The organism is Paraburkholderia sp. RAU6.4a (assembly GCF_050435625.1).
GTDB classification, from domain to species: domain Bacteria; phylum Pseudomonadota; class Gammaproteobacteria; order Burkholderiales; family Burkholderiaceae; genus Paraburkholderia; species Paraburkholderia tuberum.
In genome coordinates this window covers 1,553,698-1,667,441 of sequence record NZ_JBNDKQ010000002.1, presented here as the reverse complement: position 1 = coordinate 1,667,441, position 113,744 = coordinate 1,553,698, and the positions used below count along the sequence as shown (strand labels likewise).

Annotated in this window: 104 protein-coding genes, 4 tRNA genes and 4 pseudogenes (2 of these 112 only partly in view); 58 read left to right on the top strand and 54 right to left on the bottom strand. The window is 59.1% G+C overall.

From position 1 onward, the window contains the following. Positions 1–447, top strand: the final stretch of a protein-coding gene (locus tag OKW40_RS12415; RefSeq protein WP_121320605.1) for a LysR family transcriptional regulator. 459 nt of this gene lie to the left of the window's left edge; 447 of the gene's 906 nt are visible here — the last part of the coding sequence; its start codon lies beyond the left edge, outside the window; it ends in the stop codon at positions 445–447. 73 nt (positions 448–520) lie between these two features. Here OKW40_RS12415 and OKW40_RS12410 read toward each other — a convergent pair whose 3' ends face one another. Beyond that, positions 521–796, bottom strand: a complete 276-nt coding sequence (locus OKW40_RS12410; RefSeq protein WP_429489963.1) for a DUF1330 domain-containing protein — start codon at positions 794–796, stop codon at positions 521–523. Between the two features lie 768 nt (positions 797–1,564). Between OKW40_RS12410 and OKW40_RS12405 the strand changes: the two genes are divergently transcribed. Continuing rightward, a complete protein-coding gene (locus tag OKW40_RS12405; protein ID WP_429489962.1) occupies positions 1,565–3,148 on the top strand; it encodes a methyl-accepting chemotaxis protein in 1,584 nt (527 codons plus the stop codon). 58 nt (positions 3,149–3,206) lie between these two features. Here OKW40_RS12405 and OKW40_RS12400 read toward each other — a convergent pair whose 3' ends face one another. The 3 genes from OKW40_RS12400 to OKW40_RS12390 all read right to left on the bottom strand — a co-directional run bounded on the left by OKW40_RS12400 (position 3,207) and on the right by OKW40_RS12390 (position 5,269). After that, entirely contained in the window at positions 3,207–3,770 is a 564-nt protein-coding gene (locus tag OKW40_RS12400) for a YggT family protein (RefSeq protein ID WP_184053285.1), read from the bottom strand. Between the two features lie 157 nt (positions 3,771–3,927). Continuing rightward, positions 3,928–4,248, bottom strand: a complete 321-nt coding sequence (locus OKW40_RS12395) for an EthD family reductase (RefSeq protein ID WP_184058111.1) — start codon at positions 4,246–4,248, stop codon at positions 3,928–3,930. 85 nt (positions 4,249–4,333) lie between these two features. Beyond that, complete coding sequence (locus tag OKW40_RS12390) at positions 4,334–5,269, bottom strand: Rossmann-like and DUF2520 domain-containing protein (RefSeq protein ID WP_429489960.1); 936 nt, start codon at positions 5,267–5,269, stop codon at positions 4,334–4,336. 276 nt (positions 5,270–5,545) lie between these two features. On the opposite strand from OKW40_RS12390, the gene OKW40_RS12385 reads away from it, so the two are divergent. From OKW40_RS12385 to OKW40_RS12375, 3 genes are all read left to right on the top strand, one after another. Then, positions 5,546–5,707 carry a hypothetical protein gene (locus tag OKW40_RS12385; protein WP_167368604.1) on the top strand — a complete coding sequence of 54 codons (162 nt, stop codon included), beginning with the start codon at positions 5,546–5,548 and terminating at the stop codon, positions 5,705–5,707. Positions 5,708–6,094: 387 nt separating this feature from the next. After that, on the top strand, positions 6,095–6,406 hold the full coding sequence (locus tag OKW40_RS12380) for a hypothetical protein (protein ID WP_184058106.1): 312 nt from the start codon (positions 6,095–6,097) through the stop codon (positions 6,404–6,406). A gap of 206 nt (positions 6,407–6,612) precedes the next feature. Then, positions 6,613–7,578 (top strand): threo-3-hydroxy-L-aspartate ammonia-lyase, encoded by a 966-nt coding sequence (locus OKW40_RS12375; protein WP_429489958.1) that lies wholly within the window; start codon positions 6,613–6,615, stop codon positions 7,576–7,578. A gap of 72 nt (positions 7,579–7,650) precedes the next feature. On the opposite strand, the gene OKW40_RS12370 is transcribed toward OKW40_RS12375, so the two are convergent. Both OKW40_RS12370 and OKW40_RS12365 read right to left on the bottom strand, forming a co-directional pair. Then, a complete protein-coding gene (locus OKW40_RS12370; protein WP_429489956.1) occupies positions 7,651–8,331 on the bottom strand; it encodes a LysE family translocator in 681 nt (226 codons plus the stop codon). A 46-nt stretch (positions 8,332–8,377) separates the two neighbouring features. Next, on the bottom strand, positions 8,378–9,952 hold the full coding sequence (locus OKW40_RS12365) for a UbiD family decarboxylase (protein ID WP_429489954.1): 1,575 nt from the start codon (positions 9,950–9,952) through the stop codon (positions 8,378–8,380). Between the two features lie 615 nt (positions 9,953–10,567). Between OKW40_RS12365 and OKW40_RS12360 the strand changes: the two genes are divergently transcribed. Beyond that, positions 10,568–11,782 carry a transglycosylase SLT domain-containing protein gene (locus OKW40_RS12360; RefSeq protein WP_429489952.1) on the top strand — a complete coding sequence of 405 codons (1,215 nt, stop codon included), beginning with the start codon at positions 10,568–10,570 and terminating at the stop codon, positions 11,780–11,782. Between the two features lie 95 nt (positions 11,783–11,877). On the opposite strand, the gene OKW40_RS12355 is transcribed toward OKW40_RS12360, so the two are convergent. The 4 genes from OKW40_RS12355 to ribBA form a co-directional block, all read right to left on the bottom strand. Beyond that, positions 11,878–13,074 carry a pyridoxal phosphate-dependent aminotransferase gene (locus OKW40_RS12355; protein ID WP_429489950.1) on the bottom strand — a complete coding sequence of 399 codons (1,197 nt, stop codon included), beginning with the start codon at positions 13,072–13,074 and terminating at the stop codon, positions 11,878–11,880. A 159-nt stretch (positions 13,075–13,233) separates the two neighbouring features. Next, positions 13,234–13,668, bottom strand: coding sequence for a transcription antitermination factor NusB (gene nusB / locus OKW40_RS12350; RefSeq protein WP_184023246.1), 435 nt, complete (start codon positions 13,666–13,668; stop codon positions 13,234–13,236). Beyond that, positions 13,665–14,177 (bottom strand): 6,7-dimethyl-8-ribityllumazine synthase, encoded by a 513-nt coding sequence (ribH, locus tag OKW40_RS12345; RefSeq protein WP_184058095.1) that lies wholly within the window; start codon positions 14,175–14,177, stop codon positions 13,665–13,667. The genes nusB and ribH overlap by 4 nt, the downstream gene beginning before the upstream one ends. Positions 14,178–14,225: 48 nt before the next feature. Next, positions 14,226–15,359, bottom strand: a complete 1,134-nt coding sequence (ribBA, locus tag OKW40_RS12340; RefSeq protein ID WP_184058094.1) for a bifunctional 3,4-dihydroxy-2-butanone-4-phosphate synthase/GTP cyclohydrolase II — start codon at positions 15,357–15,359, stop codon at positions 14,226–14,228. Positions 15,360–15,687: 328 nt separating this feature from the next. Here ribBA and OKW40_RS12335 point away from each other — a divergent pair, with 328 nt between their 5' ends. From OKW40_RS12335 to catA, 7 genes are all read left to right on the top strand, one after another. Next, positions 15,688–16,809 carry an enolase C-terminal domain-like protein gene (locus OKW40_RS12335; protein ID WP_429489948.1) on the top strand — a complete coding sequence of 374 codons (1,122 nt, stop codon included), beginning with the start codon at positions 15,688–15,690 and terminating at the stop codon, positions 16,807–16,809. Between the two features lie 28 nt (positions 16,810–16,837). After that, entirely contained in the window at positions 16,838–17,875 is a 1,038-nt protein-coding gene (locus OKW40_RS12330; RefSeq protein WP_429489946.1) for a hypothetical protein, read from the top strand. Next, positions 17,872–18,537, top strand: coding sequence for a gluconate 2-dehydrogenase subunit 3 family protein (locus OKW40_RS12325; RefSeq protein ID WP_429489944.1), 666 nt, complete (start codon positions 17,872–17,874; stop codon positions 18,535–18,537). The genes OKW40_RS12330 and OKW40_RS12325 overlap by 4 nt, the downstream gene beginning before the upstream one ends. Then, positions 18,527–20,170, top strand: a complete 1,644-nt coding sequence (locus OKW40_RS12320; protein WP_429489942.1) for a GMC family oxidoreductase — start codon at positions 18,527–18,529, stop codon at positions 20,168–20,170. Before OKW40_RS12325 ends, OKW40_RS12320 begins: the two co-directional genes overlap by 11 nt. 306 nt (positions 20,171–20,476) lie before the next feature. Further along, complete coding sequence (locus OKW40_RS12315; RefSeq protein WP_429489940.1) at positions 20,477–21,613, top strand: muconate/chloromuconate family cycloisomerase; 1,137 nt, start codon at positions 20,477–20,479, stop codon at positions 21,611–21,613. 27 nt (positions 21,614–21,640) lie between these two features. Then, positions 21,641–21,931, top strand: a complete 291-nt coding sequence (catC, locus tag OKW40_RS12310) for a muconolactone Delta-isomerase (RefSeq protein WP_026225988.1) — start codon at positions 21,641–21,643, stop codon at positions 21,929–21,931. 78 nt (positions 21,932–22,009) lie between these two features. Then, entirely contained in the window at positions 22,010–22,945 is a 936-nt protein-coding gene (gene catA, locus OKW40_RS12305; RefSeq protein ID WP_184023266.1) for a catechol 1,2-dioxygenase, read from the top strand. Positions 22,946–23,073: 128 nt separating this feature from the next. Here the strand turns inward: catA and OKW40_RS12300 are convergent, their stop codons facing one another. From OKW40_RS12300 to OKW40_RS12280, 5 genes are all read right to left on the bottom strand, one after another. After that, positions 23,074–23,415, bottom strand: a complete 342-nt coding sequence (locus tag OKW40_RS12300; protein WP_429489938.1) for an energy transducer TonB family protein — start codon at positions 23,413–23,415, stop codon at positions 23,074–23,076. A 155-nt stretch (positions 23,416–23,570) separates the two neighbouring features. Then, positions 23,571–24,206, bottom strand: a complete 636-nt coding sequence (locus OKW40_RS12295; RefSeq protein ID WP_184058078.1) for a riboflavin synthase — start codon at positions 24,204–24,206, stop codon at positions 23,571–23,573. Between the two features lie 15 nt (positions 24,207–24,221). Then, on the bottom strand, positions 24,222–25,373 hold the full coding sequence (gene ribD, locus OKW40_RS12290) for a bifunctional diaminohydroxyphosphoribosylaminopyrimidine deaminase/5-amino-6-(5-phosphoribosylamino)uracil reductase RibD (RefSeq protein WP_187617179.1): 1,152 nt from the start codon (positions 25,371–25,373) through the stop codon (positions 24,222–24,224). Positions 25,374–25,436: 63 nt separating this feature from the next. Continuing rightward, positions 25,437–26,720 carry a glutamate-1-semialdehyde 2,1-aminomutase gene (gene hemL / locus OKW40_RS12285; protein ID WP_429489935.1) on the bottom strand — a complete coding sequence of 428 codons (1,284 nt, stop codon included), beginning with the start codon at positions 26,718–26,720 and terminating at the stop codon, positions 25,437–25,439. Positions 26,721–26,860: 140 nt separating this feature from the next. Continuing rightward, positions 26,861–27,352, bottom strand: coding sequence for a hypothetical protein (locus OKW40_RS12280; protein ID WP_429489934.1), 492 nt, complete (start codon positions 27,350–27,352; stop codon positions 26,861–26,863). A gap of 282 nt (positions 27,353–27,634) precedes the next feature. Between OKW40_RS12280 and OKW40_RS12275 the strand changes: the two genes are divergently transcribed. The 3 genes from OKW40_RS12275 to OKW40_RS12265 all read left to right on the top strand — a co-directional run bounded on the left by OKW40_RS12275 (position 27,635) and on the right by OKW40_RS12265 (position 29,787). Beyond that, positions 27,635–28,855: a Bcr/CflA family multidrug efflux MFS transporter gene (locus OKW40_RS12275; protein WP_184058073.1), complete on the top strand. Its 1,221-nt coding sequence runs from the start codon at positions 27,635–27,637 to the stop codon at positions 28,853–28,855. 214 nt (positions 28,856–29,069) lie between these two features. After that, complete coding sequence (locus OKW40_RS12270) at positions 29,070–29,300, top strand: hypothetical protein (protein WP_429489932.1); 231 nt, start codon at positions 29,070–29,072, stop codon at positions 29,298–29,300. Positions 29,301–29,382: 82 nt separating this feature from the next. Further along, positions 29,383–29,787 (top strand): RidA family protein, encoded by a 405-nt coding sequence (locus tag OKW40_RS12265; RefSeq protein ID WP_090801464.1) that lies wholly within the window; start codon positions 29,383–29,385, stop codon positions 29,785–29,787. 25 nt (positions 29,788–29,812) lie between these two features. Here the strand turns inward: OKW40_RS12265 and OKW40_RS12260 are convergent, their stop codons facing one another. Together OKW40_RS12260 and OKW40_RS12255 are read right to left on the bottom strand one after the other, a co-directional pair. Beyond that, entirely contained in the window at positions 29,813–30,262 is a 450-nt protein-coding gene (locus tag OKW40_RS12260) for a hypothetical protein (protein WP_429489931.1), read from the bottom strand. After that, positions 30,255–30,719 (bottom strand): hypothetical protein, encoded by a 465-nt coding sequence (locus OKW40_RS12255; protein ID WP_429489929.1) that lies wholly within the window; start codon positions 30,717–30,719, stop codon positions 30,255–30,257. Before OKW40_RS12255 ends, OKW40_RS12260 begins: the two co-directional genes overlap by 8 nt. Positions 30,720–30,794: 75 nt before the next feature. On the opposite strand from OKW40_RS12255, the gene OKW40_RS12250 reads away from it, so the two are divergent. Then, on the top strand, positions 30,795–31,613 hold the full coding sequence (locus OKW40_RS12250; RefSeq protein ID WP_429489927.1) for a hypothetical protein: 819 nt from the start codon (positions 30,795–30,797) through the stop codon (positions 31,611–31,613). A gap of 311 nt (positions 31,614–31,924) precedes the next feature. Here OKW40_RS12250 and OKW40_RS12245 read toward each other — a convergent pair whose 3' ends face one another. The 3 genes from OKW40_RS12245 to OKW40_RS12235 all read right to left on the bottom strand — a co-directional run bounded on the left by OKW40_RS12245 (position 31,925) and on the right by OKW40_RS12235 (position 33,599). Continuing rightward, on the bottom strand, positions 31,925–32,341 hold the full coding sequence (locus tag OKW40_RS12245; protein WP_429489925.1) for a DUF4279 domain-containing protein: 417 nt from the start codon (positions 32,339–32,341) through the stop codon (positions 31,925–31,927). Positions 32,342–32,351: 10 nt separating this feature from the next. Continuing rightward, positions 32,352–33,128: a hypothetical protein gene (locus OKW40_RS12240; RefSeq protein ID WP_429489923.1), complete on the bottom strand. Its 777-nt coding sequence runs from the start codon at positions 33,126–33,128 to the stop codon at positions 32,352–32,354. 240 nt (positions 33,129–33,368) lie between these two features. Then, positions 33,369–33,599 (bottom strand): hypothetical protein, encoded by a 231-nt coding sequence (locus OKW40_RS12235; protein ID WP_429489921.1) that lies wholly within the window; start codon positions 33,597–33,599, stop codon positions 33,369–33,371. 432 nt (positions 33,600–34,031) lie between these two features. On the opposite strand from OKW40_RS12235, the gene OKW40_RS12230 reads away from it, so the two are divergent. Further along, on the top strand, positions 34,032–34,256 hold the full coding sequence (locus tag OKW40_RS12230) for a hypothetical protein (RefSeq protein ID WP_429489919.1): 225 nt from the start codon (positions 34,032–34,034) through the stop codon (positions 34,254–34,256). A gap of 484 nt (positions 34,257–34,740) precedes the next feature. On the opposite strand, the gene OKW40_RS12225 is transcribed toward OKW40_RS12230, so the two are convergent. Then, complete coding sequence (locus tag OKW40_RS12225; RefSeq protein ID WP_429488527.1) at positions 34,741–35,895, bottom strand: IS110 family transposase; 1,155 nt, start codon at positions 35,893–35,895, stop codon at positions 34,741–34,743. Between the two features lie 92 nt (positions 35,896–35,987). Here OKW40_RS12225 and OKW40_RS12220 point away from each other — a divergent pair, with 92 nt between their 5' ends. Next, on the top strand, positions 35,988–36,269 hold the full coding sequence (locus OKW40_RS12220) for a hypothetical protein (protein ID WP_429489917.1): 282 nt from the start codon (positions 35,988–35,990) through the stop codon (positions 36,267–36,269). 250 nt (positions 36,270–36,519) lie between these two features. Here the strand turns inward: OKW40_RS12220 and OKW40_RS12215 are convergent. Both OKW40_RS12215 and OKW40_RS12210 read right to left on the bottom strand, forming a co-directional pair. Beyond that, positions 36,520–36,606 (bottom strand) — tRNA-Ser (locus OKW40_RS12215). Positions 36,607–37,810: 1,204 nt separating this feature from the next. Beyond that, a complete protein-coding gene (locus tag OKW40_RS12210) occupies positions 37,811–38,284 on the bottom strand; it encodes a helix-turn-helix domain-containing protein (RefSeq protein ID WP_429489916.1) in 474 nt (157 codons plus the stop codon). Positions 38,285–38,977: 693 nt separating this feature from the next. Between OKW40_RS12210 and OKW40_RS12205 the strand changes: the two genes are divergently transcribed. The 5 genes from OKW40_RS12205 (at position 38,978) to OKW40_RS12185 (ending at position 42,294) form a co-directional block, all read left to right on the top strand. Beyond that, positions 38,978–39,529: an HAD domain-containing protein gene (locus tag OKW40_RS12205; RefSeq protein WP_429489914.1), complete on the top strand. Its 552-nt coding sequence runs from the start codon at positions 38,978–38,980 to the stop codon at positions 39,527–39,529. Beyond that, complete coding sequence (locus OKW40_RS12200; RefSeq protein WP_429489912.1) at positions 39,529–40,059, top strand: hypothetical protein; 531 nt, start codon at positions 39,529–39,531, stop codon at positions 40,057–40,059. The genes OKW40_RS12205 and OKW40_RS12200 overlap by 1 nt, the downstream gene beginning before the upstream one ends. 119 nt (positions 40,060–40,178) lie before the next feature. After that, entirely contained in the window at positions 40,179–40,610 is a 432-nt protein-coding gene (locus OKW40_RS12195; protein WP_429489911.1) for a DUF6088 family protein, read from the top strand. Between the two features lie 117 nt (positions 40,611–40,727). Next, complete coding sequence (locus OKW40_RS12190; protein ID WP_429489909.1) at positions 40,728–41,699, top strand: hypothetical protein; 972 nt, start codon at positions 40,728–40,730, stop codon at positions 41,697–41,699. A gap of 52 nt (positions 41,700–41,751) precedes the next feature. Next, a complete protein-coding gene (locus tag OKW40_RS12185; RefSeq protein WP_429489907.1) occupies positions 41,752–42,294 on the top strand; it encodes a DUF2442 domain-containing protein in 543 nt (180 codons plus the stop codon). A 359-nt stretch (positions 42,295–42,653) separates the two neighbouring features. Here OKW40_RS12185 and OKW40_RS12180 read toward each other — a convergent pair whose 3' ends face one another. The 6 genes from OKW40_RS12180 to OKW40_RS12155 all read right to left on the bottom strand — a co-directional run bounded on the left by OKW40_RS12180 (position 42,654) and on the right by OKW40_RS12155 (position 50,869). After that, on the bottom strand, positions 42,654–44,651 hold the full coding sequence (locus OKW40_RS12180; protein WP_429489905.1) for an acyl CoA:acetate/3-ketoacid CoA transferase: 1,998 nt from the start codon (positions 44,649–44,651) through the stop codon (positions 42,654–42,656). Between the two features lie 271 nt (positions 44,652–44,922). Continuing rightward, on the bottom strand, positions 44,923–45,570 hold the full coding sequence (gene maiA / locus OKW40_RS12175) for a maleylacetoacetate isomerase (protein WP_429489904.1): 648 nt from the start codon (positions 45,568–45,570) through the stop codon (positions 44,923–44,925). Further along, a complete protein-coding gene (fahA, locus tag OKW40_RS12170; protein WP_429489902.1) occupies positions 45,567–46,949 on the bottom strand; it encodes a fumarylacetoacetase in 1,383 nt (460 codons plus the stop codon). Before fahA ends, maiA begins: the two co-directional genes overlap by 4 nt. Further along, positions 46,949–48,283, bottom strand: coding sequence for a homogentisate 1,2-dioxygenase (hmgA, locus tag OKW40_RS12165; protein ID WP_429491961.1), 1,335 nt, complete (start codon positions 48,281–48,283; stop codon positions 46,949–46,951). Before hmgA ends, fahA begins: the two co-directional genes overlap by 1 nt. 150 nt (positions 48,284–48,433) lie before the next feature. After that, positions 48,434–49,390 (bottom strand): MBL fold metallo-hydrolase, encoded by a 957-nt coding sequence (locus OKW40_RS12160; protein ID WP_429489900.1) that lies wholly within the window; start codon positions 49,388–49,390, stop codon positions 48,434–48,436. A 669-nt stretch (positions 49,391–50,059) separates the two neighbouring features. Further along, positions 50,060–50,869 (bottom strand): IclR family transcriptional regulator, encoded by an 810-nt coding sequence (locus OKW40_RS12155; RefSeq protein ID WP_429489898.1) that lies wholly within the window; start codon positions 50,867–50,869, stop codon positions 50,060–50,062. Between the two features lie 98 nt (positions 50,870–50,967). Here OKW40_RS12155 and OKW40_RS12150 point away from each other — a divergent pair, with 98 nt between their 5' ends. Continuing rightward, the gene (locus OKW40_RS12150) at positions 50,968–51,801 is read left to right on the top strand and encodes an IclR family transcriptional regulator (protein ID WP_429489896.1); all 834 of its coding nucleotides are present in this window, start codon (positions 50,968–50,970) and stop codon (positions 51,799–51,801) included. A gap of 82 nt (positions 51,802–51,883) precedes the next feature. On the opposite strand, the gene OKW40_RS12145 is transcribed toward OKW40_RS12150, so the two are convergent. Next, positions 51,884–53,053: an MFS transporter gene (locus OKW40_RS12145; protein WP_429489894.1), complete on the bottom strand. Its 1,170-nt coding sequence runs from the start codon at positions 53,051–53,053 to the stop codon at positions 51,884–51,886. Between the two features lie 422 nt (positions 53,054–53,475). On the opposite strand from OKW40_RS12145, the gene OKW40_RS12140 reads away from it, so the two are divergent. Beyond that, a complete protein-coding gene (locus OKW40_RS12140) occupies positions 53,476–54,819 on the top strand; it encodes an MFS transporter (protein WP_116117925.1) in 1,344 nt (447 codons plus the stop codon). 203 nt (positions 54,820–55,022) lie between these two features. Here OKW40_RS12140 and OKW40_RS12135 read toward each other — a convergent pair whose 3' ends face one another. Continuing rightward, positions 55,023–55,676, bottom strand: a complete 654-nt coding sequence (locus tag OKW40_RS12135; protein WP_429489892.1) for an EthD domain-containing protein — start codon at positions 55,674–55,676, stop codon at positions 55,023–55,025. A 314-nt stretch (positions 55,677–55,990) separates the two neighbouring features. Here OKW40_RS12135 and OKW40_RS12130 point away from each other — a divergent pair, with 314 nt between their 5' ends. Further along, positions 55,991–57,754, top strand: a complete 1,764-nt coding sequence (locus tag OKW40_RS12130) for an FAD-dependent oxidoreductase (RefSeq protein WP_429489890.1) — start codon at positions 55,991–55,993, stop codon at positions 57,752–57,754. 157 nt (positions 57,755–57,911) lie between these two features. Then, entirely contained in the window at positions 57,912–58,700 is a 789-nt protein-coding gene (locus OKW40_RS12125; RefSeq protein ID WP_429489888.1) for an IclR family transcriptional regulator, read from the top strand. A gap of 230 nt (positions 58,701–58,930) precedes the next feature. Here OKW40_RS12125 and OKW40_RS12120 read toward each other — a convergent pair whose 3' ends face one another. After that, positions 58,931–59,707: an SDR family NAD(P)-dependent oxidoreductase gene (locus OKW40_RS12120; RefSeq protein WP_429489886.1), complete on the bottom strand. Its 777-nt coding sequence runs from the start codon at positions 59,705–59,707 to the stop codon at positions 58,931–58,933. A 538-nt stretch (positions 59,708–60,245) separates the two neighbouring features. On the opposite strand from OKW40_RS12120, the gene OKW40_RS12115 reads away from it, so the two are divergent. The 7 genes from OKW40_RS12115 (at position 60,246) to OKW40_RS12085 (ending at position 68,945) form a co-directional block, all read left to right on the top strand. Then, the gene (locus OKW40_RS12115) at positions 60,246–61,457 is read left to right on the top strand and encodes a porin (RefSeq protein ID WP_429489884.1); all 1,212 of its coding nucleotides are present in this window, start codon (positions 60,246–60,248) and stop codon (positions 61,455–61,457) included. A gap of 64 nt (positions 61,458–61,521) precedes the next feature. Next, positions 61,522–62,718 (top strand): ABC transporter substrate-binding protein, encoded by a 1,197-nt coding sequence (locus tag OKW40_RS12110; RefSeq protein ID WP_429489882.1) that lies wholly within the window; start codon positions 61,522–61,524, stop codon positions 62,716–62,718. A gap of 53 nt (positions 62,719–62,771) precedes the next feature. Then, positions 62,772–63,695, top strand: a complete 924-nt coding sequence (locus OKW40_RS12105) for a branched-chain amino acid ABC transporter permease (RefSeq protein WP_429491959.1) — start codon at positions 62,772–62,774, stop codon at positions 63,693–63,695. After that, positions 63,692–65,473 carry an ABC transporter permease subunit gene (locus OKW40_RS12100; RefSeq protein ID WP_429489880.1) on the top strand — a complete coding sequence of 594 codons (1,782 nt, stop codon included), beginning with the start codon at positions 63,692–63,694 and terminating at the stop codon, positions 65,471–65,473. Before OKW40_RS12105 ends, OKW40_RS12100 begins: the two co-directional genes overlap by 4 nt. Before the next feature lie 13 nt (positions 65,474–65,486). Further along, a complete protein-coding gene (locus OKW40_RS12095; protein WP_429489878.1) occupies positions 65,487–66,197 on the top strand; it encodes an ABC transporter ATP-binding protein in 711 nt (236 codons plus the stop codon). A gap of 41 nt (positions 66,198–66,238) precedes the next feature. Further along, complete coding sequence (locus tag OKW40_RS12090; protein WP_429489876.1) at positions 66,239–66,928, top strand: EthD domain-containing protein; 690 nt, start codon at positions 66,239–66,241, stop codon at positions 66,926–66,928. Positions 66,929–67,076: 148 nt separating this feature from the next. Next, positions 67,077–68,945 carry a CocE/NonD family hydrolase gene (locus OKW40_RS12085; RefSeq protein WP_429489874.1) on the top strand — a complete coding sequence of 623 codons (1,869 nt, stop codon included), beginning with the start codon at positions 67,077–67,079 and terminating at the stop codon, positions 68,943–68,945. Between the two features lie 206 nt (positions 68,946–69,151). Here the strand turns inward: OKW40_RS12085 and OKW40_RS12080 are convergent, their stop codons facing one another. From OKW40_RS12080 to OKW40_RS12070, 3 genes are all read right to left on the bottom strand, one after another. Continuing rightward, a complete protein-coding gene (locus OKW40_RS12080; RefSeq protein WP_106305386.1) occupies positions 69,152–70,165 on the bottom strand; it encodes an EthD domain-containing protein in 1,014 nt (337 codons plus the stop codon). 242 nt (positions 70,166–70,407) lie between these two features. Beyond that, positions 70,408–71,538: an alkene reductase gene (locus OKW40_RS12075; protein WP_429489872.1), complete on the bottom strand. Its 1,131-nt coding sequence runs from the start codon at positions 71,536–71,538 to the stop codon at positions 70,408–70,410. 54 nt (positions 71,539–71,592) lie between these two features. Beyond that, positions 71,593–72,585: an LLM class oxidoreductase gene (locus tag OKW40_RS12070; RefSeq protein WP_429489870.1), complete on the bottom strand. Its 993-nt coding sequence runs from the start codon at positions 72,583–72,585 to the stop codon at positions 71,593–71,595. 93 nt (positions 72,586–72,678) lie between these two features. On the opposite strand from OKW40_RS12070, the gene OKW40_RS12065 reads away from it, so the two are divergent. Further along, positions 72,679–73,599 (top strand): LysR family transcriptional regulator, encoded by a 921-nt coding sequence (locus OKW40_RS12065; protein ID WP_429489868.1) that lies wholly within the window; start codon positions 72,679–72,681, stop codon positions 73,597–73,599. Positions 73,600–74,073: 474 nt separating this feature from the next. On the opposite strand, the gene OKW40_RS12060 is transcribed toward OKW40_RS12065, so the two are convergent. Continuing rightward, the gene (locus OKW40_RS12060) at positions 74,074–74,961 is read right to left on the bottom strand and encodes a DUF4189 domain-containing protein (RefSeq protein WP_429489866.1); all 888 of its coding nucleotides are present in this window, start codon (positions 74,959–74,961) and stop codon (positions 74,074–74,076) included. A gap of 135 nt (positions 74,962–75,096) precedes the next feature. On the opposite strand from OKW40_RS12060, the pseudogene OKW40_RS12055 reads away from it, so the two are divergent. Both OKW40_RS12055 and OKW40_RS12050 read left to right on the top strand, forming a co-directional pair. Next, positions 75,097–75,189, top strand: a pseudogene (locus tag OKW40_RS12055) (H-NS family nucleoid-associated regulatory protein); the annotation flags it as partial. A 349-nt stretch (positions 75,190–75,538) separates the two neighbouring features. Beyond that, complete coding sequence (locus OKW40_RS12050) at positions 75,539–75,817, top strand: hypothetical protein (RefSeq protein WP_429489865.1); 279 nt, start codon at positions 75,539–75,541, stop codon at positions 75,815–75,817. A 531-nt stretch (positions 75,818–76,348) separates the two neighbouring features. On the opposite strand, the gene OKW40_RS12045 is transcribed toward OKW40_RS12050, so the two are convergent. Then, the gene (locus tag OKW40_RS12045) at positions 76,349–76,501 is read right to left on the bottom strand and encodes a hypothetical protein (RefSeq protein WP_429489863.1); all 153 of its coding nucleotides are present in this window, start codon (positions 76,499–76,501) and stop codon (positions 76,349–76,351) included. Positions 76,502–76,548: 47 nt separating this feature from the next. Further along, complete coding sequence (locus tag OKW40_RS12040; RefSeq protein WP_429489861.1) at positions 76,549–76,923, bottom strand: TfoX/Sxy family protein; 375 nt, start codon at positions 76,921–76,923, stop codon at positions 76,549–76,551. Positions 76,924–77,100: 177 nt separating this feature from the next. Between OKW40_RS12040 and OKW40_RS12035 the strand changes: the two are divergent. Further along, positions 77,101–77,378: pseudogene (locus tag OKW40_RS12035) on the top strand (metal/formaldehyde-sensitive transcriptional repressor). An 11-nt stretch (positions 77,379–77,389) separates the two neighbouring features. Beyond that, positions 77,390–77,698, top strand: a pseudogene (locus OKW40_RS12030) (cation transporter); the annotation flags it as partial. Positions 77,699–77,838: 140 nt separating this feature from the next. Here the strand turns inward: OKW40_RS12030 and OKW40_RS12025 are convergent. Beyond that, on the bottom strand, positions 77,839–78,831 hold the full coding sequence (locus OKW40_RS12025) for an IS5 family transposase (protein WP_090812378.1): 993 nt from the start codon (positions 78,829–78,831) through the stop codon (positions 77,839–77,841). Positions 78,832–79,693: 862 nt separating this feature from the next. On the opposite strand from OKW40_RS12025, the gene OKW40_RS12020 reads away from it, so the two are divergent. Next, entirely contained in the window at positions 79,694–80,479 is a 786-nt protein-coding gene (locus OKW40_RS12020) for an H-NS family nucleoid-associated regulatory protein (RefSeq protein WP_429489859.1), read from the top strand. A 113-nt stretch (positions 80,480–80,592) separates the two neighbouring features. On the opposite strand, the pseudogene OKW40_RS12015 reads toward OKW40_RS12020, so the two are convergent. Beyond that, positions 80,593–80,872, bottom strand: a pseudogene (locus OKW40_RS12015) (hypothetical protein). A 472-nt stretch (positions 80,873–81,344) separates the two neighbouring features. On the opposite strand from OKW40_RS12015, the gene OKW40_RS12010 reads away from it, so the two are divergent. From OKW40_RS12010 to OKW40_RS11995, 4 genes are all read left to right on the top strand, one after another. Continuing rightward, a complete protein-coding gene (locus tag OKW40_RS12010; protein ID WP_429489857.1) occupies positions 81,345–82,832 on the top strand; it encodes a competence protein CoiA family protein in 1,488 nt (495 codons plus the stop codon). Positions 82,833–83,421: 589 nt separating this feature from the next. Next, complete coding sequence (locus OKW40_RS12005; RefSeq protein ID WP_429489855.1) at positions 83,422–84,105, top strand: hypothetical protein; 684 nt, start codon at positions 83,422–83,424, stop codon at positions 84,103–84,105. 436 nt (positions 84,106–84,541) lie between these two features. Next, positions 84,542–85,348 carry a HipA family kinase gene (locus OKW40_RS12000; protein WP_429489853.1) on the top strand — a complete coding sequence of 269 codons (807 nt, stop codon included), beginning with the start codon at positions 84,542–84,544 and terminating at the stop codon, positions 85,346–85,348. Between the two features lie 62 nt (positions 85,349–85,410). Next, on the top strand, positions 85,411–86,262 hold the full coding sequence (locus OKW40_RS11995) for a hypothetical protein (protein WP_429489851.1): 852 nt from the start codon (positions 85,411–85,413) through the stop codon (positions 86,260–86,262). A gap of 132 nt (positions 86,263–86,394) precedes the next feature. Here the strand turns inward: OKW40_RS11995 and OKW40_RS11990 are convergent, their stop codons facing one another. The 3 genes from OKW40_RS11990 to OKW40_RS11980 all read right to left on the bottom strand — a co-directional run bounded on the left by OKW40_RS11990 (position 86,395) and on the right by OKW40_RS11980 (position 87,865). Continuing rightward, complete coding sequence (locus OKW40_RS11990) at positions 86,395–86,913, bottom strand: ImmA/IrrE family metallo-endopeptidase (RefSeq protein ID WP_429489849.1); 519 nt, start codon at positions 86,911–86,913, stop codon at positions 86,395–86,397. 3 nt (positions 86,914–86,916) lie between these two features. Then, on the bottom strand, positions 86,917–87,267 hold the full coding sequence (locus OKW40_RS11985; protein WP_429489847.1) for a helix-turn-helix domain-containing protein: 351 nt from the start codon (positions 87,265–87,267) through the stop codon (positions 86,917–86,919). Positions 87,268–87,421: 154 nt separating this feature from the next. Continuing rightward, complete coding sequence (locus OKW40_RS11980; RefSeq protein WP_429489845.1) at positions 87,422–87,865, bottom strand: hypothetical protein; 444 nt, start codon at positions 87,863–87,865, stop codon at positions 87,422–87,424. 59 nt (positions 87,866–87,924) lie between these two features. Between OKW40_RS11980 and OKW40_RS11975 the strand changes: the two genes are divergently transcribed. The 4 genes from OKW40_RS11975 to OKW40_RS11960 all read left to right on the top strand — a co-directional run bounded on the left by OKW40_RS11975 (position 87,925) and on the right by OKW40_RS11960 (position 91,452). Next, positions 87,925–88,278 (top strand): hypothetical protein, encoded by a 354-nt coding sequence (locus tag OKW40_RS11975; RefSeq protein WP_429489844.1) that lies wholly within the window; start codon positions 87,925–87,927, stop codon positions 88,276–88,278. Between the two features lie 489 nt (positions 88,279–88,767). Next, a complete protein-coding gene (locus OKW40_RS11970) occupies positions 88,768–89,562 on the top strand; it encodes a HesA/MoeB/ThiF family protein (RefSeq protein WP_429489842.1) in 795 nt (264 codons plus the stop codon). Between the two features lie 232 nt (positions 89,563–89,794). Beyond that, entirely contained in the window at positions 89,795–90,526 is a 732-nt protein-coding gene (locus OKW40_RS11965) for a hypothetical protein (protein WP_429489841.1), read from the top strand. A 152-nt stretch (positions 90,527–90,678) separates the two neighbouring features. Beyond that, on the top strand, positions 90,679–91,452 hold the full coding sequence (locus OKW40_RS11960) for a DUF6710 family protein (protein ID WP_429489840.1): 774 nt from the start codon (positions 90,679–90,681) through the stop codon (positions 91,450–91,452). Positions 91,453–91,876: 424 nt separating this feature from the next. Here OKW40_RS11960 and OKW40_RS11955 read toward each other — a convergent pair whose 3' ends face one another. Further along, positions 91,877–92,035, bottom strand: coding sequence for a hypothetical protein (locus OKW40_RS11955; protein ID WP_429489838.1), 159 nt, complete (start codon positions 92,033–92,035; stop codon positions 91,877–91,879). Positions 92,036–93,041: 1,006 nt separating this feature from the next. On the opposite strand from OKW40_RS11955, the gene OKW40_RS11950 reads away from it, so the two are divergent. Beyond that, on the top strand, positions 93,042–94,622 hold the full coding sequence (locus OKW40_RS11950) for an RNA-directed DNA polymerase (RefSeq protein ID WP_429489836.1): 1,581 nt from the start codon (positions 93,042–93,044) through the stop codon (positions 94,620–94,622). A 345-nt stretch (positions 94,623–94,967) separates the two neighbouring features. Here OKW40_RS11950 and OKW40_RS11945 read toward each other — a convergent pair whose 3' ends face one another. From OKW40_RS11945 to OKW40_RS11935, 3 genes are all read right to left on the bottom strand, one after another. Then, complete coding sequence (locus OKW40_RS11945; RefSeq protein WP_429489834.1) at positions 94,968–95,648, bottom strand: hypothetical protein; 681 nt, start codon at positions 95,646–95,648, stop codon at positions 94,968–94,970. Positions 95,649–95,915: 267 nt separating this feature from the next. After that, the gene (locus tag OKW40_RS11940; RefSeq protein ID WP_429489833.1) at positions 95,916–99,050 is read right to left on the bottom strand and encodes a hypothetical protein; all 3,135 of its coding nucleotides are present in this window, start codon (positions 99,048–99,050) and stop codon (positions 95,916–95,918) included. Beyond that, positions 99,047–100,387, bottom strand: a complete 1,341-nt coding sequence (locus OKW40_RS11935) for a tyrosine-type recombinase/integrase (RefSeq protein ID WP_429489832.1) — start codon at positions 100,385–100,387, stop codon at positions 99,047–99,049. The genes OKW40_RS11940 and OKW40_RS11935 overlap by 4 nt, the downstream gene beginning before the upstream one ends. A 580-nt stretch (positions 100,388–100,967) precedes the next feature. On the opposite strand from OKW40_RS11935, the gene OKW40_RS11930 reads away from it, so the two are divergent. Together OKW40_RS11930 and OKW40_RS11925 are read left to right on the top strand one after the other, a co-directional pair. Continuing rightward, positions 100,968–102,683: an ATP-dependent nuclease gene (locus tag OKW40_RS11930; protein WP_429489830.1), complete on the top strand. Its 1,716-nt coding sequence runs from the start codon at positions 100,968–100,970 to the stop codon at positions 102,681–102,683. 3 nt (positions 102,684–102,686) lie between these two features. Further along, on the top strand, positions 102,687–104,402 hold the full coding sequence (locus OKW40_RS11925; protein ID WP_429489828.1) for a UvrD-helicase domain-containing protein: 1,716 nt from the start codon (positions 102,687–102,689) through the stop codon (positions 104,400–104,402). Between the two features lie 161 nt (positions 104,403–104,563). Here OKW40_RS11925 and OKW40_RS11920 read toward each other — a convergent pair. The 4 genes from OKW40_RS11920 to rph all read right to left on the bottom strand — a co-directional run bounded on the left by OKW40_RS11920 (position 104,564) and on the right by rph (position 107,322). After that, positions 104,564–104,642, bottom strand: a tRNA-Ser gene (locus tag OKW40_RS11920). 57 nt (positions 104,643–104,699) lie between these two features. Then, on the bottom strand, positions 104,700–105,929 hold the full coding sequence (gene hemW, locus OKW40_RS11915; RefSeq protein ID WP_429489826.1) for a radical SAM family heme chaperone HemW: 1,230 nt from the start codon (positions 105,927–105,929) through the stop codon (positions 104,700–104,702). Next, positions 105,926–106,588 (bottom strand): RdgB/HAM1 family non-canonical purine NTP pyrophosphatase, encoded by a 663-nt coding sequence (gene rdgB, locus OKW40_RS11910; RefSeq protein WP_184058066.1) that lies wholly within the window; start codon positions 106,586–106,588, stop codon positions 105,926–105,928. The genes hemW and rdgB overlap by 4 nt, the downstream gene beginning before the upstream one ends. Beyond that, positions 106,585–107,322, bottom strand: coding sequence for a ribonuclease PH (rph, locus tag OKW40_RS11905; RefSeq protein WP_090801456.1), 738 nt, complete (start codon positions 107,320–107,322; stop codon positions 106,585–106,587). Before rph ends, rdgB begins: the two co-directional genes overlap by 4 nt. A 200-nt stretch (positions 107,323–107,522) precedes the next feature. On the opposite strand from rph, the gene OKW40_RS11900 reads away from it, so the two are divergent. The 5 genes from OKW40_RS11900 to OKW40_RS11880 all read left to right on the top strand — a co-directional run bounded on the left by OKW40_RS11900 (position 107,523) and on the right by OKW40_RS11880 (position 112,483). Further along, positions 107,523–108,446 (top strand): YicC/YloC family endoribonuclease, encoded by a 924-nt coding sequence (locus OKW40_RS11900; protein ID WP_090801455.1) that lies wholly within the window; start codon positions 107,523–107,525, stop codon positions 108,444–108,446. A gap of 19 nt (positions 108,447–108,465) precedes the next feature. After that, on the top strand, positions 108,466–109,149 hold the full coding sequence (gene gmk / locus OKW40_RS11895; protein ID WP_090801453.1) for a guanylate kinase: 684 nt from the start codon (positions 108,466–108,468) through the stop codon (positions 109,147–109,149). 60 nt (positions 109,150–109,209) lie between these two features. Continuing rightward, complete coding sequence (rpoZ, locus tag OKW40_RS11890) at positions 109,210–109,413, top strand: DNA-directed RNA polymerase subunit omega (protein WP_008921215.1); 204 nt, start codon at positions 109,210–109,212, stop codon at positions 109,411–109,413. Positions 109,414–109,511: 98 nt separating this feature from the next. After that, positions 109,512–111,872, top strand: coding sequence for a RelA/SpoT family protein (locus OKW40_RS11885; RefSeq protein ID WP_184023294.1), 2,361 nt, complete (start codon positions 109,512–109,514; stop codon positions 111,870–111,872). Positions 111,873–111,997: 125 nt separating this feature from the next. Next, positions 111,998–112,483 (top strand): phage protein NinX family protein, encoded by a 486-nt coding sequence (locus OKW40_RS11880; RefSeq protein WP_429404753.1) that lies wholly within the window; start codon positions 111,998–112,000, stop codon positions 112,481–112,483. Between the two features lie 77 nt (positions 112,484–112,560). Here OKW40_RS11880 and OKW40_RS11875 read toward each other — a convergent pair. Continuing rightward, positions 112,561–112,637, bottom strand: a tRNA-Arg gene (locus OKW40_RS11875). Between the two features lie 73 nt (positions 112,638–112,710). After that, positions 112,711–112,787 (bottom strand) — tRNA-Arg (locus OKW40_RS11870). Positions 112,788–112,910: 123 nt separating this feature from the next. Here OKW40_RS11870 and greB point away from each other — a divergent pair. Continuing rightward, a complete protein-coding gene (gene greB, locus OKW40_RS11865) occupies positions 112,911–113,480 on the top strand; it encodes a transcription elongation factor GreB (protein ID WP_429335170.1) in 570 nt (189 codons plus the stop codon). 134 nt (positions 113,481–113,614) lie between these two features. Here the strand turns inward: greB and OKW40_RS11860 are convergent, their stop codons facing one another. After that, a protein-coding gene (locus OKW40_RS11860; RefSeq protein WP_090801447.1) for a porin crosses the window boundary here: on the bottom strand, positions 113,615–113,744 show its end. The gene runs 1,040 nt beyond the window's last position; the window shows 130 of its 1,170 coding nt (coding positions 1,041–1,170); its start codon lies beyond the right edge, outside the window; it ends in the stop codon at positions 113,615–113,617.

The following is a 113,744-nucleotide window of genomic DNA, read 5'->3' as shown; positions in this document are numbered from 1 at the left end:
ACGGCGGACGAAGCACCAGACGGGTTGCGCCGAAAGACTTTGTTTCAGGAAAAGTATGTCTTGGTCGGACGGCCTGATCATCCGCGACTCAAACGAAGAATTACCGTGTCGCAGTTTTGCAAACTGGATCATGTAATCGTGTCACCGGATGGAGGGGGATTTGTCGGCGTCACTGATATGACTTTGGCGCAGATTGGTTTGAAGAGGCGAGTTGTACTTTCAGTACCTCATTTCACCTTCGTACAAGACGTTTTGTCGCGTACCGACTTGGTCGCGATGCTCCCATCGCGACTGCTTAAAGGCGAATCCAGATTGCAATCGATCGCGCCACCGGTCGAGGTTCCTGGGTACGAAATGGTAATGCTGTGGCACGAACGGTCACATCGCGACCTTTCGCATCAATGGTTACGGGAGCTTATCGGTTCAGGCATTAAGGGGGACAATTAGGAGGCGCGAAGATGTGACGACTTAGAAAGGGTTCCGTTGAAAAGTGGCCGTCCCGTGCGTCGCGTTGGCGAATTTAACTTATTAGCGTCACTCGGATGTTGAGGTTTTCTCTTTGCGTCGATCCGGCGCTCGCGTTATCGCCAGTTTTGTACCAGTGGCGTGCGGCGTCAGCCCTTGGAAATTGAATGATAAGCGCGCACTCAAAGTTTTCGATCATGTCTGGATAGGCAGCACCGCCCCACATGACTATTTGTCCACCGTGACGCGCAATAGACCGTGTCGTTAATGCGCTCGAGACATCACTCTTTTCGTCCACATCTCTGATTTCGACAACTACACCAAATTTCATGCGTCTGACCGGACGCACCGACGGTCGGTCTCGCGCCCCAACCCCGCCAAATATGCTGTCCAGATCGGATTATTGCCATCGCATTTTCTATCGCCAACGAACCGTACGTAGAAATTCGTGAAGTCAAGAAGAGCCGCCTCCAAAGGGATGGCCCCTAACTCTGAGACCCTTTCGGCGAACTGAAGCCGAAGATCAAACAATTCTTTGGCGTAAAGCATTCCAATTGCATCCGGCGAGACGTTTTTTCCTGTTGCGAATCTAACGATTGTTGCCAATCCTCGGCTGGTTGTTGAATGTCCGAAAGTGGCCGATCACGGCCGGATAGGCGAGCGGTCGAGTTTGGATTAATTCGGTGTTGTGTCTAGATCAGCAGCTTCTAACGTGAAGTGCTGGCGCGAAAACTGGCGTCGCCGTCAAACCCGCATGACATGTGGTTTTCAGTGGTGCCTGCGGGAAAACCACGTCAGAAACCCGCATGAATAGTGGGTTTGCTCAAGCCGTTGCAGCTTGGGAAGCTAGGGTATTACCATTATACGACGCCCGCAGAACTCGCGATTTTACAGGCTTTTGGGCCGTTTGGGCAGGGGTATGGCTCGCGCGCACGAGCAGCCGACCCGTCTTTTCGCTTCTGCGGTTCGAACGGCGCGAGCCTTCAGACTTTGTCTGCGCCTGCCGTTAATCCGAATACTGCCCAACACCGTGCGCTTGCGCACCCGCAAGCCGGCACGAACCCGGCGCTTCCCATCCCGATCAAGAGATTTTCCCAAGATGCAGTGGCTTTCCAATCTGAAACTGAGCCAGAAGCTTGTCGGCTCGTTGATGCTGTGCGCGTTCGTGACGGCCATCGTCGGCACGGTCGGTGTGCTGAAGGTGCGCGAAGTCGCGACGATGCAAACCGAAATGTACGACCGCGAATTCGTGCCTGTGCGCGACGACGGCACCGCCGCGTGGCAGGCCGCTTCGCACTTCCGGCGCCTCTATTCGTACATCCTGAATCCGGAGCCGGCAGGCCGCGCCGATACGGTGCGCCTGAATCACGGCGGTGAAGCGGCGATCCTGTCGGCATTCGACTACGAGCGCAAGCACGCGACCACCGACGCGCAGAAGCAATTGCTGAGCGACTTCGACGCCGCCTATCCGGCCTATATGAGTTCGGTCGCGAAGGTGATGGCACTGGCCGATCAGGGCGATCAGAGCGGCGCGCTCGCCGAGCTCAAATCGACCACCGACCCGCTGCACGTCAAGCTGCGCACGCTGATGATCAAGCTGTCCGACGTGCGGGATGAGTTGGCCAGACAGCGTGTCGCGAACGGCCTCGAGATGGTTCGCTCGGTGACGTGGTGGATCGCGAGCTGCGCGGTCGTCGGCGTCGCGGTTGCGATCGGCCTGGGGCTGCTGGTGACGCGCGCGGTCGTGCGGCAGATCGGCGGCGAACCGGCCGAAGTCGCGAAGGTCGTCGAGCAGATCGCGGGCGGCGACTTGAGCCAGCGACTGCACACCGGCGCCGCCGACGACGGCAGCATCTTGCGCGCGGTCGCGCACATGCAGGAGCGTCTCGCGGCGACGATCGGTTCGATTCGCGAAAGCGCCGAGTCGGTCAGCATCGCTTCGCAGCAGATCGCGAGCGGCAACATCGATCTGTCCGCTCGCACCGAAGAGCAGGCCGCTTCGCTCGAACAGACCGCGGCGAGCATGTCGGAATTGACGCAGACCGTCACCCGCAACAGCGACAACGCGCGCAATGCGAGCGCGCTCGCGACTGAGGCTGCACAGGTCGCCAACACCGGCAACACTGCCGTCGAGGGCATGGTGCGCACCATCGGTGATATCAGCGGCAGTTCGACGAAAATCTCGGAGATCACCGGCGTGATCGAGGGCATCGCGTTCCAAACCAATATTCTCGCGTTGAACGCGGCGGTCGAGGCCGCGCGCGCGGGCGAGCAGGGGCGCGGTTTCGCGGTGGTCGCGAGCGAGGTGCGCAACCTCGCGCAGCGCTCGGCAAGCGCGGCCAAGGAGATCAAGGAGATGATCACGACGTCGGTCGCGATCATCGAAGGCGGCACGCAGCAGGCAGCCGAAGTCAGCACGACGATGGCGGATATCAAGGCCGCGATTCATCGCGTGTCGGATATCGTCAGCGAGATCGCAACGGCCTCCGAAGAGCAGAACCGCAGCATTCACCAGGTCGGCCAGGCCGTCACGCAGATGGACGAGACCACGCAGCGGAACGCGGCGCTCGTCGAACAGGCCGCGGCGGCCGCGCAATCGCTCGAGACGCAGGCGCGCAAGATGAAGCAGACGGTGTCGGTGTTCCGGACGGGGGACAGCCGCGGTTTCGCGGCAGCCGTGTAGAAGCCGCGCCGACTCAAGCGGCCGCCGCGCGTCAGCCCAACTTTCCCGCGCCACCAGCTCAGATCACAAAATAAGTCAGCTGAACCGCCGCGCGCGTGACGACCATCTGCAGCACCTGCACGATCACGAACAGCAGGATCGGCGACAGATCGATACCGCCGAATTTCGGCAGCACGCGACGCAACGGATTCAGAAACGGCGCGGTCAGCTGATACAGAATCGGCATCGCGGGCGAACGAGGATTGAGCCACGACAGCAGCGCCATCAGGATCGTCATCCAGATGATCAGATTGAGCGCCCACTTGATCGCGGTGAGCACCGCGACGATCAGCATCGTCGGCACGAGCGTCAGCGGATCCGCGCCCGTCAGCACGATCATCAGGACGACGTAGATGATCGCGGCGATCAGCGTTGCGACCACGCTCGCCCAGTCGATGTTGCGCGTGCTCGGCAGGATGCGCCGCAGCGGCAGCACGATCCAGTTGGTCGCCTGCAGCACGGCGTTCGAGACCGGGTTGTACGGCGGCAGGCGCACAACCTGCAGCCACGCGCGCAACAGCAGCGCGGCGCCAAACAGCGTGAAAACGGTATTGAGCAGAAAACGGGCGATATCGCCAAACATCTCGTGTCCTTATGCTTCTGATGACGGCCGCCGACCGGCCGCGGGCTGCCGGCGTCGCCCGATCGGTGCGTGCCGGCGGTTTTCTGGATTTACCCGGTTAGCCAACCGGAGGTTCGACGTCATTGCGCGCCGCCTCCCGATGGCTGTCTGTCCGGCATCACACGGAAATCCGGACCTCGCTGATCAGGATTGTGCCGTTGCCGCCGTCGGTGTAGTTCGGGATATCCGCTAATAGTTGCTCGGACGCGGGCTTGAACACTTTATAGAAGTCGTCCGCGCTATCGAACAGGAAGTGTCCCGCGGCCACGTAAGGCGGTGGCGTGCCGGGCGGCCCGGCGTTCAGGCCCGCGTCGACCGACCAGCCTTTCAGCGCCGGCGCGAACAGCTTCGCCGCGAGCGGCATATGGGTCGCGCAGTAGTAGTCCATGTCGAAACGGCCGTTTTCCCGGTACGGGTAGAGGATGCTGACCTTGATCATTGTGCGTTCTCGTCTGTTGGTCCCGAAGCGCGGCGCGGGTCGTCGCGTGGTTCGCCCGGCGTGCCGGACGTCACATTATCACGGCTTACTTGACGCTTGCACCTGCCGCGGCCTGATTCAGCGAGCGGCCCAGCGATTCTTCCACAGCTTCGGAGATCGCTTCAATCGTCACGGCCGGCGTTGCGCGACGTCGGGCGAGGTTGACCGCGCGGCGCGTCAGCAGACCATACAGCGCGGCATGGTCGCCGCCGAGGCCTTCGAGCAGCGCTAGCTGCTTCTCGACGACACCCGTGTCGCCGCGCGATACCGGCCCCGCGAGCGCGTTCGGCAGGCCCTTGTCGCGCGCGGTTTCGATCGTGCCCGCGAGCATCGGCAGCAGCGCGCGCAGCGCGTCGTCTTCGGCGAAGCCGAGCGTGCGCCACAACGCCACGCATTCGGCGAGGCTGCAGAGCGCGAAGCTCGCCGCGTAGTGCGCGGCGGCGTGATACAGCATGCGGCCGCCCGGCGGAATCGACAGCGGATGGCAGCGCAGCGCGAGCGCGAGCGCGGTCAGCGTCTCCTTCAGTTCGCCGTCGGCTTCGATCGTCACCGAGCAGCCCACGATACGCTCGAGATCGGCGAGTTCGCCGCTAAATAGATACAACGGATGAAAGCCGCCGATCGCCGCGCCCTGATCGCGCGCTGGCGCGAGCAGTTCGACCGGCGAGGCGCCGCTGCAGTGCACGAGCGCTTTGCCGGGGTGGCTTGCCGCATCGCCTCCAAAGCGGAGTGTGTGCGCTGTCGTACCGATGCTGTCGTCAGGAACGGCTAAAAAAACGATATCGGCGGCGTCGACGGCCTGTTGCGGGTCGTCAGTGGCCGCGCAGTGTGCGATCTGGTCGGCGAGCCGGCGCGCGGAATCGGCCGAGCGGCTCGCCACCGCGGTGACCGGATAGCCGGCGCGCGCAAACGCGAGCGCGAGACAACGCGCGAGCCGCCCCGCGCCGATGAAGCCGACGCGCGGCAAGGAAGACTGGGACATGGTCACCTGCTCCAGACGGATCGTGTGAACGGGAAAGCAGCAGTATCTCGCATCCGGCGAAGCGCGGCCGCGATCCGGCCCCTTCCACGGTTCGACAGCGGTCGTCGGATAAGTTTGCGGGCGATATGGCGCCAACGGTCGGTCATCGGGTGGCGTGACGCCCACGGTTGTGAAAACTGCTCACAATCGTACGTGACAGGAACAGTGGTCGATGAGCCGGTTTGGCGGTCGTATTTTCCGTACTTCGTTCGCAGTCAGAAATTCGGGAGGGTCGAGATGAGTATTTTTTCTTACCGAAAGCACTTGCGGTTCCTGACGCGCGCCCAGCGCCGTCGCTGGTGGGATCAGAAAAAGCGCCTTACGCCGCGCGTGCGGATCAGCGGCGCATACGTGCCGCCCAACGTGTCCCGCGAATTCGTGTACGTGAAGGTCGGCTAGTCGCGCGGTCTTCGCAGGTGACAAAATGCCCGGCCTCGAGCAATTGAGCCGGGCATTTTTTGTTGGGAATTTTCTTCCGGCTGTCAGGATTGAAGCGAATTTGTAATTAAAGATTACCGATGCGCGAACTCAAACCCCCGCGCTCGATCAGACCTGTGACGCGCGGCCCGTCGCCCGCGTGCAACCCCTTGATTCCCGGCTGATTTCGCTCAGGTCGCGGCGGCGCGTAGGCGCGCTCGCGCCGCGCTCGGCAAAACGCTTCGGCTCGCCCTTGCAATTTGCAACAAATGCGAACATTTCGGCTGGGGCTTTTTAGATACATTGATTTCACAGCATGCGAGGCATGCGCAGTCGGCGACCTTGGCAGGCCGCGCTAGGAGAATAGAAGTGAAAAAGATCGTTCCGTTTGTCGTTGCAGCCGCACTCGGCTTGGGACTTGCCGGGGCCGCTGAGGCAGGTGTTTCCGTCGGTATCGGCCTTGGGGTGCCGATCGCGCCGGCCTATCCGGTCTATGCGGCGCCGCCGCCTGTCTATTACGCCCCGCCGCCTGCGCCGGTGTACGCGCCGCCGGTTGTGTTCGCACCGGCTCCGGTGGTGGTCGGAGGCTATTACGGCTATGGCCGCCCTTACTATCGTGGCTACTACCACGGCTACCGTGGCTACTATCGCGGCTATGGGCACTCGTACTATCGTCATTAAGAAGTGCGGGCGCGCTTGACGCGCGTGGGAACGTCGACGGCGTAACGCCGGCTTGTGCCGGGTTACGTCGTTTCTTTTTGTGTCGCTGGTTTTTGCTTTCCGCAGCGTTCCTGGCTGGTGTCGCGCGCTCGCGCGAGCGCCGTTCCAAAGCATCGAGGAAGCTGGGAGAATGGCTGCTTCGCCACCGCTCCAGGAGAGTTTCCCCGATGCAAGCGCTTCCCGCTCCCACCTTCGATGACGTCCTCGACGCCGCCGCGCGTCTCGAAGGCGTCGCGCACCGCACCCCCGTTCTGACATCGAGCACGTTCGACGAGCGCACTGGCGCGTCGGTGTTCTTCAAGTGCGAAAACTTCCAGCGCATGGGCGCGTTCAAGTTCCGCGGCGCGTACAACGCGATTTCGCATTTCGACGCGGAGCAGCGCAAGGCGGGCGTGCTGACCTATTCGTCGGGCAATCACGCGCAGGCGATCGCGCTGTCGGCGCGCCTCGCCGGTATTCACGCGACGATCGTGATGCCGCACGACGCACCCGAGGCCAAGGTCGCCGCGACCAAAGGCTACGGCGGCGAAGTGATCAGCTACGACCGCTACAAGGAAAATCGCGAGGAAATCGGCCGCCGGCTCGCCGAAGAGCGCGGCATGACGCTGATCCCGCCGTACGATCATCCGCACGTGATCGCCGGCCAGGGCACTGCGGTCAAAGAACTGATCGACGAAACCGGCCCGCTCGACATGTTGTTCGTGTGCCTTGGCGGTGGCGGGTTGATCAGCGGCAGCGCATTGTCGGCGGCCGCGCTGAGCCCGGCCTGCACGGTGATCGGCATCGAGCCCGAGGCGGGCAACGACGGCCAGCAGTCGCTCGCACGCGGCGAGATCGTTCATATCGACGCGCCGCGCACGATTGCCGATGGCGCCGCCTCGACGCATCTGGGCCACTATACGTTCGCGGTCATCCGCCAACTGGTCGCGCAAATCGAAACGGTCAGCGATGCGCAACTGATCGAGACGATGCGCTTTTTCGCGCAGCGCATGAAGATCGTCGTCGAACCCACTGGTTGTCTCGCGGCGGCGGCGGTGCTGAACGGCGTCGTGCCGGTGAACGGCAAGCGCGTCGGCGTGGTGGTGAGCGGTGGCAATGTCGATCTGCCGAAGCTCGCGCAGTACCTCGGATGAGCGGCTCACGTCGAGTCGCATGAAGAAAAACGGCTCGCCGATGCGAGCCGTTTTTTTTGTTCGCGAGCCGCTTCAGCTTGCCACCTGCGCGGTGCTCTGCACGATCAGATCGCGATACCCGTTGACGATCACGCTGTACGAGAAATAGGCGAACAGCAGCGCCGACAGAACGTGACACGCGCGCAGCAGACCGGCGCCCGCGCGCTTGCGTCCGTGGCTGCCGAGCCCGCAGATGAAAAGCGTCCAGCACAGCCCGCCCAGAAAGAATCCGCCGAGGAAGATCAGCGCGGTTGTCGGGCTCGTTGCGCCGGCCTTCGCGATCAGCGCGCCGCCGACCGCTGCGAACCACAGGATCGCCGACGGCGACGACACCGCGAGCAGCACGCCGCGCAGAAACCCGCGCCATGCCGACTGATGCGGCGCAGCCGCGTCGCCTTCGCCGGCAACAGCTTGCGCCGTGGCCGGGAACATCGCTTCACGCGCCATCTTCCAGGTGAGAAACAGGAGGATCGCCGCGCCGCCGATCCATACGACCCAGCGCACCGATTCGAACTGCAGCAGCGCGGCCATGCCCGCGAGCGCGAGCGTTGCGTAAATGAGATCGCCGACGCACGAGCCGAGGCCGAGCCAGAAGCCCGGCCGAAAGCCGTGCGACAGCGTCAGCGAAATGATCGCGACGTTGACGAGACCGATATCGAGGCACAGCGACAAGGACAGAAAAAAGCCGTCCGACATCATTGAAAAAGCGTGCATCCGCGCGAGCGCTCCATCCGTTATTGATTGTGTTGTCCCGCGCGTGTTACAGGCCGAGGCCCAACTCGTTCCACAAGCTATCGATGCGCTGTTTGACCGCGTCGTCCATCACGATCGGGCGGCCCCATTCACGGTCGGTTTCGCCCGGCCACTTGTTGGTTGCGTCGAGCCCCATCTTCGAGCCGAGGCCGGCTACCGGCGACGCGAAATCGAGATAGTCGATCGGCGTGCGGTCGACGAGCACCGTGTCGCGCGTCGGGTCCACTCGCGTGGTGATCGCCCAGATCACTTCCTTCCAGTCCCGGATATTGACGTCCTCATCGACGACGACGATGAACTTCGTATACATGAACTGCCGCAGGAAGCTCCACACGCCGAACATCACGCGTTTCGCGTGGCCGGGGTAGCTCTTCTTCATTTGCACGATCGCCATGCGGTAACTGCAGCCTTCGGGCGGCAGATAGAAGTCCGTGATCTCGGTGAACTGCTTCTGCAGCAGCGGTACGAACACTTCGTTCAGCGCGACGCCGAGCACCGCCGGCTCGTCGGGCGGTCTGCCGGTGTAGGTGGAGTGATAGATCGCGTCGCGGCGCATCGTGATGCGCTCGACCGTGAAGACCGGGAACCACTCCTGTTCGTTGTAGTAGCCGGTGTGATCGCCATACGGGCCTTCGAGCGCGTGTTCGTACGTGGCCGACGCACCTTTCGACGGACGCGGCGGTGCGCCGGCCGGGGCGGGCGAGGGTGCGCCTTCCTGCGGATAGATGAAGCCCTCGAGCACGATCTCGGCGCGCGCGGGGACCTGCAGACCGTCGACGCCCGGTGTGACGCATTTCGCGAGCTCGGTGCGCCCGCCGCGCAGCAGGCCGGCGAACTGGTATTCGGACAGCGTGTCGGGCACCGGCGTGACCGCGCCGAGAATCGTCGCCGGGTCCGCACCGAGCACGACGGCCACCGGATACGGCTTGCCGGGATTTTTAAGCGCGAACTCACGAAAATCGAGCGCGCCGCCGCGATGCGCCAGCCAGCGCATGATCAGCTTGTTACGCCCGATCAGTTGCTGGCGATAGATACCCAGGTTTTGTCGACTCTTGTTCGGCCCTTTCGTGACGGTCAGACCCCAGGTGATCAACGGCCCGGCATCGCCGGGCCAGCAGGTCTGAATGGGCAATTTGGCAAGGTCGACGTCATTGCCTTCCCAGACGATTTCCTGGCAGGGTGGTGCGTTGACCGTTTTCGGCGCCATGTCCCACACGGCCTTCGCTAGCGACAGCAGCTTGCCGGCGTCCTTGAGCCCTTTCGGCGGCTCGGGTTCCTTCAACGCGGAGAGTAGCCGACCGACATCGCGCAGCGATTCGAGCGCCGCCTGGTCGCCCGCGCCCGCTTCGGCATCGATGCCCATGCCAAGCGCGACGCGACGCGGCGTGCCGAACAGATTGCCGAGCACCGGGAACGCGTGCCGCTCGGTGTTCTCGAACAACAGAGCCGGGCCGCCCGCGCGGAGCACACGGTCGCAAAGTTCGGTCATTTCGAGATTCGGCGACACTTTTTGCGAAATTCGGCGCAATTCACCGATCGCCTCGAGGCGGCCGATGAAATCGCGTAAGTCTTTGTATTTCATCTGTGACGGTTCAGGGCCGCATGCACGGCGCATAGGACGGGGAGGCAGGAGGAACGGCGTTGGTACCTATCTGACGCAAAAAACGATTGTCGATTTTACCTGCGTTAGCCACCGCACGTAGATCAACCAATTGGTCTAGTCCAAACAGCCAGGGTCGGATCGCCCGAAACGCGCATTGAGCGCGGTTCTCGGGTGACTGAACACTGTTCATAATTACGAAAAGTTATCATTCTTGAATTCTATAGTGTTGACGATCTATAAAACCGTGCATAGAATCCGTCCACATTGGTTGCAGGGCGTTAACCTTTTTACCGTCGCCCCCGGTCCTCAGACGCAACGCGTCACCGTTTTGCTTCCCTGCAGGGTAGAACGGCATTATTGAAGTCCCTCACCAGCGTCCACCAACGCTGGTTTTTCGCGTGGGAGCCAAGCCCGATACACATCGAGTATGTGTGGGCTGTTTTTGAGATGGCTCCCCAAACGGTATTTGTTGCCGTTTTCCCGACGTCGCTGCTGCCCAACCAGAGAGCACGCGATGTCTTGACTCTGCGAGCGCGCCGTACCGCCTGATTTGTCCCGGCGGAGTTCGCGGATCATGCAAGATGGGAGATCTGAATGAACGCCTGGTTATCGTGGCGTCCCGATGAGCGTATTGCGCAGGTTGTGCGCGGTGCGCTGCGCAGCGGGACGCGACTGAGTCATCACCTGTTCAGCATTGTCGGCGGGATCGCCGTGGTGCTGGCTCTCGCACTGTGGCTGATGCCGACCTGGCGCGGCGCGCTCGCCGCGCGTCTGATGCCGGTCATTTCCGCCGCCGTGCAAGCGGGCCCCGCCCGCCTGCTGCAAGGCAATCCGCTGCCCGCCATCGGACCGACCAGAAACGCCGACGCATCCTCCGACGAACCGCTGTCGGCCAATTCGCCGAACATGCTGACCACGCCGAGTCCCACCGATGGCTCGAACGACGGCAGCATGACCCTCACCGCGGCCACCACCGGCTTCGACGGCGCGTTCGACGGCGCCGGCACGTCGGGCACGAGCGCCGCCGCGCTCAACGGCCTCGATCCGCGCACGATGCAGGGCGTCAGCGCGCTCGCACGTCTGATTCCGCAGCAGCGCGTGTCCGCCGATGCACGCGATGACCGCGTGCTCGTGTCGAGCCACGAGCAGGACCTGGTCGCGTCGTACCTCGCGCGGCGTTATCGCGTCGCTCAGGAGCCCGTCGGCGAGCTCGTCAAAGCCGCGTTCGACACCGGCCGCGAAGTCGGCCTCGATCCGCTGCTGCTGCTGTCAGTGATGGCGATCGAATCGGGCTTCAATCCGTACGCCGAGAGCGGCGTCGGCGCGCAGGGCCTGATGCAGGTGATGTCGAAGGTGCATTCGGACAAATTCCAGTATTTCGGCGGCCAACGCGCGGCGCTCGAACCGCTCGCGAACATCAAGGTCGGCGCGCTCGTGCTGAAGGATTGCATCGCGCGTGGCGGCTCGCTGCCGGGCGGCCTGCGTCTGTACGTCGGCTCGACCACGCCGGATGACGGCGGGTACGGCGCGAAGGTGATGGCCGAGCGCGGTCGTCTGCGCGACGTCGCGCGCGGCCGTAAGGTGCCGATCAATGCGCCGCAAGCTCCGGTGCTGACCGCGTCGGCCACGCCGGCGCCAGCCGCGGCGACGAGTGGTGGCAACGGCAAGCGCGTTCAGGTGACGCTGCAAGGCGGTCACGCGCTGAGCCCGGCGACGTCGGCGGTGCACACGCAGCCGGCCGATCAGGACGACGCGAACGCCAATTCGACGACGCGCCACGTGGCGTCGGCGTCGGAGCTTGGGGCTTGAGTTAGACGTTGCCGTGCCGCATGAAAACAAGGACACCCTCGGGTGTCCTTTTTTGCGTCTGGCAGGCCGGTTGCTGCCGAATCAATCCCGATGCGTCAATGCCGCCCGAACAGCTTTGCCAGCCGCTCGACCGCCTCTTCGAGCTTTGGATACGCGGTCGCATACGACAGCCGGATGTAGTCCTTCGGCGCGTGCGTGCCGAAGTCCATGCCCGGCACCAGCACGACCCCGGCATCGTGCAGCATCGCCTTCGTGAGCGCCGCGCTGTCGCCGGCCGCCGGATGCGCGACGCCACGGCAGTCCGCGTACACGTAGAACGCGCCGTCCGGCATCACCGGCACGGAGAAGCCGAGCGATTCGAGCGCCGGCGCGATGAAGTCGCGGCGTCGCTTGAATTCGAGGCGCCGCGCTTCGTAGATCGCGATCGTCTCCGGCTCGAAACAGGCGAGCGCCGCGTGCTGCGCGAGCGCCGACGCGCAGATGAACAGGTTCTGCGCGAGCTTTTCGAACGCGCTGACCATCGCGGGCGGCACGACGAGCCAGCCGAGGCGCCAGCCGGTCATGTTGAAGTACTTCGAGAAGCTGTTGACGGTGACCACGTCGTCGCCGAACGACAGCGCCGACACCGGCTTGGCGTCGTAGCTGAGGCCCTGGTAGATCTCGTCGACGATCGTGAAGCCGCCGCGCGCGCGCACGGCCTTGACGATGCGCTCGAGTTCGGCCGGCTCGATCGACGTGCCGGTCGGATTCGACGGCGACGCGAGCAGCACGCCGCGGGTGCGCTCGCCCCACAGGCGTTCGACGTCGGCGGCGGTCAGCTGGAAGCGCTCGGCCGGCCCGCTCGGCACCATCACCGGCTTGCCTTCGGCGGCGATCACGAAATGGCGGTTGCACGGATAGCACGGGTCGGGCATCAATACTTCGTCGTCGCGATCGACGAGCGCCGCGCACGCCAGCAAGAGCGCGGCCGATGCGCCCGCGGTCACCACGATCCGCGCCGGATCGACGTCGATGCCGTAGAACTCGGCGTAATGCGCGGAAATCGCATCGCGCAGCGCGTGCACGCCGAGCGCGCTGGTGTACTGCGTGACGCCGCGGCGCAGCGCGCTCGCGGCCGCCTCGATGACCGGCTCGGGCGCCGTGAAATCCGGCTCGCCGATGCCCATGTGAATGATGTCGCGCCCCGCGTGTTCGAGCAGCACGGCCTCCTTGGCCAGTTCCATCACGTAGAAAGGCTGGATGGCATCGACGCGCGCGGCAAGCCGCACGAGAGGTTTGGTCACGGAGTTCATACGGTCAGTCCAGTTCAGAAGCAGGACGGCGCTTACCCATCAAATGATGCGTTCATCGATGCGCGCAGCGCCGTCCTTGCGGGCGATCGAGGTGCTTCGCCCTGTGCAGCGCGACGTGGCAGGGAGCCGATGCGCGGCATGGCCCCACCGGCGCCGCGCTCAGCTCTTGCGAGCCGCCTGCGTCTCGGTGGCGCGCAGTTGCGCCGAGAGCTTGTCGAGTACGCCGTTCACGTACTTGTAGCCGTCCGAGCCGCCGAACGTCTTGGTCAGCTCGACCGCTTCGTTGATGACCACGCGATACGGAATGTCGACGTGATTCTTCAGTTCGAACGCGGCGACCAGCAGCACCGCGCGTTCGACCGGCGACAGTTGATCGATCGGACGGTCGAGGCACGGCGCGATCGCGGCGGAAAGTGCTTCGGAGTCGCGCATCACGCCATGCAGGATCGCGTCCAGGTGCTCGTGATCGGCCTTGTCGTAACCTTGCGCGCCGCGTAGTTGCGCGTCGATCTCAACGCCGGGCGAGCCCGACAGCAGCCACTGGTAAAGCCCCTGCGTGGCCAGTTCGCGGGAGCGTCGGCGTGCGCTCTTCATGCCTCTTCCTCGTCGTCTTCGTCTTCATCTTCGTCGTCATCGCCGCCGAGCTGCTCGAGCGCGACCGCGAGGTTCGCCATTTCGACAGCCACGCGCGCGGCGTCGCGACCCTTCTCGGTCATGCGCGCGACGGCTTGCTCGTCGTTCTCGGTGGTCAGCACCGCGTTCGCGACCGGAATGCCGAAGTCGAGGCCGATGCGCGTGATGCCCGCGCCGCTTTCGTTCGAAACCAGCTCGAAGTGGTAGGTCTCGCCGCGGATCACCGCGCCGAGCGCGATCAGCGCGTCGAATTGCGCGCTTTCCGCGAGCTTTTGCAGCGCGAGCGGGATTTCCAGCGCGCCCGGCACCGTGACGAGCAGCACGTCCTGGCCGGTCACGCCGAGGCGTTCGAGTTCTTCGATGCAGGAGTCGGCGAGGCCGTTGCAGACGGGTTCGTTAAAGCGCGCCTGGACGATGCCGATGCGCAGTCCGTCGCCGTCGAGATTCGGTTGGTATTGTCCGATTTCCATATGAATTCCGTAGTGTTTGAGTGGGCGCGAGGCGCGTGAGTGGCCGGATCAGAGTTGCGGGGCTTGCGTTTTGCTGCCGGGCATCGGAATGAAGCCCGTGACTTCGAGACCATAACCCGACATGCTGCCGAGCTTGCGTGGGTTCGACAGCACCTGCATCTTGCCGACGCCGAGTTCGCGCAGAATCTGCGCGCCGATGCCGTAGGTCTTGAAGTCGACCGGCCGGCGCTTCAGCGCGTCCGCTTTTTCCTTCGAGTCGAACGCCTTGAAGACGTCGATCAGATGGTCTTTCGAGTCGCCGCAGTTCAGCAGTACGACCACGCCGAGATCGCGTTCTGCGATTTCTTTGATGGCCGCGTCCAGCGTCCACGAATGGGTGGATTCGCCGACTTCGAGCAGATCGAGCACCGACAGCGGCTCGTGCACGCGCACCGGCGTGTCGCGATCGGGCATCGGCGTGCCGCGCACCAGCGCGATGTGCGGCTGGCCGCTCGGCTGATCGAGATACATGACCGCGCGGAACGCGCCGTGCGCGGTTTGCATCGTACGTTCGCAAACACGCTCGACGATCGACTCGGTGCGGCTGCGATAGTGAATCAGATCGGCGATCGTGCCGGTCTTCAGGCCGTGCTCCTTGCCGAACTCGAGCAGGTCCGGCAGACGCGCCATCGTGCCGTCGTCCTTGATCACTTCGCAGATCACCGCGGCAGGCGTGAGGCCCGCGAGCCTCGTGAAGTCGCAGCCGGCCTCGGTATGGCCGGCGCGCACCAGCACGCCGCCCGGCTGCGCCATGATCGGGAAGATATGGCCCGGCTGCACGATGTGCTCGGCCTTGGCGTCCGGCGCGACCGCGGCCGCGATCGTGCGGGCCCGGTCGGCCGCCGAGATGCCGGTCGTCACGCCTTCGGCCGCTTCGATGCTGACCGTGAACGCGGTGCCGTACTGCGTGCCGTTGCGGTAGGTCATCAGCGGCAGGTTCAGCTGCTGGCAGCGATCCTGGGTCAGCGTCAGGCAGATCAGGCCGCGGCCGTAGCGAGCCATGAAATTGATCGCTTCCGGAGTGACAAACTCGGCGGCGATCACGAGGTCGCCCTCGTTCTCGCGGTCTTCTTCGTCGACGAGGATCACCATCCGGCCGGCTTTCAGTTCGGCAATGATCTCTTGGGTGGAGGCGAGCGTCATGTTGGCGAGTTTTTCGGGAAAGCGCGTATTTTACGCCACGCGCGAGTCCAAGTCGCCTCCGCCAGACGACATAGGCCGTTTGGCCGACGGTGACGAGCCGGGCGGGGTTGCCATGCTCGTCGAAACGGTGGGCGAGCGCGCGAGTGGCGTTGGCGGCAACGCGAAGTGTGCTCCTGCGCGGCCCGCTTTACGGATTGCAATAGTGCGGAACGGTACTTGCGAGGCAGCAGGCAGTTTCGTCTCACTACCACCTGGAGACCGGAATGTCGGGGACCGTCGGCTGTTGCATCAATGAAGGGCGTCACGCGTGCGTGCAAGGAGCGCGTCGATGAAGCGCGGCGCCACGAGCGGGGGCTCGTCGCAAGCGCCCGTGAGCGCGCTGCGCGCGAGCGCGTACCGCATTCCGACCGACGCGCCGGAGGCCGACGGCACGTTCGCGTGGGACGCGACCACGCTGGTCGTCGTCGAGCTCGACGCGGGCGGCGACACCGGCATCGGCTACACGTACAGCGATGCCTGCATCGTCGCGCTGATCCAGGGCGTGCTCGCCGCCTGCGTGCTGAATCACGACGGATTGGACGTCGGCGCGCATTGGCAACGGTTGCAACGCCAGGTGCGCAATCTCGGCCGCGCGGGACTGGCCGCGACAGCCATTTCGGCAATCGACTGCGCGCTGTGGGACCTGAAGGCGAAGCTGCTCGGCGTGCCGCTCGTCGGGCTGCTCGGCGCGTTGCGCCCGGCCGTGCCGGCTTACGGCAGCGGCGGCTTCACCACGTATACGAACCAGCGCTTGCAGGAGCAGTTCGCCGGCTGGGTCGCGCAGGACGGCTGCCGGTGGGTAAAGATGAAAATCGGCAGCGAGCCGGACAAGGACCCGGCGCGCGTCGCGGCGGCGCGCGCGGCGATCGGCGGTGCGGGCCTGTTCGTCGACGCGAACGGCGCGTTCACGCCGCAACGGGCGCTGTACTACGCGCAACGTTTCGCCGAGCACGAGGTGAGCTGGTTCGAGGAGCCCGTGTCTTCGGACGACGAAGCGGGCCTGCGCGGCGTACGCGAGCGCGTGCCGGCCGGCATGGAGATCGCCGCCGGCGAATACGGCTACACGCTCGACGACTTCCGCCACCTGCTCGCGGCGGGGGCCGTCGACGTGCTGCAGGCCGACGCGAGCCGTTGCGGCGGCATCACCGGCTTTCTGCAGGCCGCCGCGCTGTGCGACGCGTATCACGTGCCGCTGTCCGCGCATTGCGCACCGGCGTTGCATCTGCACGTCGCGTGCGCGGCGCCGCGCTTGCGCCATCAGGAGTGGTTCCATGACCACGCCCGGATCGAAGCCATGCTGTTCGACGGTGCGCCGCGGTTGCGCGACGGCCAGATGGAGCCGGACCTGTCGCGGCCCGGTTGCGGGCTCGAGTTCAAGCATGGTGACGCCGAGCGCTACCTCATCAAATAAAGCAGGCCACGACAAGGAAGCGATATCGATGGGCTCTTCACGCGTACCCGGATTGCTGTACACGGCGGCGGCGGTGACGGCCGTCGCGGCGTTGGCCGCGCGCGGCGCGCGAAGACCTGAGTCGCATCGCGAACGGCGTGAGAGCGGCCCGCAACACCACGAGCGTCGGGCATCCGTGACGTTCCCGACGTGCGCCGCCCGCAGCCATCAGCGCGCGCCGGCGCGCGTGCACGCGAGCGAACCCACCGCCGAGGTGGAGGCACACATCGAAGCGGCCCGCACCTTCAACCACAGCTCTGCGCTGCTCGCGCTGTCGGTGCTCGCCGACAGCGCGATGGAGCACTACCGCGGCTCGTTCGACAACCCCGCGATGTTCACGCCACTCGTCAGCGCGAGTCTGTCGCTCGCCGCGGGCCTGCATGGTGGCGCGGATCGTCGCGGCCAGACGCATCGCGCGCGCCATGCGATCTATCTGGCCGCGGCGGCGACGGGCATCGCCGGCACGGGCTTCCATTTCTACAACGTGATGAAGCGGCCGGGCGGCTGGAGCTGGAACAACCTGTTTCACGCGGCACCGCTCGGCGCGCCGAGCGCGTTGCTGCTGTCAGGCGCGCTCGGTGCCGTCGCCGAACGCTTGCGCGACGAGCCCGCAGACGACCCGCAACTGCTCGGCATGCCGGCCGGTCAGGCGCTCGGTTTGCTGGTCGCGGCGGGTCTCGTCGGCACGGTGGGGGAGGCCGCGCTGCTGCATTTTCGCGGCGCGTTTCAGCATCGCGCGATGTACGCGCCGGTCAGCATTCCGCCCATCACCGCCGCGCTGCTCGCGCATGCCGCGCTGTCCGCTCCGCGCGAGCGCTGGTACACGCGGCTCTGGTTACGCATCACGACCGTGCTCGGCTTTGTCGGCGCGGGTTTTCACGCGCGCGGGATCGCGCGTCGTCAGGGCGGCTGGCGCAACTGGAGCCAGAATCTGTTCGACGGGCCGCCGCTGCCCGCGCCGCCGAGCTTTTCCGCGCTGGCGCTCGCCGGGCTCGCCGCACTGCGTCTGCGGGAGACTGAAAAATGACCAACCGACCACGCTCGACCCGAGTTACCCGCTATCCCGGCTACGACGTGCTCGACAAACGCACGACGCCGTCGTGGGACGCGCACACCCGCGCGGTGATCGCCGAACGCCTCGCGACACCACTCGAGCCGCGCTTTTTCAACGCGGTCGAATGGCTCGCGGTCACGTTGCTGTGCGCCCGCATCGTGCCGCAAGCGAATGCGCAACCGATGGTGCCGCTCGCCGCGTTGCTCGACGCGAGGCTCGCCGGCAATGGCAACGACGGCTACCGCGACGCCCGTTTGCCGCCGATGCGCGACGCCTGGCGCATCGGCCTCGCCGCGCTCGATGCCGAGTGCCGCGAACGGGGCGGCCTGCCGTTCGCGAGCCTCGCGGAGGACACGCAGATCGCGCTGCTCGGCCAGATGCAGCGCGGCGAACTGACGAACCCCGCGTGGCGCGGCATGCCGTCGAAGCTGTTCTTCGGCGAGCGCGTGCTGCACGACATCTGCGGCCTCTACTACTCGCACCCGCACGCGTGGAGCGAGATCGGCTTCGGCGGCCCGGCGAATCCGCGCGGCTATGTGCGCATGTACCTGAATCGCCGCGATCCGTGGGAGGCGGTCGAAGCGACGCCCGACACCCATGAGCAGGCCGCGAAGGAGAACCGCCGTGTCCGATGACGCGCAGCAACGGCCACGCGGCAAGGACGGCCGCGCACCCGACGTGTTCCAGCGCGGCGGTTGGGTGCCGATGCGCACGTACCCTGACGGCGAGGAGGTCGATTTCGCGATCGTCGGCACCGGCGCCGGCGGTGGCACGCTTGCGTGCCGGCTTGCGGAAAAAGGCTTCAAGGTCGTCGCGTTCGATGCCGGCGCGTGGTGGCGTCCGCTCGAAGAGTTCGCGTCTGACGAAGCGCATCAGGAAAAACTGTTCTGGACCGACGAGCGCATCTGCGACGGCGACAATCCGCTGAAGCTCGGCAACAACAACAGCGGCAAGGCGGTGGGCGGCAGCACGGTCCATTTCGCGATGGTGTCGCTGCGCTTTCGGCCCGAGTGGTTCAAGTCGCGCAGCGTGCTCGGCTATGGCGCCGACTGGCCGCTCGACTGGCGCGAGATGTGGCACTACTACGGCGAGGTCGAGGACGCGCTGAAAATCTCCGGACCGGTGAACTATCCGTGGGGGCCGAAGCGGCCGCGCTATCCGTATCGCGCGCATGAGCTGAACGCGGCGGCGCTGGTGCTCGCGCGCGGCGCCGAGGCGCTCGGCATCGGCTGGAGCCCCACGCCGCTCGCGACCCTTTCCGCGCCGCGCGGCCGCGCGCATCCGTGCGTGTACCGCGGCTTTTGCGTGTCCGGCTGCGCGACCAACGCGAAGCAAAGCGCGCTCGTCACGTGGATCCCGCGTGCGCTGCGAGCCGGCGCCGAGGTGCGCGATCTGGCGATGGTCGGCCGCGTCGTCACCAACGACGCGGGGCTCGCCACCGGCGTCGAATATCTGCGCGAAGGACGCTGGCGATTCCAGCGCGCGAAGCACGTGGTGGTGGCCGGCTACGCGATCGAAACGCCGCGCCTGTTGCTGATGTCGGCCAACAGCCGCTTTCCCGACGGACTCGCGAACAGTTCGGGACTCGTAGGCAAATACCTGATGGCGCAGTCGAATCAGGCCGTCTACGGCACCTTCGATGAAGACATCCGCTGGTACAAGGGGCCGCCGTCGCTCGCGCTTACCGAGCACTGGAACTACGAAGACAAGGGCAAAGATTTTTTCGGCGGCTACTGCTACATGAGCCAGGGGCCGCTGCCGAACGGATGGGTCGCGGTGCAGAATGGCCGCGGCTTGTGGGGCGACGCGCTCGGCGCGGAGATGCTCAAGTACAACCACCAGGCGGGGTTGAAGATCGTCGGCGAGATGCTGCCGCAGCAGCGCAACCGCGTGACGCTTGCCGACGAGAAGGACCAGTACGGGCTGCCGATCGCGCGCGTCACCTATTCATGGTGCGACAACGACAAGCGGCTCATCGCGCATTCGCTCGACTTCATGGAGCAGGCGCTCGCGGCCGCCGGCGGCAAGGAGATCTGGCGCGAGACCGACGACACCTGCCACCTGAACGGCACCGCGCGCATGGGTGACGATCCGTCGACGAGCGTCGTCGACGCGGACTGCCGCAGTTGGGACATCCGCAACCTGTGGGTGTGCGACGGCTCGGTGTTTCCGACCGTGGGCGGCGTGAATCCGTCGCTGACGATTCAGGCGATCGCGTGTCGCACCGCCGAGCGCATCGCCGCGCTAGCCGCGCGCGGCGAGTTGTAGGGGCAGTGTTGCCCGCGCGCATGAACCGCAGTCCGAAACGATGGAGTACTCACTGCGCGATCCGGGTGGTTACACAACATGCTCTCCATGCATCGAACATTGACCCAAGTCATGTTTGAGGCGCAAAAACGGGCCTCATTTTCCATGCCCCACCTGCATGGTGCAATGCAAAATCCATAGAAAGGCCGGGCTTGCTGACCTCACCATACCCTGCAGGTATGAAAAAGGACAGGAAAAGTATTGGACGGGCCAAACGGGCGAAGGGTATAAAAACATCCAATGAACTCACTTCCCGCCGCAGCCGCCATGCCCCAAGCGACCATCGAACGTATCGAAACCCGCCTCGTCGATCTGCCGACGATCCGTCCTCACAAGCTGTCGGTCGCCACGATGTACGGGCAGACGCTGATGCTGGTCAAGGTGTACTGCAGCGACGGCATCGTCGGGATTGGCGAAGGCACCACGATCGCCGGCATGGCCTACGGCCCGGAAAGCCCCGAAGCAATGAAGCTCGCGATCGACGCCTACTTCGCCCCGGCGATGATCGGCAAGGACGCGACGCAGATCCAGGCGCTGATGGCGCACCTCGGCAAGCTGGTCAAGGTCAATCATTTCTCGAAGAGCGCGCTCGAAACCGCGCTGCTCGACGCGCAAGGCAAACGTCTCGGCGTGCCGGTGAGCGAACTGCTCGGCGGCCGTCGCCGTGAGCGCCTGCCGGTTGCGTGGACGCTCGCGTCGGGCGATACCGCGAAGGACATCGCCGAAGCCGAGCACATGCTCGACGTGCGCCGCCACAAGGTCTTCAAGCTGAAGATCGGCGCGAAGGAACTGAAGACCGACATCAAGCACGTCGCCGAGATCAAGAAAGCGGTCGGCGAGCGCGCCGCGGTGCGCGTCGACGTGAACATGGCGTGGAGCGAGACCCAGGCCGCCTGGGCGATTCCGGCGCTGGCCGACGCGGGCTGCGATCTGGTCGAGCAGCCGGTCGCGTCCGCCGCGGCGCTCGCGCGACTGATGCGCCGCTTCCCGGTCGCGCTGATGGCCGACGAAGTCCTGCAAGGCCCGGACAGCGCGTTCGAGATCGCGAAGAACGGCGGCGCCGATGTGTTCGCGATCAAGATTGAACAGAGCGGGGGCCTGTTCGCCGCGCAGCGCGTGGCCGCGATCGCAGATGCCGCCGGCATCGAGTTGTACGGCGGCACGATGCTCGAAGGCGCGTTCAGCACGGTGGCGTCGGCGCATCTGTTCGCGAGCTTCGCGAATCTGCAATGGGGCACCGAGCTGTTCGGGCCGCTGCTGATCACCGAAGACATTCTGACCACGCCGCTCGACTACAGCGACTTCGAACTGACCGTGCCGAACGGCCCGGGTCTCGGCATCGAACTCGACGAGGCGAAGGTCAAGCGATTCACGCGAGACGGGCTGATGAAGGTAACCCGCTAAACGGATTTAGATCAGGAGGATTCAACGATGCTTTTCCATGTGCGAATGGACGTGCACCTGCCGGTCGACATGCCGGCCGAAGTGGCGAACGAAATCAAGACCCGCGAGAAGGCTTACTCGCAGGAGCTCCAGCGTAGCGGCAAGTGGCGTCATATCTGGCGCCTCGTTGGCGAGTACGCGAATTACAGCATCTTCGATGTAGAGAGCAATGCCGAACTTCACGACATTCTGTCCGGCTTGCCTCTGTTCCCGTACATGAAGATTTCGGTGACGCCTCTGTGTCGTCACCCGTCGTCGATTCGGGACGACGACATCTGAGCCCAGGGGCCAGGCGCTTTTGACGGCGAGCGCATCCAAAGCCATCTTTTCCCCCTATACCAACTGGAGACAGTCATCGTGAGCGTCAAAGTATTTGAAACCAAAGAAGTGCAGGATCTGCTGAAAGCCGCTTCCAACGTCGATGCCGGGAATGGCAACGCGCGTTTCCAGCAGATCGTTTTCCGTCTGCTGGGCGACCTGTTCAAGGCAATCGATGACCTCGACATCACGCCCGACGAAGTCTGGGCCGGCGTCAACTATCTGAACAAGCTCGGTCAGGACGGCGAAGCGGCGCTGCTCGCGGCCGGCCTCGGTCTCGAGAAGTATCTCGACATCCGTATGGACGCTGAGGACAAGAAGATCGGTCTCGAAGGCGGCACGCCGCGTACGATCGAAGGCCCGCTGTACGTCGCCGGCGCGACGGTGCGCGAGGGCGTCTCGAAGATCGACATCAACCCGGACGAAGACGCGGGCCCGCTCGTGATTCGCGGCACGGTCAAGGATCTGGACGGCAAGCCGGTCGCCGGCGCGGTCGTCGAGTGCTGGCACGCGAACTCGAAGGGCTTCTACTCGCACTTCGATCCGACCGGCGCGCAGAGCGACTTCAACCTGCGCGGCGCGGTGAAGACCGGCGCCGACGGCAAGTACGAGGTCCGCACGCTGATGCCGGTAGGCTACGGCTGCCCGCCGCACGGCTCGACGCAGCAGCTGTTGAACGTGCTGGGCCGTCACGGCAACCGTCCGGCGCACGTGCACTTCTTCGTCAGCAGCGACGGCCATCGCAAGCTGACCACGCAGTTCAACATCGAAGGCGATCCGCTGATCTGGGACGACTTCGCGTATGCAACGCGCGAAGAGCTGATTCCGCCGGTCGTCGAGAAATCCGGTGGCGCGGCGCTGGGCCTGAAGGCCGATACGTACAAGGAGATCGAGTTCAACTTCACGATCACGCCGCTGGTCCAGGGTAAGGACAACCAGCTCGTCCATCGTCTGCGCGCTTCGGCCGAAGCGTAATCGCACGAGGCGGCGCCGTGGCGACACGGCCGCCGCCTTTCATTGCCAACGGCCGGCGGTCTTGCCGGCCGAATTCCTGAAGCGTCGAGGAGTTGTGACGCCGGACAACGCCGCGTTGACGCGGCGCTTCACCGGGCACGCCGCGATGCCTGAAGGGCGAGGTTGTCGAACGCCGGATTGCCGGACGAGACTTCGACGACCGCGTCGCTGATCTGTCCACGTTCGTCGACCCATGCGCGCACGATCGCATTGGGACGCGGCGACTGCGCGACCGCAGCGCCGGCGGACTTCAGGTTGTCCTTGGACGAGCTGTAGGTGCAGGGCAGGCTCTGCGCGGACACGAAGTGCGGTGTCGACGTGATCGTGGCACTGGCTGCGCCCGTACCGACGATGCAGGCAAGGATCAGCGACGCTTTCGTCAGGTGCACACGCAGCGGATTCCAGCGCCGGAGCAGGTGCGGCTCTTTCATTGTGTTTGTCAGCTTCGGATCGTGCACGCGCGCTGGGTCACGGCCCCGGATTCGCCTCGCTCAAACCGGCTTGCTGCGCGGATCGATCGCTGTCCCGATACGCACCGAGCATGCGCTCCTGGTATCGCGTAACGGTCTCGAGGGAAGTGGCCAGGTTACGTCGAGGATGGATCGCCATCGCGCGGCGCATTGAGCATCCGCTCCACATAGCGCGCAATCAGATCGATCTCCAGATTCACTTTTACCCCGTCGTGCAGATGCTTGAGCGCCGTCACCTGCACGGTATGCGGAATCAGATTGATCGAAAACTCGCAGCCGTCGTCGCGATCAACGACGGAGTTCACGGTCAGGCTCACGCCATTGACCGTAATCGATCCCTTGTACGCGAGATAACGACCGATGTCGCGCGGCGCGAGAATGCGCAGCTCGTGCGATTCGCCGACCGGCGCGAAACGCGTGACGATACCGAGTCCGTCGACGTGTCCGGACACGATATGTCCACCGAGCCGGTCATGCGCGCGCAGCGCTTTCTCGAGATTGACCTCGCCGGTTTCGCCGAGACCGGCCGTGCGGTTCAGGCTCTCGCGCGACACGTCGACCTCGAACGAATGAGCGGTCTTCGCGACCACCGTCATGCATGCGCCCTGGATCGTGATGCTGTCGCCGAGCTGCACATCGGCGAGGTCGAGCCCGCCCGCCTCGACGTTCAGGCGCACGCCCGCGTCGCCGCCCGTGCCGAGCGGCTTGACTGATTCGATGCGGCCCACTGCCGCGACGATTCCTGTAAACATCGTGCTAGTCCTTGATCATTTCGAAACGGTGGGAGACACGGTGTCGGTCCCGGGTAAGGCTGTCGGCGCGAAACGCGCGAGGATCCGCAGATCGTCGCCGATCCGCTCGACCGTGTGGAAATTCAGCTTCACGCGGTCTTCGAGCTGGTCGGGCGCGTCCAGATTGAACATGCTCATCGAGTCCACGCCGAGCAGGCTCGGCGCGAGATAGACCAGCAGTTCATCGACGCAGCCTTCGCGCAGCAGCGAACCGTTCAGCTTGTAGCCGGCTTCGACGTGCAGCTCGTTGACGTGACGCTCGCCAAGCACGCTCAGCATGCGCGGGAGATCCACCTTGCCGAACGCGTTCGGCAGCGGCACGATCTCGGCGCCGCGCTCGCGCAGCGCGCTCGCGCGTTCTTCGAGACGCGCGTCGAGCTCGCCGCAGAAGATCAGCGTCGGCGCGCCGGCCAGGATCTGCGCGTCGAGCGGCACGTCGAGCTGGCTGTCGATCAGCACGCGGTGCGGTTGGCGTGGTGTATCGACCGCGCGCACGGTCATGCGCGGATTGTCCTCGCGCACAGTGCCGATGCCGGTCAGGATCGCCGACGCGCGCGCACGCCACGCATGACCGTCGGCCCGCGCGGCCGCGCTCGTGATCCACTGGCTCTCACCCGACGGCAAGCCGGTGCGGCCATCGAGTGACGCCGCCACTTTCATGCGCACCCACGGACGGCCGCGCGTCATGCGCGACACGAAGCCGATGTTCAGCTCCCGCGCTTCGTTCGCGAGCAGCCCGCAGCGTACTTCGATACCGGCTTCGCGCAGCATCGCGAGACCGCGGCCGGAGACCTGCGGGTTGGGATCTTCCATCGCCGCGATCACGCGGCCGATCTGCGCTTCGATCAGCGCGTTCGCGCACGGCGGCGTGCGGCCGAAATGGCTGCACGGTTCGAGCGTCACGTAGGCGGTCGCGCCGCGCAGGTCGTGGCCGCGCGAGCGCGCGTCCTTCAGCGCGCGAATTTCGGCGTGATCCTGGCCGGCCGGCTGCGTGAAGCCTTCGCCGATCACCTCGCCGTTTCTGACGAGCACGCAACCGACCCGCGGATTCGGGTCGGCCGTATACATGCCGCGCTTCGCGAGCGCGAGCGCGCGTTCCATGTGGACGAAATCGGTTTGCGAGAACATCGGTGTCCGTTGTGGTGCGGTGTCTGGGTCGTGCGAGTTGCGGCCTTTGCTTCGGGCCCGGCTTCAGCCCTTCAACGCTGCGAACGCGCCGCGCGCGGCGTCGATCGTCGCGTCGATCGTCGCGTCGTCGTGCGCGCTCGACACGAAGCCGGCCTCATACGCGGACGGCGCGAAGTACACGCCCGCGTCGAGCATCTTGTGGAAGAACGCGTTGAAGCGCGGCACATCGCTCTTCGTGACGTCGGCGAAGCTCGTCGGGATCGATTCGCGAAAGTAGATGCCGAACATGCCACCGAGCGCATCGGCCGCGAACGGCACGTCCGCTTCGCGTGCCGCCCGCGCGAGCCCTTGCGCGAGACGCGTGGTGCGCGCGGCGAGCGTGTCGTAGAAGCCGGGCGCCTGGATCAGCTGCAGCGTCTTCAGGCCGGCCGCGACCGCGATCGGATTGCCCGACAGCGTGCCCGCCTGATAGACGCCGCCGAGCGGCGCGAGGTGAGCCATGATGTCGCGCCGGCCGCCGAACGCCGCCGCCGGCATGCCGCCGCCGATTACCTTGCCGAGGCAGGTGAGGTCCGGCGTGATGCCGTAGCGTTGCTGCGCGCCGCCGAGCGCGACGCGGAAGCCGCACATCACTTCGTCGTAAATCAGCACCGCGCCGTACTCGGTGCACAGGCGCCGCAGCGCCTGCAGGAATTCAGGGTTCGCGCGCACGAGGTTCATGTTGCCAGCGACCGGCTCGACGATCACCGAGGCGATCTCGTTGCCGAATGCCTTGAACGCTTCTTCGAGCTCGGCGACGTTGTTGTATTCGAGCACGGTGGTGTGCTTCGCGATATCGACCGGCACGCCCGCCGAGGTCGGATTGCCAAAGGTCAGGAGGCCCGAGCCGGCCTTCACGAGCAGGCTGTCCGCGTGGCCGTGATAGCAGCCTTCGAACTTGACGATGCGGCTGCGGTTCGTGAAGCCGCGCGCGAGACGCAGCGCGCTCATCGTCGCCTCGGTGCCGCTCGACACCATGCGCACCTGTTCGATCGACGGCACCAGCTTGCAGATTTCCTCGGCGATCTCGACTTCCGACTCGGTCGGCGCGCCGAACGAAAAGCCATTCACGAGCGCGCGCTGCACGGCTTCCAGCACTTCGGGATGAACGTGGCCGAGGATCATGGGGCCCCACGAGCCGATGTAGTCGGTATAGCGCTGGCCGTCCGCGTCCCAGAAGTACGGGCCTTGCGCGCGCTCGATGAAACGCGGTGTGCCGCCGACGGAACGGAAAGCGCGCACCGGCGAATTCACGCCGCCGGGGATCGTGCGTTGCGCGCGTTCGAAGAGGGTTTCGTTTCTGGACATGGCGATGGCTGGAATAGGGAGCAGGGGTTGCGCAGCGGCGCAAAGGGCCTCGGACGATTCCCGCGGACCCTTCGCGCGATGCTGGGGTGGATCGAGAAATTGTACCGGAGTCGGCGCCGGCGGGCTGTGCGGGCGGACGGTCACGGCGGCGCGTGTTTCGCCTGGCTGCCCTGTGCGGGTATCGTCGGCGGCTTGCGCCTGCCGGTCAATTCGGCCCAGCGCTTCTCCAGCGCGCCTTCGGCGATCGGCTTGATGATCGTGCCCGAGCTTTGCGCATCCCACGTCTGCACCGAGAACGGATGCACACGCAGCTGATCGCGCGTGATGACCGGCGCGTGATGCGCATCGACGAGCCAGTCGTAGACGAAATCGATGCACAGCCGGTAGCCACGTTTGGTCGACGCGTCGGGGACTTCGTAGGGCGCGCGCGTCACGTAGCCCGAACCGAAGATGCCCTTCGGCTCCTGCGCGACGCGATGCAGGAACACGCGATCGCCGGGCAGGATGCCGCGCGCAAAGCCGCAGCCCCACACGTCGGCCACCGCGTCGCCGGCCGCCACGCGTTTCGCGATGTCGGGCAACTCGGGCCACGGCCATTTTTTGGGGCTCCAGATGAGCAGGAAGGCGGTCATCGCGGGTTCGAACGGGATCAGGGGAAGGGCGTTGCGCGACGTCGATCTTTTATGTCGGGCCGTCAAGCTGCGCATACGGAAGCGCGTTGGGCATGCTGGCGGCAGCTTAACCGATCGAAGCGGATTGCGCCGCGCGGCGCTGTCGCGCAACGTCCACGCAGCGGGCCACGAGCGCCGTCAGCGGATTAACCGTCGCGTACAATCGAGCCGGTCAACTGATGGCCGTTCCCGCTTCACCCGTTCCGCTGCCGATGCCGGCGCGGCGTTCCATCCGGATTTCCCATGTCTCACGTCGTCAGACGCCGGCCCGATGGCCGGCTGATCCTGTTGCTCGGCGCGCTGGCCGCGTGCGGGCCGATTTCCATCGACATGTATCTGCCGAGCCTGCCGACCATCGCGCAGGCCTTCGCGGTCGGCACGGGCGCCGCGCAATCGACGCTCACGAGCTTCATGTTCGGCTTTTCGATCGGCATGCTGCTGTACGGTCCGCTGTCCGATACCTATGGCCGTCGGCCGATCCTGCTTGGCGGCATCATCATGTATGCGCTCGCGAGCATCGCCTGCTCGCTGTCGGTCTCGATCGGCTCGCTGGTCGGTTTCCGCTTCGTGCAGGCGTTGGGCGCGGGCGCGGCGTCGGTGCTGGCTCGCGCGATCGCGCGCGACGCGCACGAGCCGGGCGACGCGGCGCGCGTCCTGTCGATGATCGCGATCGTCACGGCGATCGGTCCACTGCTCGCGCCGCTGATCGGCGGACAGTTGCTGCTGCTGGGCGGCTGGCGCGCCGTGTTCGTCGCGCTGACGCTGTTCGGTTCCGTGTGCGCGGTGACCGCATTCCTGAAGGTGCCGGAGACGTGGCCGCGCGAGATGCGCGCGCAGTCGGCGCTGCTGAAGTCGTTCGGCGCGTATGGCACGCTGCTGCGCGATCCGGTTGCGTGGGGACACATGTTGTGCGGCGGCATGGCGTTCGCGTCGATGTTCGCCTACATCACGGCGACGCCGTTCGTATACATCGAGTATTTCCACGTGTCCGCGCAGCACTACGGCTTCCTGTTCGCGCTGAACATCGTCGGCATCATCTTCGGCAATTACCTGAACACGCGGCTCGTCGGCCGGCTCGGGCCGGTGCCGATCATCTCGTTCGCGGCGACCGTGAGCTTCGTCGCGTCGCTGTTCGTGTCCGTCGTGTCGCTGACGGGGTGGGGCGGCTTATGGTCGATCGTGTTCGGGCTGTTCTTCGTCGTCAGCGTGGTGGGCGTGTTGTCCGCCAACTGCACGACCGATCTGATGCATCGCTATCCCGCCAACGCGGGCGCCGCGGCGGCCGTGTTCGGCGCGGTGCAGCTCGCGCTCGGCGCACTGTCGAGCCTCGCGGTCGGACTGTGGCAGGACGGCACGCCGAAGGGCATGGGTATCGTGGTCGGCGTGGCGGGCTGTCTGTGCTTTGTCGGACGCATGCTCGTGATGCGTTGGCACGGGACGAAGTCGCCGGTTGCGGCTGTGTGAGCGTGTTGTCCGGATATCGAGGGTGAGCGCTGCGCGAGCGCTGTGAAAACGGCGTGAAAACTGGATGACGATCGTGCTATTGCGGCTGTGGGCATCGGCCGACGCGTGAGTTCATCGGACGCGTCTCCGGAAAACACCTGGTGTTGCGCGCGCACCACCGTGCGTCGCGCTTTGCATTGCTATGATGAAGTCACTGTTCCTCGGAGCGGCACTCATGGCGATCAAAGACCTGATGAACGGCGAACGGCAATTTGCCGCATTCGCCGAAGCGCAACGGCTGGCCGACAGCGGCGCTTATTACGATTACACCGACATCGAATACGTGTTGCGCTTTGATCACGGTTTGACGGATGTATCGGCTCTGCTCGATAGCCAGTTGATGCATCGCGATCTGAATCGTCGTTGCGCGGATGCGCGCGAAAAGCTCGAGCTGGCGGGCGCGTGATGCGTGTTGCGTCGTGCGCGGGTTCGTGCTGAATGAAGCACGGCGATGAATCGCTCCGAGTTTCTCACTTCTGGAGTGGTCGATGACCGATAGCACGCACGCCTCACGTTTGCCCCACACCGACAATCCGGCCGCGCTGGCGAAACCCGGCGGCCATTACAGTCATGTCGCGGTCGCGAATGGCTTCGTCTTCGTGTCCGGGCAATTGCCGATCAACGCGCAAGGCGAAAAGCTCGCCGATGCGTCGTTCGACGCGCAGGCCGAACAGGTTCTGGCCAATGTGAAGGCGGCGCTCGAAAGCGTCGGCAGCAGCGTCGCGCAACTGGTGCAGGTGCGCGTGTATGTCGTCGATGTCGAACACTGGGCGAGCTTCAATCAGATCTATGCGGGCTGGGCCGGCGAGGCAAGGCCGGCGCGCGCGGTCGTGCCGGTGCCGCAGTTGCACTATGGGTTCAAGATCGAGGTTGAGGCGGTGGCGGTGGTTTGAATTCGACATTACAGCCATATAGCAACTACGGCATGACTTTCTCTGTGGCGGCCGCTAATTCTCGACATAGAGAACTCATGCCGATCGGGCAAGATGACGTTGCAAGCCTGGCGATTCTGGAAAGATCGTCGGTGTCTAGCGTCGCATCGATGTGGCGGAGCACAAAGGCTTTCAACGACGGATTACGTTTTATCAATACACCTAGTTGCGGCAAAGTGTGCCAGTGATCCACTAGCAGACGCGCGACGGCTTCTGAGTTGCCTTCCGCGATTTCGCCATCGTCACACTGCGCGTACTTGTTGAACGCCTCATTCACGTTTGCCCACGTGTCGAGGTGATCGATTGCTGCATCCGCCGCACTTGCCTCACGCTCCGTGCAAGTTTTGCCATACGCAACCGGCATGCACGCTAGTGCAATGAAGGCGACCACACCCACGAGACGCGTAAAAAAATAGGTGCACTTGCGTCTATCCATGAGTATGTCCCGCAAGATTCCTGGCTCGATTGCGCTCAGTTGCCGTGCGCGCGGCCACGGAATCATTGTGGTTGACTTCTACAGCCGTGATCGGGTCCAGGTGCATCTGTTCGCGGATTTCTCTCATGGCGTCGTCGGACGTGCGGATGCAGCTCGTTGTCGGGTGCTGAGGTCCCGGCAAATAGCGGGCATTAGCTCTGCCCGAATGCACGCCAATGCCGGTATGGCCTGGCACGTTGAAACGGCTGATCCCATACAAGCCATACGGTCCATTGGCAGATGCCACATGATGGTGCGGGGTGGCTTGGTCCTGCACGCTATATGTTCCATTCGGAATATGGCGGATTGCCGCGTGGCTGTCGACGTTGTTGTAAGCCGCCCAAGTACCGATCGTCTTACCGGTGGCATCAATAAACGAGATTTGATGTGTCTGTCCGTCGAATAGCAGTTTCGACATGTGGCATACCTCTAGAGTTGTAAAAAATGAGGGCTGCGGAGTCCGGCGGCATACGCCGACGACCTCCAGACACTCGTGCAAGGCACGGAGCAGCAGAGCGGCCTCGTCATCCAGGTCGAAGTAGACCCTGCGCGAGGCGCAACCGTGGCCTGCCACGTTGACGAACGTGGCGCGACACTTCTGGTTTCCCGGCAAGAGTTCTTCCAGCCCGCGCCCGTCATGCACGAACTACTGCATATGCGCCGATTTCTGGTCGACGGTGTCCCTCAGATAGTGGTGAACGAAGACTACAACGACTGGACGCCGGAGCTCGAGCGGGGGCTGACAAACCTCGATAACGGCCTTGAGCATCTCGTCATCGTGCCGGAAGAAATTCTCCGGTTTCCCGTGCGGCGGCAGTACTGGGCCGGTGTCATGGCAAGGAAACTTGAAGAAATCCGTGTCAATCCACTCAACCCGGACGACAGGCGACGGCACGCGCTGGTGAACTGGCTGTTCATCCACCATGTGCTCATGGACGAAGCGCAACGCCAGGCGGCTGACAGTCTTTTGTCTTTTGGACGAACTGGAGCTGCGACAACAGGCCTACGCTTTTCGAGACGCCATTATTCCCGCGCTTGCCGTGAAGGAGGAAACCGTCCGGCTCTGTTTGGCGCGGTTGAACATACCGTTCGCCACAGCTGCCCTGAAATACATCGACAGCCGTGTGCGGCGGTCGCGAGCGGTAGCACTGGGGCCGGCGATATAAACCCGCAGGGTGGCCATGAGTTATGGCACGCCATTTGTGGCCCGGACGAGTTATGCAGACCCCGGCACCCCTCTTTTTGTTTTGCGGGACGCATTGTGCTACGCGATGCCCTGGTCTATGGGGCGACCCAGGCCACGTTGGCGTGAGCCAGTCTCCCGGGGGGCGTTCAAAGCTGTCGGTGCCCGCCGGACGCTAAAACGTTGAGCGGAATCGCGGTTCTGCTTGTCCGAACCTATCGCGAGGAGGCCAGACATCGGCTCCCTTTGGAAGGACCAATAGCGTATCACCGCACCGATCTGATGGAACAGCGCCGCCCGATGATGGAAGCTTGGGCCGTGCATGTTTGCGGCATAGAGGATTAATTCAGAAGTGCGGCCCGTAACACTTGCGCTGTGCCTTACAAGCTCGCACAAAAAAGCCGACTCGCGAGGATCGGCTTGTGCATTCGAGCGAGGCTCTATCGATATTCATCAATCTCAACCGTGCCGCCCATGGCTTCCATCATGGTGCGAATATCGTCGGGCACATCAGGCACGCGGTCGCCGCTCTCGTTGTCCCAATAACAGAAGAAACGCATCTGTGCGCCCTTGTCTGCGAGTAGCTGGCGCAAGTCATCTCGCGGCAAATTCAGGCGATCAACAAGATAGCGGAGATGCGGTTCCAGCGAGTCGCTATGAACGGCGGCTTTGCTTCTCACCCCCCACACGCCGGTACGCCCCGGCATGCTGCTCAATCGCCCCGACGGAGTCATAAACCGCTTCCCCTTGACTATCGCCGTATCCGGCGGAACGCCGAAATATCTGGTCCAAACCTCGGGATCTAAATCATCCCCGGCTATCGAAAATGATACATGTGCGAGTTGATGTGCGTTCATCGTATGAAGATCAGTTTGCATAGTCGTGCATATTGCCGATGATGTTTTTTCTAAATTCAACGTCCCCACTATCGTGCCAAATGACATTGTCATCGCCTCGCAGCTTGAGGTCATATTTCATCGCATGAATCATGTCGCCAAACGTGTCGCGGCCATACCCCAGCATCTTCGCCGCGTAGTTTGGATTGTTCGTGCTCGCGGCGAGTTCAACGACATCGCCGCTCAACGCATCAGGCACATACTCAAACGGCTGCGCGTCGCCGAGCAGCGTTGATGCGCCTCTATCGCCAGCCCTGGCTGCGCGCGCGGCGTTCAGCCGGGTTTGCCAGGTGGCCGGATCATACTGGACAGACAGCACAGGTTCGCCGTCCGGGTGACTGCCGGTCCTCGCTACGGGATTCCTTAACGGCGTGCTGCTGTAGGGTGACGAAAACAGGCCATTACGCGGACCTTTAATGGCAAGCAGGTTACCCAGGCGAACCTCTTCGAGAAGCGCAAGGATGACCCACCAGCCATCGGTGTCAGGGTTGCGGTCCCGTACGCTATGAAAAAACAGCCAGCTGCGGCCAATGAGATTCCTGACCAGCTTCCGGTCCTCCTCCCACTTCCTGTGATTCAGTTCGGCAATGTCAAGAAATTCCCGGGTCTCCGCCCTGGCCTTCTGAAGGTCTGCGGCCTTGCCGAGGCACGCTTTATAGTGCCATTCGTCGCAGATGACATAACAGGCACCCGGTGGCCGCTGGCAGAACAGCTCCACGGAGTGCATCTCAAATACGGACAGGGACATAGGTGTGTCGATGGTCTATCTGAAGTCGCTGCCGGGGTTGACAGCAGTCAGATAATTACCGTGCGACAGGCAGTCCGTACATGGGCGACAGCCCAAAATCTCCACGGCTCTCGATGAAACGGAAAAAAGCGCCCGCAGGAACATTGCGGTTTTTCGCGCCCGTAGCGCGGATGCTCGCGGGCAGCGACCGTACCGCTGGTCTATGACCTTTCCAGCCGTTGGCGGGACTCGCGCAGCAGATCATTCGCCCGAAGCCGCTGTTCGCGCCAATACGGCGCGTACGTCCGCGAGTGCATCCTCGAAGAGACCAAAAATCGAAACCTGGGCAACCGTTGAAAGAGCGGAGAACTGCTCTGCGACTTCCTCCAGACTCAGCAGCGCCGCCAGTGCGTGCAGTTGATCGACGCGGATAACCGCGGTGTCAGGCATCGCGGTATCCGGTTGTGCAGAGGCGTTCAGAAAGTCAGGCATGACCTACCCCCGTCGCATTGTTGTACGCCTGGTTGAAGTTGGGCGCGGCGCGCGTCGCGTGCCGATGATAGGGAATGAGATAGACGATTGTGTTTGCTCAGGAAGAGCAGGGACGTGGTGCATTGGACATGCCTCCTGTATCGGGTTGATGAACCCGACGCCCCAACGCCAATTGGGGTGGCCGGGCACAAGGCAAGGTTGGCGTACTGAGCTTGCCCCCGAAAAACGAATCCCTTCTTCAACGATGGCGCGGAGTACAGTTGCACGCCGCTCAACTTTATCGCCCGTATGGTGGCCAAGCCGTAATGTGTCAAGAAACCGCAAACCCGGCCGCGATGCTCGGCGCCTTTGCTCCAAGCGATCGCCAGTAGGCATGGGATTGCCATCGAGTGAAATATCTCGCAAATCCGATGAACTTCGAAGGGTTGAGATATGAAGAAAGGGAAAACCGATTTCACTTATTCCGATGCTGACAGCATCTGTGATCTACTGAGAAAATTGCGCGAGGCCGACCCAAAGAAGCAGAAGCGATTGAGACGGGAGCTACGCAAGGATTACGGCTTCCATATCAGAGACTTCAGCAATTCAAGCGCCGGATTTCGCGAAGAGAACTTTAGGGAATTGGTGACGGGCGGAACGATCACGCTCCATCCGTAGCACTGCAGCCTTACGGCACAATGTGTAAACGAAGCGAGGCTGGTCTGGTAGCTGCGCTTCGACACGTCGTCCATACCCACACTTGAGGTCGAGCGTGGCGGGCGTCGACTGTCCGCGCGTCATAACATCAAGAAGAACTTCTATGAGTAGTCCCTTGTCAAGCCGTTTTACAGACTGACTGATCATCGATAAGCGAACTCTCCTCACAGTTCGTACCGCGAGTGGGCGCCGTTGCGCTGAACCCACCGATGGTTGAAGTCGATCCTTGCGCCCGTGAGACCTGACGTCTCACCAACTTCTATCCGCTGGCATGAAACCAGCCTCATCCTGTATGCGCGTTACGCCGGTAAGATCGCCGGGAGCATGCCCCATCTAGAAAATCGGTTGCTGGCTGCGCAACCAGTCCTTCACACGGGCATGCTCGCTTCAAACCATATTTGCTTCATCTCACATCGTTGAACAAACCTCCCGGGAGTCTGAGGGGTTAGGCGGATTTCAGCTGTGCTCCGGCGGGAATCACGCCATCCTTCAGATAGCGCCACAGCGCAATCGCCAGGCGCCGTGCCACCGCGACGATCGTAATCCGTCGGGCCCGGCGGTTCGGGCCTGTGCCCTCGGTGCGGTGGTTGAACCACTGCGTCAGCGCGCTCGTGGGCTGGTAGCGAATCCAGGACCAGGCCATCTCGACAAGCAGGGCCCGGACCCGCCGGTTGCCCTGTCTGCTGATGCCCTGGTCCACCTGGCTCTCGCCGCTGTCGTAGGGTTGCGGGACGAGGCCCACGCACGCGCCGACCTGACGGCGGTTGCTGAACTCCCGCCAGAACAGTTCCAGCGCCAGTCTTGAGGCCCCAACCTGCCCGATGCCGTTCAGGCGCGTGAGATGACTGATCCGGGTGCGCGCAGGCTCGGGCAGACTGGTCTGGCGCGTCTTCTCGAGTGCCGCCAGTTGCTCCTCAGCCAGTGCGAGCCGTTCACACTCGCGTACGAGCCGTTCGTGGAACTCGGGTGGCAGCGGCGCGCCATCGTGACACCGTACCTCGCCGCGGATGAGGCGGTCGGCGAACTTCCTGCTGCCGACCTCATCCCAGCAACCGAACGTGGCTAGCAGCTTGCGCATACGGTCGCGATGCTGCAGCACTTCCTTTTGTAGTTGTCCGCGATCACGCATCAGATGGCGGGAGGCTTCGTCCTGCAGTGACGGCACGCGGATTACCCGCATGCGGTCGCGTTCGCCGCGCAGCCACGCACGCAGGTTGATGACCAGTTTGATGGCATCGAGCCGGTCGGTCTTCGCGCGGCGCTTGTGACGCTCAACGGGAATGCTCGCGGGATCGACGACATGACATTCGATCCCGCGAGCCTGCAGCGCGCGATAGATCCAGAATGCGTCCTGGCCGGCTTCGTAGCTGACGACGACCCGCACATCCGCCGGCAGTGCCCACTTCTCCCTGTGTTGGGCAATCAGGGCCAGCACAGCCTGCAGGCGGGATGCGGCTTGTGGCTCCGCCACTGTGTGCACTGCCGGGTTGTCGCGGCGGCCGTCGTGCAGCGCGACCTTCCACTTTGTCGCAGCCAGTTCCAGCGAGACTGCCAGCACAAGCGCTTCGGGATGGGTCGTGTCTGCATGATCTGTGCGCATGATTCTCTCCTTTGAGTAAGATCCACACGGGCTGATTTTATGATCGGCGTGTTTAGTGGCTCCTTCGTGCATAGGATCTAGGGCGAGCAAATATGGATCGGGAACGGATACGGGACATTAAAGTCGCGTTTGGTTGGATCGCTATAGCCGGCGTATTGATTGCCGCCGCCTGGCACTATTCGCCCGAGATCCGGCAGACCTTCGAGCGCTGGACCTGCTCCTATAAGCTTGGCGACAATTGCGTCACGCAAGATGAATACATGCGGAGCGTCGCACGCGCGCAGGCCGACCTCGCGATCCTGGAATGGCAGGTATTCTGCATGACGCCCTCGAACCGAGGCGACTCTAGGTGCACCGTTTTCTTCATGCACTGAATCCGCTCGCGTAGGGGTGTTGTTCGTAGACAACGATTCGTTGGTCTTCTGAGATGCGGTGTTCGGTACCGCTCGACGTCGTGTGGGTAGTGGTGGGGGTAGAAACGAAAAACGGGCCAAAAGGCCCGTATTCATTGGATGTCTGGCGGAGGCGGTGAGATTCGAACCTCTATACGGACCGAATCTGCCTTAATGCCGTATTTTCATTGTGATGACTAGACTTATTGGCTGCACGAGTTTGCATCCAATTCGGAGGCGGTGAGATTCGAACTCACGGAAGGGTCACCCCTTCGCCGGTTTTCAAGACCGGTGCCTTAAACCACTCGGCCACACCTCCAAGCCCGCGATTGTAACTGATTTTGACTTGACCCCCAACTTTGCGGTTCGCGTAATGCGGGCGCCGCTGGCTCACATTTTTTGGTTGCAATGATGTACGGAGTTTTTTGGAGGCGTTTATCGTTTCGGGATGGTTTGCTGAGGCTGTGCCAGTTCCCCGTGTGCACAACTTCGCCGACCACACCACAAGGGTGTGGACGGCCGCCCAAAGGGCGGTTCCGAAGTTGCACACACTCGAATCCTGACGCGCCGGCGTTGCCGGCTTGCCTCATGGAGATAGAAATCAACTTCAAATCCGACGGCTAGTTCTCAACTCCTGCGATGTCCCCGACCCGATAAAAAACTGAACACTTGCTACAGGCGAAGTGGCATCGAGCGCCCACGCCACGCCCGCCTCGACACCCATGAGCTCGCGAAGATGTCAGCCCGTCCGTATGTCAGTTTTGAGAACGCGGCACTGCCCGTAATTACTTCTCCTTGAGCCGGACCTCACGACAGCCAACTTTTGGGCAGGGGGGAAGACCGAGTCGCGGTTCGGTACGTGCTGGGGTTCGCCAAGGCCGACGCTTTATCGAGGCTTGAGTCGACTCAGTTGACGGACTTCGCTCTGACGATTCGTCGAGGTACGTCATGGTTAACGGAGATGTATAAAGTTGCGCCATACACATGGCATGCGCTCCATAGAATTGAATCCCGTCCATTCCTACCTCGATGCCCTTGAACTCGCAGACGAGTTAGGCATGTCACTTCAAACTGTCATCAATCGGGTGAGGCACCGGCCTTGGCTGTTACCGCCCCGCGCGGTCTTTTACGACCAGCAGGTGCTGCGTTGGCGACGAGATGTTGTCGAAAGATGGTTAGTCACACGCTCCTGACCAAGACAAAAGATGCAGCCTTGCTGTAGCAAAATCTCACGCTCGCTATTTCTCCCCACAGGTTCGACAGCCGTCGCGCGGATGATTTTCGCCAAGTCTGCGTCGTATTACCGATAGGATGAATGTTCCTGACCCGCTGTCGGCGGCTAAGCTCGACGCCCAGGGCTTTGCTGACATGCTCGGCCTCTCGCTGCGCACAATCATCTTGCGAGCACGCCACCGTCCCTGGCTGCTTCCATCACGCGCCGTTCTATACGACCGCGAGCTTCTTCGTTGGCGACAGGACGTCGTCACTCAATGGCTCGGCGATTAAGCCAGCGTTCAGGTCCTTTAGAGCAAATCCACCGGACTTACGCCAAGCGCTGCTGCCAGCTTCTCAAGCGATGCGAACTCAAGTGGCGTGAAGCGACCGCTTGGCGATTCGACGCGCGAGATGAAATTTCGGTCGAGCCCCACGCGTGCGCCCAACTCTTTTTGGGACATACCTTTCGAGTTACGCAGTTCGAGGACTTTGGCACCGACCGCAGCGCTTGAGACATCTCCCGACGGCGGACGATGCTCAATCTCGGCGGTGACCGCGGTTGCCATCAACACGCGAACATCGATTTTCATTGCTGTTGCAAGAGCATCCGCGCGTTCTAAAGTCGGATTTCCAAAAGTGCGTTCCAGTCGACTGATGCCGGTACGGTCAGCCCCTACGAAGCTTCCCAGTTCTTCCTGCGTCATACCCAAATTCATCCTGTAACGCTTCAGATTCCGCGCGAAGCGTTCCCTCAAGCTCATCTGCTCGTCTGTCGTTTTCATGCCGCAATTTTGGCGGCAACAAGTTATATGTCTACAGCGCAAAAATGTTCGCCGTTAAACTTGTCGCCTTAAAAACTGCCGTCTTTAAACATGTTGTCGTTTACATGTACAAGGTAAACGCCTACAATTGCCGCAAGAGCAATGGGTCAGACGGCGTCGCAAGGACGCGAGATGTGAGCAACTACGAAGGTTGATGGCATCCGAAACCCCGGGGCGACAGGTTCTGTCGCCGTCTGAAATTTGCAGGCGCCCGGCTAAAAGTTCTTGCGCGTCGGTGTTGTCGGGCGGAAAGGCAGTTTCTTTGCCGCCAGCAAAAATCCGCGTGGATGAAAAAGCTGAACCAGCGCGAACATTGTTTGAGCACAACCTCAAAGGCTTGAGTATTCCCGCACATGGTTGCGCATCGTCAACGACAGGCAGAATTCTTTGAATGATTGCAGCTGATGACCGCCTCTTGATGTCAGTTGCCGAGTTGGCACGGCTGCTTTTCGTGTCACCGGTGTACGTGCGCACAAAGCTGCTGCGAAAACACACTTTGCGGCCAGTAACAGTGCGCCGCGGTCGTAAGTTCGTGCTTCGGGCAAAGGCAGAAGCTTACCGACGCAAGCGGCAAAGAATTGCACGCAGGGCGCTCCGTGAGCTAGCGCGTGTATCTCAGGAATGTGAACTTTACGGCAACACAAAGATGGACAGATGAGCGATGTTTTGACGCCGCCGCCCGCTGTGCCCCCACCGGCGGCAACCGGTGGACTCGTCCTGTACTTGGACTTTGATGGGGTGTTACATCCGGAAAATGTTTATATGCGTCCAGGCAGAGGGCCATACATTGAGTCACCCAGCGGGCATAAGTTGTTTGAGCACGTAGGACTACTTGAGAAAGTCCTGTTGCCATATCCCGACCTACGCATGGTCTTGTCCACATCGTGGGTCCGAGTGTACAAAAGCGTCACGAGAGTCGCACGAAAATTGCCGCCAGAATTGCGTGCTCGCGTGATAGGGGCGACGTATCACGAAGCAATGGACGCCGAGTTGTTTAAGCAGGCGCCCCGTGGAATGCAAATATGGGCGGACGTTTTGCGACGTAAGCCTGACGATTGGTTGGCCGTAGATGATGACTACCTCCATTGGCCTACTTGGTGTCGCGACAAGCTCGTACGAACGCATGAGGCACTTGGAATAAGCGCTCCAGTTGTGTTGGCAGAACTGCGAGCTAAACTGGCCGCAATGTATCAGCAGGAGTATTGATGGCGGTTTATGCAGTTGACAGCACGGAATTTCGGCAGAATGAAGGCATAGTGATTGGAACGTACACAGGTCGATTTGGCTTTAACCTGCAGTGGGCTCATGTTTTACACGGCCGTTGCATACAGCACGGAGGCGTTGCCGACATATGGGCTGACGCGTATCACGCCTTGTACAGATACGAAAGCGCCCAGCTTGTGCTTACACACGACGACGAAGTGGCAAAGCCTGAGCAATTGTCACCGGCAAAGCGCAAACGCGTGACTAATGTAACTTGCTTCGTCGAGCGCGAGTGTGGCCGCATCCACGATGCGGCGGCGCGCTTTACCGTGTCCGTCGATTCTGTAGGACGCGTGAGAGGCGAAGCCGTAGCCACAGGCGCGCCCTTGATGAAAATTGCACGCGTACGCGTCGACCCATCGAACTCAGCCGTAGAAATCGGCCTCGCAGTGCTTCTTCATCTTGCAAGCAGAGAGCATCATCCAGTGGTCGCGGACTTGATACAACGCATGCGCCGCGGGGGCATGCAGTGAAGCTCGGCCCCGGGGTAGTCTGGCATTCGCTTGTTGGGCGACACTCGACGCGCCGCTGCGAGATATCAGCGCAGGTTGTTACGTCAATCAATGCGCTGTACGGGCCACTGGAGACCTCAGTGAAACTGGAAACCCGCGTGATGCGCTCAATTGCAAGGCGGCACAGCATTGTGATTCTTCGTTCGGAGCTTGCCGCGCTTGGAAGTCCAGCGCAACTTAGCCGCGTTCTATCCAACCTAGTTGCGACCAAGAGGCTCGTGCGGGTAAGCGTGGGAATTTACGCCAAAACGCGGCTCAATAAATTTACCAACGAGCTTGCGCCTGCCGCTACCTTCGAGACAATCGCGGCCCAGGTTTTTAAGAAGCTGAAAATTGATGTCGCTCCCGGGGAGCTGGCGCGCGACTACAACGCCAGCAAAACCACTCAAGTGCCCATGCTTGCAGTTGTAAATACAGGCGGCCGCCGTATCACACGCAAGATTCAGGTTGGGAGCAAAACTGTGACCTACGAGCGGAGAAGTGTGAATCAGCGAAAGGAGCAGCAACCGTGAAAGTCCGGGACCAATCGAGCGACGAACATTTGACCGAGCGCGTGGTCGTCCTGTCGTCAGTTCTGCGAGCTCGATATGGCTGACTGCGGCTGGGACATAGCGATGCTTCGCATTGACATGGAGTTCGATATCACCCAGTTCTTGGCATCGGCGCTTGTGCGCAAAATCGCCGCGAACGGTTTCCGGCTACCGGCGACGGACCGCGGCCAGTTCGAGAGCTTGCCGGACGAGGTAATTGCTCGCATAGAACAAATCGTCCGTGACGCCTACATTGAGGCCGGCGAAGACGTTGGCGGCGATATCCTCCGCGAGCACTTATGGCAGCAAGCGCTTCATGCTCGACGCGCAATGATTGCAAGCGGCGAACTGATTCCTGAATACGAATTCCTCAAACAGCTAGGTGTGACGAAGCGGCAATTGGACAGTTTGCTCGCAGACGGGAGCATCTTCGCGATGGAGGTCGACAACGCGGAGTACTACCCCGCATTGCTTGCAGACCCAGCACTTGACCGCAGGCGACTGCAGGAAATCTGCCGAGCGATTGTTCCTGCTCCATCGTGGTCTCGACTAGATTTCTTGTCGTCAAAGCGAGGAAGCTTGGGTGACCGCAGTCCTGTTGAGATGCTCGATGCTGACGATGATTTCAAATTGCTACAACGGATGACAGCAGCGTGGGCAGCAGAGTGGTCACGCACCATCGTTAAGATGTATAAGGGTGAGCACCATCGCGAGCCGAGCGATGTTGAACCGCTGTACACAGCGATAGCGGAAATCGACCCGCGCCGGCCGTTATGGGAACGGGCATCTGAGGCGCTTCACTTGCATGGATACGAATGGCCGCTGGGTCCATATCCAGAGCCTCGGATATTTACCCTGTTCGTTGAGCAACAAGCGGCTGGGGATTCCACGCCAATACCGGAAGCTTGCGTGCAAATTCTTGTCGTCGGCGAGCACATTCGAATCAGAATAGTCGCTGCCGCAGGCACTGCGCTCAACTCGCAAACAATAGCGGCTGGCAAGCACAAGACGTTTGTTGACGTCGCGAAGCAGGTCATCGCTCACCTCCATGCGCTGAGCGCAGGCCGTTAGGGAGCGGTGTTAAATGATATGTCGCATTCGACCGGTAGCAATCGAAGCAATCGTGGATGAGAAAAATCTGACCGTCCTCCTAAAATACGGGGGCACGTTGCGATTTCCGTTGCGATTGTTCCCAAAACTGTGGGTGGCGACCCCTGAGCAACGTCGCGATGTCCACATTTCTGCGACTGGCACAGCACTGCGCTGGGACCATCTTGACGAAGAAATTAGTGTCAGCGAGCTGATGCGCGATGCTGCGAGGCGCCATCGCAATGAGCGACTGAACGCGCAGGTACCTAGCGATTTCCCGTGGGACCCAACGCCCGCCTTGCTGTCAGGAACGCAGCCGAAACTCGCGGGACGGTTAATTGACGGCAGGTTTATCGTCGGCTTGACCGCGGAAGAGCGATGGGTACGTTGGGACATATGCGAAGACCTGGCGCAGCAGCTGGTGCCAAAGACCCTTAAAGACGCAGCCAAATTCCCTGAGCATTCACACGATGTGACGCTGCGGCGAATGCGGAGGGCCCTCGAACGAAAGCAATGGACGGAAGGCCAAGAGACGGATTGGCTGATGCAACGACTGCGCGTGCTCCTAGGCTGGTAGCAGGTGGCCCTTGTACGTCAAGGGCGTGCGGGGCTCCTCGCGCTCCCGCGCAGTATTGAAAGTCAGCCTCTCCGTTGCTCTCGCAATGGGATGACTGAGGTCTTTTTGGTTGGCAAACGACTCACACCGGCGCAGCTCATTTATTCTCGTTGAGGCATGTTATCAATTCTTCGAACGGCTCCATTTCGAACAGTCATTGCCAACTAGCTGGTAACACGACGGCGGCTTCTTTTTCTGAACGGAACGGGCGAAGTGCTGGTTGAGGAGGCATGGCTACCGCTGGCCGCTTCAATTTCCTCGCAACCGACGTCCATTGGCGAACTCGCGCGCACGGGCTGCAGCGCATGGATTGAAGCGAGTCATTTCTCGCGCGTTTCGTGAGACGACACCTCTTCCGGACTCTCGTAGATATATGTGGCGACGCTGCGCTGTTGTAGAGCATTGCCCAATTTCATCCGCAGAAAGCTGCTTGTCGTATACCGAGTCACATCTGAGTAAAATCTTGCGACAAGACCAGTCACCATTTCGGAGTATGCGTCGATGACCTCGGGCGCTATCGAGAAATTGTCGTAGTTGACTATTGCATGAGGTCTGACTTTGAGTCTTGAGAGCGAATGTTCAACCTCGGCGCGGATTGCTTCAACATCGTCCCCCGTCGACACCTTGTGTCCTTCGAAGTTGATGAAAAACATGTTCTTTTCTGAGTCATAACTGAAACGCTCGCTGAGTCTCAGCCGCAGCAACATTGCCCGCAGGCCCATCGGCCGTTCTTCAAAGATGCGCGCGTCCATGAGGCGGGGAGTATCTTTTATGATGGGGGTGAAACCCATCTGCGAGACGATGTCGCGGCGGAGGTCGACCCCTGGTGCAATCTCGACGAGTTCGAGACCATCACGGGTAAGAGAGAAGACGCAACGTTCTGTGATGTACAGGACCGGTTGTTGGCGTTCAATGGCGTAATGGCCACCGAAGGTTCGATGCTCAACTGCGTCTACAAACTTCTGGCAAACGCCTTCGTTGAGAATCTGCAGACGTCCATCTTTGATACTCACGTTGAGCTGGCTTGCATTGAACGTTCCGACAAAGACGACCTTCTTCGCTGCCTGCGAGATATTTATAAAACCGCCGGCGCCAGCGAGCTTTGGCCCAAACTTGCTGACATTGAGGTTACCCTCGCGGTCAACCTGCGCAAGACCAAGAAATGCGATGTCGAGACCGCCACCATCGTAGAAGTCGAACTGGTACGGCTGGTCGATGATGGCATCGGTATTGGTTGCTGCGCCGAAATTCAGCCCGCCTGCCGGTATCCCGCCAATGACACCGGGCTCGGTCGTCATCGTGAAAAGGTCGCATACCTTCTCTTCGTTAGCAACGCTCGCAATTCCTTCGGGCATTCCGATGCCGAGGTTGACGACGCTGTTGGCCATCAGCTCGAAAGAAGCACGTCTGGCGATGATTTTTCGCTCACTCATCGTCATCGACGGAATCGAACTTGTCGCGATGCGAAGCTCGCTGGCGAACCCCGGGCTGTAGGGCTCAGTGAACGTTTGCCAATGGTTTTCCTGTTTTGCAACCACGATGCAGTCGACCAGAATCCCAGGTATTTTGACCTGTCGCGGATTCAGAGTGCCTGACTCGGCGATACGCTCAACCTGGACTATCACAATTCCGCCAGAGTTACGCGCGGCCATCGCGATGGCCAGTGATTCGAGCGTGAGTGCTTCCTTCTCCATTGTCACATTCCCATTCGCGTCGGCGGTGGTGCCACGCACGATGGCGACGTCGACCGGAAAAGTTTTATACAGAAGGCAATCAGCTCCGTTGATGGATATGAGGCTGACCAGCTCCTCCGTCGTTCGGGCGTTAAGCTTGCCGCCACCGTTGCGTGGGTCGACGAACGTGCCGAGTCCAACTGTGGATAAGTGACCTGGCCGATGAGCAGCAATGTCGCGGAACAGCTGGGAAATGACGCCCTGCGGAAGGTTGTAGGCTTCGATGAGACCTTCAACGGCCAGGCGTTGGAGGCCAGGAACAAGTCCCCAGTGGCCACCGACAACCCGCCGAACGAGTCCTTTGTGGGCGAGGTGATTTAAGCCTTTACTGGCTCCGTCGCCCTGACCACCCGCGTAGACCAGTGTTAAGTCTCGAGCCGTGTCGCTTCCGCTGCGGCCCGCGTCAAGGAACAACTGCTCCAGCGCGATGGCGACTTCTTCCGCGAACCCGATACCAACGAAGCCACCGGTTGCCACGGTGTTTCCTGGTCGAATCAGTCTGACGGCTTGTTGTGCGCTAACGATTTTGCCTCGCGCGACACTATTGGCGGCTGCGGGGAATGGGTGTTGAAAGCCTGCACTCATGATGTCTCCAAACTGCACCATGGAGCCAGGCTCCGGCGCTATATAGTTGTTGCGACCATTCGTAACTCGACCAAAGCCTTCATTTTTTTGATGATGAATTATCTATCAGCTAGGGACGGCCAGTGGAAAACCGCCGGCTCATTCGTAACGGGCGTCCGCGTTGCCGTCACGGTCTCCATTGCCTTACCGCCACGACCGCGGCGGGTAAGGTCCCATGGACAAAACAGCGACGGTTGACCCCGCACCATCAAGCGTGGGATGAACGGTCAGTTCAACCCTCCGCGTCCGGTTGGGCGGAGGGTTCGGCTTGCCTGAAGGCTTCCAAATCAATCGCATTGTCGGCAATGCGTTTGATTGTCGGATAGCTGTCTAGCGGGATGTCAAATCGGCAGGCGTTCCAGACTTGTGGTACCAGGCAGATGTCAGCAAGAGTTGGTGCGTCACCGAACGCGAAATTTCCGACGCGTCTCTCCGCTCTAAGCCGCACCTCCAATGAACCGAAGCCGACATCAATCCAATGCCGGTACCATTGCGATTTCTGCTCATCAGATATGCCGAAGTTTTTCTTCAGATACTGGAGTACCCGCAAATTATCGACCGGATGTATTTCGCAGGCGACCTGAAGCGCAACGGAGCGGACGTAGGCCCGGTCGATGGGGTTTCCGGGAAGGAGCGGCGGGTCGGGATACATCTCGTCGAGGTATTCGATTATCGCCAGAGACTGCGTCAAGACCTCCGGTCCGTCCTCAAGCGCTGGGACGATACCGTCTGGATTTACCCGCCGGTATGCCGGTGAGAGCTGTTGGCCGCCATCTTTGAGAAGATGAACAGCCTCATACTGAAACGGCAGATTTTTCAAGGCGAGTGCGATACGAACCCGATAAGACGCTGAGCTGCGAAAGTAGCTATACAGCTTCATTCACCGTCCTCCTGGACGGGGACTTCAAGCGCGGGCAGTATGACACCGACGCATGAACCGAACCCGATGCGATAGCCATCGCCTTGACACCAGCCAGTCAGAGTAAGTTCGTCGCCATCGTCGATAAAGCTCCGTGTCTCGCCATCGTCGAGCTTGAGGGGCGATTGCCCGTTCCATGTGAGCTCGAGCAGGCTGCCGAACGTCCCAATCTTGTCATCGCTCGATTCAGATTTCGGTCCGCTGATGGTCCCCGAGCCGAGGAGGTCTCCGACCCGCGTGTTGCAGCCAGCGGAGGTGTGGTGCACCAACTGCTGCGCCATCGACCAGTACATGTATTTGAAGTTGGTCTTGGCGATAGTCGTCGGCGACGCAGCAGCTTTTGGCTTCAACTGCACCTCAAGGTGTAAGTCGACGCCAGCGCGCGTCGCACCCCGCAGATATGACAGGGGCTTCGGCATCTGCGGTGGTTGTTCGACGCGAAACGGCTCGAGTGCTTCCATCGTGACGACCCAGGGAGAGATGGTCGTCGCGAACCCTTTCGAGTTGAACGGGCCGAGGGGCTGGTATTCCCACTGCTGGATGTCGCGCGCGCTCCAGTCGTTGAGGAGGACCATTCCAAAGATATGACCATCCGCGTCCGCGGCGGGAATCGTCGTGCCTAGGGTGTTACCCACGCCGACAAAAAACCCGGTTTCCAGCTCGATGTCGAGCTTGCGGCACGGTCCATAAGTGGGGCGCTCATCCTCGGGGCCCTTGCGCTGCCCATTCGGGCGGCGAATCGGTGTGCCGCTCACTACTACCGAAGACGCCCGACCGTTATATCCGATTGGAATCTCGAGCCAATTTGGCATCAGCGCGTTCTTCGGGTCACGAAACATCGCCCCGACGTTGGTCGCATGTTCTCTCGATGAATAGAAATCTGTGTAGCCAGGTATATCGAAGGGGAGATGCATCACCACGTCCGATTGGCGCACGAACGCTCGTTCTTGCAATTCGGGGTTGTCCCGAAGCGCCGAACCGTCTTCGGCCAGCAGCGTCGAGAGCTGAATCCGGATACTTGTCCAGCTGGCTTTTCCCAAGGCTACGAAATCATTGAGCCGTGCCTGACGGAAGACGCTTTTAGGTTGACCGTTGTCGTCGGTGACAACATACGGCACGGCAATCAGTCCTGCGGACTCGAGCTCCGAAAGGTCGACAATCAGGTCTCCGATTGCGACACCGACCCGTCCCGTGTCGGACTTGTCGTCGGAAAACACCCCGAAAGGAAGGTTCTGGATGGGAAAGTCGGTATTGGCAGAATTCGCTGACTCGACCCAGCTTCGAAGGCTTGGGTTAGTCGTCCGACTAAGCATCTGGGTATCGTCTGTATTGGCTGGCATCACTTGACGTCCGGATTGAAGTTGTTTCTGAGGTCTTGCCAACACTCAAAATACTGTGCCTGCAACTGCGAAGTTTCCAGAGCAAACCGAGTTGGCTTGATGAGATTGCGCGTCTCGAACATGAAAGCCATGGTTGAATCAACCTTCATCGGTTTTGTCGTATCGGACTCTGATGCCTTCTCAAACGTGCCCGCGTCGGGGCCATGACCTGACATGCAGTTGTGCAGGCTGGCGCCGCCAGGCGCAAACCCTTCAGCTTTGGCGTCATACTCGCCGTGAATTAGCCCCATGAACTCGCTGGCAAAGTTCCGATGGAACCAGGGCGGCCGGAACGTGTCTTCGGCGGCAAGCCACCGCGGCGGGAAGATGACGAAGTCGATGGTGTCAACGCCGGGCGTGTCACTCGGCGAGTGCAGCACCAGAAAAATTGAGGGGTCCGGATGGTCGAAGCTGATTGAACCAATCGTATTGAAGCGCCGGAGGTCGTATTTGTACGGTGCATAGTTACCGTGCCACGCTACGACGTCGAGCGGCGAGTGGCCAATATCTGCGCGCCACAGATGCCCGTTAAGCTTTGCCACCAGTTCAAAATTGCCCTCGCGGACTTCATATGCTGCAAGTGGCGTCAGAAAGTCGCGTGGATTGGCAAGACCGTTCGAACCAATAGGACCGAGGTCGGGCAGGCGTAACAGGGCGCCGAAGTTCTCGCAGATGTAGCCGCTGGCTTCGCCATCGGGCAACTCGACGCGAAAGCGTACGCCTCGCGGAATGACAGCGATTTCTTGTGGCTCCACGTCGAGAACACCCAGTTCGGTCGCAATGCTCAGGCGACCGGCCTGGGGAACAATCAGAAGTTCTCCATCAGCGCTGTAGAAGAACCGGTCTGTCATCGACCGGTTCGTTGCGTACATATGGATAGCACAACCCGCCATCGCCTCCGCTGAACCATTGCCTGCCATGGTTACCAGACCGTCAATAAAATCTGTCGGCGTTTCCGGCATCGGAAGCGGGTCCCAGCGCAACTGATTTGGAGGCGTTGGGGGCACACTCGAGAAGTCGCTAAGGAGTTTGTCGCTCTGTAATAGCGTGAACGGCATATGGACCGCAGCTGGTCGCACCCGATACAGCCACGAACGACGGTTGTGAGAGCGGGGAGCAGTGAAGGCCGTACCCGAGAGCTGTTCGGCGTACAGACCATAGGGCGCACGCTGAGGTGAATTTCGACCAACCGGGAGAGCACCGGGGAGCGCCTCGGTGGCGAACTCGCTGGCGAATCCCGATTGATAGCCAACTGGATGGGCCGAGAACGCAGACGCGGACGATGCGCGCTCCAGTAACGGATTACAAGGCGCGCCCGCCTGAGCAGGCTCACGGCGACTTGGTATGTCTCGCGTCGGTTGTTGCACTTTGGGAACTCCAGATTGAGCTTGTCGATGAAGCGACCTGTGCGTTCCTGATGCACACAGGCCGGCGCGCGATGCAGGTCAGCCCTCGAGGGTTTCCCACATCTCCTTATCGCGCTGCGCGGTCCAGATGCGAGGGTCGGGATACTGTGTTGCTTCGTCGTGTGCTCGCGTGACGTCGAACGGCATGCAATGGTCGAAGATGACCCAGTCGCCAAACTTCGGCTTCAGTGCGGCGTAAGTCTCTTTGTAGATGGCATTCAAGTCCTTGCCTTCGCTGGAACCGGACTTGACCTTGCTGTAGAGCTCGCTGACAAAGGCGCGGGTTCCTGCGAGACCGTCGGCTACTTCCTGCGGCGTCTTGAGCGCAGCGCCTCGGCCGGGAACCAGCTTTTCAGGCTTCAGTGCGGCGATTGCATCGAGCGTGGCAGGCCAGTCCTGGAAATACGCATCACCTGCATACGGAGTTGCTCCGTACTCGACCAGGTCGCCGGAAAGCAGAGTCTTTTCCTGAGGAAGCCAGACCACCGTATCGCCCTTGGTGTGTCCACGACCCAGCTGCAGAATTTGCACTTCGAGCTTGCCCATCCAGAGCGTCATCTTTTTCTGGAAGGTAAGCGTAGGCCACGTCAGGCCGGGCACCGATTCAACCGCATTGAAGAGGCGCGGGAAGCGCTCAATTTCACTCTTCATGTCCTGCTCGCCGCGCTCGACAATCAGGTCGTAGGTGTCCTGACTGGCAATGATTTGCTCAGCGTTATACGCCGATGCTCCAAGTACGCGGACCGCGTGATAGTGGGTCAGCAGGACGTACTTGATAGGTTTGTCCGTGACTTCGCGAATGCGGCGAATCACGTCCTGAGCCATCACCGGCGTCGCCTGGGTGTCGGCGACGAGCACGGCGTCGTCCCCGATAATGATGCCGGTATTTGGGTCTCCTTCAGCGGTGTATGCGTACGCATGTTCGGAAAGCTGTTCGAACGTGACTTTCTTTTCTTCAACGTCCGCGTGGGAAGCAAACTTCTTTTCTGTCGCCATGGCAGAAGACCTCTACAAAATTGATTGAAGGGGACAGGGTGGGTTTTGGCCAGCAACCCCGGCATTGAGAGAATTATACATAAGCGAATGAAATCGCATATAGATAATTTCCCGTACGGCTTAAACTGTCCCCAAAACCTGGGCTGCCAGTCCTGCTTGCCCTCTGCAATTACAGACATCCGAAGCACGCTGGTATATGGGGCGCTGGCTGCAGACGAGCGGCGGAAAGCGGGGATGAACTGGCGTGACGCCAAGACGCAAGCGCGGATTCATTTCGTGTGATTGTCGGACGGCACACTTGCGTCCGTGGGTGTCTTCGGCACTGGGAGGACGCGTTGCGGCGAACTACCGTGAATCCAACACGCGTGTTGATTGTTCTTGGCGGCCGAATGGGCCGACGTGCCGCACTGCCGACGTGCCGCACTGATATGTGCTCGACGTCAGGGCTTCTGTGTTTCGAAGGGTTTCAGAGAGATGGCCGCGCAAGTGAGCCAAGGTTTTTCAGGGTCGCCTGCGCCATCGCATCAAAGCGATGCAGGGATTTGAAGGGGGCTCGCGGGAGCGCCGCCGGCGTGCGTTGGAAAGGTCTCAAGCCGCTGACTGGCGACGCCCGAGGCAGCCGCGAATTGTCTTCGCATTTCTCGGGCGTTGCTGTCGCATCGCGATGAACTAGGCCTCGTCGCCCGGGATGGCCGAGTAGCCTAGTCGGTAGGACAGGTCCAGTGTGGTCTGGCGCAGGGTCAACGCAAGTTCCCCATCCCAACTTGTATCGAACGTACCTGCGGGCCCAACCAGAGTGATGGCGAGCGCTATGGACCCCGTGAACAGGAATACAGGTGCCGCGATAGCATTTACACCCGGCAAAGGATGGCCCGAAGTTCGCGTCATGCCTTCCTCGCGAATTTTCCGATACTCCTTGAACAGGTCCTGCTTTTCCGTTGTCTTCAGTGCGGTCGCACCGCTGAGCCGTATGCTCTCGTCTGCGAGAGCCTTCTGCACCAAGGACTCTGGCATATACGCGCCGAAAAGTCGTCCCGTTGCCGTGTTGACGAGAGACATGACCGTGCCGACTCGCAAAGTGAGATGCAGCGGGTATGAAGGGTCTTCCTGCCTCACGACGACCGGTCCGTTCGGCCCCCAGGTCGTCAAAAAAACGCTTTGTCCCGTTTTCGATGCTAGCGCCAATACGTCCGCCTCGGCTTCGCGCAGAGGATTCAATCGTTGCAGCCCATACAGGCCAAGCCGCAGCGCGAGGGGACCTGGGGCATAATCGCCTGACGGCTCCATTCGCTGTACCAGTTGAAGCTTGATGAGGCTCACCAGATACGGGAAAAGTTTGGCGGGAGACATGCCGGTGACCCGCGCAATTTCTTTGAGCGGCATGGGCGAGTCAGATTGCGTGAGTGCCAGCAGAATTTCGCTGCCCACTTCAACTGACTGGATTCCCCGCTGGGCTTTTTCGGTGCTTTCGGTGTCCATTTTGCGTATCTTGTCGGATTCAGAATCCAAGTGCCTTAGGGTGACCAGGAAGCCGGTAAAATCGGCAAAACATAATGTGTTCGTGCACAGAGGATTGCATGGTAACGAAGCAGCGGGCAAAAGAAAATCCGGAAAGCCTCGATTCAAGTGCCCGGAAGGAGCAACGTGGCATTCAGAGCATGGAAGTTGGTGGCCGCTTCCTTCAGTATCTCGCGGACGCTGGCGAACCGGTGACACTTGCAGAGCTCAGCGCGCGCAGCGGCATTCCCGCGAATCAGGTGTTCACCTATATGGTGAGCCTGCTTCGTACCGGCCTCGTCAAACGGGACCCCGTGACCTCGCGTTTCGAGCCAGGGCCTTTGTCTCTCCGCATGGGGTTGCATGCGCTTCGCATGGTGCCCGCAGTCCGTAATGCAATGCAGCCTTCCACCGACCTTGCGACGCGCGTCGAGCAAAGTGTGCTTCTCGCCGCGTGGGGAGACCGCGGTCCAACCGTTCTGCAAAGCATCGAGCCGGCCGCCTCGCTGCATGCAGGTGTTCACGTCGGCACGGTTATGTCCCTCACGCATTCGACGACTGGCCGCGTGTTTGCTGCATACAAGCAGAGTTCCACGCTCGACGAGCTCGTCGGGGCGGACTTCGGGTCGCAAACGCCTGATGGCGAGCGTCTGAACATCACGCAGTTCGACGCCATTCTGGCGGATATTCGAAAGCGAGGAGTCGCGCGAGGAGAAGGTATGCCGATTCCAGGAATCAACAGCATCAGCGCGCCGGTTTTTGACAACAACGGAGAGATTGTTCTTGTTTTGACGCTCTTCGGCGTTGCCGCGAATTTCGACGTTTCCTGGAAAGGCCCGCTGGTTACCAGTCTTCTTGCGACCACCAAGCTGTTGACCGAACAGAATTCCGCGCCGACGGTACCGGCCGTCTAGGCACGCCTGTTCCATCTGGTTTGCCGTGCGCTTCCTTTGCCAGCTCGCGGCCACCCTAGGTATCTCCTCCGTCGGCATTCCGCTAGGTCCTCGCCAGCTGTGCGGTTTGGCGAGAAACCAGCGACGAAAACACGACTGCGACTAGAAAAAGGCCGAAAGCACAGCCTATAAAAACGGGCGGCGCTGAAAATCTGTCGATGAACCACGCAGCGCAAGCAACGCCTAGTGATTGCCCAAAGAAAAGAAAGCACGAAAAGAGTGACACGGCGGTTCCGCGGGCGCTCGGTGCCATCTGCGTGGCATGGGTCTGCAAGGTGTTGTGTAAAGCGTAGAAGCCAAACCCAGCCATGAAGCAGGCGGGCAATGCGAGCAACCAGGTGTTGAGAAGCGCGAGTCCACCATATGACACTGCGAGACAGACACCGCCAAGCCTCGCCAGATTGGCTTCCCCCAAGCGACGGACCAAGAGGCGGGCGCATCGGCTGTACGTTAAACCGCCTACCCCATAAAGAGCCACAATCGCGCCCGCCCTCGACATCGGAAGTTCGAATGTCCCGTGTAGATAGGTCGGGATGAACGAGAGCGCGCTGAACGCGAGCGAGCCTTCGATGAAGGTAACGAGGAGCACTGTTCGAGCCCAAGGAATCGCCAACACCTCAAAAGCACGGTACGCGAAACGGCCTGGCGTCGACTTGCGCGTCATGTCCGACGAATTGACTTCTCGCAAGACGAAGAGCCCCGCAACCAGATAAATCAGGGCCAGTGAGGCAAACGAGATTCGCCAGGCAGCCGCGTCGGCGAGCAATGCCCCTAGCCACTGACCGGCAATCATCCCGAAAACTGTCGCGCCGAGCAGCCGCGCAAGGATTTCTTGACGCCGTTCATAAGGCACTGTGTCGCCAATCCACGCCATAGTTAAAGGCACGATTCCCGCGGCAGCAGCCCCGGACAAGACCCGGGCCGCTACCAATTGGCCCATATGAACGGACAATGCTGCACCAAGGTTTCCTACCGTGCAGGCCAGCGTGGTCAGCGCGATTACGCGGATTTTTCCAAACTTGTCTCCCAAAGGCCCGAAGACAAGTTGCGTAAGGCCGTATGCGAGGGCGAATCCTGAAATTGCGAGGGCGGCGTGCCCCATGTTCACACCAAACTCCGCCTGCAGTGACGGTAACAGCGAATCGCAGACCCGCATTGACGCCATGCTGGCAAAGCAGCACGCGCTCAGAAGCCACAACATTCTCGCGGACAAACCGGTCTCCTTAACGATGCAATCGCTGTACGTAGCAGCTCACTCGTGCTTTATTATATATACGCAAACGTATGAGCGTAAAACAAAACGTGCTTGGTGGCGCTGCGGGCCGCCAGGCAAAGCGAATTCGAGGCAAGGGCGGCCAATTCGAACTTGCCGGTCTTGGCCTGTGCGACATCTGACGAACCAGTCGCAGGCACGTTAGGTGTTTACCAGCACTTCGAAGCCGTTCGCGGTCCAGAAGGACCCAGATAGGTACAAACGAGAATTATATATGTGCGAAGTGCAGCGTTAATATGTAATCAAGAAGCGTGGACCTGCCATGGTGCGGTTACCTTCTGAGTGGGTTGGCGGTCAGTGAGGTGGCGTAGGTGCCTCGACTGACAGCGGACCACAACTGAAAAACTGCACTGGAGTTTCTGATGACAACGCGAAGTTCAGTCGGCACGGTCCCTGCACCGACGAATCCCCCATCTGTCGGCACATCGGATGACACCTTGTTTCGCAAAGTGACGCTGCGAATCATTCCGTTTCTCTTCTTCTGTTACGTCATTGCAATCCTGGACCGGAACAACATCGGGTTCGCTCAGTTGCAGATGAAGCACGACCTTTCCTTCACTGACGCCGCGTACAGTTTGGGCGCAGTGTTCTTTTTTGTCGGGTACGTCCTCTTCGAAGTGCCCAGCAACATACTCTTGCATAAGTACGGAGCCAGGAAGACCTTCGCACGAATCATGGTGTTGTGGGGCGCGTGTTCAGTGGTGATGGTCGCGGTATCCAACAGCACACAGTTTTACGTCTTACGCTTTCTTCTCGGTGTATTCGAGGCCGGCTTCTTCCCAGGCATCGTTTTATATCTGACGTACTGGTTCCCGGCACGCCGTCGCGCAGGAGCGCTATCCGTCTTTTATGCTGGTGTCGCCGTCGCCGGTGTGCTTGGCGGTCTGGTCTCTGGCTGGATTATGCGCGGCATGGATGGGGTCCATGGTGTCCACGGGTGGCAGTGGATGCTGGCCATCGAGGGTGCTCCCGCAATCCTGCTGGGTGTTATCGCATTCTTCTTCTTGAAGGACAGGCCGTCCGCTGCACCGTGGCTTAGCGCAGGTGAGAAGCGGCGGTTGGAAGACGTGCTGGCGAACGACGGAAAGCCTGCTGAGCATAGCCATTCCCTGCTTGCGGCAGTGGGTAACCCGTACGTCTATGTGTTCGCGTTTGTGTACTTCTGCCTGACCTCGGGCATCCTCCTGTTGCTATTCTGGATGCCGACGATGATTCGCGAATTCGGAATTACCGACATCGTTCAGATTAGTCTGTACTCGGCAATCCCGAATGCAATCGGCGCTGTGGGCGTGATTTTGATTGCTCGTCGTTCTGACCGACGCAACGAACGCAAATGGCATTTCATCGTCTGTGGCGCTGGCGCCGCTGCGGCGCTCGCGCTACTGACTTCGCATGGCCTGGGCTTCGCACTATCCATGGCGCTCTTGACTGCGGCGGCCGTATTTATTTACGCGGCTCATCCCATCTTCTGGTCTGTGCCCGCTAGCTTCTTTCGCGGTTCCAGCGCTCCTGCGAGCATCGCGCTGGTCAGCACTATCGGGGTCACCAGCGGAACCATCACCCCGTATCTAATCGGTCTTATCAAGACCTACACTGGAAGCATGAACAACGCGTTCTATTTCATTGCATTCATGCTGCTTCTTGCCTGCACAGCGATGTTTTTTGCGTTACGGTCCGACCGGGCGAGGAATCTGCACAAAGCGTGAGCTGAGCGCCGAAAATGAGATGCACCGGGCGCTCGGAGCTTCAGCGCCCGTTTTGTTTTTGGTACGGGCTGACGGTGCGGTTTCGTAGCAATTTCCGAATCGCAGCGCGCTATGGTTTTCGTAGAGAGAGGGGGCGACGCGCCCACCAAACCGGCTACCGGTCTGAAATGGTTACCCGCATCCGATGCCGACGACCATTCGGATTACCTGACCACGAGCGGGTTGATAAGGTACGCAGCCGCACGGTCGGCTAAGCCGTCAATGCTTTGCACGAGGCTGCTCTCAACTCGAAACGCGTCATGCGCTTCCGCAAGATTCTTGAACCACAGCGCGGCAAGCACGGTGGGCACAACCGGCTCTGCCCAAAGGCGTTCACGTTTCGCGCTTCTGGTCGTCCAATTGAGCGATGTTGTCGCCGGCGTCGGTTGTCCCTCCTCGGATTCGACGATTACCTTCTCGAACTCGATTCGTGAGACACCTGCCCTTAGAGCAGCGACGAGGATGACCTTCACGCCTGTTTGCTCTTTGGCTTCATCCTCGTGGTCGACCACGCAGAGCGTCCATCCACGCAGGAAGTTTGGCTCGTCTTCAGGAATGTATCGACTCCCGACCGCGGAACGTTGCGCTTCGGACATGAGTTCATCGCTTTCGAAGTAGAGCTCGACGATGCCATCGACATCAAAACATCCAGAACCACCTCCGGACTTCCAGAGGGTTTTCTCGACCCTGTTTTGCGTGTATTTCGCAATGCCATCCATGCACAAAGCGAGTTGAGCATGACAGCCAGACCAGTACGCACGAAAGTCGCTTACCGAAGTGCCTTCTTTGCGCGCCAGCAAAGTCATACGTTTAATCATGTCGTCTCCAGAGTAGGTGAAGCAAACGGTACCGGCGACAGACCGCCGGGTAGCCGGAAATTCGATGACAAAGGTGGCGAGCGCAGCGCCTGCGCACAAGGCCGCCAACCGCATCCAAGCAGAAGGGCACAAGCCTTTCCCATGGAGTCCTCAATTTACATCCGAGACGATGGAATTCGGCATAGGGATTGTACGTACGCAAATATATACGCGTATATGTAATTACGGCGTATGATTTGACCATGGCCCAGAAGACGGGGATGGATTATGAGGACGCACCTGAGGTGACGCGTCCTCGCTATCGGAGATGCGTGATGAAGCAGGAAAGCGAATTCAGCTGTGACGTGCTTGTTATTGGTTCGGGATGCTCGGGAATGTCCGCGGCAATCACGGCCGCGTCTGAGGGGCTCAATGTCCTCGTTATCGAGAAAGAGCCGAAGTTCGGCGGCTCAACAGCTCGCTCGGGCGGTTGGCTCTGGATTCCGAATACAGCGCTTGCAAAGGTGCAAGGGATTTACGAGGCAGAAGATGCCGCGCGTACGTATCTCCAGCACGAGGCGGGGTCGAGCTTTGATGGTGAGCGCGTCGACGCCTTCATCAAGAATGGGCCGGAAGCTGTAGACTTCTTCACAGCGAAGACAGCTGTACGCTTCGACATGCCTCTCGTGTTTCCCGACTATCACGCCGAGGCGCCCGGCGGTACGCAAGGTGGTCGTTCCATGGTCACTCGTCCGTTTGACGGCCGCGAACTCGGCACGGCAATCAAGGACCTCGCTCCTGCGCTGCCCGAACTAACCGTATTCGGAATGATGCTTGGTTCGGGCAAGGAAATTGTGCACTTCATGCGGGTGACGAAGTCAATCAAGTCTGCCTGGTACGTCACCAAGCGTCTCTCTCGCCACTTTGCAGACGTTTTGAAGCATGGTCGCGGCATGACGCTGACAAACGGCAATGCGCTTGCCGGTCGTCTCGCAAAGTCGCTCTTCGACCTGAACGTTCCTCTTTGGCTCAACACCAAGGCGCTCAGCCTCACCAACGACAACGGCCGAATCACCGGAGCGGTCCTTGACCGGGCCGGTTCGAAAGTACGTGTGACCGCGAATCGTGCTGTTATCTTGGCGAGCGGCGGTTTTCCGTACGACATCGAACGTCGCAAGCAACTCTTCCCACACGCTCCGACGGGTTCCGAACATTTCTCGCCTTCTCCGACCGGTAACACGGGCGACGGATTGCGCATGGCTGAAGCAGTCGGCGCTCAAGTGACGACAACGCTGCCGAACGCGGCTGCCTGGGTGCCGGTTTCGACGCTGACCAGAAAAGACGGAACAACAGGCATCATGCCGCACTTTATCGACCGCGCGAAGCCCGGCGTCATCTCCGTGCTGCGCGACGGCCGCCGGTTCACGAACGAAGGCCACTCGTACCATGATTTCGTGCAAGCCCTGGTGAAGTCAACGCCGGCGGGAGAAGAGATTTCCGCACATCTCATCTGCGACCACAAGACTCTCCGAACGTATGGCCTAGGTAGTGTTGCTCCGTTCCCGATGCCCATTGGCCGCTATCTGCGCGTCGGCTACCTGACGAAAGCATCAACCGTAGACGAGCTGGCCGACAAGATTGGCGTCAATGCGCTCAACTTCAAAGAGACCGTGCGAGGCTATAACGCCGAGGCGCGACTAGGTCGCGACTCACTCTTCGGGAAGGGAAGCACAGCATATAACCGTTATCAGGGTGACGCTCTTCATTCGCCGAATCCGTGTGTCGCGCCAATCGAGAAAGGCCCTTTCTATGCTCTCAAAATTCGCATCGGTGACATTGGCACATTCGCTGGCCTGAAGACTGATTCTTCATGCCGCGTGCTCAATTCCGACGGCGCGCCAATCCACGGGCTGTTCGCGGTTGGCAACGACGCATGCAGCATCATGGGCGGGAACTACCCCGGCGCCGGCATTACGCTGGGACCGGCGCTGACTTTCGGCTACATCGCAGGCAAAGCAATCGCAGCTACCACGGAGGTTCGGAAGGAAGACACTGTGATGGACGCTCCGGCTACCAAATTTGCAGTGGTGTCCCATTAACGAAGCGTAGGAATTCCGATGGGCGTGCATTTGCCGCGGTTGCTGTTGCCCAGCGGCCGCGGCTTTTTTTCGCATGTCGGACCTTGTCGAGAAAACGCGACGTGCCGACCGTTTGGCATCACCAGGTCCGGGACGATGCTCGCAAAGGAGGGGAGATATGGAGGCTGCCGAATGCGTCGAGCAACTTGCTCCGAGAAGAACCAGGAAGCAGCGTGGAATCCATGCGATGGAGGTTGGAGGGACGCTTTTGCAGCATCTGGCTGACGCCGGAAAACCTGTTTCGATGCTGGGGTTGAGCGCTGCAACCGCCTTACCTTTGAATCAGGTCTTCACATACATGGTCAGCTTGGTTCGCACAGGACTGGTTAGACGTGATTCAACGACCCACAGCTTTGAGCCCGGACCACTTGCGTTGAAGCTCGGCCTGCGAGCTTTAGCGCAGCTCCACCCATTGCATAAGACGGTGGAGTTGGCCATTGAACTGCTTAAAGACGATAATCACGGCGCGTTTGTGGCGATATGGACAGACCACGGCCCCACCGTCATTCGATACCACGGCCCCGAAATGTACCTGCATGTCGGCTTGCACGTGGGGTCGGTAATGTCAATCGCCCACAGCAGCACAGGACGACTGTTCGCCGCGTTCCTTCCGAGGCAGACGATAGAACCGATGCTTGCTCGTGAAGTTGCGAAGGCCGATGCGGTCTCAGCGCGATGCTTTGTTGATGTAATTGAGAACTTCGCAGGAGATGTGCGGGGCACACATCTGTCACGAACGCTGGGTGTGCCAATCCCTGGCGTCGACAGCCTGAGCGCGCCTGTTTTCGACCGCGGGCAGATGGTGCTTTCAGTTACCATTTTCGGCCCGTCAAGCACGCTGGATACCTCTGATACCGGAACCGTTGCGAGCGGACTGCTTCAGCTTTCTGAAAAGCTGTCTTCTTAACGCCTTGGGAATCGAAGACCCGGGTGGTCCATGCCTGCCCAGCAAGCTGGTGGAAAGGATGATTAGAGGGAGGTTCTCGAAAATGTGCAGCTTCTGGTGCTGGCGTCGGCACGTGTTATCCGCAAACGGATTTCGCCGCGAGAACAGCGAAGGACTCGCTTCTGACTGCTCCGGCGTCGACGCTGTTGTACCACAAAAAGCCCGCTGGGCGGGCTTTTGCAAGACAGACCTTAGATAGCTAGAAATCCGCCATCTACCGCGAGGGTTACCCCCGTCACGTAGCGCGACATTCCAGACGCCAGGAATATTGTCGGGCCGACGAGGTCCTCCGTTTGGCCAACCCGACCCATAGGGATGCGTGACATAAACGCCTCGAGACGCGCCGGATTCTCGCGTGTTGCAGCCGTCATAGGGGTTTCGATGACGCCGGGCGCCAATGCATTTACGCGTACCCCGTGAGACGCGAGTTCGGCCGCTAGAGACTGCGTGAACATCTTGATTGCACCTTTGGACGGGGAATAGCCGAGGCTAGCGCCTTGTCCAGCATAAGCGGCGATAGATGCAACGTTGATAATCACGCCTTTGGTCGTCTTGATAGCCTCAAGAAACGCGTGCGTGACATTGAACGTCCCTTGAACGTTCACGTCCATCACTTTCTTCCAGTTCTTGGCTGCATTCGGGCTTGTCAAGTTCTCACGAATAATGATGCCCGCATTATTCACAAGCAGGTCGACACAGCCGATGTCGTTGGAGACCTTTTCGGCAAGGGTGTAGCAAGCGTCTGCGTTGGTGACATCCAGCTCGAACGGCCACGCTTTCCCACCTTCCTTCTCAATGAGCGCGGCGGTTTCCCTGACGTGTTCGAAAGCAATGTCGCTAACCACAACCTTGGCGCCGGCCTGGGCAAGGCCGAGCGCGAGTGCACGGCCATTGCCTTGTCCTGCGCCGGTTACGAAAGCCACGCGGTCTTCGAGCAAACGTGGCGCGACGTATTGAGGGAACGACATGATTTCTCCTTGATGTCTGATGGATATACGGTTAGCAACGCCCGCTGCGTTAGTGTTTCACGTAAACATATGGGGTTGCATAGGTGTAATTACCCACATCCAGACACCACATTCCATCGATATGGCGATAGCGCTGATGCGTTGCTTGCGACTTAGCGTATGGCTCCGGCTGGAACCCACACGGTGTGTGGGTTCTCGCCGTCCGATGGTCTTTGAGATGAGTGTGAAGCTGCCCGATAGGGATTTGCACCTATGCAAAAGGAGTGGCGCATGTTTAATTTTGTGGCGTAGTATCTGGGCTATCGGGGGAGGCAGCCCTCCCTCAAGACAACGAGCGCCGCAAATAGGTCAATCTGCGCGCCGCGCGTAACACGGTGCGTTCCTCTCGAATCCAGTGAGAGTAAATCGCTACACCGATTCGTTGTCCTACATATAGCAAGCCGAATTGGCCTGTTGCCCACGAGAGGCCGCGACAAGTGATGGCAATCAGACGCCGCCGCTGACGACTCGGACTAAAAAATTATTAAGGAGACTTTTAATGGCGAAGAAGGGAGTTGTTCGATGTGTAGTAGGTGCGATTCTTGGTTTGGCTGTTCTTCCTGCATTTGCTCAGTCGAGCGTGATTCTGTACGGCATTGTCGACACGTCTATCACCTATCAAAACAGTCAAACAACTCTCGGCTCGACGACGCCGGGAAAGTCCAACGTTCGCATGCAGTCGGGTGTGTGGAACGGAGACCGTTGGGGGCTTCGTGGCACAGAGGACCTCGGTAACGGTTATCAGACGTTGTTTGTCCTGGAGTCGGGATTCAATATCGCGAATGGCGGACAGCAGTTCACGAATGCGATGTTTGGCAGACAGGCGCGTATCGAGTTGTCGAACCCCGCCTATGGGGCCTTGTCAGTGGGCCGTCAATATAGCGCTTATTACGTGATGCTTTCACCGTGGGTTCCCGCGTTCTATGTGACCGGGTACGGTTCGCATCCCGGTGACCTCGACGGCATGGATACCTACTATCGCTCGAACAATGCGATTTCCTATACGACGCCGACGTTTTACGGCATTACGGCGAGTGGCCAATTTGCTCCTGCCGGCGTACCTGGAAGCTTGAACCAGGGGTCGACGTGGAGCGGGGGACTTCAATACAAGGGCGGAAATTTTGGTCTTGCCGCGGGCTTCTGGCGCATCAATAACTCAACCCCCGGCGGTGGCCCATACGGCGCGGAATCTTCTGTGAACTCATCCGGTCAGCAGGGCGTGTCGGCCATCACAAATGGCTACAGCCAAGCCCAGGCTCAACAGCGCTTCGCTGTCGACGGCGGCTATGTCTTCAACCAGAACTGGGACATCTCGTTTGCATATTCGAACGTGCAGTACGTCCCGGGCGTGAATTCCAAGTTCACCGACACGGCCGTCTGGAACACGGTAGGCAGTGTGCTTCATTGGAAGCCGGCCGTTGCGTTCGATTTGGCACTTGGCTACAGCTACACGTGGGCTTCCAAGGCGAACAACATCTCGGACGCAGCCAAGTATCACCAGGTCGTTCTCTCCCAATATTACGCGCTTTCGAAGCGTACAGGTTTATACGCGCTTGAAGGATACCAGCGTGCGTCGGGCCAGACGCTGGGTAACCCGGGGACTGGCGCAATTATTAATGCCACACCGGCCATCGGTGACAGCTTCCAGACGACCCCGGGGGCGAGCCGCTCCTTGGTCGCGGTCAGTCTGGGTGTCGTGAGCAAGTTCTGATTGATTGAAACGACGATGGGATGAATACGCCCATCGAATGCTGAAGCAACAGGTTGGAGACATCATGAAAGCAATTCGCGTCATCGCAGGAATCGTAGCCTCGCTCAGTTTTGCTGCGGCGGTCCCCGCCGCGTCGGCGCAGGAAATAAAGATTGGCTTCAACGGCGACCTTTCTGCGTCGCCCTCGGCACAGAGCGGACAAGCCGCTGTCCTTGGCATGCAAGCTGCAATAGCTGATGTGAATGCGGCGGGTGGACTGCTCGGCAAAAAACTGACGCTCGTCGTGCGCGACGATGTATCACAGCCGCCCAAGTCTATCCAGAACATGACGGACCTCATCGACAACGAAAAGGTTGTTGCCGTCTTCGGTCCGACGAACTCTGGAAACGCAATGGCATGGAAGCACATCGTCAATCAGAAGAAGATGCCGGTGATTGACAATGTCTCGTCGGGAACGGACATCACCAAGCCGATGAGCCCCGGTGCGGACAACTACATGTTCCGTGTCTCGATGGTCGACCGTGAGCAAGTCGCGGCGCTGATGGCGTATGTGAAGAAGACGGGTAATGCAAAGAAAGTTGGCTTCATGACCGAGACGACAGGCTACGGTCAAGGTGCTCTCAAAGACATGAAGTCCATCGCCGAGATGCAGGGAATCACTCCCGCTGCCATCGAACAATTTGGCGTCAGCGACACCGACATGACTTCACAGTTGAACAAGCTCAAGGAGGCGGGTGTCGACACGGTCATCATCTGGGCGCAGGGTACGCCTATCGCTCAGGTTATGCGGAGCATGGAGAAAATCAACTACTACCCGCGTACGCTCAGTTCCTGGGCGGCGGACAACATTACTTTCTATGATGCAGCCGGAAAGACGTTGGCAGAGAAGCCGCTCTTTCTGCGTACCGTCAGTGAAAATCGGACCCCGGCGCAGGACAAGTTGTTCACCCGCGTCGGGTCTCAGCTGAAGGCGCCGAGTTCGTTCTCGTTTGCGCTGCACGGCTACGACTCCGTGATGATTCTGGTTCAGGCAATCAAGCAGGCGAACAGTACGGATGGCGCGGCAATCCGTGTTGCGCTCGAGAACCTCAATGCACCGGTGCAAGGTTTGCTTAAAACCTACAACAAGCCTTTCAGCAAGACAAATCACGAAGCACTGGTAGCAAAGGACTTCGTTTGGGTGCACTGGAAAGATGGCCGACTCGTGCCGTACAGCGATGCGCTCGTTGCGTCCCTGACCCCGGCGGACTACAAGCAGTAACGGTCCCATTGATGATGGGGGCACCGCAGGTGCCGTCACAGCGGAGAACACTCATCATGGAAGCTATCTTTCAGGCGGTAATCAGTGGGCTGGCGGTCGGCGGCGCATATGCGCTTGTGGCGTTGGGCTTCAGCATCACGTTCACTACGACGAAAACGCTCAACTTCTCGCACGGCGAGTTTGTATCGAGCGGCGCATTCATTGGAATGAGCGCGATGCTGCTCCTCTTGGGAAAGCCAATCACCTCGACAACTTTCGGCGGGGCTGTTCCCAGCGTGAGTGCGCAATTGTTGGCGCTGGTTGCCGCACTCGTGGTGATGGGCGCGCTCGGATGGCTCCTGTATGCCGTCGGCGTGCGTCCTTTCGCAAAACAGCCTGGAATGGCGTGGGTCATGAGCACTCTCGGATTCGGTGTGGTCTTGGACAGCATTGGGCTGGCCATTTGGGGCCCTAAACCGGTTGTGGTGCCGTCCCCTGTTGGTGACTCCGTTATTCAACTTTTCGGAATCGGCGTGCGTCCGCAAGAGCTGCTTCTCCTGGCGGTGGCCGTCCTCGTGATGCTTGCCTTTGACATCGTCATGCGAAAGACGATGGTCGGAAAGATGATGCGCGCTGTCGCCGCCAACGGTAACGTCGCGAGCCTGATGGGCATCAACACGAACGCAGTGATGATTGGTTCCTTCGTGGTGAGCTCGGCGTTGGCTGGGCTGTCTGGCTTTCTCATTGCACCCATCACGCAGGCGTCTCTCTTCATGGGCCTGGCCATTGGACTGAAGGGCTTTTCTGGCGCGATGGTAGGTGGTCTCAACAATCCCCGCGGTTGCGTTGTCGGTGGCTTTGCTCTCGGAGTGTTCGAGTCAACGGTCAATTTGTGGCAGGCGCAGTGGCGTGAGATTGCGGTGTTCGCTGTGGTGATTCTCGTCCTGGCTTTCAAGCCGACGGGCCTCTTTGGCAGCCGCCTCGTGGAGAAAGTATGAAAAAGTACAGCCACATAGCAGGCGTGTGCGCCATCGCGGTCGTGCTTGGCGCCGCCGCGCTGTCTATCGGAAATGACTATTACCTGCACATCGCGTTCATGATGTGCGTCTACTACCTGTGCGCCGCCGGCATGAACGTCCTTGTCGGCTTCGCAGGGCAGAAGTCGCTCGGTCAGGCGGGACTGTTCGGAGCGGGAGCTTACGCAGTCGCGCTTCTCACATCGCAGACGGAAATCAGTCCGTGGGCAGCCATGGCCATCGCAACGGCCATCTCGGGCGTCTGCGGGGTGCTCATCGCGCTGCCGTCGCTTCGTGTCAAAGGGCCGTACCTGGCCATGGTCACACTCGCGTTCGGTATCGTTGTGGAACGGCTGGTCAGCGACTGGACAGATGTGTTTGGCGGAGCCCAAGGCATCTACGGGATTCGTAGCCCGGAAATGGGTGGGCAGCCGATGTCGCTCGGTCAATGGGTGTGCGTCGGGCTCGTTTTCTGCGCGGTTACTCACCTGTTGCTTCGCAACCTGCTGAATGGAAGGTTTGGCCGTGCCTTCCTTTCGCTTCAGGCTGACGAAATTGCATCGTCATCGGTGGGCGTTCGTGTCTATCGAGGCAAAGTTATTGCGTTCGTGATTGCAGCGGTGACGTGTGGACTTGCTGGCGCAATGGTCGCTCAGCAGAACCAGTACATCAATTCCGATTTCATCTCGTTTCAGCTCTCTATCTTCATCCTGCTGCTTGTCCTTTTTGGTGGAGCGGGAACGAAGCTAGGGCCCGTCGTTGGCGCAATCGTCCTGACCCTGCTTGATGCACTTCTCGCACGTTGGCCTTCAGTTCAGCACACGCTGTATGGGCTGCTGCTCTTGTTCGCGTTGTATGTGATGCCTGGCGGAGTAGTCGGAACGCTATCGAAGCTGGTCGGACGCAAGAGTCAAGATACGAAGGAAGAATACGCTGCCCCGGGCGGGCAGGTCACGACGCTCTTGCGCGGCGGCCGTTCGAACGGTGGAGAGTTGCTGACGGTTACCAAGCTCTCGAAAGCCTATGGTGGCGTGAAACCGGCTCAAGACATTTCGTTCGCCTTGAAGCGCGGTCATATCCACGCGCTCATCGGCCCGAATGGTGCCGGGAAGAGCACGATGATTAACATGGTAACGGGCATCGTCCGTCCGGACAGCGGGTCGATTCGCTTCAACGGGAAGGAGATAGGTGGAAGCGCGGTTCATTCCATCTGTTGCCTCGGTATGGGCCGTACCTTCCAGAACCTGAGACTCTTCGCCGATTTGTCGGTTCTCGACAATGTAATGCTTGGTCGGCACAGCCGGATGAAGAACGGCTTGTTTGCTTCCTTGTTCGCGACCTCGAAGGCGCGTCAAGAGGAGGAAATCACGAGGCAACGTGCGCGCGAGCTGCTTGAGCTGGTTGACCTCGGTCACCTGGCGAGCCGTCCCGCAGGGAGTCTGCCGTATGGCCTGCAACGCCGGGCCGAGCTTGCCCGTGCACTGGCCACCGAACCGCAGCTGTTACTGCTGGATGAGCCGGCAGCGGGTTTGAACCCACAGGAAACGGCGGAGCTGGGACAGCTGCTCCTTCGTATCAGCAAATATGGCGTGAGCATCCTGATGGTCGAGCACCACATGGACCTCGTCATGTCGATTTCCGACCACGTCATCGTGCTTGACTACGGCATCAAGATTGCCGAAGGCAAGCCTGCAGACGTCCAGGCCAACCCGCGCGTCGTCGAAGCATATCTCGGCGTCGACGAAGCTGAAGCCGCATGAGAGAGGAGCAACGATGCTCAAAGTCGATTCAGTAAAGGTCTCTTACGGCGCTATTCAGGCCGTGAAGGGTGTGAGCCTCGAGGTGAGGGAAGGCGAAGTCGTCACCATCATCGGCGCGAACGGTGCCGGGAAAAGCAGCCTTCTAAAGAGCATCGCGGGGCTGCAGGCGGTCTCCTCCGGCCGCATCACGGTTGGCGGTCGCGACTGCACCCGGTTGCCTGCACACATGCGCCTCGGCCTCGGTATCGCCCTGTCGCCCGAAGGTCGCGGCGTGTTTCCCGACCAGACCGTGCGTGAGAACCTCCTTCTCGGAGCCTATTCCCGCAAGCAGCCGATGTCCGCGACTGAGGTAGCGATGGAGCGGGAGTTTGACCGGTTTCCACGTCTTCGCGAACGTCAGAACCAGCTCTCGGGAACGCTTTCCGGGGGCGAGCAGCAAATGCTCGCCATTTCGCGCGCATTGATGAGTCAGCCGCGCATGCTTCTTCTCGATGAGCCTTCGTTGGGCCTGGCTCCGCTGGTCATCCGCGACATTTTCGATGCCATCCGTAGTCTGCGCGAGGATGGCCTCACCATTCTGCTGGTCGAGCAGATGGCGAAGCAGGCCTTGGGGGTCGCTGACAGGGCATATGTGCTTGAGGTTGGCAACATCACGCTGGAGGGGGCTGGGCGCGACTTGCTGAACGACCCAAAAGTCAAGGCGGCATATTTAGGCGCGCATTGACCGCGCCGAGCTTTCGACCTAGTCACGACATTGGAGGATTGATGAGCACGGTACGCATGGGGCTTATTTCAAAGAAGCCCGAATGGTCGAACGATGAGTTTTACAAGCATTGGCTCGGCCATCACGGCCCGTTGGTGAAAAACGCACCTGGACTCAGTCAGTATTGGCAGAACCACATTGTCGACCGTGTTCAGCGCGGAATCGACTTCGAGCGGGAGCCGTGGGAGTTCGACGGTTTCTCGCAACTGTGGATTTCGGACCCGAACAAGCCGTTCGGAGAGGGGGAGCTGCCGCAAAGAATCATCGAAGACGAGAACCATTTCCTCGGCCGCCTTCATATCCTGACCGTCAGGCAGACGACTGTAGTAGAAGTGCCGGAAGACGCGTCTCGTGCAAAGCTCAAGAAGCGGATTTCTCTCATCCGCCGTCGCCCCGAGCTTTCGGAGCAGGACTTTCTGAACGAGTGGAAAGTACATGCGGATTTCGTTCGCACGATGCCTGGCGTCAAAGGCTATCGGCAGAACGCGGTAGTGCAGCGAGAGCTTGAGAAAGGCAGGCCTTGCAATTACGACGACCTACCCATTGATGGGGTCGTTGAGTTCTGGTTCGAAAGCACTGAGTCGCTGCAAAAGGCGTTCGAATCAGAGGTCGGCGTGAAGACGATGGAACATGCAAAAACATTCCTCGCCGGCATCACCGCGTTCCTGGTCGAGGAGCACCGAATCATCTGACGTCCCTGGAATTGAGTGGGTGCCGCGTCCCTGCGACGGCGGGGGCCGCGGTTGTGGTGCTGGCGTAAGTGGATTACGTCTTGTAAATAAAGTTAGGAATGAAGAGTAAGTTTATCTAACGATTGGCGAGACACCGATGGAGGTCGTCATGAAGCGTTCAAGTCGTGCAGCGCTGCTTGCAGCCGCGGCAATTCTGTTATCCGGTGCGGCAGTTCCCGCGCTTGCGTCTACACCTTTTCCGGGTGGAGTATGGAGCCCGGGTAATCCGACTTACGGGACCGCACTAGACAAAAGCGTCCCGGTCACCATGAGCGATGGAACGGTGCTTATGGTCGATGTGTCCTATCCCACTGACTTGCATACCGGTGCTCGGGCGAAGGGTCCGTTCCCTGTCATTGTCACTCAAACGCCATACCTTGGGAATCCGTCCACGGCTGGTGATTACTTCGTTCAGCGAGGCTACATCTATGTGACAGCATCGGTCAGAGGGACTCGAAACTCAGGCGGCGACTTTTCGTTCTTCGGCAACGACGGGACGGATGGTGCGGAGATAGTCCAATGGGCCGCGACGAAGCTGCAGAACTCAAACGGCAAGATTGCTCTGCAAGGCGATTCCTGGTCAGGACTGAACCAATACACGACGGCGCTGGCAGCCGGAAAAAATTCACCTATCAAGGCTCTAGCACCGTTTTGTGCAGGAGCCGAGTTTTACCGTGAGACGTATTTCGCAGGCGGCATCCCTACGCAAACGGGCCAGTTCCCACTAGGTTTCGGTGCTGCGGTTGGTAATAATCATGGCGCGACCGCATACGGCCAGGCAATGGTCGACGAAATCAACGCGGGTGGCCCCAGGGCTTATTACAGAGACTTCTGGAAGGTGCGCTCTCCCGGCACGTTCGCCCGGCAACTCGCAGACCTCGACATTCCGACTCTTATTTGGAGCACGCACCAGGACATTTACGCTGAAAGCTCTATGTCCATGTACGCATATTTGCAGAACGCGAGAAGCGGCCAATACGTATACGGTCCCATGCGTCCGAACCAGGATGTCACAGGCCGCTACCAGGTGATTATCAGCCAGGGCGGTCACTGCCAATTTGAGGAGCAGACGACTGGGCAGAACATTACAAACAACATCACGCTGGAATGGTTCGATACCTGGCTCAAAGGTAAGAAGACAGGGATGGCGGACACTAAGCAACCAGTTCACGTCCACGAGCTAATTTCCAACAACTGGATTAGCACGTCGGCTTACCCGGTTGCGCCTGTGTACAAGCAATACTTCCTTACGCCCAAGGGAGCGCTTTCAAAGAAGCCTTCGAATCAATCGGCGGAAGTCAATTTACTTTGGGCGCAGCCAAGCGCCGGGAGCACGGCGCAATTTGATGGGCCGGTCCTGAAAAAGGGAGCGACGCTGGCCGGCCCGATGAGCGCGTCATTCTATGCCTCGTCGACAACGCCGAATCTGGAACTTATCGCGACCGTGCAGCTTGTGGGTGCCGATGGGACCGTCACGCCACTTTCCAGTGGTACTGTTCTTGGGAGCCTTTCAAAGAACGACCCAAATCGGTCTTGGCTTGATAAGAACGGAGTGCCGGTAAAGCCCTATGGCGAGTATTTCGCTGACCACTATGTGCCAGCAGGCAACATTCGACGGTACGACTTCGTCATATCGCCAAAGTTTGCTTCCATCCCCGCAGGAAGCAAGGTCCGCCTCATAGTCAGCACCCAGACTCCCTCGCAGCAGTCGAACGGCATCGGGTCGCCGCCTCCGGCAAACTCGCAATGCTCTCCCGTACTCGGCACCGACGCATGCTTTCCGACGCATCCTCAGGCGGTCTCTCTGACGGGAAGTACCGTCTCACTGTATGTTGGCGCAAGCCTCCCGTCGTCCTTGAATTTGCCTTTGCTCAAAGCAGGCTGCTTCAAGTCTGAAGGCAACACGAGTGTCCCATACTGGGACTCTGATTCGGCGAAGAAGGACGGTCCCGTATGCCAGGAGGCAGACGACGACTGAGCGGTATTCAATGCGGTAAGTAGTTCGCCCCGTCCTAAGGGACGGGGCGTTTCGCGAGGGGAGGAAATCTCCGATTCAACAGGCTGCCCAATGCCGTCGACTCCCATTATGCTTTCAGTCGAGATGGCACGGCGAGCAATCGATAAGGCGGCGCTTGTTCGGACAGGTGAGTTCGGCCGGTCGCTCCGACGCCGCAGCGGCATTCGTTACGCGGTGCGAACCTCGGGGCGGATGCGGTTGACAATCATCATGCCGATGGTGGTCCAATATTCCGACGCTGCGTGCTCAGTCTTCAGGGACTCGTGCTCGACAATACGTGCATTCATCGGGCTCAGCAGAAAATCCTCGAGGTCTGCGAGGCTTGAAAAGCTCATAAGACTTATTCCATCAAGCGTCGCTGCGTCAGGATGAAAAAACGGCTGGCCGGATGCTCGACCACCGATGTTGTGAAGCTGGACATAACGTTTGACCAACTGACTGCCTTGGCAGTGACTGCTGACATAGGGGCCATGGTCCTTGAGCCACCACTGCTGGAATGATTCGCGCGCCTCGTCTTTTCGACGCACATGTAGCTTGACCAATGTGACTGCTTCATTTCCCGATTCGCTGGGAATGATGATGTGCTGCAGGGCAAGTACCGGCGCGATGTCGCGAAACATGGTCAAGTCTTCGGGAAGAATTTTGGTGCGCACTCGCTCGTTAGCGAACACGGCTGCGATGTCATCGATGCTCTCAAAGTTGAGATACGCGACGCCATCCCAGCGCGGCCGTTGATACGGTTCAATGTGTCCGAGAATTGTCGGCCAGAGCATTCCGCTTTGGTCGACTGGAGCGCGGTATGGGGGCGCATTAAAGCTTGTTGGCCCTGGAGCGAATCGATGCAGTTGTTCATAACGCAGCAGTCGCTCCAAGCTGCGGTCGTCGTGCTCTTCGATGTAGGTGAAACGGACGCCATGCACCTTTCGCCAATACTCGCCCCAGTGCTCGAAGCTGACGTTGGGATTACTCTCGAAACCAATGGTGGAGGAATCTTTCGCCGGGTCGCGTAATGGATGGCCAGACGTGTCGAGCGTGTAACCATCACCCACTCGACGTACGTCGGGTGGCGTCGTATCCGCACGGGACAGCAACGAAAAGAGAACTGTCAGCGGCTCGCTTCCACCTGGTCGAGTTTGGACGTAGGGCGGTCGATACAGCTTTTCGACAACGAAGTTAGACATGGGCTGACCTTCGAAGGATTTAGCAGACAAAAGTGGGAAGCGAGGCGTCTACCGCAACCACGCTGACATCTCATCGGCCAGCGCGCTCCGTTCGATAGGGAGACTCGACACCGACGCACTGACAAAAGGCCTATTTTGATTTCGTTGTCACTCGCTGTCCGCGACGTTGGTCTGGGCATGGAAGGTGGAGTCTTGGAATCTGCTAAGGTCGGTAACCCTAGCATCTGGCGCCACGATTGCCTTCAAGATGGAGCGTACGGAGCGTAATCCACGTAGCCCTCTGCGCTGCCACCATAGAAGGTCGCCGGATTCGCGGGGCTCAGTGGCCAATCATTCTGAAGGCGGGCAACGAGGTCAGGATTGCTGATGAATGCTGCGCCGAATGCAACGAGGTCGATGACATCAGCGGCAATCATTTCCTCCGCAAGTTCTCGCGACATACCACCTGCAAGAATGAGCGCAGTATGTGGCAGAAAGCCCTTCAGGAGACGCAGGAGGGCCATGAACCCGGACTCGGCTTCCGGTTCGAGAGCGTTGTCCAGGCGCGAGTATCCCGACTGATTCATGACGTGAACATACGCGAGCTTTCGCTTCCCGATTTCGCGGCAGAGCTCACTGTATGTCGCATCGATGGTCGGATAGAAGGGCATGTCGAATAGCTTGCCGTAAGGCGAAATTCGAATGCCGACCCGCTCAACACCGATACGTCCAGCAACGGCATCGATGACTTCGAGAGTGAAGCGCAACCGATTCCCAATGTTGTCGGCTGAGTAGCAATCGCTCCGGTCATTGACGAGCGGGTTCATAAACTGCTCGAACAGATAGCCGTTCGCGCCATGAATTTCGACTCCGTCAAACCCTGCCTTCATAGCATTCTCGGCAGCCTGAGCAAAATCCTGGACGATACGCCGAACTTCCTGCGTTTCGAGCTGGCGAGGCGTCGGCGTGTCTACGGGGTTGGGCTTCCCGCTATCGTCGTAGGCGAAGGCCTTCGCGTTCACTGCCTGTTTGGAACTGGCGCTGACGGGGGCCTTCCCATCATCCTGAATCGAAGGGTGGGAAACGCGACCGACGTGCCAGAGCTGCGCGAAAATCTTTCCTCCGACGGCGTGAACTGAATCGGTAGTCAGGCGCCAGCCGGCGATTTGCTCCGGCGTGTAGATGCCTGGGTTGAAGAGATAACCCGTTCCTTCTCGCGAAATCGATGTGCCTTCGCTGACAATCAGGCCAGCAGTAGCGCGCTGCGTGTAATAGAGGGCGATGCGTTCATCAGCGACTTCGCGCGACGCGCGTGCTCGCGTGAGCGGAGCCATGACAATGCGATTCTTTAATGCTGTGCCAGAGAGATTGAATGGTTCAAAAATGGTTTTCATAGATGGATTACGCGACCACGTCAGGGAGCCAGCGTGCACTCGAGTGCACATCGTTCAGTGTGAAGGAAAGTGCGGAAGGACTTCAGAAGCGAGCTCATCCATCAGCTCAGCGTACGGGCGTCGACTAACCTTGGGATTCAGTGCGATGTGATTCACGCCCGCTGCTTGAGCGTCGTGCAGAAAGTTCACAAGGCCTTTGCTCCCGGCTCGCAATCCGCCGCGAGTTCGGATAAGCGGCTCATTCTGGTTTTCTACCAAGTCGAGAAATCCACCAATACCAAGAGGCTTGAATTCTTGGGAACCGCAGGTCTGTTCAACCTGAGCACGCCATTGTTTCGCGAACGATGGCAGCTGTTCGGGCACCGGGGAGGAGCCAATGAATCCGTCCATGTTCTCAGCAATCCAGGCCAAGCTTTGTTGGGCTCGCCCGATGGCAACAGTCGGCGTCCCACCGAATGGTGGCTTCGGTACAAGGTCGTGCGTTCCACGCGAGCTTCCGAATCTGGGCGAGGAGAACCGCGGAAAATCGTTGTGTAACACTCTGGTGAAGACATCAAAAGCGTCACGGAAGCGCTCGCCTCTTGTCTCAAAGTCGATGCCGAAGAGGGGGTACTCGGCCGGACGGTCGCCGGATGAGAGCCCCAAGACCATGCGGCCACCCGACAATTGGTCAAGCGAAGCTATCTGCTTGGCAAGAATCAACGGCTCTCGCATTGGCAAGACGATTCCCGCCGTCCCGAGCGCTATCTTCCGGGTAAAGGCAGCTAGATAGGCGATGTATGGAATAGGGTCGAAAACTTGACCAACATCGCCGTAGTCTGGGTCATAGAACGGGACGTCGCGCATCCATAGGGCAGCAAAGCCGAGAATATCGGCTTTCTGAGCCATCGTAACGTGGTCCCGCATCGTCGGCGCCGGCCTATTCGGATGGGTTTCAAGCGGCAGGATTAGACCGACGGTCAGCTTCTCTCGCAAAAAGAGGCGTGCATAACCGGGCTGTTCAGAAAGCTGTGCGCGGCTGAAGCCATGCTCAACGTTGGCGTTCATACGGGTTCTCCATGTTGGCTTCATTCTAATTTTGTCCGGGAGGGCCATTAACCCCCTAGAATTCCATTTACTTCATCCCTCAATTCTCAAATCATGTCGAAAGATAGATTCGATGGTCTCAGCGAGTTTGTCCTGTCAGCCCAGGAGGGAAGCTTTACGGCAGCCGGCGCTCGGCTTGGTTTGACCAGCAGTGCGGTCGGCAAGGCCATCACGCGGTTAGAGGGACGTATTGGGGCCAAGCTGGTCCATCGAACCACACGGCGGCTCACCCTGACGAACGAGGGAGAGGCCTACCTGGCCAGTTGTCTACGCGTACTCGGAGATTTGGACGAGACGGAGAGTTTTTTGGCCACAGGACACCGGGAGCCGGTGGGTCGAGTCAGAATTGAGTTGCCGGCAACCTTTGGTCGGCGTCACGTGCTTCCGACGTTGCTCGAACTTTCGCGTCGGTATCCTCGACTGGACGTCTCAGCGAATTTCAGCGAACGGCTGGTTGACCTTATCGCTGAAGGCGTCGATGTTGCCGTGCGAATCGGCCAATTGAAGGATGACGCGGACATTGCCGCGCGGAGACTTGGCGAACAGCGTCTGGTGATTTGTGCCTCGCCTCAATACTTTAAAGAACACGGCAAACCTAAAGACAAGGCTGACCTGCTTCTGAATCACGACTGCATTGCGGGGTTGCAACGAAGTCGTCGGTCCGCCTGGCTGCTTCGGAATGACGCTGGCGATTTTGAACTCACGCCGGTGAGAGCGCGGCATGAGTGGGGCGACGGTGAGGCGATGCTAAATGCTGCGGTAGCAGGTTGCGGCGTGGCTCAGCTTCCAACTTGGCTTGTGGGTGCGCATCTTCGCAACGGGGACCTGATTGAAATCCTCAAGGAATGGTCTGGTGGGGAGATGCCGGTTCATGTCATCTGGCCGAGAACAAAATATGTCCAGCCACGAGTCCGCGTGGTGATTGACGAGCTCATCCGGTTGTCCAATGACGTTAGCTCCGGGTTCAAGCCTTGAATATCAGGCGTCAGATGGTCTCGCGGTACTCGGTACCAGACCCGTGCTGTCGCCCGATACGGCGAAGGCTGGGTGCGTCTCGACCCGAAGGACCCAGCGTCGCTCTTCGCCATCCGGCACGGCCGCCGCCGGCCGAGCTGCAAGCATCGTCTCGCAGCGTCAGCGCTGCAACCCCGTAGGCCCTTTGTTTCACTTCGCAACTTTGCGCATTCTCTCAAGTGAACATCTCTTGTTTTTTTGAATGCCCCTTGGTGAAGTTGAGCCCCGCCTTATCCTGAGCGAGGCCTTCAGACACGTTCCAAAGCATCGTTAGATGGCCCCTCGGAGCTAGCGTCGCCCGTCAGCCGTTCGCCTCAGGGCGCTGACTTCGCCACCCTGTCCGGTGTCTCAAGGCCAGGTCTGTTTGCGATTTCTTGCAACCGCGACGGAACGCGTCAACGACGGACATTTCAACGGCCTGCTAGATGGTCACCGCTAGTGGTTATCAAACTGGCTTACCCCGGGTAGCAACTTGTCAAGCATAGCTTTTTGCCACTTCCGGTAACCTTCTGCAGTGGCACATGACGAACGGATGATTTTGCAAACCGTCGACCCGGACGCCCTACACTTATCGAGCGCAAGTTGCTGAGTCTGACCTTCGGAGTATCCCGCCGGTCCTGCCACATACGCCCAGTGAACGTTGCCGTCCGAGAAAGCGATACATTGATTTTTGACCCGTAGCTCGACCTGGCACTGCGGGCATCTGTGGGCCGCGTCTGCTTCAGCGTCGCCCATTGAAAGTTTAGGTCCGGTCACGAGGAAATTGTCATTGGCGGGGTTGCGCGCCAAAACTGCGTAATACACCGGACCATTCAAAGGATTGCCATTCGGCGACTCCTGCATCGCAAAGCTCGCGGGGTCCATATTCAGTGTGAAGTCGCCAATCCTCTCATGAGCGTCATCGAGCATCACCCGAATGGGAAAGACTGCCGGCGTCAATCCAGCAGGACAGCTATCGTAATTGCGGCCGGTAGACGTGAAGCCCTCAGTCGGGCTCACGCAAAATGTGTCGGCGCTTGCGATAGTCTTGGAGCCCTCCCAAGGGTCGGGGTCAACTGTTGCGACGTGCTTGCCGGAGAACCCTAAAACCCAGAATTCCCCTTGTTCGATAACCGGAACATATAAAATCTCGCATGTATGCGGTGATACGTGGTACCAGCCTGATGCCTTAATCGGAGTTGATTGAATTCCATAAAAGGTTCGTTGTGCGATTGCCACCGTCAATGCGTGTGCCGAGCCTGTATTGCAAACCCGGAATTGCGCTTGTGCGGCGACGCACGCTAGGAGGGTTGAGCCCGCAATCAGGATGCTCAGTGATTTCATTCCGTGCTCCGATAACTCAACAGGTACAGTCGGAACGGACTACTACCTCTGGCTGTCGTTCCAAACGCGGATTAGTTGAAAGACGGCGTTTCGCTTCATCGTTTTAAAAATTTGTTGTCCGAATAGATTGGCTAGACCGGCGCTACATGGTCAGGACACGGCCGCGCACCCGGTTGGATTGCCGCCGCGAACGGTCGCAGTAAATTCCTGATTGAAGGCAACGCGGCAGGGTCAGCTCGCAGAGTGCGGAAACGAAATGAAGTTGGAATTGCATCGACGTTACCGGGCGCCGCTACCGCGGATTCCCAGAAGGCCAGGTTCGGTGGCTTTTGATTGATTGGACGGACGTTTGGACCTAGCAGGGGCTCTCAGATGTCTTGCTAGCATGCAGCCAACAGCGCGTTCGATAAATGCTCTATAGGGCCCAGATTATATTCGGGTCAGCATTAAACATCGGTTGCCGTGCTAACCGATTCGCGTTTCGCTTGGGGAACCCAGCCTAGTCGGGGCGTTGCGCCCGTGCGCTCATGATAACGGCCACCACCTTCGAGGGCGGCTCGATGCTTACCGAATAAACGTGCTGCTGGTTCTCTGGCACGTTATCTTCACAAGATTTACCCATGGCTACCAATCCCGAAGTCGCACCGCCGATATCGAAGCGACCGGAACAGACAGCCCCGTCCTCTCGGCGGAGAGTTATCAGATAGACGCGCGTTTCCACCTCTTCGGCTCGGGCTTCAATTCTCATATCAAAATGAATAACTCTAGGAATTTCTGCTGGCTGCAGGGTCCAAGGTGTCTGGCTTATGGGGATTTGCTGCTCAAGGGAGCCGAGCGTTTTGTTGGGGAATTTTGACGAGGGAGGTTTTGTGGGCGGACTCGAGGATGACACTTGCCTCGGCGGCTGCGGCAGTGCTGTGGGTGAGCAAGGTGTCATTCCTGACAATTGCTTCGTACCGCATACCCATGAGGCACCCAAGTTCTGGACCACAATTGTGATTGCGGTCTGGCTTGGATGTCCGGCGGCGACGAGCGAAGTAATCTCTTTCACGAGAGGAGCAAGGCCGGCGATAGCGCCAATGAGGCCCGTCAGCGCGACAAGGAGAGGGAAGGACCTGGACTCTGTTGGCATGGGGACTCCGTGCACACCTCGAATGCGATTCGGAAGCCGAACACGTCCGCGCTGCGAGGTACCCTCTAATCGCGTGCTGTCTTGCCCGTTCCGCTGGCGAGTCTGCATAGGGAGAAATCCGCCCTAACTGCTCACCTTCTGGGGCCAGACGATATCGCGTTTCCACCGTTGCCATCCGACTTTTGGCCTGTCGTAGTCAGACAATTGCTTCGGCGAGACAGTCGGACGCCGTTAGCGCCAAACCCGCCGTTCGCTTCACTGACAACTTCGCGCTGCTGAAATCAACGCCTGCGAATGCTCGATTTGCTGGCGATATGAAGGTTTTTGCTCGAATTCCAAGATGCTGACGGACAGCAGGCTGCAGATGTCTTCCATGGAGGCAATGAAGAGGTCAGAATCTCGCTCCATTTTTGCGCCATTTTGGCGGTGAGCGACGCGACGACCAATATGCGGAACTATCTTTTCGTCGGTACCTTGACGTGCCGTTTCTTGTTAAGAACTGGCGTCTGCGCGAATGACACAGCCTCGTCAAACAGGTCCGCCAGCGCATCGAAAGCTGGGCTGCCTCTGCCGAATGCTAGCCATTGCCGCATCGGCGCGCGGTCGTATGGCCTGAAGTACGAGCAGCCAGGTGTTGGCAGTAGCGCGGTAACGCGGTCTGCAGGCAGCTTGAGCACTATCAGGTCGCCATATACACAGGCGGCCATCGCCTTGCCTGCAAAGAACCCCGGGCATCCGAACATCGCTCGTTCGTGAATGTCGCCATATTGGCTGGCTACTGCTCGCAACGAAGCGAGCAGGTTGCTGGGGTCTTCGTTCGGTTTTAGCACGGCGGCCCTCCCAAGTCCAGTAGTCGTGATTTGCGTCGCCCACGCCTGTTTCTTGTGGCAATCATAGGTCAATCCCCGCCATCGCGCGCTGGTCGATTGATGCGTCAGAGGTGATACCCCTCCACCCTATTTGGAATTTACCGATATGTACTCCCCCGCGGTCTATGGAGGCCACTCATGAGTCACACCGTTCGCGAAAACAGAAGCATCTCAACAGAGAACGTCGCATCAAAGGGCAGGTCGAGGCCATCGAGCGTGCGCTTGAGGAAGAGCGCGGATGCAACGACGTCCTTCGGCAAATCACGAGCTGCAGGGCCGCGATGAACGGTCTACTGCCAGTGGTGGTCGAGGACCACATCCGCACCCGTCTGGCCGACGAAGAAGAAGCCGGCGACGGGCACGACGGTAGTGCGACGGAGCAGTTAATAGAAGTGGTCCACAGCTACTTCAAGTAGAGGCAGGGACGAGCGAATTTGAAAGCGCCGCCTTTGGCGGCGGACCGACCACATCTTTCTCGGCGCAGTTTCACCAAAGCAACGAGCGCAAGACGTGGGCGGTTATTGCGCTGTGCAGCGCGATGATGCTGATTGGAATCGTCGGCGGTACCATGTTAGGGCTGTTAGCGCTTCTCGCCGACGGCCTGCACATGTCGAGGCACGCGGGCGCGATGCTGATTGCGGCGCTCGCATACACCTACGCTCGCAAACGCGCGACAGATTCGCGGTTTGTTTCTGGTACTGGCAAGCTGGGTGACCTGGCAGGGTTCACCAGCGCCAACTGTCTAGGGAAGCGCTGATCAATGGACCAACTGCCCAAGTTGCAGACGAGATGCCGTCGAATTTTCCGGATGACGAAGCGAATCGATGCTCAACTCGGTGAATTGGACGCGCAAACGAGGCTCCCTGCTCGCATTTTTTATACGCATGACGGATTGCTCCCATGGACCGATCGCGACAGATTTCGCGCAATCACCAGATTCGCAAGAGCGAACAGGCTGAACAGTTGCGCGGTGTTCTTGGCCAAGCCCTTGTATCGCGTCTTGCGATGGTGAAACAGGTTCTTGACGATATGGAATGGATGCTCAACCCGCGACCGGATCTGCGCCTTGGTTCGCTCGACCGCGATCACCAGGTTCTTCAGCGCCCCGTCCTGCATCGCCTTGATCTTTCCCCGCTTGGCAGCGACGTGCCACTTCACGGTCTTGCCCGCCATTTCCTCGCGCTTGTCTACGCCAATGTAGCCCGCGTCGGCGAACGCCTGCTCTTCATGTCCGTGCAGCAGGGCATGCGCTTGCGATACATCCGACACGTTGGCCGATGTGCCAACCACACTGTGGATCAGGCCCGAATCGGCATCGACGCCAATGTGGGCTTTCATTCCAAAGTGCCATTCGTTTCCCTTCTTCGTCTGATGCATTTCCGGGTCACGACTCTTCCCGGCGTTCTTGGTCGACGGCGGCGCTTCAATGATCGTTGCGTCAACCAGCGTGCCTTCCTTCATCATCAGCCCACGCTCGCACAGCGAGATGCCAATCTCGTCGAACAACTTCCGTGTCAGTTCGTGTTCGATCAGCAGGCGCCGGAATTTCAACAGCGTGGTCGCATCAGGCACGTTCTCAACTGCCAGATCGATGCCGGCGAAGGCTCGCAGCGCGATGCTGTCATACAGCGCGTCTTCCAGTCCTTCGTCCGACAGCCCGTACCACTGTTGCAGGAAGTAGATTCGCAGCATTCGCTCCAGGCCAATCGGCGGGCGGCCTCGCGTGCCCTTCGGATAGTGCGGCTCGATTGCCGACAGCAAGCGCTGCCACGGAACGACCTTCTCCATCTCGGCGAGGAAGCGTTGGCGCCTCGTCACTCGCTTCTTGCCTGCAATTTCCGCTTCGGCGAAGCCGATCTGCCTCTTCATCAGTGTGAGTCTGTTCCGTGAGTTGCCTTCTATAACGTCCTCAGCTACGCCAACGATGACCACCGAGCTGAATAAATCAGCGCTTCCCTAAGGTCGGGAGGCGTTTCCCTCGATGTGGGGCTAGAAAACAAGAGGCCACCCGAAGGTGGCCCGAAAAGTTAGGCAATTGACTACCAATTTCATACTGCCGACTGCTTTTTCGTCTTACTGTGCGTCGCTTCGTTCCTACCGTCGACGACTTCCCCGGGCATGTGATTTTTAGCGTTCTCCCTCTGAGGGCCGCCGCTTTCCGCGGTCTGGACGCCGGTCACGCAGCCACGACCGGGCGTCATGCCACTTCCTGAAAATGCGGTCTTTGCGGCCTGGCAATTGGCTCGCTTTAGTGCGTCATTTGAACCAGTTATCGGCAAACGCCGCCGCAGCTTTAGCCGTTAGAGCCGCTACTCGGGTCGATAGCTCCACACGCAACCGCCGCGTCGCATACTCGCTAGCTGCGAAGTTCTAGCTTGTAAAAGAAGTTTTCGATGGCGTTAGCGTTGGCGGTTGAAGGAATCGAGCTCCTTCACACGGTTCTTGATGTAGACGTAGTGCCGACATTCCTTCGTCTTGCTCGAGCGGTCGATAGCCGTCCACGCGCATTAGTCATCGATATCTATAAAGCTTTCCACTCGTCGAGACTGATTTCCGGCGCGTCGTCGAACCAGTTCGCTTTGCGTATGATGTGAACGTCGTATCCCATGTCCGTAGTCTCTCTTCTCGCCGTGTTACTTGGTAACCTTCCGCCCTCAATGCACTTATAGCTTGGAAGGCATGCTCATGGCATAGTGCGCAAAGTAATGCAAATTTCAAAAAGGAAATCTAGATGGCAACACTAGAACAAATTAAAGCAAAGATGGCAAAGCTTCAGGCTCAGGCTGAGGCATTGGCGGCAAAGAAATCGGCGATGGTCTTGAAGACCATCTATGAAATCATGAAGAAGCACGGCCTGACGACTGCCGACATTGACGCGCATGTTGGTGGCAAGAAACGTGGACCGAGGCCTGGAGCCAAGGCTACGAATGCAAAGGCGAAGGCCACCGTCAAGACCAAGGGCTCGCTACCGCCCAAGTACCGCGACCCCAAGACTGGCGCGACGTGGAGTGGTCACGCCCGCCCGCCGCTGTGGATTGCTGGTGCAAAGGACAGGACCAAGTTTTTGATTGCAGATGATGCTGAGGCGACCGCTGCGACGAGCGCGGGTACTGAGAGCAAGGCGAAGACTACGGGCAGGAATACGTCGTCGAAGTCTGCCGGTGCGTCTGCGTCTGCGGGCAAAGGGCAGCGGAAAGGTCCGCAGGCGGCGAAATATGCCGACCCGAAGTCGGGCGCGACGTGGAGTGGCCGCGGTCGGGCGCCGGCTTGGCTTGCTGGTGCCAAAGACCGGTCGAGGTTTTTGATTGATGGCGCTGCGGCGGTTGGCGGTGCGAAACCGGCGGTCACGAAAGCTGTTGCGAAGAAGGCCCCGACGGCGAAGAAGGCTGTCGCCAAGAAGGCCGTCGGCGCGAAGGTGCCCGCCAAGAAGGCACCGGCTAAAGAATCGGGCCGCAAGAGCGCGGCGGTGCCCGCTCCGGTACCTACGGTCGAGTCTGGTGCCGAGTTGACGACCTAATCGTAGTTGTCAGATGCCCGGTGGACCAGCGATTTTGTGGTTCCACCGGGTACACCAAGCTGACGACGTTTTATTGCGCTGTGTTGCCTGACGTTGCGATGGCCAGCGTCGTTTCAATACCCGCGCCATTCATGGCGCTCGCCCCGGTCGCGCTCACGCCACTGACGACGCTCACGCCATTCGCGGGTTCGTCAGTCGTCATCACCGCCGTACGCGACGAACAGGTGCGGGTGCATACGCGACCGGAGGCGACGGGGCGTACACCGGTTCCGCCGGCGCATACACGACCCCGGGGATGCGCAATCCGATGGCGACATCGACGTGTGCCGATGCGGCTGTTGATGCTGCCAGTACTGCCAGACCGAGTGCTGCACCGAGAATTTTCTTGTTCATCGCCGCTACTCTTCGCACGTTGAGTGCAATGTCAGTGACTACGGTGCGAAGTGTAGGAGGAGAGATTGGACACAGGTGAAACGGCCGTGCGTGATTGGTAACACGGCATTACTAGCGTCGGCGTGCCGCATGCGCTTGAGAATTACCGTCTGCGCTCGAATCGCATTTCTCAGAGAACGTAACCGCACGAAGAGAATCGAAAGAGCGCACGTTTGCAGTGCGTCTTTGAGTCACCGTTGACTGTGATGACTATGACACCGCGATTGACGTGCGCGGTCTCGACGAATTCGTCAGCGTGAGCTCGCAAATATGCGAGTGAAAATAAGCTTTGCGTCATCGTCTCGCCCCCCGTTTTCAGGCGCGCGCATTCGTGGACCCGGCCAGGAGCAACCGTTCGGTCCGCCTATCAAGCCACCCGACGGAACAGTTAGAATCGGCAGCCATTCAGTCAACGAGACCTGCATCCGACTTTATGCATCACCGCATCGTTTTTGCGCTCGACCGTCAAGGCCGGCTCGTCGACATACACTCGGTGCCCCAAGGCCTAGCGTGCGGTTGCGTTTGTCCGGGGTGCGGCGGCCGCCTTTTAGCGAAGCAGGGGCAAATCCGGGCGTGGTATTTCTCGCACGCGTCCGGGGCCGAATGTGTCAGTGGCGCGGAGACCGCTCTGCACCTTGCTGCGAAACGTCTGATACTCGAGCATCGCTCTGTCGCGCTTCCACCGCTCGTCGTCAATTTCAGAAGACTGCACCCGAGGTTCGGTCTCTTCGAGCGCTCGAAGACCGTTGAGCTGCCGGAGAAAGTTTGGCGATTGAGCGAAGCTCGCGCGGAGTCGCGCATCGGAACGTACATCGCCGATGTCGCGGGACATCTGGACGACAGGACAGAGGTCATCGTCGAAGTGAAAGTCCGACACGAGGTTGAACCGGAGAAAGCGAAGTATCTTCGTGCGCGCCGCGTGCCGTGCATCGAGATTGACCTGCTCCCACTGTTGGAGGAGTCGCTCACACTGCAGGAGCTCGCATGGCACGTACTCGAAAGCGGGACCAATCGCAGTTGGGTCAGCAACAGCGCCTACGCTGAAATCGAGGCGGAACTGCTTGCAGAATACCAAGCCTGGATTGCGCGCAAAAGCAGCGACGTCGCAGGCGTCCCGCGTCACCAGCCCGAACCGCCGAAGCAGCCGAGCAAGGCGGACGAGGCTAACGCGCGGTATCAGGCTCTACCCGATGAGATGAAGCGTCTTGAATTGCGCACCGTGCTCGGGCTGGCTAACGGCGCATGCTGGCCACGGCATCTGCAGGTATCTGTCCGGGAAGGAGCGGAGGCCATACCCTCTCCGATTGATGTATGGCAAGGCGCTACCTTTGTCCGGTTCATCTATGACCCCATCGGCGGTCGGGAAGAGACGAAACGGTTTTCTCTGTCGCATGTTTACGACTGGGTCAGCGGCAGATTCGGCACCTCGGAACCGGTCCGTCATCAGGTGTCGGCGGCGCTGAGACTTTTCCTCGGGTATCTTGCGAAATGCGGATTCCTCGAGCGTAACGGCGACGCATTTTCCGTTCTTCACGGGGGCCTCTGGCCGCCGGCGCGGCCGGAACCGCCTGTGCATCTCGCGAAACCCTCGACATCGGCCCGAGCAGTAAGCAAGCTTACTGCCGTTGCTTTGCGGCGAGAGTGGACGTGGCGGGAGCGATGGCCGTTGGAAGACGTTGCGCTCTTACGCGCAAGTGATGCGACCGTCCGCTATGCGGGCGCTCAGTTCAACGCTCAACTGTTCGTGGGTATGCTGTACAGCATGTCAATCGAGCCTTCCGAGACTGCCGTTAAAACACTGGTCACCCAGTGTGGTGGCATCGCGGATGCTGCCTTCGACCTGTTGAAGGACATCGGCGTGGTGGAAGAGTCTTGGCGGATGCTGCGAGGAGGTGTCGAGCCCCCATGGCGGTGTACATAGCGCTCCTTCAACGTAGGCGGGAGCGCCGCACGCACTAAAGTTCTTCGCCCAGTAGTCGATATTCCGCATTGATATCAAGAGTAGCGGTCTGAAAATACTCGCAACGCATATCGTGCGGGTGCTGGGAGCCCAGGAGCGATTCGGCCTGCCTCTGCGGGATGCGACGGAGCGAAGCGTACCTTGATGTGATTGAAGGCCATCAACACATTTAAGAACAAAATTCATGACGACAACGTCCAACACTGAATCTCGATTTTTCTACCACAGTTTCCCCCGAAGGTCAGATAAGGCTGGTCGGACAGCCGTGGACCAAGGGCTCTGCATTCTCGAAGGTATTCGCGACTTCGGAATACTTTTGACGCCAGAGGTCATTAGGTGGCCGACGCAAGTACAGCACGGTGACCGAGGTTTTGTCGAGCGTGTGCAGCGACGTGCGTGCTTCACGGAGCTTGCTCCGTCTGAACTACCAGGGCATGCGGAAACGTTCGGGTCTTTCACTTTGGAATTCGGCTACGACACTATTCGTGCCCTGGGGGCGCTGCCAGTGACGTACATTCCAAAGGGGGAGCGAAATGCCTCCGACGGTAGCATGCTCGGCACCGAGCTCGCCACAACACTCCTGAAGGCGCAAACGATTGTTAATGTCATGGCAGCGGGGGAAATGTCTCGAGTGACGATGCCCTACCAAGGGGAGGATGTTTCTCCTGAGATGTTTGTTTTCAAGACGCTGAAGTCAAGGAACTTTACAGTAACATCAGAACGCGACGTGGCAAGTCCGGAAGCTAAACGGGCGGGCACATGGGCGTCGCTTGCTGGTACCCTGGACTTTCTTGTGAATCTCTTCTATCCGGCAGATGATGTACGGCCCAACCATGCAGATGACTTGAAATATTATCGCCAGCGCGAATGGAGAATAGTTGGCAGGATGGATTGCGATGGCGAAGAAGTCGTCGGGGAACTCGGTCTGGATGCGATGGCGCGAATGCTGGCTGTAGACCCAGAATATTTTGGGAAACCACCAAGAAATAGCTCCGGTGATAAGAGCGTGGCCGAGTGGACAATGGCTCATACAGGCTTCGGAGGAAAAACAATCTTGCAACTTGCGAATCGAATTCTGGTCCCCAAAGAGGCGTTGGGGAGGGCCCGGGAAATCGTCGCTGGAATTCCGGGTTGTGGGGAGGTTGATGCGCATCCGGAGCGAGTGACCGCGCCATCATGTGGATACCAGACGTGCACAACAGGGACAACGCCGAGCAGCGTAGCGAGGACTTAGAATGCACTCTCGAGACCAAGGTTCTTAGCGACAAAGCCTCTCCGACAGAGGCTGCGAGATGTCCGGCGAACCGACGACAGATGTTGCCGACGCATAGAGCAACGCCGGCATCGCACGTTGCGCGCCCGCCTGTCGGAATATCACCGGGAGGATGTCCGTAACGCCCAGTCCGATAAGGAAAGAACAATTAACGTCTCACAACCTCAGATGGGAACCGGAACGTCCTGCAATCCGGTCAATCTGCTCGAATGCCTCTACGGATGAACGGATGTACAATTCCGTTCGGTCAGGCGAATCAAATATTAGCTTTCACCATAGTGTCGTTGCGCACCAATCTGCGCAGGGCGAACTATTCGTGAGGACTGGTCAGCTATAAAGAGTCGTCGATAGCGGCCGTAAACAGCTGAGAAGAACAAAAAAAGACTGAGGGCACATCATGATTCCAATTCTGCCAGCGGACGCCTGGCGTGAGTTTCGGGGAGCGGCCGCCAACAAAGGGCAGAACCACACTACCCATCAAGCGGTCATCGCCGACGCAAACGGACGTTTGCATAAATGCTTTGTCAAAGCAGCCCCGCTTGGCAATCCCATGGTGCTCACTGAGAGCATCGCATGGATGATAGCTGCCGCCCTTGACCTGCCTCGGCCTGAGTTCGCAGCTGTGGTTCTCTTGCCCGTTAACAGGCTTCGTCAGAGCATGCCGTTGGACCAGCATTGGCTAAAGTATAAAGAGGTACCAGCCTTTTGCACTTCAGCCATTCCCGGCAAGCACATCACCGCTCGGTGGAGATGGCTCCAGGCTGTGCGAAAGGCAAGTGCTTTCAAGCACCGCGACATCGCCAGAATCGCTGCATTCGACCACTGGGTAGAGAACCAGGACCGACACACCGGAAATTTCTTGCGCACCACTGGCGGCGATTACATCCCCATTGACAACGAGCTCATTCTCTACACGTTAATCTGGGTAGCAGGTGGACTCCAGTATGCGCACAATAGTTTGCGCAAGGAGGCGCGAAATCTGCTTAAACAGGCGGGCTTGACCAAGTTCGAGGCGTCGATGGCGCTGGCATCGTTGCAGCACGAACAGGCTCTCGTGGATGTTGCACCTTCACTGGAGCGGTTCATTTCGAACGTGGTTTCCGACTCGACTGAAGCAGCAACGTTAACTGCAAACGTTCTGCAGTTTCTCGGAAATCGCGCTCAACGTGATTGGCTAGCCAATGAATTGGGGTGCATCGTATGAAGACTTTGTTCATGACGACGGGCGCAGACCCTCTTGCCCACATTAGACGCCACGCAGTCGCCGTGCCTGCGCCCGAATTTGATGGTGTCTGGGCCACCATCGAATTGCAGCCAGATGCTTTCGCGCCCCAACGTTACACAGTTGGGGTCATTGTCGGCACACCAGGCGGAGCGTTCAGCTTCCGCTTACTCGATGACCTGTCGAAGTTTGAATGTATCTATGGCCGCGAGGACCTCGGCCAGATTCGCGAACTCATGGAAGCGGCCGAGCAGGGCATGCTGCGTGCGCAGAAGAATGCGGCGGGTCTCGAAGACCTACCATTTGAGACGGACGCCATCTCAATCGGAAGTCAGTGGGCGACTTCAGGCGTGTCTGTGGATGCAGTTCTGAGTCGGCTCTATCATGACGTTGTGCCTCTCGTTCCTCGTGAAGAACGGAAGGCCCGTGAGTTCATTACGCTCGACAACGCCGCGGTGCGCCGTCTTGTTGATGACGAGTTGAAGAAACTTGCCGGGTTATCGTTTGAGAGCATTAGTACCGAACCGCAACGAGCGCTTCTCGATGAATCGACGGGTCAGTCTCACTGGCTCGATTTCAATCTCGCACCTGCTGGCAAGGCTGGGAGCGTCATCTCAGCGGTGTACAAGACTCCGACTAGCGTTGAACTGAATTTCTTGCGCGCATCGAGAGACCTGACTACCTATGCCCGGGTGAACCGTCTTCAGGACCGAGGTTTGGGGCTTTTCGTCATGACGCCGGCGACAGACAGCATGCCCGCGCTAGACCGCGAGAGGATTGAAAATATTCTTGGCGAGCAAAGTTGGAGCCTGGAGCAACAGGGCTTCGTAGTATCAGCTCATGATGAGCCGGGCCCACTGGCACGCGACGTTTATGAATGGGCGTCGGTAGATTGAGATAGCCGTCTGACCGCTCATACGCTCAATATGCGCCGACAATCTCGAGGGAAAGTCGGCCCGGCAGTCGCGGGGATGTTTCGATGCACACAGTGGAACGACCTCAGACGGTCTTCCGCGGCGCGTCTACCCTCACTCGGGAATAAGGCACCCCAGATTTGTCAACCGGATACCCATGGCTTGCGGGCTGACTTCAAATTGGGCCGCAAGTGCAGTTGTCACTTCTTCGGCAGAACTGTCGGGGGACTGTTTCCGGTTCTCAGCCAACTTCGTATAAACCCATTCAGAGGGCATTAGCAGAGCGGCTGCAAACTGATTAGCAGCAATTTCCTGTGGGTCTATTGCTCGACCACTGTTCTCGTCTCTTCGAAGGACCGTCCCGTCCACGAACATTTCTCCTTTGTGCTGTAAGACGAGATGTCCGAGTTCGTGAGCAATGGTGAATCGTTGGCGAGTCTTGCTTTGATTAGAGTTGACTCCAATCAGACAGTGTCCTGGCTTATTTACGAGAAGTCCCGATAAGTCAGATTTCAAGGTCTGAAACATCACCTTGCAGCCGATTTTTTCCGCGACAAGTTCGACATTGACCGGCGCTTCAGTCACACCAGCTGTCTCAAGTGTCTCTTTTGCTATGTTTTCTAGGTTTGCCATATTTTATCGTTTGGCTTCGAGAGAAGCGAGGACCTCAGGCGAGTCTAAGAATTCTCTAGCCCACTGCCTTTCCGTCTCATCATCTAGCTTGGCCAGCGAACTTTCCAATTCTGCAGGAAGCTCCGACTTTTCCTTGGTCTCAACCCTTAAAGGCAGGAGAGATGACGGTTCTGCATCAACGGCATCAGCCAGTTGATAAAGCATGTGCAACGAGACCTGCTGTCGACCCTTTTCGATATTCGTGACAGACGTGCGCCCAAGCCCGACCTTCGACGCCACGTCATCCTGCGTCAGGTTGGCTTTAATTCGGCGCTCCCGGAGCGCCCGCCCGAACTCTTCATAGAACTTGTCCATGCTTGGCAGTATAACTTGTGCCTGGGCTATGTCAATATTGATGACTTGTCAAGATGGGTGACATTCGCGTGAAAAGTCATCTAAGTTGACATTTGTATTCCTCTGAAGGACAATTTGGCTGACATTGAATGGTTCGATGTCATTGATGCAAACTTTAGAGGTAATCATGCACAACCCTGAGCGAACTCCGGGCGAACACGCCCACGGCGACCACGGCGAGCAGCCGGGCCGCTCCCTGCAGCAACATGAAGGCCACGGCCAGCATGCGTACAGTGAGCCGAACGGCCACCACGAGCACCCCGGCCACGGCGAGCAGCACGCCCACCACGAGCACCATGGCCACCACGAGCACCATGGCCACCACGAGCACCATGGCCACCACGAGCACCATGGCCACCACGAGCACCACGGCCATCACGAACCCCATCATCCGGCGCCACGCCTCGTCATCGTCAAAATCGACAACCGTCCCGTTGAGATTGAGTCGGGCCCGTATCTGGTTGCAGAGCTGAAGAAGAAGCTGGATGTTCCGGCCGATAAGGTGCTCGAAAAGGTCCTCGGCCCTGGCGACTTTCCACCTCTCGACGATAACTCGCACATTCACGTCGTCGGCGGCGAAGAGTTTCTCAGCGCAGTCCGCACCGGAAGCTCGTCGTGATGGGGGGGCTCGACGACGAACGACTACGGCCGTTGCTGGCTGTAGTCCCTGACGCCAAGGTCTTTATGGATGGACCTGAGGTATTCGTTCATCTGCCCGCACTGCGGCTTCAGGTCGGGGACACGACGTACATCCTCGATGCGCTGCTGGCACCGAATGGTGCCAACGGCTATACGAGTCGCCTCTATCTGTCGCAACGGATTGCAGAGCGCGAGCAAATTGCCGGCAAGCCGGCGAACTGGACGGAGCGCGTTATTGCTGGTCGCGTATGGCACGTCTGGTCCTGGCAGGGGGTTCCGTCTTCGTTGCCTTTGTTGGACATGCTGGGTGGACACATGGTGGCGCTTAAATGACATCCATTACTATTAGCGCGCCGCTGATGGCGGAGCTTCGCCGGGACCTCGACCGGCCACACGCGTTTGCCGCGGAAAGGGTGGGTTTTCTCGTCTGCGAATCAATGATGGCAAACGACGCGTGGACCATCACTGCTCAGAGATATGTCGCGATTCCAGACGATGAATACGAGGACAATCCGAAGGTCGGGGCGTGCGTTTCGTCTAGCGCTTTTCGTCGCTTGCGCGCAGCGGCACACAGGAGCCCCGTGAGCATCTTTCACGTGCATCGGCACGACCACCACGGAACGCCCGGGTTCAGTACGGTAGATGTGCGCGAAAACAAGCGCTTCATCCCTGATTTTGTCAACGTTCGCCCTGAGCTACCTCACGGTGCGATTGTCTTCAGCCTTGATTCCGCGAGCGCGGTTTTCCTGGGGCCGGGACAGACGCTACTCGCAACGGCTGGCGTAAATCTGCAAAAACCTCATTCGCAAGTGGAGTTGCATCATGGACAACCGACACAGTCGTCAAAGCTTCCTCGGGGAAACGTCGGAAGCGGCCATCAAGAGCGCGACCGTGGCAATCATTGGATTGTGCGGTGGTGGCTCGCATGTATCGCAGCAATTGGCGCATATTGGCGTCGCTAAGCTCGTCCTTATTGACAGTGACTTTGCGGAAGACTCCAACCGCAACCGCATGGTCGGGCTGACCTATGCCGAAGCGCAGGCAGAAGCGCGCAAGGTCGATGTCATCAGCGCGCGCGTAGCGGCGGTCAGCCCTGAAACGGAAATCGCCAAACACGATGGCCCGTGGAACCTCGCTCTCGACGACCTTAAAAAGGTCGACTACATCTTCGGATGTGTGGACACGATGGGGGCTCGCGACGAGCTCGAACGATTCGCGCGTCGCTATCGCATTCCGTACATTGACATAGGAATGGACGTCCACGGAGAAGAAGGGCGCTACTTCATCAGCGGTCAGGTCATCGCTTCGCTGCCGAGCCAACCGTGCATGCGATGCATGGGCTTCATTACGGACGCTGGTCTGGCCGCAGAGAATGCGCGTTACGGCGCTGCCGGGGGGCGCCCTCAAGTCGTCTGGCCGAACGGTATCCTGGCCTCGACAGCCGTCGGAATTTTTATGGCGCTTCTTACCCCGTGGAACGACACGACCCCCCCGCCGATTTATGTCGAGTACGACGGCAACCGGTGCACAACCGGGCCGAGCCCTAAATTGGGCTACCTGACGCCCGGCCTCTGTCGCCACATGGATGGAACCGAAGGTGCGGGTGACATCTTCTAGCGGAGATTGCTTCGCTATCTCGCGCCGATTAAAGCGGGCCTTATTCAAAGCGACCAGGATGAGGTACGCAAGGTACCCGGGCAATTGGACCCGCGCGGAACGCATGCCTGTCTTCCCGTACTGATACGACAGCCGTCGCCGCGTTGGCTTGCAAGCGTATGCGGCAAGCCACCAGCCGATGCTTGGGGCGCCCGCTCCTCGATAACTCGATTTGTAGGTTTAAAAACAAAACATGAAGCTGAATGACGCGGAACTCTCTCTGAAACCAGATACCGGCAGATTTGCATGGTGGAAGGTCTTGGCACCTGTACTCGGCGCAGCGACATTGTATTTTGCGTATCTGGTCGGAGTTACCTTCCACCAGACGTTTCTCGAGCGCTTCGGCGTCAACCCGGGCGCTTTTCCTCAGGGCCGGAGTGACTATCTCGTGCTTGCTGTCCTTGCCGTCATGAAGGACCTCGACATCATCCTCGGAGCTACGTTCAAGTCGAAGCCTGTTCTGGTAGTCATCGGCGCCTTGCTCATTGCTGGGATTCTGGCCCTGGCACTGGGTCAGGGCGCAGCCAAACTTGGAAAGCTTCATCGCGGACGGGCTCCCGTCAGTACTCGCGTCAAGCTGCTCGCGACATATCTGCTGCTCTTTCCTTTGGGCGGGGCGTATCTCATGTTCGCGGTTCCTGTTTCCTTCGCCACCGTCCTCATTTTTCCAGTAGAACTTGGCGTCGCCGCGGCAAATGCCCTTGCGAACGATGACATCACAGACTACGTCAAAGGATGTTCCGCTCATGCGCATGGCCAGCACTGCTTCCAACTCATGGATGGAACCAGTGTTATTGCGACCGGGTTCATCATCGAACAGTCGAAAGATGCGGTCGCCATTTGGGAGAACGGCAAGGTTAAGCTGCTACCTCTCACGAATCGCTCTCTGGAATCTGTGGACCAGTTCATTTCAACATCACACTGACACGGACGGCGGCCTGGACGCTGCTGTTGAATCACCGGCCTTCGTTCACTAAGTCGGAGATGAGGCGCGTGTGTCTGCACAAGCACATGACGGCAAAGAGACAAAGGCGGGGCCGCCTAAACAAGAATATGTCTAGAACCACGGAGTACGCTATGAAAAATACAGCTTTCGAGGCCAGCATCGAAATGGGGCGCCTCGTTATTTCGCGAGTCCAGCGCTTCTTCGGACGCGAGCAACTCTCGCAGTTTGACTACATCATGGAAATGGCGCGTGAGATTGCTCAACGGAATCCGGCCGCGCTGCACGACCTTATCAATCTATTGCTGCGTCCCTACCAGGCCGAGGCATTGGTCGGTGTCGTTGAAAACGCCTCGCACCAGGCTCCTCCGAGTATCGTCTCATCGAGCTTCTTTTTCGACGACCGTCGCATTACCCCGTTGAGCTATGGAATCGGCGTAAAGCTCGAGCCGGACGCGTTCAGGGTCAATCTGGCAAAAGACACGATACTTCCTTGGCCATGGAACCGGCAACGCATCGCAAGTGCGCTCGCTCATATCGGCCCTGGCAAATCGATGGGCGAATGGAGGCAGGACCCGAATCATCAGGTCATATTGTGGTTGCCTTGGGGAATCAGCTTCGTTGGAGGCGGCAATCATTCCATCACCGCCGGAATCATCGCTGGAGACGGCGAAATCACTCCGGGCGAAGTGCGCGACATGTCGGCGTTGCTCGATTTGTTCGAGTGCGACGGCCGATACTATCGAGAAACCACGAGCCGGAAAACTATCGCCGCAGTCGGAGATGAACGCATTGCAGCCGTCTTCGAAATAGGGCGGCTAATGAGACAACTCAACGTGAAGCTCAACCGCAGTGGAAAGGCAACTCGCGTCACGGAACCCGCTGATATCATCTACGGAGAGGCCTGATTCAGCCGATGGGACGCGCGAGCTACGATTTACCAAGCCCCGGGGTGATACGCCGTCGAAGCAAGGCTGGGAGACTTGTTGTGCGAAGCAGAAACCGCGGGCGTGGAACGGTTCTGGCCAAGGTTCCTGACAGGTATGTTCCGCTAATGCGCGGGAAAACGACACTCACGTTTGCCATGTGGTGGTTTGGCTTTGCGCCGGAATACGACAAATCAGACCGCTTGGGCGACGCTATCCGACAAAATTGCGCATGTGCGCGGGCTTCGGCCTCGAAATCCGACATCGGACCGCTATGCTGTGGTACCCGCTGCGCGACCGTCGAACTCGCCTTCCGGAGACGCTACCCGACAAAATTAGCAATTCCGGGGAGGCTACCCGACAAATCAAAGCGCTTCAACGATAAGACATGAAGCTACGCGACAACTCACACGCCCCTATCTGCGCGTGCATGGCCCGTGCCGAGGTCCACAATGTTCCAACCGCCAGATGCAACTTCGCGCCAGTCTGTAAGCAGGCCGAGGCTTAGTAAAATTTTTGAAGTATCTTTGATGCGTTCGGCGCGCGTCGACGACAAGTTTTCCATTACGAGGCGCTCCAAAGTAGCAGAGGCCGATTGAAAACATGCGTGATGGCGTCGCCGTATGCGCCCTTCATTGCATGGAGGGTTCATCGCCGGAAACAACTTGGCCGTCTGACGTAAAATTCAGCGGCGCGACCTCTCAATAATCCGACCTGGTCGTCCGCTCTTATGCGTGATATGACATTGCATTCCGAGTGGCATGACAGGGTCGCAATTGCTGATGTTCGTCCTCTGCTCGACGTGCGTGAGTTCGGTCACAGAGCTTTTGCCTGGTAGCCGACTCTTGGGCTCTACATGCTTGCGGCAGCGGTCGTGCGAGATAAGGCGGCAAAATTGTGCGCGTCGACGGAGGCGAACGAAATCGGATTACCGGTCTGTCAGGCTGACCTTGCGGCGACATCCATTGGAACCGCTTCGGCCGCAACTGCTCGCAAACAGGGTGGTGCCGGCGTCAACGTGGCGCACCTATCGCGATGGGAAGCTGACAAGAGGCCGTGGGCTTGTTAGGCTACGCCAGCGGCGACGGGCGTCATGTTCTTAACGCTCGAGGGCGTGGCGGGTAATGTCAACGTCATTGTCTAGCCACGCTTGCTGGAGAAGCATAAGAGGGAAGCGCATGGAGCTCCGTACTTGCGGTGCCGGGACGCGGCAATGCTAGGGTGAAGTTTGGCACTTCGTTGCGCAACGGCTGGTCGACATGTCGCGTGCTCGGCGGGTTGGAGCCCTTCGCGCCAACCGTTTTGGTGTCGGCGCGTCGTAATGATGTCGTGTCGTCGTGTCACCAATGACCTGCACGATGCGCAGTATTTTAGCTCGGAACGAATTGAGGTTGTATCCGGATTACTAGCAGCTACCGGTGGCGAATGTCTGCGCTAGCTTAAATACCTCGGAAACGAATAGTGAATGGCTGATTGGATGACTTTGCACGCTGCAGGCACCGTTTCTGCGATAGGCAGCGATGGGGTATCAATTGGTGACATTCAGACAGAATCTATAAAGAAGACACGCAATGTTGACGGATGAATCGCTGGATTTCGCACGTGCTCATATTACTACCTTTTACGACACGGACTTTTATCCGAAGCCGTTTGAGTACAGTGCACTCTGGTATTTCTGGGATGAGGTCAAAGAGCATCTGAAGAAGACGCAGCCAAATGAATTGTTCGTCGGGCCACCCAAGGCTATCGCATGGCCGAAAGCGCGTGGCGGCTATCGGGTGGTCCATCAATTAGAACCGCTCGACGCAATTGTGTACGTCGCGCTGACCCACAGTGTTGCGGAGCAAATCGCGGATGCGCGGATGGGACCAGAAGTTGCGTGTTCCTACCGGATGAGTATCGACGAATCCAGCTTTTTCGGCGAAGGGTCAGGCTTTAACCTGTATCGAGCCCAGTGCGAGCATCTCTCAGGAGAATATCAGTACGTTTTGTCTACCGATATTTCTGATTTCTACAACCAAATCTACCTTCATCGCGTAGGTAACGCGATAGAGTCTGCAACGGGAGACCACAAGGCGGGCTTCCAAATCGAACAGTTCATTACACGGCTTAACAATAAGGCATCTCAGGGAATCCCCATAGGTCCTGCACCTTCGGTAGTGTTGGCCGAGGCAGTGATGATTGATGTCGACCAGCACATCCAAAACATGGGGCTGTACCATGTGCGCTATGTCGACGACATTCGTATTTTCGCAAACTCACGCAAGGAGCTTGAGCATTGCCTTGAGGACCTTGTGATATACCTTCACGAAAATCATCGCCTCAACGTTGTCGGAGACAAGACGAGTATCAAGGAGACGTCGGCGTTCTTGCACGATGAGCTGAAAAACCAGTATCAGCTTGAGAAGCTCGAAATTCTGCACGACATCGAAGTTGCAAATCCTTATTCGGCTCATGTAGAGGACGACTACGATGACGATGATGACGGCGACGATGATGACGGCGACGAGGAGGCGCGAGACCCGGGTGAAGTGCTGCTCGATGCACTGACTCGCGTAAGAAATTTTGGCATGGTAGACCTCGCGGTCATTCGAGCGATTATCAGGCGAGCGAAAGCGAAGCGTCTTGAAGATATCGCTGAGTTGGTGCTTCAGGAGATTGAGTTTTTTGCGCCTGCGGCAAACGATATCGCTCTTTATCTCGCGCGCCTGGCCGATTCCCAACTGACACGGCTGCTACCCACCTTTGTGGACGGATGCGTAAGCGGTCGCTACGACAGGCAATGCGTGAAGGTCTGGATGGAATGGCTCTTCAGTAATCGGCTCGTGTTGCTGAAAGATAGAAAAATCCAGCAATTTATCAAGGAGAAGGGCAGTGTCGTCGCCCAAGCGACGGCCGCCGTTACTTCGCGTAACCTCGCGTGGGCAAAAAGCGCAAAGGGAAAAATTCTGCTCCACGCATCCTGGGACCGGCGTTCTTATCTGCACGCCCTCTGTGTACTATCCGGCGACGAGCTTAAGAAGTTCATTCCAACAATCGTCAAGCACTCGGCTATGACTCCGACCGACCTCTGGGTCGCAAAATGGATAGCGCAAGGGCGTCCGGAACCAAAGCTGCCGGATGTTGAATGGGATGCCGAGATACCGTTCTGAGCTTTGTCCCTTGCACGTTGGCGAAGGTAATTGAGAAGCCCGCTTACGAAGCGGGCTTCTCATAGTCGCCGGATGGTGCTCAGACTGCGGCATCCTTCAGCTTCTTCAACGCACGCACCTTAAGACGGACCGTCGCAGGCTTGGCGTCAAGGGTGACGCCGGGTGAACGCGACGATGATGCTCATGCGCCGGCGGAAGCCTCGAGCGCGCTGGCTTACGAGGCTTTGGTCTACTGCGCCACGGACACGCCACTGTGGGCAGACCTGACTGGCTTCAAGTCTACGGTCGAAGGTGACCGCCTCAGCCCGTCAGAACCGGTGAACAAAGCTGGTCACAACGATTGCCTCAGCGTGTTTTCTTTCCATCTGGCGTGATGAAACGGCGCAGTTGCCGCATCGTCTCGAGTTGTGCCGCGTGACCCTTGGCCCATTTAATAAACTTGGTTGTCTGGGGCGGCTTGGCGAATTCACGCTGGCTAGGCGGAGCGACCAAGTCGACCAAGGTCATGCGCTCGTAGTTTAACTCGATAGCTCCATCGCTGCGTTCTATCAGTTCAAGTACGAGTTTACTCAGATTGACAAAGTCCACATGGTCTAATTGAACCTCATCTTTTGGCTCAGATGGCGCACCCTCTTGGTTCTTCCAAGAACCAGAAATTGCATTTTCCAGACCTGCCTGAGTTTCCCTGAGCTCTCGCCTGAGCGCGAGTAAATCAAGTTTTTGTTGGCGAATTATTGATAGGAGAGCCACTGGCGGGGCGCCGTTCTCGTCGAGAATTCCCACCCCTCCTTTCTGTCCCAAAAAGTGCGCTGATATTAGGGTGCTGTATGCGAGGTTCCTTCTCAGGTTCGTACGGTGGATGCCTGTTGATGACGCAACATTCTCTAAAAGCTTCCCATATTTCACAAAGACCAGTCCTTTTTTTTTGAAATCAGCCAAAGTCGTCTGTATTCGTTTGTGATAATCCGCGGTTCGCGGAGCGTTCACTAATTCGAGGTTTCGAGTTGCAACGTCGGGTCTGCCCATTTCAGCTCCGTCTTATCAGATGTATCGTCGGTAATTGTCTTCAAGATACTTTCGAATCGGGAGGGCGACTCGCGACGGAGCACCCGCAAAAGTGAGACGACGGACGAGGTCGGTGATGCGTTGTAAAACTCGTCACCCAGTTCTAGGTTATCTGTGCCAGCGAGAATGCGTCGCCTTAACGCCTTGGCCTGGATGTCCAGCTCGCTAGTTTTAAAAGATGGATATGCTTCAGCTTCTATGATTTGCGTCGCTAATTGAAGGCCGAGGCTAGCGTCGACGGGAGAACCGCTGAAGTTTCAATTTGACAATGTCTGGCTCGTTCACGAAGTAGACTTTCTCGCTTTTCTTGCCATCTAGCGCCTGCTGTAAGACTTGCTCGAGTACTTTCAAGCTGTGCATCCAACCGAGCAATTCCGTCACGTCAACATTCCGAGATTCCCAAATTGCGTCGACCGCGATATCTGGTTCTCCTTTCTTCGTCATTTCTTTTTCCTTCGCTACGGCAAAGCGGATGCGGGCGCGTAACACGTTTGCTTTTGCGTGTATCGCTGGGATGTGTTCGACACACCTCATCGCCAAGGGGCATCCGCCGCACCGTCGCGCGCCACCAAGCGCCGATACGACCTCTTCAGGACAATCATCTCCAACGGGACAGATATGGGTTTCGTGAAATGCGATTTGCGCCATCGGCGCCTCTCTCAAAAGCGTGTCCGCACCATCGGCGAGGGACCGCAATTCCTCAAGGTTCCAGAGGACAAATGAACTGGCGAAGCGGAAATCCTTGATGGTGGCGTCGCGGTCAGCCTTGAACGCAGTGACTAGCGCACTGTCGGGCTTGTCTGCCCTAATAAAAACATCTTGGTCCAAAGGCAAAAAATCAGCATAACCAGCAGCGTCAGCGGATGCGAATCTTGCCGCTGTGTCGGCGCGATGCGGACGCGTATAATAGGTGACAGCGCTTTCAGTCTGGTGGCCGACAATCTCACCTATCTCGCCCACCTCGAGTTGATGGCCTCGGTTGGTAACGAAGGTGGCTCTGGACGAATGAGGTGTTGAGATAGCCTTGTAGTTTAGATGCGAGTACTCAACCCCTTCGTCCGTTATTCCCTTTTTCGCGTGTTCTGGGTCGACGGGCGGCTTGATGTGAACGAAGCGAATTTCCGTCGTGGGATAAAGTTCACGATAGTGTTTCTGGAAACCAAACATAAGCTCGACCCAACAGTCTTGGTAGGTCTCGTCGCCGACTGGTTTGCCGCTGCCCGTATGACTTTGAAAGAGCACGGTGACCGGGGCGAATGGCGTGTTCTTTCGTCCTTCATATAGGACTGGTGTTTTCGATGCGTCTTGGCATATATTTGTTTGGAATAATTCTTCCCGCAACAATACTGACCTTGCTCTATAGACAATCAGCGATTCCCAAGCATCAGTGCGTTGCTTGTCGGTATTGATAGAAATGTCATAAATCCATTCTCCGGGAGGCGCATAGTGAAATCGATAATCCAAATTCTCCTTTGTATTTCCTTCGTCCCAAGTATTAATGTCCAGCCACTGAACATGCTGGAAGCGTAGTCCTGATTCGGTACCGACCAAGCAGAGGCGCAAAGTTGTCAGATGGGGTATCACTAATGTCGAAATTGAAGAATCCTTCAATTTGACTTTGCGAGGGGCAAAAAAATATACTGAGGGCATAAATCTAACCGGGTGGAACTTGCCGCGGTACCAATAAATAGGAACGTATCCCGCGAGCGAGGTGTCCCAAATGTCTGGCCGCGGGAGATTGGCACGTAAGGCCGAATATCCTTGCAACCCCCCATCAAGAGACGAGCCGAGCAGAAATTCTCCAAATGCTTCGACGGCGTAAAGATATGCTTTAAAGTGGCCCTCCACGTTTATTGGAAAAGTAACTTTGGTTGTGCGCGCGGGTTTGCTCTCTGGGAAATTGATGTCGGCAGTAATCGGATTGGTGAAGGGTCTTTTGGCTATTTTCTTATCATTATTGAAATAATCAATAACAAACTGGAAATACAGACGTAAGATTCGAATGGTGCTGTTCGCAGACGAATTGGATTTGCGAAGTAAGCGAATGAAATCGCGAATCGGTAGAGGAAAATTCTGGATTTCGACTTCAAATCCTGAGTTGCCATCAAAGCTGTGAAGGTGGAGATTGCTGACAAACGGGAAGGTCGTGAATTCGCTCGGATGGGTGGGGATACTTGCTATTCCACTTGGGAAGATTTCTTTCCACCAGTAAAGGTAACAAAAAATGTACTTGAAAAGTATGGACCGAGCAGCTCCTTCAGCGGTCAACGTTTGTATGCCCTTTAGTTGTCGGTGCGCCATAAACCTATCCCATGAAATTTTCCAAGGGTGGAATGCCGCGTCGGGAATGGCCGCGTGCGGTCTAGGTGAAAAAGTCCATGTGCCGTCCAGATTTTGCTCCACCGCAAGGCGGAACGTATCTACTTGTTCAAAGTAGCTGAGGACACCCGCGTGAAGGGCGATGGGTGCTTCGCTCGTGGACGTCAGTATTTTTTCGAGGTGTTCTGCCTGCTGCTGCTGCGTATCCCGTTTTTGCTGGCGGGGTTTTCGTGCGACTGTGCTTGCGCGTTGACCGGTGCTAGTTGATTCACGGGAACTTGGTCTTGGTGGATAGTGGCTGTCACAAAATTCAGGGAACGTTAAAACATGCTGGCGCGATATTGCCCAAAGAGATAGACGATTTAAGTCGGACTCGGTATATCTCGCGCGGTCAGGTTGCTGACGAATAACGTCAGCCAAAAATTCGTGGACAGGAATAGGAGACGTTGTAATTTGCTCCGTATTCGCCGAGGTTCGCGCTAAATTCTGTGCACGTAGGAAAGCTGCAGCTTCAGCGATGCTTACGTCCTCGCAACGCTTCCAGTCAGTAGCACGCAGAAGGTGAAAAACATAGTGCGCCTTTGACGACTCTAGTGTGGATGGCATGTTGGCAAGTGTGTCCCAAGAGAAAGCGCTACCAGCGTCTCTGGCTAGAAATCTAGTCGGTAACACTATCGCTCCTAAGTCCCATAACCTCAGGAGAACGAGTCTTAAGCCCCTTACTACATAAGCCATTTCATCGCCAGAGGGTTTAGGCGACGCAGTATATTTTTTCAGAGCATTGAACTTCCGGTGGATTTGATTTGCGCACGTCAGCTCAAGGCTTTCATCCAGGAACTCAAGGTCGAGAATGTGCGCCTCCCGCCGGGCTTCTACGGAAAAGAGCTTGCTGAATGCGTAAGGACTTGAACGGCGATGCGATTTTCTGACCGTGTCAGCGTGCGCGACGGTAATGGCGCAAACCTGATTGACAACACTGCTGACAACTTCGGTGGGAAGTCCGTCGTTGCCGACACATTGGATTCGCGAGGTGAGATTAATCACTTGTTATCGCCTTTTCGACTAGGAGCGAAATTCGACATGCGGTGTTTGTCATCGGCCTCGAACGCGGCTTCTGTCTTCTTTCTGCTCGTGCGGGCATACCCCCTTGTTGAACTCGCGGACGCGTGGCCCATGCATGTTTGCGTGTCGCTAAGAGGCAGCCCCATCTCATTAGTAAGATAGTCGCCGTAAAAGTGACGAAGCGAGTACAGCGTCCATTCGTGTTCGGGATTGTTCATCGGCGGGCGTATCTGCGCACGTTCGCACGCTGCCTTGAACGCATCATTGAGCGCTTCATTAGTCACTGTGAAATAAGGTTCTCCGCGACGAGCAGGCTCGACGTACTGAAAAATATGGTTCGAAGGCGAGCCCGGCGGGTATGGAATAAACCAATCTTTGTAGTATGCGGCCAGTGATTCATACAACAGGCCGCGCAGCGGCCCAATAAGGTGTGTTTCTGACATGACCCTGCCCTTAAACTTAATCAACTCTTCTTCTGTGATGTTCCTGCCTAGTCGACGGCCAGCGGGGTCCAGCACAAACGGTTTTCCCGTTTCGAGGTCGAAGTCCTCCCACTGAGTGTTGAGAACCTCATGCGGACGCAGTCCTGCTGCTGCCATAAGTGACCAAAACGAGGCGTCGCGAGAATTCGCGGCGTGCTCGATTACCTGTTTAACTTCATCAAGGGTCAAGGGCACTCCGTAGCGGTCTTGCTGCTGTTTGCGATTTCTTTGGCCTAATCGTCGTGGCCGCTGCACGCGTTCACCGCCAGGACGTATCGAGTCCGCAATCGCGCTGTGGGCATTGACGTAAAACTCGCGGTCGCGAAAATGCCGCGGGAGGAAGTCGGCAGGTGCCGCCAGCACCACCGCAATAGTGTCCGGTTGATACGACGGGTCGTGAGCCATCCGCGCCAGGTCCTCGGTAAATACGGCTGAGGCCGCGCTCAGGAGGTGGTTGAGAGCGGGGATAATGTTGTCAAAGCTTTTAGGCTGAAGAGGTTTCTGCGAAATTACGCTGGCGACTTCGATAAGCCAGCGGAAGTCTTCCAGCTGGTATGCAGGATGCGATGAGTCGTTAAGGATTGAATCGGACCCGTAATCTAGAAACGAGAGGTAGCCGTCTATAAGCACTTGACGTTTGCACGGCGGCGACTTACAAGCTTGCGATTGAATTAAAAAGTCGATAAATCGGGCATTGACATTCGCATATCGAAGTCTAGTCGCGACAGAGTCTTTCGTACATTTAATTGAGAAGACCGAAAAGACTTTGATTTCTTGATTGCCTCTCTTATGAACAAGTCGTTTCGTCGACTTTACGCCATATTTGGCCTTCTCCATCTTTACGTTCGTTAGCACCGTCCACCTCCTTGTGCAGTGATGTCAGGCACAAATGTCGACGTGTGCAACCAATCAATCAACCGCGGGTAATCCCTACAAAAATAAAAATTTCTTAGAAAAAAGCACTTTTTTTAGCTAAAATTTTAGGAGAAAACAGTAAAAGTTTTTAATAACTTCGAAACATGAGCTGTAGGCGTTCTCGGAAAAATTCTAGAACCTCAGTCGTCGGGAAAAGGAGTTGGCAGCGGGCCGTAACGACAAGATATGCCGTCGCATTTACGAATATCTCTCATCCCGCATGACGTTTTTCGAATTGCCGACGATAACGCTTCAGCCACTTTCGCAATGACCGGCAAAAAATTTGTCGGAGTTGAGAGCGCGTGTGCCGTCACGTTCTAAAATTTTAGGTCGCGGGAGATTTATTCCGTGAGTTATGTGTCAGGCCGAGCGGGGCGGTGCCTCGCGCTATTCTGATGTCGATAAAAGGCTGTTATTAATTTACCACTGGACGTTGACAATTCGTATGATGCGAGGTAGGTCGAGGTGGCGACCATCTAAAGGCGCGAGGGGAGACCAGCGTATGTACTTGGCCAAACTAACGGTCAAAGGATTTCGGAAAATCGATGAGGCGGCATTGTCGTTCCGACCGGGGCTCAACATAATTATTGGGGAGAACAACGCCGGCAAGACGGCCGTCATAGATGCTTTGCGTGCTTTGCTTGCGACAACTGAGGAAGGCTCGCTACGTCTCGACGAGACTGACTTGCATTTGAATGCCGAAGGCAAACGAGCCGCAGAAATCCTGTTCCGCTATACCTTCAGTGGGCTCAACCTTGACGAGGAAGCCGACTTTGCCGCAGCGCTCAAGCCGTCAACTCCAGCGGGAACGTACGAAGCGCAGTTCAATATACGGTACACAGCGACGACAAACGGCAGGTTGCGCCCAAAACGCTGGTGCGGTGACCATGAAGATAACGGTGTAAGTGCTGAAATGCTGGAGGACCTGCGCGCAATTTACCTTCCGCCACTTCGGGACCCTGCTTCAGGCCTTCGGCCGAGTCGCAGCAGCCAGCTTGCAAGGTTGTTGGGGCGCCTCGCTACTCCCAACGAGAAAGACAATATCGTCCAGCTTGTCAGGGAATTCGAAGCCGAACTTGAGAAGCAGACGCCTGTTGCCAGCACACAGAAAGCTATTGACCGGCAGCAAAAAGACATGCTTGGCGACGAGCTGAAGCAACAGCTCTCTGTGGGGCTCACAGCACCGGACTTTCAGCGCATAGCGGCACGTCTGCAACTGGAAGTTGATTCGTTCGATGTGGAGTCAAACGGGCTGGGCTATAACAACCTGCTTTACATGGCGGTAGTCCTGAGCGAATTGGAGACCAATCCGGACGCGGCCTATCGCGCGTTGATAATCGAGGAACCCGAGGCACATCTTCACCCGCAGCTCCAAGGAGTGCTGCTTCAGTTCTTGCAAAGTAAAGAGGCGAAAGAGGGCGTCGCTGCTACTGTACAGATTTTTGTATCAAGTCACTCACCGAATTTTGCGAGCATCGCAGACGTCGATACGTTGTGCTGCGTGCATCGAACTCCCAGCGGGGTAAAGGCATTCTGTCCACGGAGTGTCGAATTCAAACCCACCTCAAAGAAAGACAAGCTCCAGCGCTATCTGGACGTTACGCGGGCGGAGTTGTTCTTCGCTCGTAGGGTAATTCTGGTTGAAGGCGCTGCAGAACTGTTTATCGTTGACGCGCTGGCAAGGAAGGCTGGCTACGACCTCAAGAGGAGCTCTGTCAGCTTGCTTAGTACCGATGGCTTGAACTTCGACTGCTTTCTGCCTTTGTTTGGCGACAACGCGTTGAACATTCGGGTTGCCGTCATATCAGATGCGGACCCGCCGGCTGATGCATATCCATCTCTCACCGACACTACGGTGCTGTCGGCAAACGCTAAATTGCTGGACGCGGGCAAGTCCGCATGGGTGCAGTCGTTCTTCGCAAAGAAAACACTCGAATATGATTTTGCTCTCCACGAGGAAAATCGTGCGGTGATGATTTCCGCATTAAAAGATATTCACCCGACAATCGGCAAGGCGCTGGAGGAGAAGGTCGACGCGGCAGTCGATAGTGACAAGGCGAAAGAACTTTTTAGAGGGATGTTCAAGCGGGATGAAGGGACTGACGTGCAGAAGGGACGCTATGCGCAGGCGCTTGCCGCGGCCATCAACGATGAGGAAGGTAAGGTAGAGATACCCCTATATATCAAAGATGCTCTCGATTTCGTCACCAAGGCATAAGACATGACTTTCGAAGCCACGAAGGAACAACAGGCGATTCTAGACGCAGAACTGGTGCCGATAAAGGTCATTGCGTGTGCGGGAAGCGGTAAAACCGCGACCGCGGTGCGTCGTCTCGTCGAAGTCCGCCGCCGTATGAGCGCATCGAAAGGCTTCGCGGTCTTGCTTTCATACTCGAATGTTGCAGTTGACACCTTCCGTACCGAGTACGCTGCAGTTTCGTCACAGTATGAAAATCTGTCTGACAGAGTTCTCATCTGCACAGTGGACTCGTTCATCGCGAACAACATTCTCGCCGCGCATGCAGCGCAGGTAATGAACTGCACTTGTCGACCATTCCTTGTTCACGGAAGGGAGCGATTCCTTGAGAATTCGACGTACTCGGTGTTTGATGGAACCAGGCCGGTTTCTATAGTCGACGTGGAGGTGCGGAGCGCTGGAGCCGGACAGTGGGAATTCGTGAATTCGGTCACAGACGTTGTCTTGCCAGACGCGAGAGCGATTGCAGCCGTGGCCGCATTGGGGAAAACGGGCGCATACACCCATGCATTAGGCCGCCTTTGGGCGATGATTGCTCTGGAGAAAGTTGAAAGGCTGCCTCAAATTCTCGCGAGGAGGTATCCGCACATCCTTGTCGATGAGGCGCAGGACATTGGGTCTTTGCATGGACGAACTCTAGCTCTGCTCGAAGAAGCCGGAAGTGTTCTGGCTCTGGTTGGCGACCCAAACCAGGCTATCTATGAGTTCGCGGATGCCGACGGAAGTTTTTTGAGAGACTTCGAAGTTTTGCCGCACGGTTTGGACCAGCCGATAACGGAAAATCGCCGCTCTGTCTCTCAGGTCGTGGCCGCTTCAAACGGGATTGCCGGGACTTTGAGCACCCCGATTCGTGAGGTGCCAGACCGCAAGCATGGTGCGTATTTTTTGAGGTATGAGAGCAACCAGCTTGCAAACCTAATCACTACATTCGCTACGCTTCTTGACCAGAACAACTACTCGCGTGCGGAGGCCGCCATCTTGGCTCGCGGCACTTCACTCTCATATCAATTGAGCGGTGGGAGGGATGCCTTTGGTCAAGGAGCGACAAAGCTCTTCGCAGAAGCCGTGATAAATCGAGATGTTAAAGGAGACATCGCAGTGGCTTTCGACCGGGCCCTGGACGGCACGATGCGCCTGCTTGAAGTAGCGGATAACGGGCTTCGGACCAGGATTGCGACAGGGGCTAGGGATGAGGTTGCTCGGTCCCTGCGCAAACTTGTCTGGATTTTTTTGCGTGATGATGCCACCGGAATTCCACATGGCGGTCTACCGGGCGACCAATGGCACGCGGAACTTAAAAAGCGACTGCCAGCCTTGCTTGCCGAAATTGAAAGCAGGTGCGGCCTCGTTAAACGCGCCAGCTGGTACATGAACGTGACGACTAAGGCCTTCGGAGCGCACTCGTTAGTTCAAGACGGTCTCATCTCGGCTAAGGGCCATGACATTCGCGTGTCCACCGTACACCGGGCGAAGGGGGAGAGCATCCCGGCTGTTCTCTATGTTACGAATCCCCAGTCACTCGGCAGCCTGCTGGGAGGCACAGTCAACGAGGAGGGGCGAATTGGCTATGTCGCAGTCACCCGAGCCGGAGATTTGCTTGTACTTGCCATCCCCGGGTCAACAAAGCAGGCGAAAGTGGAGGCCCTGAACGCAAAGGGATTCGCTGAATGGGTGGGCTGACGCCAAATTTGGAGGCGACTGTTCAAGCTACGGAAGAGCGCCGACGTACTGCGGAAATCTTTGTAGCAGCGTGGCGCTCATCCATGAATGGCAGAAATTCGCGCAAAGCGAACGGCAGGGCTGGCTTATCTTAGCGGGACTGGATTGGTTGCAAATTCCGAGGGTCCGTATAAGAACTCACGGAAGGATTGCTCCTTCGCCGGTTTTCAAGACCGGTGCCTTAAACCACTCGGCCACACCTCCAAGCCGCAAATTGTAACCCGAAAAGACCTCGTTGCGAGTCCGGCCGACCCGCCATCACTGCGGATCTTTCAGAAACAGCGCCTGCAAGTCGTTCAGGAACGCCTGCCCAAGCGGCGTCGGCGCGATCCGTTCGTGGTCGCGTGTGATCAGCTTGCGCTGTTCCGCTTCCTGCAACGCCGGCTCGATCGTCGTGATCGACAGGCCCGTGCGCTCGATGAACCGATGTACCGGAAATCCTTCTACCAGGCGCAGCGCGTTCAGCATGAACTCGAACGGCAGATCGCGCGGCCCGACCTCATGCTCTTCCTGCACGCTCGCACCAGCCCTGGCCTGCTCGATGAACGTGGTCGGATGTTTGTAGCGCGCCTGGCGCACGATGCGATTAGGAAACGACAGCTTCGTATGCGCGCCCGCGCCGATGCCGAGATAGTCGCCGAAGCGCCAGTAGTTCAGATTGTGTTTGCTCTGCCGATGCGGCTGCGCATACGCGGACACCTCGTAGCGCCCGTAGCCGGCCTCGGCGGTGCGTTGATGAATCCAGTCCTGCATGTCTGCGGACGCGTCATCGTCGGGCAACGCGGGCGGAAACTTGGCGAATAGCGTGTTCGGTTCGAGCGTCAGGTGATACAGCGACAGATGCGGCGGGGCAAACGACAACGCCGTTTGCACGTCGGCCTGACATTCGGCGAGCGTTTGCCTGGGCAGCGCGAACATCAGGTCGAGGTTGAAGTTGTCGAACGTGGTCGCGGCGACTTCGACCGCGTGGCGTGCCTGCGCCGCGTCGTGAATGCGGCCGAGCGCCTTCAGATGCGTTTCGTTGAAACTCTGGATGCCGACCGACAGCCGGTTCACGCCGCTCGCGCGAAACTGCGCGAACTTGTCGGCTTCGAACGTGCCGGGGTTCGCTTCGAGCGTGATTTCCGCGTCGGCGTCGAGCGGCAGCAGCGCGCGAATATCCGACAGCATGCGATCGAGCCCCGCCGCCGACAGCAAACTAGGCGTGCCGCCGCCGATGAACACCGTATGCACCTGGCGGCCCCAGATCAGTGGCAAGGCCATTTCCAGGTCGGCGCGCAACGCGTCGAGGTAATCGTTCTCCGGGAACGTCTCGCCTTTCCACTCGTGCGAATTGAAGTCGCAGTAGGGGCACTTGCGCACGCACCACGGGAAATGCACGTACAGCGCAAGTGGCGGCAGCGACGTCAAACGGATGCTGCCCGGCGACGTGAACGCACTGACGACACCCTTGCCGATGTCCGCCGGCGTCGATCGGATCGGAATCACGCTTCCTCCGACAGACGCGCGAGCAGTTGCCGCAGCGCGATCGCGCGATGGCTGCTCGCGTTCTTGACCGCCGGCTCGAGTTCGGCGGCGCTCGCGTTCAGCGACGGCAGATAGAAGTACGGGTCGTAACCGAAGCCATGCTCGCCGCGCGGCGCGTCCAGGATTTCGCCATGCCAGCGGCCTTCGGCGATCAGCGGTTCGGGATCGTCCGCGTGACGCACGAGTGCGAGCACGCAGTAGTAATAGCCGCGGCGGTCGCTCACGTCCCGCAGTTCGTCGACGAGGCGCGCGTTGTTCGCCGCGTCGCTTTTCTCGCCGCCGGCGAGTTGCGCGAAGCGGGCCGAGTAGACGCCCGGCGCGCCGCGCAGCGCGCGCACGCAAAGGCCCGAGTCGTCGGCGAGCGCGGGCAGGCCGGTGAGCCGCGCAGCGTGACGGGCCTTCGTCAGCGCGTTTTCGACGAAGGTGGGATGCGGTTCTTCCGCTTCCGGCACGTTGAGCTCGCCTTGCGCGATCAACTCGATGCCGGCCGCGCCGAGCAGCGCCGCAAATTCGCGCAGCTTGCCCGCGTTGTTCGACGCGAGCACGACCTTTTTCAGTGGCATTGCCGACGTTACGCCGTGAGCATTGTTCCCGCCACTGTCCTGACGAACCTCATTCACTGCTGCACTCCCAGCGCCTCTTTCTGCTTCGCGATCAGCGTGCTGATGCCGTCGCTCGCGAGATCGAGCAGCGCATTCATTTCTTCGCGCGAGAACGGCACGCCTTCCGCGGTGCCCTGAATTTCGACGAAGCCGCCCGCCCCCGTCATTACGACGTTCATGTCGGTGTCGCACTGCGAGTCTTCGTCGTAGTCGAGGTCGAGCACCGGCACGCCGTCGTACACGCCGACCGAAATCGCGGCGACGTAATCCAGGATCGGCGAGCTTTCGATGCGGCCCGTGGCAAGCAATCTGGCGACCGCATCATGCGCGGCGACGAACGCGCCGGTAATGCTCGCGGTGCGTGTGCCGCCATCGGCCTGGATCACGTCGCAGTCGAGATTGAGCGTGCGCGCGCCGAGTTTCTCGAGATCGAACACCGAGCGCAGCGCGCGGCCGATCAGCCGCTGGATTTCCTGCGTGCGGCCGGTTTGTTTGCCGCGCGCGGCTTCACGGTCGCTGCGGGTATGGGTGGCGCGCGGCAGCATGCCGTATTCGGCGGTGAGCCAGCCCTGGCCGCGATCGCGCAGAAACGGCGGTACGCTCTCGCTGACGCTCGCGGTGCAGATCACCTTGGTGTCGCCGAATTCGACCAGCACCGAGCCCTCCGCATGCTTCGTGTAGTGACGCGTGATGCGCACGTCGCGCAACTGGTGGGGCTGGCGGCCGCTGGGGCGTTGGGTGTCGTTGCTCATGTCGGAATGGGTCGGGATGGGCTGGAGGAGGGTGGAGGAAAAACGCTAATTTTACCGCCGATCGGATAGGGCGGTTGCCCATACGGATGGCTGCAACAAAAATGGGATAATGCCGATTCCCCGCCCCGCGTCTCGTACACGCCGGGCGATCCGCTTCTCAGGCCATCGTCTACCGCATGGCCCCAATCGCGAGAAATACGATGATCTACAGCATGACTGGCTATGCGAGCGCCACGCGCGAACTCGTGGCAGCCTCGGGCACGGGTGGCGTCAGCGTGTCGGTCGAATTGCGCACGGTGAACTCGCGCTTTCTCGATCTGAACTTCCGCATGCCGGAAGACGTGCGCGTCGTCGAACCGACGCTGCGCGAGATGCTGATGAACAAGCTGTCGCGCGGCAAGGTCGACATTCGCGTGAATCTGCAGCGCAGCGAGCAGTCGGCGAACGCGGGCGCGATCAACCGCGACGCGCTCGCGCAACTCGCGCAGCTGGAACGCACGGTGCTCGGCACGTTTCCTGAAGCCGGCCGTCTGCGCACCGGCGAAATTCTGCGCTGGCCGGGCGTGCTCGCCGAAAGCGGCATCGCGCCCGAGACGCTGCGCGAAGCAGTGCTCGGATGCGGCAAGCAGGCGATCGCGGACCTGATCGACGTGCGCGCGCGCGAAGGCGCGCAACTCGCGACGATGCTGCTCGCCAACGTCACCGAAATGGAGACGATCGTCGTGAAGATCACCCCGCTCGTGCCCGAGCTGATTGCGCGACATCAGCAGAAAATCGTCGAGCGTCTGCAGGAAGCGCTCGGCATCGCCGCGCCGGATGCGGCCGTGACGATCGTGTCGCGCGAAGAGATCAACGAGCGGATTCGCCAGGAAGTGACGATGTACGGCATTCGCATCGACATCGCCGAAGAACTGTCGCGCCTCACCGCGCACCTGAACGAAACGCGTCACGTGATCGAGAAGGGCGGCAAGGTCGGCAAGCGGCTCGACTTCATGATGCAGGAGCTGAACCGCGAAGCGAACACGCTCGGTTCGAAGGCGGCGGCGAAGGAACTCGCGGATTCGTCGATGACGCTGAAGCTCTTGATCGAACAGATGCGCGAGCAGGTACAGAATCTCGAATAAGGCTGGAGCACCACACATCATGACCGACCACCATCCACGCGAAACCGGCGCGGCGCGCCATTCGTACGCCGGCGCTTATCCCGGCAACCTGTTCATGGTCGTCGCGCCGTCGGGCGCGGGCAAGTCGACGCTCGTGAACGCGTTGCTCGCGAGCGACGACGCGATCCGTCTGTCGATCTCCTACACGACGCGCCCGCCGCGTCCGAAGGAGCAGGACGGCGAGCACTATCACTTCACGAGCGTCGAAGATTTCATGCAGCGTCACGACGCGGGCGAGTTTCTCGAAAGCGCGGAAGTGCACGGCAACTATTACGGCACGTCGCGCGTGTGGATCGAGGAGCAGATGAAAAACGGCCATGACGTGCTGCTCGAAATCGACTGGCAGGGTGCGCAGCAGGTGAAGAAGCAATTCAACAACGCGGTGGAGATTTTCATTCTGCCGCCGTCGCTCGAAGCGCTCGAAGAGCGTCTGAAAAAGCGCGGCCAGGACGAGCCGAACGTAATCACGCGACGCTTGCTCGCGGCGGGCGGCGAGATCGCGCACGCGGCCGAAGCGGAGTACGTCGTGATCAACGAGAATTTCGATCGCGCGCTGGCGGAGTTGCAGTGCCTCGTCGGCGCGACGCGCTCGCGCTTCGCATCGCAGTACGCGCGTCACACGCAGCTTTTCATGCAGCTCGGCATCCACCTGCCGCACGCGTGAGCGCGGCGTGGTGTCAAGCACATAAGGTAGAATAAGCAACATACTGAGAAGGAACCCAACATGGCCCGCATTACCGTCGAAGACTGCCTCAAACAGATCCCGAACCGTTTCGAACTCGCGCTTGCCGCAACCTATCGCGCGCGTCAGCTCGCTCAAGGCCACACGCCGAAAATCGAAAGCCGCGACAAGCCCACCGTCCTCGCGCTGCGTGAAATCGCATCGGGTCAGGTCGGCGTCGAAATGCTGAAGAAGGTGCCGGTCTAAGGCGCACGGATTTTCGTTTTCGACTTGCCGGTATTCGCCACACCGGATTGCTCAACGTGCAGAACTGCGTCCAACCCTGACCGCTACCGGAGGCGACCATGAGTGCTACCCCGCCCACCGCCACGGAAGCGGAGCACGACACCGACTCGCCGTCCTCTGCACGCAAGTACATCGACGCGGTCCTCGAGCAGTCGTTTCGCCATCTGTTCGGGCCGACCGCCACGCCGGAGCAGCCGCGCCGGCATGACGTCGTCTCCATCGCCAATCTGACGTCTGCGCTGTCCGGCTATCTGCAGCCGGAAGAGATCAAGGACATCAAGGCGGCGTTCCACTTCAGCGACGAAGCCCACCTCGGCCAGTATCGCCAGAGCGGCGAGCCCTACATCACGCATCCGGTCGCCGTCGCGGAAATCTGCGCGGGCTGGAATCTCGACGCCCAGGCGATCATGGCGGCGCTGCTGCACGACGTGATGGAAGACCAGGGCGTGACCAAGGCGGAGCTCGCCGAGCGCTTCGGCGCGAAGGTCGCGGAACTGGTCGACGGGTTGTCCAAGCTGGACAAGATGGAGTTTCGCAATCGCGAGGAAGCGCAAGCGGAGAACTTCCGCAAGATGCTGCTCGCGATGGCGCGTGACGTGCGCGTGATCCTCGTGAAGCTCGCCGACCGGCTGCACAACATGCGCACGCTCGGCGCGGTGCCGTCGGAGAAACGTCGCCGTGTCGCGCGCGAAACGCTAGACATTTACGCGCCGATCGCTCACCGGCTCGGCCTGAATAATACCTATCGCGAGCTGCAGGACCTGAGTTTCGCGAACTTCAACCCGCACCGTTACGCGACACTCGAAAAAGCCGTGAAGGCGGCGCGCGGCAATCGTCGCGAGGTGGTCGGCAAGATTCTCGAATCGGTGCAGCGCGCGATTGCGGACGCGAAGCTCGACGCCGAAGTCACCGGTCGCGAGAAAACCATCTTCAGCATTTACAAGAAGATGCGCGACAAGCAGCTGTCGTTTTCGCAGGTGCTCGACGTGTATGGTTTTCGCGTGGTCGTCGAGAGCGCGCTCGAGTGTTATACCTGCATCGGCGCGTTGCATGCGCTTTTCAAGCCTGTTCCGGGCAAGTTCAAGGATTACATCGCGATCCCGAAGGTGAACGGCTATCAGTCGCTGCACACCACGCTCGTCGGCCCGTTCGGCGCACCGATCGAGTTTCAGGTGCGCACGCGCAAGATGCACGAGATCGCCGAGGCGGGCGTTGCCGCGCACTGGCTGTACAAGAACGGCAGCGCGGATCTGAACGACGTGCAGATGCGCGCACACCAGTGGCTGAAGTCGCTGCTCGACATTCAGAGCGAAGCGGGCGATTCGAGCGAATTCCTCGAGCACGTGAAGATCGACCTGTTCCCGGATGCGGTCTACGTGTTCACGCCGAAGTCGAAGATCATGGCGCTGCCGCGCGGCGCCACCGCGCTCGACTTCGCGTACTCGATCCACAGCGACCTCGGCAACCAGTGCGTCGCGGTGAAGATCAACAACGAGCTGTTGCCGTTGCGTACCGAACTGAAGAGCGGCGACATCGTCGAAGTCATCACGGCGCCGTATTCGAAGCCGAACCCCGCATGGCTCGGCTTCGTGCGCAGCGGCAAGGCGCGCTCGGCGATCCGTCATTATCTGAAGACGATGCGTCTGAACGAGTCGGTGCAGCTCGGCGAGCGTCTCGTCGATCAGGCGTTGAAGGGCTATGGCCTTGCGCTATCGGATGTGACGCCGGAGGCGTGGGAAAAGCTCGTGCAGTGGACGGGCAACAAGAACCGTCAGGAAATTTTCGCGGACATCGGTCTCGGCCGGCGGGTCGCCGCGGTGATGGCCAAGCGCATCGAAGTGCTGATGAGCGGGCGCGACGCCGACGACGACGGCTCGCGCTCCGAGTCCGGTTCGACGCCGCACGCGCCGCCGGTCGTCATCACCGGTACCGAGGGCATGTCGGTGCAACTGTCCGCGTGTTGCCGTCCGATTCCGGGCGACGACATCATGGGCTATATCGGCATCGGTCTCGGCATGGCGATTCATACCACCGACTGCCGCGTCGCGCAGCGTATCCACCGGCGCGATCCGGGCCGCTGGATCGACGTCGCGTGGGCACCGCAGCCGGGGCGGCTGTTCGATGTCGCGGTCAAGGTACTGGTCAAGAACACCAAGGGCGTGTTCGCCCGCGTAGCGGCCGACATCACATCGGCGGACGCGAACATCGTCCATATCGCGATGGACGAAGATCTGTCGCAGGAATCCACGATTCTGCGCTTCGTGATCCAGGTCAGCGACCGGGTGCATCTGGCCAATGTGATGCGGCGCGTGCGCACGAATCCCGATGTGATGCGCATCACGCGTGAGCGGCCGAGCGAAGAGGGGCATCACCGCCACGACGGCGGCATGCGCATCGACCGCGAGCGCGCGGACTACTGAACGGCTTCCGGCTGGGCGTCGGCGCAGCTTGGACTGGGGCGCTTCACGCCAGTCAGGCATCTTTCGTCCGGCGGCTCAGGATATAACTCAAGGCAGGTCTCACCTGAACTCCAGGGGGAACGCAGATGAACGTGTCCGACCTCGCTGACGTGGCGCTCGATTACTGGGTGGCGCGCAGCCTGCACGACTTCGTGCGCGAAATCTACTTTACCGATAGTGGCGAGACTGTTGCGATCCGCGGCAACGATCGTGGTCGTCCGTGGGACGGGCGTTTCACGCCTTCCGCATCATGGGAGGCGGCTGCCGTTGTGCTCGAGCGCGCGATGCGGATCGACGTGCGCGAGCAGAGCGATAAAGGCGCGGTATGCGTCGCTGAGTTCAAGGGCGGGCAGCGAGCCTCGGAGGGAATGGGCGACTCGCTGCGCATTGCTTTGCTGCGGGCGTTTGTCGTGAGCCGTTTCGGCGATACCGTCGACGACGTGCTGCGCGAGCGCCAGGCACTGACCGGCATGCGGACCGACACGATCAGCGAGCAAACGGTGGGCGGGGTCGTCGAGGACTTGCCGCACCCGGATGGGCAAATTGGGGATATCCAGTCGCCGCCGCGATGAGTTGCTGCTGGCGCACGGGCACGGCATGGTGCGCCAGAAAAAACAAAGGGCCTTCCGGTTGGAAGGCCCTTCACAGGTGGTGCGGCTGGCAGGATTCGAACCCACGACCCCTTGGTTCGTAGCCAAGTACTCTATCCAACTGAGCTACAGCCGCACGCAAAACGGTGATGCTTACTATAAAACTGATGAAACCTGAGAGCTCCCTGTAAGGGCGCTCTCGAATAAGGTGGCGCGGCTGGCAGGATTCGAACCCACGACCCCTTGGTTCGTAGCCAAGTACTCTATCCAACTGAGCTACAGCCGCACACAGAAACGAGATTATAGCCAACAGATTTGAAAAACGGAAGCCCATCACGGCGATTTGTGTCGCCGGCCCGATCGTGTAACCTTTTATGAGATTGTTGCTAGTTGCTGTTAACGGATGATTATGAACAAGGCCTTTGTCAAAGAGTCGAGCGAAGACAACGATGACGATCTCGACATCGCCCAGCCCGACGTGCCCGCAGGCACCAAAAACTACATGACTCCCGCCGGTCATCGGCGCATGCGTGATGAATTGCTGCATCTGATCGATGTCGAGCGGCCCGAGGTTGTCAAGCTCGTGTCGTGGGCGGCGTCGAACGGCGACCGCTCGGAGAATGGCGACTACATCTACGGCAAACGCCGTCTGCGGGAAATCGACCGGCGCATCCGTTTTCTGACCAAGCGGCTCGATCTAGCCGAGGTCGTCGATAGCAGCCGGCAGGAAAACGTCGACCAGGTGTTTTTCGGCGCGAGGGTCGACTATGCGACCGAGGACGGCGAAGAGCATCAGGTGACGATCGTCGGTGTCGACGAGGTCGACCTGGACATCGGGCACGTAAGCTGGATTTCGCCCATTGCGCGTGCGCTGCTAAAGGCTAAAGTCGGCGATACGGTCACGCTGTTCACGCCGGCCGGTCCGCAGTCGATCGACATTCTCGACGTCAAGTATCCGTTGCCTGATAGCGGCCGCTAGGCCTCTGGCGAGGACCTGGGCTCACGTGCACGCACGCGGGCCTGCGCACAAAGCGGCAAAAACCCACGTCGGCACGGACATAAAAAAAGGCGCCGCGAACGGCGCCTTCTCTACTGCCAGTCCTTGCGCAGTGCTTAGAAGCGGTGACGCAGACCTGCGGTCACAGCGACTTGCTTGTTGTTGCCCGAAGCACCGCCCACGCCATTGATGTAGGCGTTAACGATCGAGTCTTCGTTTGCTGCCTGATACACGCCTTGCAGATAC

What these genes read in the sequence shown, in the direction of transcription:
- OKW40_RS12355 (WP_429489950.1), bottom strand. Translation starts at nt 13,074, where the DNA reads ATGAACTCCGTGACCAAACCTCTCGTGCGGCTTGCCGCGCGCGTCGAT.
- OKW40_RS12270 (WP_429489932.1), top strand. Translation starts at nt 29,070, where the DNA reads ATGGCGATCAAAGACCTGATGAACGGCGAACGGCAATTTGCCGCATTC.
- OKW40_RS12110 (WP_429489882.1), top strand. Translation starts at nt 61,522, where the DNA reads ATGAAAGCAATTCGCGTCATCGCAGGAATCGTAGCCTCGCTCAGTTTT.
- hemL (WP_429489935.1), bottom strand. Translation starts at nt 26,720, where the DNA reads ATGTCCAGAAACGAAACCCTCTTCGAACGCGCGCAACGCACGATCCCC.
- OKW40_RS12315 (WP_429489940.1), top strand. Translation starts at nt 20,477, where the DNA reads ATGCCCCAAGCGACCATCGAACGTATCGAAACCCGCCTCGTCGATCTG.
- OKW40_RS12295 (WP_184058078.1), bottom strand. Translation starts at nt 24,206, where the DNA reads ATGTTTACAGGAATCGTCGCGGCAGTGGGCCGCATCGAATCAGTCAAG.
- OKW40_RS12300 (WP_429489938.1), bottom strand. Translation starts at nt 23,415, where the DNA reads ATGAAAGAGCCGCACCTGCTCCGGCGCTGGAATCCGCTGCGTGTGCAC.
- OKW40_RS12405 (WP_429489962.1), top strand. Translation starts at nt 1,565, where the DNA reads ATGCAGTGGCTTTCCAATCTGAAACTGAGCCAGAAGCTTGTCGGCTCG.
- OKW40_RS12220 (WP_429489917.1), top strand. Translation starts at nt 35,988, where the DNA reads ATGGATCGGGAACGGATACGGGACATTAAAGTCGCGTTTGGTTGGATC.
- OKW40_RS12180 (WP_429489905.1), bottom strand. Translation starts at nt 44,651, where the DNA reads ATGAGTGCAGGCTTTCAACACCCATTCCCCGCAGCCGCCAATAGTGTC.
- OKW40_RS12370 (WP_429489956.1), bottom strand. Translation starts at nt 8,331, where the DNA reads ATGCACGCTTTTTCAATGATGTCGGACGGCTTTTTTCTGTCCTTGTCG.
- OKW40_RS12135 (WP_429489892.1), bottom strand. Translation starts at nt 55,676, where the DNA reads ATGATTAAACGTATGACTTTGCTGGCGCGCAAAGAAGGCACTTCGGTA.
- OKW40_RS12000 (WP_429489853.1), top strand. Translation starts at nt 84,542, where the DNA reads ATGATTCCAATTCTGCCAGCGGACGCCTGGCGTGAGTTTCGGGGAGCG.
- rph (WP_090801456.1), bottom strand. Translation starts at nt 107,322, where the DNA reads ATGAGCAACGACACCCAACGCCCCAGCGGCCGCCAGCCCCACCAGTTG.
- OKW40_RS12325 (WP_429489944.1), top strand. Translation starts at nt 17,872, where the DNA reads ATGACCAACCGACCACGCTCGACCCGAGTTACCCGCTATCCCGGCTAC.
- OKW40_RS12210 (WP_429489916.1), bottom strand. Translation starts at nt 38,284, where the DNA reads ATGAAAACGACAGACGAGCAGATGAGCTTGAGGGAACGCTTCGCGCGG.
- ribD (WP_187617179.1), bottom strand. Translation starts at nt 25,373, where the DNA reads ATGTTCTCGCAAACCGATTTCGTCCACATGGAACGCGCGCTCGCGCTC.
- OKW40_RS12280 (WP_429489934.1), bottom strand. Translation starts at nt 27,352, where the DNA reads ATGACCGCCTTCCTGCTCATCTGGAGCCCCAAAAAATGGCCGTGGCCC.
- OKW40_RS12205 (WP_429489914.1), top strand. Translation starts at nt 38,978, where the DNA reads ATGAGCGATGTTTTGACGCCGCCGCCCGCTGTGCCCCCACCGGCGGCA.
- OKW40_RS12155 (WP_429489898.1), bottom strand. Translation starts at nt 50,869, where the DNA reads ATGGACACCGAAAGCACCGAAAAAGCCCAGCGGGGAATCCAGTCAGTT.
- OKW40_RS12265 (WP_090801464.1), top strand. Translation starts at nt 29,383, where the DNA reads ATGACCGATAGCACGCACGCCTCACGTTTGCCCCACACCGACAATCCG.
- OKW40_RS12150 (WP_429489896.1), top strand. Translation starts at nt 50,968, where the DNA reads ATGGTAACGAAGCAGCGGGCAAAAGAAAATCCGGAAAGCCTCGATTCA.
- OKW40_RS12230 (WP_429489919.1), top strand. Translation starts at nt 34,032, where the DNA reads ATGAAGAAAGGGAAAACCGATTTCACTTATTCCGATGCTGACAGCATC.
- OKW40_RS11930 (WP_429489830.1), top strand. Translation starts at nt 100,968, where the DNA reads ATGTACTTGGCCAAACTAACGGTCAAAGGATTTCGGAAAATCGATGAG.
- OKW40_RS12235 (WP_429489921.1), bottom strand. Translation starts at nt 33,599, where the DNA reads ATGCCTGACTTTCTGAACGCCTCTGCACAACCGGATACCGCGATGCCT.
- OKW40_RS12005 (WP_429489855.1), top strand. Translation starts at nt 83,422, where the DNA reads ATGCTCGGCACCGAGCTCGCCACAACACTCCTGAAGGCGCAAACGATT.
- OKW40_RS12240 (WP_429489923.1), bottom strand. Translation starts at nt 33,128, where the DNA reads ATGTCCCTGTCCGTATTTGAGATGCACTCCGTGGAGCTGTTCTGCCAG.
- OKW40_RS12385 (WP_167368604.1), top strand. Translation starts at nt 5,546, where the DNA reads ATGAGTATTTTTTCTTACCGAAAGCACTTGCGGTTCCTGACGCGCGCC.
- OKW40_RS12065 (WP_429489868.1), top strand. Translation starts at nt 72,679, where the DNA reads ATGTCGAAAGATAGATTCGATGGTCTCAGCGAGTTTGTCCTGTCAGCC.
- OKW40_RS11900 (WP_090801455.1), top strand. Translation starts at nt 107,523, where the DNA reads ATGATCTACAGCATGACTGGCTATGCGAGCGCCACGCGCGAACTCGTG.
- OKW40_RS12085 (WP_429489874.1), top strand. Translation starts at nt 67,077, where the DNA reads ATGAAGCGTTCAAGTCGTGCAGCGCTGCTTGCAGCCGCGGCAATTCTG.
- OKW40_RS12410 (WP_429489963.1), bottom strand. Translation starts at nt 796, where the DNA reads ATGAAATTTGGTGTAGTTGTCGAAATCAGAGATGTGGACGAAAAGAGT.
- OKW40_RS12160 (WP_429489900.1), bottom strand. Translation starts at nt 49,390, where the DNA reads ATGGCGACAGAAAAGAAGTTTGCTTCCCACGCGGACGTTGAAGAAAAG.
- rpoZ (WP_008921215.1), top strand. Translation starts at nt 109,210, where the DNA reads ATGGCCCGCATTACCGTCGAAGACTGCCTCAAACAGATCCCGAACCGT.
- OKW40_RS12125 (WP_429489888.1), top strand. Translation starts at nt 57,912, where the DNA reads ATGGAGGCTGCCGAATGCGTCGAGCAACTTGCTCCGAGAAGAACCAGG.
- OKW40_RS11945 (WP_429489834.1), bottom strand. Translation starts at nt 95,648, where the DNA reads ATGGGCAGACCCGACGTTGCAACTCGAAACCTCGAATTAGTGAACGCT.
- OKW40_RS12100 (WP_429489880.1), top strand. Translation starts at nt 63,692, where the DNA reads ATGAAAAAGTACAGCCACATAGCAGGCGTGTGCGCCATCGCGGTCGTG.
- OKW40_RS12255 (WP_429489929.1), bottom strand. Translation starts at nt 30,719, where the DNA reads ATGTCGAAACTGCTATTCGACGGACAGACACATCAAATCTCGTTTATT.
- OKW40_RS11975 (WP_429489844.1), top strand. Translation starts at nt 87,925, where the DNA reads ATGGGGGGGCTCGACGACGAACGACTACGGCCGTTGCTGGCTGTAGTC.
- OKW40_RS11970 (WP_429489842.1), top strand. Translation starts at nt 88,768, where the DNA reads ATGGACAACCGACACAGTCGTCAAAGCTTCCTCGGGGAAACGTCGGAA.
- OKW40_RS12400 (WP_184053285.1), bottom strand. Translation starts at nt 3,770, where the DNA reads ATGTTTGGCGATATCGCCCGTTTTCTGCTCAATACCGTTTTCACGCTG.
- nusB (WP_184023246.1), bottom strand. Translation starts at nt 13,668, where the DNA reads ATGAAGAGCGCACGCCGACGCTCCCGCGAACTGGCCACGCAGGGGCTT.
- OKW40_RS12190 (WP_429489909.1), top strand. Translation starts at nt 40,728, where the DNA reads ATGGAGTTCGATATCACCCAGTTCTTGGCATCGGCGCTTGTGCGCAAA.
- OKW40_RS12200 (WP_429489912.1), top strand. Translation starts at nt 39,529, where the DNA reads ATGGCGGTTTATGCAGTTGACAGCACGGAATTTCGGCAGAATGAAGGC.
- greB (WP_429335170.1), top strand. Translation starts at nt 112,911, where the DNA reads ATGAACAAGGCCTTTGTCAAAGAGTCGAGCGAAGACAACGATGACGAT.
- OKW40_RS12360 (WP_429489952.1), top strand. Translation starts at nt 10,568, where the DNA reads ATGAACGCCTGGTTATCGTGGCGTCCCGATGAGCGTATTGCGCAGGTT.
- ribBA (WP_184058094.1), bottom strand. Translation starts at nt 15,359, where the DNA reads ATGACGCTCGCCTCCACCCAAGAGATCATTGCCGAACTGAAAGCCGGC.
- OKW40_RS11985 (WP_429489847.1), bottom strand. Translation starts at nt 87,267, where the DNA reads ATGGACAAGTTCTATGAAGAGTTCGGGCGGGCGCTCCGGGAGCGCCGA.
- OKW40_RS11885 (WP_184023294.1), top strand. Translation starts at nt 109,512, where the DNA reads ATGAGTGCTACCCCGCCCACCGCCACGGAAGCGGAGCACGACACCGAC.
- OKW40_RS11880 (WP_429404753.1), top strand. Translation starts at nt 111,998, where the DNA reads ATGAACGTGTCCGACCTCGCTGACGTGGCGCTCGATTACTGGGTGGCG.
- OKW40_RS12375 (WP_429489958.1), top strand. Translation starts at nt 6,613, where the DNA reads ATGCAAGCGCTTCCCGCTCCCACCTTCGATGACGTCCTCGACGCCGCC.
- OKW40_RS11935 (WP_429489832.1), bottom strand. Translation starts at nt 100,387, where the DNA reads ATGGAGAAGGCCAAATATGGCGTAAAGTCGACGAAACGACTTGTTCAT.
- OKW40_RS11965 (WP_429489841.1), top strand. Translation starts at nt 89,795, where the DNA reads ATGAAGCTGAATGACGCGGAACTCTCTCTGAAACCAGATACCGGCAGA.
- OKW40_RS11950 (WP_429489836.1), top strand. Translation starts at nt 93,042, where the DNA reads ATGTTGACGGATGAATCGCTGGATTTCGCACGTGCTCATATTACTACC.
- catC (WP_026225988.1), top strand. Translation starts at nt 21,641, where the DNA reads ATGCTTTTCCATGTGCGAATGGACGTGCACCTGCCGGTCGACATGCCG.
- OKW40_RS11990 (WP_429489849.1), bottom strand. Translation starts at nt 86,913, where the DNA reads ATGGCAAACCTAGAAAACATAGCAAAAGAGACACTTGAGACAGCTGGT.
- ribH (WP_184058095.1), bottom strand. Translation starts at nt 14,177, where the DNA reads ATGGAAATCGGACAATACCAACCGAATCTCGACGGCGACGGACTGCGC.
- OKW40_RS12390 (WP_429489960.1), bottom strand. Translation starts at nt 5,269, where the DNA reads ATGTCCCAGTCTTCCTTGCCGCGCGTCGGCTTCATCGGCGCGGGGCGG.
- OKW40_RS12115 (WP_429489884.1), top strand. Translation starts at nt 60,246, where the DNA reads ATGGCGAAGAAGGGAGTTGTTCGATGTGTAGTAGGTGCGATTCTTGGT.
- OKW40_RS12365 (WP_429489954.1), bottom strand. Translation starts at nt 9,952, where the DNA reads ATGAAATACAAAGACTTACGCGATTTCATCGGCCGCCTCGAGGCGATC.
- OKW40_RS12330 (WP_429489946.1), top strand. Translation starts at nt 16,838, where the DNA reads ATGGGCTCTTCACGCGTACCCGGATTGCTGTACACGGCGGCGGCGGTG.
- OKW40_RS12045 (WP_429489863.1), bottom strand. Translation starts at nt 76,501, where the DNA reads ATGGAGCGAGATTCTGACCTCTTCATTGCCTCCATGGAAGACATCTGC.
- OKW40_RS12120 (WP_429489886.1), bottom strand. Translation starts at nt 59,707, where the DNA reads ATGTCGTTCCCTCAATACGTCGCGCCACGTTTGCTCGAAGACCGCGTG.
- fahA (WP_429489902.1), bottom strand. Translation starts at nt 46,949, where the DNA reads ATGCCAGCCAATACAGACGATACCCAGATGCTTAGTCGGACGACTAAC.
- OKW40_RS12010 (WP_429489857.1), top strand. Translation starts at nt 81,345, where the DNA reads ATGCATCACCGCATCGTTTTTGCGCTCGACCGTCAAGGCCGGCTCGTC.
- OKW40_RS12020 (WP_429489859.1), top strand. Translation starts at nt 79,694, where the DNA reads ATGGCAACACTAGAACAAATTAAAGCAAAGATGGCAAAGCTTCAGGCT.
- OKW40_RS12090 (WP_429489876.1), top strand. Translation starts at nt 66,239, where the DNA reads ATGAGCACGGTACGCATGGGGCTTATTTCAAAGAAGCCCGAATGGTCG.
- OKW40_RS12095 (WP_429489878.1), top strand. Translation starts at nt 65,487, where the DNA reads ATGCTCAAAGTCGATTCAGTAAAGGTCTCTTACGGCGCTATTCAGGCC.
- OKW40_RS12395 (WP_184058111.1), bottom strand. Translation starts at nt 4,248, where the DNA reads ATGATCAAGGTCAGCATCCTCTACCCGTACCGGGAAAACGGCCGTTTC.
- OKW40_RS11925 (WP_429489828.1), top strand. Translation starts at nt 102,687, where the DNA reads ATGACTTTCGAAGCCACGAAGGAACAACAGGCGATTCTAGACGCAGAA.
- OKW40_RS12130 (WP_429489890.1), top strand. Translation starts at nt 55,991, where the DNA reads ATGAAGCAGGAAAGCGAATTCAGCTGTGACGTGCTTGTTATTGGTTCG.
- OKW40_RS12075 (WP_429489872.1), bottom strand. Translation starts at nt 71,538, where the DNA reads ATGAAAACCATTTTTGAACCATTCAATCTCTCTGGCACAGCATTAAAG.
- OKW40_RS12275 (WP_184058073.1), top strand. Translation starts at nt 27,635, where the DNA reads ATGTCTCACGTCGTCAGACGCCGGCCCGATGGCCGGCTGATCCTGTTG.
- OKW40_RS12225 (WP_429488527.1), bottom strand. Translation starts at nt 35,895, where the DNA reads ATGCGCACAGATCATGCAGACACGACCCATCCCGAAGCGCTTGTGCTG.
- OKW40_RS12140 (WP_116117925.1), top strand. Translation starts at nt 53,476, where the DNA reads ATGACAACGCGAAGTTCAGTCGGCACGGTCCCTGCACCGACGAATCCC.
- OKW40_RS12060 (WP_429489866.1), bottom strand. Translation starts at nt 74,961, where the DNA reads ATGAAATCACTGAGCATCCTGATTGCGGGCTCAACCCTCCTAGCGTGC.
- gmk (WP_090801453.1), top strand. Translation starts at nt 108,466, where the DNA reads ATGACCGACCACCATCCACGCGAAACCGGCGCGGCGCGCCATTCGTAC.
- OKW40_RS11955 (WP_429489838.1), bottom strand. Translation starts at nt 92,035, where the DNA reads ATGGAAAACTTGTCGTCGACGCGCGCCGAACGCATCAAAGATACTTCA.
- OKW40_RS12070 (WP_429489870.1), bottom strand. Translation starts at nt 72,585, where the DNA reads ATGAACGCCAACGTTGAGCATGGCTTCAGCCGCGCACAGCTTTCTGAA.
- OKW40_RS12260 (WP_429489931.1), bottom strand. Translation starts at nt 30,262, where the DNA reads ATGGATAGACGCAAGTGCACCTATTTTTTTACGCGTCTCGTGGGTGTG.
- OKW40_RS12080 (WP_106305386.1), bottom strand. Translation starts at nt 70,165, where the DNA reads ATGTCTAACTTCGTTGTCGAAAAGCTGTATCGACCGCCCTACGTCCAA.
- OKW40_RS12335 (WP_429489948.1), top strand. Translation starts at nt 15,688, where the DNA reads ATGAAGCGCGGCGCCACGAGCGGGGGCTCGTCGCAAGCGCCCGTGAGC.
- OKW40_RS12245 (WP_429489925.1), bottom strand. Translation starts at nt 32,341, where the DNA reads ATGAACGCACATCAACTCGCACATGTATCATTTTCGATAGCCGGGGAT.
- OKW40_RS12025 (WP_090812378.1), bottom strand. Translation starts at nt 78,831, where the DNA reads ATGAAGAGGCAGATCGGCTTCGCCGAAGCGGAAATTGCAGGCAAGAAG.
- maiA (WP_429489904.1), bottom strand. Translation starts at nt 45,570, where the DNA reads ATGAAGCTGTATAGCTACTTTCGCAGCTCAGCGTCTTATCGGGTTCGT.
- OKW40_RS11960 (WP_429489840.1), top strand. Translation starts at nt 90,679, where the DNA reads ATGAAAAATACAGCTTTCGAGGCCAGCATCGAAATGGGGCGCCTCGTT.